Genomic DNA, 115343 nt, shown 5'->3' on the forward strand with positions numbered 1-115343 from the left:
AACTTATCCATGGTTTGCCATAAACGCATCGCCACCTTACGTGCCTCTGCGTAAATTGGTGCCACATCGAATGGGAACTCACGGTTTTCGTAAACGAAGCGACCTTCAACCACTACGCTGTTGACGTTACCGGCATTGAAACCAAAGGCGATATGGCCTGCTAGGTTATCTGCCACCAGCGGTGTCGGGCTGGTGTAATCCAGTATGGTCAAGTCAGCCTTGTTACCGGCGTCTAGGCGACCGAATTTCGCGCCGAAGTTACGGGCAAGAATTTCGTTACCGTTCCACAGGTGGCGCAGGAAGCTGTCTGGCCACAATGGACCGCCCGCATCCCGATGCTTGAAGAACGCGAACTTGAGCTCTTCGAACATGTCTGCGCCAATACCATCCGTACCCAAAGCCACGTTCTGGAAGCGGGTCAGCTTGTCGTTGTAGCCAACGTTGTTGTTCATATTCGAACGGGCATTGTGGACCAAGAAACCATTTTTGGCATTCAGGATGGCGATATCCTTTTCCGATAGGAACAAGCCGTGTGCCAACAGGGTTTTCTCGTTGATCAAGCCGAAGCTGTCCAAGCGCTCAACAATGTCCTGGCTGTAGTGATGGTGACTATGAGTGACATCGTAGCGATCTTCGGCTACATGAACATGGATCCCGCGTCCGGTTGCCTGTACTGCTTCAGCCATCATCGACAGCCCGTCATTGGTCACCGTAAACGGTGCGTGGGCACCGATATGGGCTTCTACCAAGTAAGGCTCTTCGCCGTTTTCCTTGGCACGGTCGATCAACTGGGCAAACGCAATGTTCTCTTCGACGCCTGCTACCATCTCTTTCATACCGTGGTTACGGTCCGTGGTCTCGAAACAGGTCATGCCGCGCAGGCCTGCTTTGAGGAACCCTTTGCGCAATGTATTGAGCGAACCGGCGATATAATTCGGCGAAGCATGGTGGTCAATCACCGACGAGCAACCGCACTTGATAGCTTCGAGCGAGCAGATCAAACCGCTGTAGTACAAGGCTTCTTCGTCCAGCGCCCTGTCCATCCGCCACCACAGGTTCTTCAGTATCGAGATGAAGTCAGGACTTGGCTTGATATCAGCCATGATCCCGCGCGCCAGCCCGGAGTAGAAGTGGTTGTGAGAGCAGACAATACCCGGCATCACCATTTTGCCCTTCATGTCTTTGACTTGGGCATCTGGGTAGTTGGCGACCAAATTGGCACCAACTTCCTTGATTTTGTCGCCATCGATAACAATATCGACGCCTTCTTTGATCAGTGCAGGCTCAAACTGCACGGCTGTTGCGTTTCTGAGTACTAACATTCCCTGGCTCCTCACTAAACTTCTACTTTGCCAAGCAGGTAGCTGTGGTTAGCCATGACATAGTTGATAATCGTCGCTTCATCAGCGAGCGACTCTGGCATGTCCACATTGCCCTGCTCATTAATACGGAAGGAATAAATCTCACTTTGACTGCGTACCAGCACTTCATCACCTTCAACGAAGAAACCGGCATTGGTGCTGTTGGTAAAGTCTTCACGCAGATTGAACAGCGTGAACTTATCTTTGTACGGCTTGCTATCCCATGGGCAGAACTGCGCACAGTTGCCACACTCGTTACAGTACGCATCGAGGTGTAGCGTCTGGAACTGGTCGCGGAAGCCCGGAATTGGCAACGAAATATTGGCACGGTTCGGACACACATCCACACACTTGCTACAGATGTAAGAACACTCCAGACAGCGTTTTGCTTCTTGCTCGATGAACTCCTCGCGGTCTGCTTCTTCCAGCTTGTTGGCTTCAATCAGCTTGACCTGAATATCACCCTTACGGGCATATACCGCTTCGACTTTCACATCGGATTTGGCTTCAAGCTGCTCATCAGCCTGAGCTTCACGGGCCAAGATAGTGGTTGCCGCCTTACGGCCTCCTGAAATGGCCGATACGATTGATGATGGACCCGTGTGGGCATCACCCATCAAGAACACATTCTCAACCGCCGTCTCGCAGCTTTCACGGTCAACAACCGGCCAGCCATCTTCACCCATTGGGATCCCCATACGGGACAAGACATCGCAGTTGGACTGCTCACCGACAGCCGTGATCAAGGCATCAACCTGGAGATCAACAGTCATATCTGTTGCAACTGGACGGCGACGGCCTTTCTCATCCGGTTCACCCAACTCCATCACACGAGCGGTCAGCTTGCCATCAGCATCGAACTGCTCTGGGTTGGTCAGGAACATGAACTGCACGCCATCTTCCACCGCTTCTTCGTACTCTTCCTTGTAGGCTGGCATTTCTGCGATAGTACGGCGGTACAGGATGGTGACCTTCTCAACGCCATCGACTTTCAATGCGGCACGGGCGCTGTCCATTGCGGTGTTACCGGCACCGACAACCACAACATGCTTGCCGAGCTTGAGCTCTTCGCCATCATTGAAGCTGCGTAGGAATTCTAGTGACTTGTAGATATTGGTGTTATCACCCGCAAGAGAAATCGGATTGCCCTTGTCAGCACCTATACCCAAACAGACATACTTGAAGCCGCTCTGCTTAAGCACATCGACGGTGAGGTCTGGGTTACAGCCGTATTCGATATTCACGCCATGATCGGTGACAAACTGGATGTCGTGCTCAATCGCTTCGGCAGGAATACGGAACTGAGGAATAATGTTCTTCACTACCCCACCAGCGTTTTTCTCTTTCTCAAACACGGTCACAGGGTGACCGGCACGTGCCATGAAGTAAGCAGCAGATAAACCGGCAGGACCTGCACCAATTACCGCCACAGGGTGCTTGGCAGTGTCTAGGCTTGGCTCATGCCACTTGGCTTTGTACTCATCCCAACCTTTGGCGAGGGCGATTTTCTTCATTTCACGGATATTCAACGCACCTTCGTAGTCACGACGAGTACAGTTGTACTGGCACTGGTGATCACAAATATGGCCGGTGATTGAAGGCAAGGCATTACGTGCATAAATCACTTCCAGCGCTTCGGTGTACTTGTGCTCGCCCATCAGGCGAATGTACTCAGGAATATCCTGGCTGATAGGACAAGCCGTGACACAAGGGGCAACGTAACAGTCTGTCAGCGGTACTGCTTTTTTCACGCTGATTTCTTCTGGGCCACGCCACTCTTTCTGGACGTAGTCGGCATCAAGTGACTTCGCAGCTAGCGCTTCTAGCTTAACCAAATCCACTTTGCCCATACCCCACTCATCGCTGCCTTCTAGCTCTTTGGCGCAATCTGACAGGCGAAGGTAACCACCAGGCTTGAGCAAATCCGTTGCCATGGTGATAGGACGGATACCCGCCTCGAAGATCTCTTTGATATTGAATTTGCTCGCACCGCCCGAGTAAGAGATAGGCAAGGTGCCGTTGAATTCGCGAGAGAGCTCCAGCGCGACATTAATTGATAGCGGGAACAGAGCACGGCCAGACATGTACATTTCTTTGTCTGGCAAACGGCCTTTCTTGTTGATAGTCCCCAAGGTGTTGGTCAGCTTGACACCGAAGCCAATGCCCTTTTCTTTACCCAAATCAACCAAGCGGTGCAACATAGCTTTGGCATCATTGATTTGCAGGTCGTGGCTGAAGGACTCTTCGCTCAATGCCACATAGTCAAAACCTGCATTGTCGAGGATGCCGCGTACCCGCTCGAAGCCCAATAGGGTTGGGTTCAATTTAACGAAGGTATTGATACCCTTGTCTTCAATCATGTAACGACAGATAGCTTCAATTTCATGAGGAGGACAACCGTGCATGGTTGAAAGGGTGACACCTCGGGTAAGCTGGGCTGGGATCTCGTCGACCAACGCATTCAGGCGATCGATTCTATCCTCTAGCTTGTATTCACGAATGAATTCAGGATCCTGGATAAAGGCTTTCAGCTCGCTGATGTAGGCGTGGAAACTTGGGTGCTCGCTGGAATCGAGCATATCGTGAATGTATTTCTGCATCGGCGGGGTTTGGATCCCGGACAGATCGTAACCGACACTCATGTTAAAGATGAAAGACTTGGCTTCGCCATCGGTTCTTGGCGCGAACACTTCTTCTAGTAGGTGAAGGGCAATCCACGCCTTGAGGTATTCGTCGTAGGCTTTAAGCAGGGTGAATTCTGTCGACCATTCGGTGTTGAAACACTCATCTTCAGCATCGATACACGGTTTGGCGATCTCCAACTGATCAAGCTTCTGGACTGTTTTTAGCTCCATGAAGCGGCCACCAGCGAGCCAAGAGGTAATGATGTTCTGAGCTAACTGGGTATGTGGACCAGCCGCAGGACCAACAGGGGTTTCACAATACTCTCCCCAAACCGCCAGTGATTCTTTGCTCGCTTTGCGGTAGAACTGCTTCTCTGGAATACCGAAGATAGATTTGCTCTGCTTGTATTCACTAAACATTCGGTTAAGTAGCTCACCGAACGGAACGGGGCGCATGATATCTCCCATGATAGATCTCCTTGATGCTTTTCTTGTTCTTCTAGGCACATTTATATGCGCAATGTGTAGGGCTAAATAAGCTAAACACATAAGAGCAACTACTGAGCCAAACTTTTTCAGCGCCATCAAAACCGGGCGATTTATTAATGAATTTCGTGAGCAAAGTCGAAAGTTCACTGCATTTTGTGACCGCTGACAAATAGCCGCGTTTATTTAAAACAAGAAAATAGCTGTTAACAAAAAGAATTCATCAAACAATAAAACACCTCAAATGAGGATGATTATTGATTAGGGTGGAATTGCTATCATATTAATAAAGAGCTATCAGTTTGATATCAACTATTATGATAGGTATTACCTGCCATGAGAAAATAAACACCTGATAAAAATAAAATGAAAAATGTGAGATAAATGCAATCTCGATATCAGATTGATAATAATCCTATTATCAACTATCAAGTTGATAGCACTATTGTGACACTGCACACAACTCTTCATAAGCTTGTGGTGTGTCGACATCTAAATAAATTTCTTCGCAATCCAACCCCAAATATTTCACCGGATAGCGAAAAATAATCTTCTTCATCGACGAATGAAGATTGGCATTGAGCACCATATTCTTCAGTCGGCAGGGGATCAACACCGGATGCCCGGGCCTTACAGCAGTGCCGGGGAAGACGGTGCAACCGCCCCTTTCAAACCATACCTCACGGAAAATATGCGGCGGAACACAAGGCATGTCTCCATGGATAATGAAGAAAAAATCGCTTTCTACATGCCGGACACCCTGCTGGATAGAGCTGAACATTCCCGCATGATAATCTTCGTTGACCACTATCTTCACTCTTGGATCATTTTTATATTTTTCAATAAGTTCTGCACCACGATAACCAACCACCAAAATTACCCGGCGGCAAAATGAGAGCGCATTTTCGATACTTGCATCAAGGATTGTGTACTGCTGGTAAGGTAGCATGAGTTTCCAGTCCCCCATCCTTGAAGACAAGCCTGCGGCAGGGATTACGCAGTCTAAGCGTTCGGGACGTAACGATTTATCCATCACTGAACATACTCCTTTATTGATAATTATGGTGGTCGTATGGTTAATAACCCACAGACACGATTAATAGAGCAAACTCCAGACCAGTTTATCCTGTCTGAGTTATACCAATACCATTTAACTGCTGAAACTAACCCGTTGTTTATTACTCTAGTCGGTGGTGGAGGAAAAACGTCAGCCGCTTTTTGGTTAGCGAGAAAATTCAAGCAATGGGGCCATGCGGTCTGTCTCACTACCACTACAAAAATGTATTTACCCGATGCAGATCAGGCTGACTATATTCTTCCCCTAGATGCCATGTACTGCAATAAAAAAGAAAATAAAAAAAGAATAAAAGTACGTAATGATGCTTTAACACAAGATGCTTTTTGTTTTTATGATCCCACAATCACTTTTTGCTACAAATCGTTATTAACTGACCATTTGAAAACCACCCGATTGAAAGTATCTGGCTTATCTGAAAAAGAGATAAAAAAACTCGAAAGTGACTTCCCCTTCACAGTTTTTATTATTGAAGGCGACGGCTCGCGTTCATTACCAATAAAAGCCCCTCACGGGCATGAGCCTTGCATTCCGAGTTACTCGGATATGGTGATTGGTGTCACCGGCGCAGAGGCTATCAACCACAAGGCGATTCCCGAACGCATCCACCGCTGGCCGGCTTTTTCAGCCCTTACGCAGTGCCAACCCGGTGATGTGCTTGACGCCGACGTATTAAAACCGCTGATTTCTCACCCGCTGGGGTTATTCAAATCAACCCCAAGGACAGCAAAACAGGTTTGGCTGATAAACAAAATGGATAAAGCCAATGATACCCACGCAGTGAGTCAGATAGCGGAAGAGGTGCTGGTTAACAGCCCACAGCTAGATGCGGTTTGGTTGGCAGAAATGCAGTCGGAAACACCAATCAAAAAAGTCATTTTGAAGGAACAAGTAGCTAATGCCACTGAGTCATGCCACTGAATCATAGCAGCTACCTGGCTTCGTCAGTACAGAGGTCATAGAACATGAATATCTTTGCCAAGGCAGCCCAACTAGAACAAGAGAACGTCCCTTTTGCCCTTGCCAATATAATCGAAACCCGCGGCTCGGCCCCGCGCCATTCAGGCCAGATGATCGTCAAGGCAGATGGCAGCATCATCGGTACCGTGGGTGGCGGCATGATCGAACGGTATGTTATCGAACAAGCCTTGGAAGCCCTGCAAGAAAGAAAACCCCGTGTCGTCAAAGGCCGGATGACCCGCAACGGCCCGGATGCCATGGGCATGGACTGCGGCGGCGCAATGACGGTGTTTGTCGATGTTTATGGCCTACGCCCCAGCCTGATCCTCATCGGTGCTGGACACGTCAACCGCGCCGTTGCCCAGGCAGCCCATGTACTGGGTTTCGATATTTCGGTAGCCGATGCGTATGCCGATAGCCTAGCCGAAGAATACTTCCCATTGGGTACCAAACGCCTGCTCGGCGATACCATGGAAGCAGCCATTGACCAGCTTGATATCAACAAAGACAGCTATGTAGTGATTGCCACCAATCACCAAGATCAGGATGCTATTTCCAAGGTCGTCGATTGCGAAACCCGTTATACCGGCCTGATGGCCAGTCGCCGCAAAGTACAAACTCTGTTTACCCACCTGCGTCAAAGCGGGGTGGATGAGGTAAGGATCCAGAATATCCATTCTCCAATCGGCTTTAATATTGGCGCCGAGACCCCTGAAGAAATCGCTATCAGTATCATGGCGGAGATCCTCAAGGTAAAACATGAATCGGCTGGCGGCCAGATGAAAGACGATACCCGCCTTAACCAGAACAAACTGGTACTGGTTCGTGGTGCTGGGGATATGGCCACCGGTGTTGCTGTCCGCCTGTTCAATGCCGGCTACAAAGTCGTTATGACGGATATTGCCAAGCCCACCATGATCCGCTGCAGCGTATCGTTCGGCCAGTGCCTGTATGGCGAACCCGTTGAAGTGGAAGGGATCACCGCCTGCAAAGCCAACAACAAAGACGAGGTGTTCGACATTATCGACCGCAATCAGATCCCGGTTGTGGTCGATGAAGATTGTAGTTATGCCAGCACGCTGAAGCCAACCTTCCTCGTCGATGCCATTTTGGCCAAGCACAATGTCGGCACCCAGAAAGACATGGCACCGGTCACTATTGCCCTCGGTCCTGGTTTTACCGCAGGCAAAGACTGCGATGCGGTGATCGAAACCAACCGTGGTCACCGTCTGGGCCGAGTCATCTACCAAGGGGCGACGCAACCAAACACCGGGGTACCGGGCAATATTGCCGGCTATACCCACCAGCGGGTACTGCGTGCCCCATGCGCCGGCGTCATGCACAGCCACGTCAAACTGGGCGACATTGTCGCTGAAGGGGATGTAATTGCCCACATCGGTGATAGCCCTGTGGTTGCACCTCTTGGCGGTATGGTACGCGGATTACTGAACAACGGCCTCACCGTTCGAGAAGGCTTCAAGATTGGCGATATCGACCCACGCGGTGAGGAAGCGGACTACACCACGGTGTCTGACAAGGCCCGGGCGATAGGCGGTAGTGTGCTGGAAGCCATGTTACACCTGGAGCAACACAGAGTGAGCTAACCCCAGGCTTCCTTCAACCGCTTCTAATAGGGTAATTCGAAAGCGGTGGCGGGACAGTTACAGTCTGGCTTGAGGGATTCAAGCCAGACAAATTTACCAGCCCAGATTTCCCTCACCGGCATTCGCTGCTGATGAGGCTAATCAACAGGCTGGGTATTACGACAGGAAGAGATCAAATTATGAAAACTAGAGGCTATTTCCATCATTTTGTTACCTCCTTTGTACTGATGTGCGCCGCAGCACTTACTGTCAAAGGGTTCTTCTTACCTGAACACACCGGTTTACTGCTTACCGATACCGGCATCGTCCCAGCCATGTATGTCGAGCCGATTGCGTTCGCCATCCCATTGGCGCTAGGTATCAGTGCCCTCACGGCTTACTTAGGCATTACCACCCTACTTCCTGTTGTTGCAGGCTTCGGTATCCATATTGCCCTGTCGGGACTGGCCCTTTATCAAGGCTTGCACTTTGATTGCGGCTGCTACCTGCCAGGCTCGGTACAATCAGACGTCTACAGCACGTTAGAGCCTCAGTTTCTCATCATGCTGCTGGTGCTTCTCGTTTCAGCCGCGCTTTATTACTTCAACAACTTGGCTAACCACCGCCCAGTCACACCGGCCGTGTGATAGGCGTTATAGCGAATTTTTCATAAGGATACGATCATGATACTAAACAAAGCCGGACGTAGTTTTTGGCTTAACCTATTTATTCTTGCCAGTGCTTTGTTAATCCTGCCGTTCAGTGCCAATGCCGCCCTGTTCGGCGGCAAGTTCAAAGCCGAGGTCGAAACCGAGCAAGTCGCGATCAAGCTCCATAACGATACCCTAGCCGGCGGTTACCAGCTTATCGACACCAACGGGCTCAAGACAATGATCGAGCAAGATAGCGATGTGATGATTGTCGACGCGATGCCGTTCAAAGACAGCTACAAAAAAGAACATATTCCTAGTGCCAAACAGTTCGAGTTCCCTATCCCGGATATGCCTGAATGGGACGCTGCCTTAACCGACCAGCAATCTATCGATGACTTCACCCAACTTCTCGGCGAAGACAAAGATAAAACCCTGGTCTTCTACTGCGGGTTCGTGAAATGCGGCCGTAGCCATAACGCAGCCGCTTGGGCGGTGAAACTGGGTTACACCAACGTCTACCGCTACCCGGGCGGTATCTTTGCCTGGAAAGGTGCGGGGTTTAAAACCAGTTCACTTTAGATCTTTTCACTAGAGCAGCTAACTAAAACTCAGTAACAGCAAAACAACAAGGCTGAATCCTGATTGGGATTCAGCCTTTTCATTTCAAGCTCAATGTTATTTTCTTGCGAAGCTCTTTTTAGCGGATTAACTGCTTAGCGAGCCTTCATTGCCAAGCGTTTAGCCGCCGCACTATGGCGTGCCATCAAATCATCCAGATCGACTCCTTGTACCCGGCCATCCACTACCCGCCACTTACCAGCAACCATTACCCTATCGGCCTGCTGAGCGCCACAAAGCAACAAGGCGGCTAATGGGTCATGGCTGCCAGAGAAGCGAATATCATCGAGCTTGAACATCGCGATATCAGCCTGCATGCCCGCTTTAATCTTACCGATATCATTGCGCCCCATCGCGGCCGCCGAACCTGCGGTTGCCCAGCGCAGAGCATCAAAGTGTGTCACCTCGGCAGAGCCATAGCGCAATCGCTGCAGGTACATGGCCATGCGTACTTCGGCAATCATATTGGAACCGTCATTGGACGCTGAGCCATCGACACCGATCCCGACTTTGGCTCCGGCGGCTTCAAGCTCTTTGTTACGGCAAATCCCCGAGGCCAGCATCATATTCGATGTTGGGCAGTGGCAGATCCCCACTTGTGCCTGCCCCAGCCGACGTATTTCCTCGTCATTGAAGTGAATACCGTGGGCCAGCCAAGTCCGCTCATGAAGCCAACCGACTTCTTCGAGGTAATCTACCGGACGGTATCCAAACCGCTTAAGGCAGAACTGCTCTTCATCCTTGGTTTCGCATAAGTGGGTATGCAGCATCACCCCATGTTGTCGGGCTACCAGGGCAGTCTCTTTCATCAACTCGGTCGTCACCGAGAATGGCGAGCAAGGAGCCAGTGCAATCTGCACCATGGCACCGTCATCCGCTTGATGGTATTCACGGATCAGACGCAGGCTATCATCGATAATCGCGTCTTCATGCTGAATGGTATGTTGCGGTGGCAAGCCTCCTTGCTCTTCTCCTAGGCTCATCGAACCACGGGTGAGTATCGCTCGGATGCCTAGTTGCTGCGCTGCATCAACCTGAATATCGATGGCCTTTTCCAGCCCGTGTGGCAATAGGTAATGATGGTCTGAGGCGGTGGTACAGCCTGACATCATCATCTCAACCAAAGCCAGCTCAGTTGCCACCCGCATCATTTCCTCATCCAGCCCAGCCCAGACCGGGTAGAGGCTTTTGAGCCAGTGGAACAACTCTTTGTTGAGCGCTTCGGGGTAAGCACGAGTCAGGGTTTGATAAAAGTGATGGTGGGCATTGATAAGCCCTGGGGTGACAACATGCTGGCTGGCATCAACAATGACATCTATCGGCACGGAGGGCCGCTCACCTCGGGCGAGGGTTTCAAGAATACGGCTACCTTGAATAACGATACCGCCCTGAACGCTTTGCGCTGCACCATTATCTTTCATGGTGGCGGTAAAAATTGCGAGAGGATCTTTAATCCACGTTGTTTCCATCCATAGTTTTCCTTAGCCTTCGCAACCATTTCAGGGGAGAAGGACTTTCTTTAATTTGTTATTGAACACAAAGCCGTTTTTATTTTACCGCTAGCGCCCATGCAAAGACTGTGCAAAGACGTTACCAACTCCACGAAACGCCTCCAAACTACTGATGAAGCAATATTCTCAAGGTATCAAACTCGGCCGGGGCAACTCTCATTACCAAATTGAGACTATCAAATTGATACCTCTGGCAAATAAATGAAAATAAGTCTTGTTTATCAACACAATAAAGAAATTTGTTTTTTGATGCCCCTCTCAGCAAGCAACAAGTTGCTCACTAACACGACAAACTTTCCCCCTTGAGTTCACACTTTTGCCTGACAAATTAGACATGCGCTTTTTTGTGGCCTGATTAATGCCTTTATAGCTGGGTCGAAGTCACTATGAAATATCGCTAATTCACTATCAATTTCGCGTAATTTCCTAGTTTGTCATCCTCGATGCAGCAATTTATTTAGCACATTGTTTGTCATTGGTAGATCGTCGTCGCCAATGTAAGAGGGAGTGTTTAATGACGCGTTTCAATCACGTAGGCCACAGCCTACCCCGCGTAGACGGCCAAGCCAAAGTAACCGGTACGGCCATATATGGAGATGATATTACAATGCCCGGCATGCTGTATGGTGTGTGTCGCTATACCGATATTCCGGCGGGCAAAATCCTTGGCATAGACACATCTGAAGCTGACGCCATCGAAGGCGTAGTACGGATAGCCACATTCAAAGATATCCCCGGTGACCCTACAACAGGGGTTATCATTCGAGATTATAACCCGATATGTGATGAAATGGTTCGCTACAGCGGCGATGTTGTTGCTATCGTTGCCGCGGAAAGTTATGAAGCGGCATGTCTGGCTGCCGATAAGATCAAAATCGACTACCAGCCATTTACCCCTATCGGCAATGTGCATGACGCTCTGGCCGACGGTACACGACTGATACACCCCGAAACTGGCTCTAATATAGTCAACCGCCACCATACCGAAAAAGGTGACGCCGAAAAGGCCATTGCCAATGCCGATATCGTACTTGAACACACGTATCAGGTCGGCTTTCAGGAGCACGCCTATATTGAGCCGGAATCTGTTACTGCCTTTATCGATCCCACCTCGCGTGACTTGGTGATCACCGGCTCGATTCAGAACCCCCACCGGGTTCGCGGCTTTGTTGCCAGTTTCATGGGCATCGACCAAGCCAAGGTCAATGTGAAACGTTCGGTCATGGGCGGCTCATTCGGTGGGAAAGATGACGGTATTGACCACCTCTCTTGCCGTGCCGCACTGCTCGCTTCTATCACCGGTCGACCGGTGAAGTTTTCCTATACCCGCGAGCAGTCCATCATCGAGAGTACCAAACGCCACCCCTACCATATGAACTATAAGGTCGGGGTCAGCAAGGACGGTAAAATCCAAGGCATGAAGGTCGATATTCTGGCTGATGCCGGTGCCTATGCCGCCTGTACCCCTTTCGTCACATGGCGCTCGGTGGTTCAGGCAGCAGGTCCCTATGATATCGAGCACGTTCGGGTCGATATCAAAGGCGTTTATACCAACAACAGCATGTCCGGTGCGATGCGGGGGTTCGGCTCACCGCAAATTATCTTTGCCAATGAATCCTTGATGGATGAGATCGCCACAGCCTGCGAGCTAGACCCGGTGCAGGTCAGGGAGCGCAACGCCCTGCGTCAGGGCAGCCGGAGTATTACCAATCAGGTATTTGATAACCACAATGTCTCGGCGATTGAGGTGCTAGACAAGGCGACCCAGCGCAGTGAATTCCAGGCCAAGCGCGAGCACTATGCCGAGTTGAATGCCAAGCCCGGCCATATCAAATACGGTATCGGCTTGGCGTTGAGTTATCGTGGATGTTCGATGGGGGCTGAAGGGGTCGATACCTCGAGCGCCTTGGTAACCGTCAACAGCGACGGTAGCGTCAATGTCTCGACCGGTGTGTGTGAGAACGGCCAAGGGCTGCAAACTACCATGGCAACCATCGCCGCCGAAGTACTCGGCCTACCGGTAACCAAAGTCACCTTCGTCGAACCGCCAACGTCTTTGATTGCCGATGGTGGCCCAACTGTCGCCTCACGGGCTACTGTGACCGGTGGCAACGCAGTAAAAGACGGTGCCGAACAAATCAAGCAGCGTATTTTCGAGGTGATCAAAGAACAACTCTGCGCCACCAGCCTCGATGATACCCTGTGGGCTCATGGCGAAATTTGTAACCGCCACGCACCGGATAAATCCATCAGCTTTGCCAAAGCGGCCAATGCCACCAAATGGGCCGGGGTTAACTTGGCAGCCTACGGATGGTTCGACCAACCGGCAATCCACTGGGATGAAGAAAAAGGTACCGGCTCCCCCTATTTCACCTGGGTGTACGGCTGCCAAATCGTCGACCTGAAAGTCGATACCAGTACCGGAAAAATCGATCTTCTCGATATAACTGCCGTCCACGATGTCGGTCAGGTCATCAACCAAATTGGTTATGAAGGGCAAGTCGCTGGCGGGATCGCCCAGGGGATCGGCCTTGGCATGCTGGAAGACTACAACATCGAACATGGCGAGGTAAAATCGGAAAACCTCGACAGCTACCTGTTGCCAACGATCAAAGATATTCCATCGCTGTCTATCCACGCGGTGGAAAATGTCGACAATGGCGGGCCTTTTGGTGCCAAGAGTATCGGCGAACCCGCCGCAGAGCTTGCCGCCGCGGCAATAACCAATGCGGTTGCCTTTGCTACCGGCACACGCCATCGCCAACTGCCGCTCTCCCTAGAGCAAGTTGTGCTGGGCTATAACCTCAAAAAACCTGCCCGCCAGAGTGAGTTGCTCCATGCGTCAGCCGAGAAAAAGCAGACCCACAGGCTCAATGGCTTCTCGGTGAAAACCCCTAAGTCATTAAGTGCTGCACTTGAACTGCTTGCTGACGGCAGTGCCATGCCTTTGGCTGGCGGTACTGATGTAATAGTCCAAGGCAGGTTGCAGAACGAGCCACGCACCTTGGTAAACATTGCCAAACTGCCAGAACTTTGCCAGATAGAGCGCAGTGGACAAGAGTGGCACATCGGTTCGGGGGTGTGTTTCAACCACCTCACCGAGCACCCCGACATCAAGCAGCTCTACCCCTTGCTGGCCGAGGCGTGCCATACCATAGGCTCGCACCAAATTCGCAACCGGGCTACCGTCGGCGGCAATATCGTCAACGCCGCACCCTGTGCTGATTCCGTTCCGCCACTGGTGATCTACGACGCCAAAGTGGTCCTGCAAAATAAGGCCGGGATGAGAGAACTGCCGATCAGCGAGTTCATCATCGGGGGCTACCGAACGGAGCTACAGCCCGGCGAGTTGCTGACCAAAGTGATTTTGCCAATACCCTCCTCAAAAACTGGCTGTATCCAGCAATACCGCCAGCTCGGCAGGCGTAATGCACTGAATATCACTCGCTTGAGCCTCAGCTGCCTGATGGAGCGAGATGACAACGGAGAAATTACCCACTGTCGTTTGGTGGACGGTGCGCTATTTAGCAAACCGCAGAGGCTAAAACCGGTTGAGCAAATATTGCTCGGCCACACCCTAAACAACGAGAACATCGAGAAAGCTTGCCAAGTGCTCGAAGCGATGATCGACGAGGCCATCGGTGGCCGTTGGTCTGCCGCCTACAAGCAGCCGGTCTACCTCAATATGTTCCGTGATCTTATGAACGATATCCGATATCAGCAATCCCATCAGCCACTACAAGGAGAAGTGCAATGAGTCTGCTTGCTGAAAACCTGATCCCATTGTCACTCTGCGTTAACGGTCGCCCTTACCAGTTGTCTGTCACAGGCAACACCCGCTTGCTTGACTTGCTTCGCCAAGATCTCGGGCTAACGGGAACCAAAGAAGGCTGTGCCGTAGGCGAATGTGGCGCCTGCACCGTTGTGATGGATAGCGAGGCTGTATGTTCGTGCATGATCTTGGCCGCCCAATGCCAAGACAGCCAAATCGTGACCATCGAAGGGCTAAAGGATGATCCGTTAGCCCAAAAACTACAGCAATCCTTTATCAAGCGTGGTGGAGTACAATGTGGCTTTTGCACACCCGGCGTCCTGATGAGTACCTGGGCCCTGCTGAAGAAGTATCAACGCCCAAGCCAACAGCAGGTGTTAGATGCCCTGGAGGGCAACCTGTGCCGCTGTACGGGCTATCAACCCATCCTGAATGCCATCAATGCTGTCATTGAAGACATCACCCCGTAAGTCTTTCTCACCTGCCTAATCCGCAGGGGAGCTTTTTTATCCAAGATTACGCGTACTTGTACATAAGGATTGAACAATGCAGTTACTCTATCAAGTCAACGAAAAGCCCCCCAAGGGGGTCACCTTCTTCCTCGCCCTGCAGCATATGCTGGCCTCCATCGGGGGTATCGTCGCGGTACCCTTGATTGTCGGTGGAGCGATTGGCCTGCCCGAGCCGGATATCGTCACCCTTATCAGCGCCTCCCTGTTTGTCTCTGGCCTTGCCACCATCGTCCAGTGCCTCGGCGTTGGCCCGGTTGGGATCAGGCTGCCGGTGGTGATGGGATCCAGCTTTGCCTTTCTCGGTGCCCTGATCGCCATCGGCAAGACTGAAGGCATGTCGACCATCCTCGGGGCTGCTTTCGTCGGCTCGTTTTTTGTCATCCTCGCCAGCTTTTACATGGATCAGATCCGCAAGCTGTTCCCCAATCTGGTCAGCGGCGTCGTGGTTACCCTGATCGGCCTGACTATCCTCCCTGTCGCAATGAACTGGATAGGTGACGCCCCTCCTGGTGATCCCAGCTTTGCCTCACTGCCCAAAGTGTTCCTGGCTGCGGCCTCTCTCGCTGTCGTCATCGGCGTGTCGGTGTTCTGCCGAGGCGCGATTGCCGCCTCGGCTATCGTCATCGGCTTGGCCGCGGGGTATGTCATGGCAATTCCGCTTGGCATGGTTGACCTAACCCAGCTCTACGAAGCCAACTGGGTGGCGGCTCCCGAACCCCTAAAATACGGCCTGACCTTCTCGCTCCCGGCGATTATTAGCATTACCTTGGTGTACCTCGTGGTGGTTGCCGAGGCAACCGGGGATTTCATGGCGCTGGGCAGCAACTGCCATGTCGAAGTGTCCGGGAAAGATCTCAAGCGCGGCTTGCTGGGTGACGGCCTTGGCAGTACCTTCGGTGCCATGTTCTCTGCCATGCCGGTGGCGAGCTTTAGCCAGAATGTCGGGATCGTTGGGATCAGTGGTGTCGCCAGTCGCTATGTGGTCGCGCTGACTGGCTGCTTGCTCGTAGCGGGAGGCCTATTCCCCAAACTGGCGGCATTGGCGGTTACCGTTCCTAAACCCGTACTTGGCGGCGTCGGCTTCGTCATGTTCGGCATGATTGCCTATGCCGGGATCCGAATGTTGCTAAAAGCCGCCGATTCACGCCGTAATGCACTGGTAGTTTGTGTGGGGCTCGCATCAGGAATGGCCGTCACCCTCGAGCCAAACTTGCTCCAGCACTTTCCTGATTCGCTAAAAACAGTTTTCCACTCAGGGATCACCACAGGCACCTTGGCCACTATCGTACTGAACCAGTTGCTTCCCAAGAGTAAAAAAAGCACCGAAAATGCCCAAATAACAGCGAAAAGCATTTTAATCAAACCGGATAAACACGCTGCACGTTTAGTGGCTGCAAAAGCGCGCCGTGCCGAACAACTTGCTGCCTCAAAGTAGCTAACAGCCTGCTTTTAACGTTAATTGGTTAACAATAGGCTCTCGAACAGTGCAATATCTAGCGCATTGATAGGGAGCCTTTCTTTAAAGTCTCAAACCATCCACCTTAATATAAAACAAACTGCATTATATTGGTGTATTGAAAACATCCTGTCATAAAGCCTGCCTACAATCCCCATGCTCATTTAGCCAAGTGATTTGAATCTCTTGGAAAATCCCTACAACGAAGAATTAACTTGATAAGAAAGACATGAAAAGTTCTGCGGATGCACTCAAGGCGGCAATCACGACGATTTACCAAACATTTCCTAATTTGAGTTATCGCCCAAGGCCTGATGACGTAAAACTACTAGCGGCGTACATGAAGAGCCAGAATAGCGATTACCCTAGCCAATTGGATACCTTGCTGGAAGTGGAGAATGTGCACATCGAGTTGGCGCTAACCAAATACCACAACATCAATAAAGCGAGCTTAAACTAAAGCGAACATTAAGGTAGGCCGTGGAGTCACTCACCAGCGCTCAACGGTTGTAATGTCAGTTTCTAGAAAGTAATGCTCTTGCTTGGGCACGGTAAATGTCAGGATCTTTCCTTCCCGCTCTGTACCCGGCCGGAAATAGGTTTCAGGCATGCGCTTGATAGACGTCCAGACCACATGGTTATCGCGCTTGAGCACCTCCCCTTTGTCATTGCGTAAAATCGTGGCCACTTCAACGAGGATCACCGAATCTGTCCCTTCGTTTCGCAATAACACCGGAATCGTCAATCTGCCATCTTGATAACTTGCTGATTGAGCAACCATTACCACCCCACTGCGCTGGTATTCGCCAACCAGTCGCCCGGTATCCGGGGCGACCAAATCACCGTTTGTTGATGAAGCTTTAACACCTGAAGCAGTCGCTGGCGCTGTAGATCTCCCAGCTGTACTTACTTTATCCGCTGTAGCTGCTGTATCCGTTGCAATTTCAGTGCTTGTAACCACAGTAGTACCTGTTGCTAGGTTATTCCCGCCTGCGCTGGTGGTTGGTGTTGCTGATGGCTTTACCGGCGCACTACTTGCGGGCTCTGGTGTGACAAAGCGCCATGTGTTGTCTTCTAGCAGAAGAACTTCCCGGCCGTCAGGCAAAGTCGCTATCATTGAGCCAGCTTGAACAAACTGGATAAACCCAAACAAAAGGCTGGCTATCGCCACCTTGATTATGACTTGCTGAGCTGAGCGCATAACTCTTTCCCCTAAAACTAAATCTCTATTTCCCTGCTTGGCACTCGAAGGTGTTATCAAACCAATTGATGGTTATTTCTCCCTGGTGCTCGTTATATTCCACATTCTGTCCCATGTATTTGATCCCACTCGCCATTGGCTCAGCCAAAGCAATCACCTGGTCATTACCTTGGGTTAATACCAAGCTTGCCGGATCGGTTTGGTTATAAAAAACGGCCGTAAACGGCTTGCTACTATCACCACAATCGAGAGAAATGCTGTCAGGCACCTCTAGCTGCCCACTAATAATTTGCAATTCGACAATCCGGCTTTTGTAGGAAAACTCGGTACAATCACGAACATCACTGGCCTTCCAGCAATCATTGCGTCCTTTAATCCAACCTCGTTGCATCGCCTTTTGTAGCTTAACGTCTTCTGCTGGCAACTGTGTGATAGCCTTATCGAAAACTTGCTGCATTTGCTTGTCCAAAGCAGCCAGTTCTTCATCTTGGCAAATTAAGGTCTCCACCTCACCCTCTGCTTTCGAACAATCAAATGCGGGTTCACCGGCCACACTAATTGGTACCAGTAGACATGACGCACCCAAGATCAAAAAAATTTTTTTCCAATACGGTATGTTCACAAAGCCTCCACAGTGCAAGTAGTTCTCCACAGGCGCTCAATAAAGTATTAACTCACCAGCCTTGTTGTGTTTTTTCATCTTTGAGCCTGGCGCCTAAAATAGCTAAAGAAATATTATCAACACTAATTAATATTAATTATCAATAACGTATCTTGTCGCATTATTGCAAATCTATAGTATGAGCCGGACGCAAAAACGACAGCGGCCCAGCCAAAGGGCTGAGCCGACAATAGATTAATCACAGAAATGATATATCAGAAAGAATAATAATAACGTCACCTGGCTAGGCGGCTGGCCCCACAAGAGTGGGGCCAACTTATTCAAAATTATTACCCAACTTATTATCCCAATAAGACAGGCGATAAACCTGTGCTCTGAGAACTCGCAAGCAATAAGCCCAATAGAATCAACAGAACGCCACCGAACAGTTGCAAACTATATCCAGCCCATAACAAACCGGTATTAGACTCTGACTCACCGGATTGCCCATTCCCTTGTTGCAGGTAACGATGAACAATACATTTGCCTGATAGCGTCAACAAAGCCAGTGCAGAAGTCGTCAACGCCGTTCCCAACGACATCACCAGCGCACTGACTACCCCCATCCAGTAAAGACCTACCATATTGGCGAATAGCAACACCATAATCGCACCGGTACACGGGCGCAGGCCAATACTCATGATCACACCCACGTACTCACGCAGTGTCTTGGCATTGTCGACTTCTTCCGGTGAGGCCATGTGGCGATGCCCGCAACCACATTCGGTACCATGATCGTGATGATGATGGTGGTGGTCATGGTGGTAACTACAGGCCGTTTTTTCCTGCTTGGCAACACTTTGGCGAAAACGCTTAATTGCCCGCCAGCAGATCATCACACCCAGTACACTGACCAGCGCGCTACTCATGGTCATGAACTTCACTGCCTGTGAGCTCACTTCACGCATTGATGCATTAAAGCCCCATAACAGTACACTCACCAAAGCCACAGCGACCAATGCCTGGCAGATAGCCGACACCAGCGTCAGCATCAGGCTTGTTTTTACCTTGGTTGGTTGGGTCGCTAAGTAAGTCGTTACTATCACTTTGCCATGGCCTGGACCAAGGGCGTGAAGTGTTCCGTACAAAAAGCTGAAACCAGCTAGATAGCCCCCGGATACCAACGGGTTCTCTTTGGCATCATAGAGCAAATCGGCCAATTGGTTGTTCACTGCCCTCTGCCATTCGATGCTTTTCAACACCATGCTTGGCCATGCCAGCCAAAGTTGGTAGGCACCAAACAACAAGGCTATCGCCAGCACTGACAACATCAGCCACTTCTGGCTCAGGAAAGTGTTGGAAGCGGCCTTCACGCTAGTCGATGGCTCGCTGTGTTTATGCTGTGTCATTCCTTGGCATCCTCACTTGATTCACTTGGTTGACAGTGAAAGCGAACAGACTGGGTAAATAGCTGGCCTAGTGCATTGTCAGGGTCAGCATCAGCTGGCAGCGACATGGCGTAACTCATCTGCTCTGGCGTAGGGTTAGGCTGAATCATCTCAAGCTCGCAGTAATCAGCCAGATCGCCAGCCAAAATGACATCCCCCTTGGATAGCCATGACATATCTACATAGTAGCTTGGTTCGAAAATCAATAACTTGAGTGAGTCTTCGGTCACTGGCTTTGGCTTGGAAAGCGGCAGCTCGAAAGTAAGTACTAACCGCGCACGGTCTCGGGTGAGCTTGCCGTAGCGGGCTAGCTGGTATTTGATTGGCTCTTCACCGTCATAGAAGTAGGTAAAGTAGTGCTCTGACAACATGTTATCAAGCACCATTGCGGTCACTTTGGTGAAGGTTTGCTGCTCCATCTCCGGCGACGTGTCTTCGCCATCAAGCATGTAAGCAGAGGTCATAGGATCAAAAGACCAAACCATGCGAAAGCCGGTGATCATGCCATCATTGCCATCGACATAGGTTTTCATCTCGATCCAGGAGTGTGGATGTGCTGTGGCAAACAGCGGAGAAATCAGTAAAGAGAGACCGAGTACAGCCCGCTTCATTGCGGTTAACATTCGGTTGTTTGCCCTTTTGCGGTAAAACATCAAAAGCCTTGTGTAATGCGTTATCGTAGAGAATAAATGTTATGTTATGTTATAACACCTACCACTATATCAACCAATTTATTTCTATTCCGGATTTCGACTCATTCAATGAGTGGTAAGTTACTTGTATGATTATTGACACTCCTCTGACATGAACCAACCTAGCCCATTGATAATATGCTTACCTAACTAATTACTTTTATTATATTTTATGCGAAAAATAGTGTTACTAACCCTTAGTTTAATCGCGAGCAGCAGCTTCGCTGCAACCGATCTTCAGCAATGGACACTGAGTGTCCCTATCGATACAACAGGAGAAGGTCGTTCTGACAACATATTGGAAAATCAGTTAGCCGACGGTTTTCAGATTTCGCCGTTTTTTGAGAAAAGTGCAGAGGGTGACCTGATTTTTCTCGCTCCTATTTCAGGGCCCAAAACATCTGAAAACACCAAATATACCCGTTCAGAATTACGTGAAATGCTGCGGCGTGGCAATACAAAAATTCGCACCAAAGGCGTAACTGCGAATAACTGGGTGTTTTCTACTGCGCCAGAGGCTGACCAACAAGCAGCAGGCGGTATTGACGGAGTTCTCGAAGCCGATCTTTCGGTAAACCATGTAACCACGACTGGTGAGAAAAATCAGGTTGGGCGTGTAATTATTGGGCAGATACACGCCAATGACGATGAACCTATCCGCCTTTACTATCGCAAACTGCCACATCATAACAAAGGCTCAATATATTTTGCTCACGAGCCATTATCCGGTGATGAGCAGTGGTATGAAATGATTGGTGGCAAGTCCAGTTCAGTTGCTGAGCCTGAAGATGGTATCGAGCTAAATGAGCGCTTCTCATATCGCATTGAAGTGGTCGGTAATCAACTTAGCACGACTATTATTAGAAACGGTAAACCAGATATCAATAAAACGATTGATATGTCAAAAAGCGGATATGACCAAGGCGGCCAATACATGTACTTCAAAGCCGGTGTCTATAACCAAAATAGTACCGGCCTTGCCAAAGACTATGTAAAAGCGACGTTTTACAGAATTGACGTATCTCACGAGCGTTACCAATAAGTACTCATCGCGATTTAAGCACATGGTGTAGCAGCGAAACAGCCAATCGCGCCGTTTGATTCTGGTAGTCATACTCAGGATTCAGACCCGCAATATCCACCAGCCTCACTTTGTTGCTCGCCATTGCTTGACTGATCACCATCTCAACCACCGCTAAATTGACACCAAATACCCGCGATAAACTCACTCCCCCGGCAATTGCCGATGAAAACACCGATAAGTCGATACTCAGGTGGATATGGTCAACTTGCTCAAGATACTTGGCCACCACCGCCTGGATCCGCTTGCGGTTTTTCATCTTCATTTCACTATCGAGCAGCCATTGTGCTCCCAGCTCACTGGCGTAAGCCAAGGTAGCCTGCGAATTGATGTGATCACACATACCCAGCCCGAGATAGCGGAAAGTTCGGTTGTTGGCATGGCAAAATGCCGCGACACTATGGAATGCAGAGCCGGCCTTGACTGCCAAGGAGCGCCGCAACTGGAAGTTCGCATCGATATTGATGATGCCGATCCGGTTACCTTCCAGGAAAGGCAGGATATGGCTCTCTTCACCCGAACGATCATTACCCGCTTGATTAACGGTATCTGACAGAGCCTGATAACTCCCGATAGCGACCTCATGGCCACCACCTAGCATCACTGGCAAGTGCCCAAGCTTAAGCATGCTGCACAGCTTGGCGTACTGGGTAGATCGCATGGTATCGAACTCATCTTCCTTCACGCCGAAATAGCTTTGCGCTTCGATAACCCCCGCATCATAAATAGGCAAAGCGCCTGAATATGGGGTTCTCGTTAACATCTGCCTAATGGCATCCGGCCCTTCTTTGGCACCGGTGTAAATGTCGTAGTCACTCAAGCTCAAGTCACTGGCCAGCCCGAGGATCACCGCCCCGGCTTTGCGCTGTTCAGCATAAGGCTCAATCATGGCCCTGGGATGCGTATTGACGGGGTGACCTAGGAAGGAAAATGGAAACCAACGTTTTACATCCAGCATGATTGCTCCTTATGGGGAATTACAAGTCCGGTGGCAATACCCTCGCCGCCTGAAGGACTGAGAAAATAATCGCGTTCTTACTTTTCTGAACCCGCTCTTGCGGTGCCATCACACTCACCGCCCCGACAATTTTGTTGCCGGTAAATACCGGGGCACTCACCCCCGAGACGCCAACGTCATACTCCGAGGTACTGATGGCATACCCGTCTTTTTTTATCTGCGCCAAATCTTGTAACCAATGGCTAATATCATCCGGGTCACTGATCCCGAAATGGTGCAGCGTGGCCATGATCCTCTGCTCGGGAAGATGGGCCAGAATCACTTTGGCCGATGCACCGCGGATCAACGGCTGGCTCTGGCCTTCCTCATATGCACAGCGTAATGCATGGGGGCTGTCCACCCGGGCAGTACACAGGGCGCGAAAGCCAACCGGTACCAAGTAGGCGGCCATTTCGCCCGTTTGCTGCTGGACCCGTTTGAGAACCTGGTGTACCCCGCTTGAAAGCGGTGAAAACTGCTGGAAGTTACGTAGCAGTTGGAGTGCCGCCGGACCTATGCTGTAACAGCTTTGTCTCGGGCTTTCCTCAATCAGGTTCCAGTTTTTGAGGATTACCAAATAGCGATAAACACTACTTTGCGGCATGCCTGTCTGTTCACTCAATGCCTGTGCTGTAACAGGTTCATTAGCTGACGCAATATGCATCAGTACCTGCAACATCTTTTCATTGGCATTCAATTTATATTTATCTGATTTCAAAGCATTTCCTGTCGGTTTCATCTGGTTAGGCGACACGCTCGGTAGCTCCCATCGCGCCGACCCCTCTATTTATGCGCATCACTCATTGCGGTTCAACCAGCATTCTCACAATGTGATAATTACTATGATATAGAAACCCTTCATTCCCACAATTTGATAATTTTATGATGACAACAAAAAAGCGCCGACCTTATGGGCGGCGCTTTCAAAAGCTATATACGCTTTTCTGTTAAGTCTTCTTCCGAGTCAAATACCAGCAACTCAGCGAAGCCAGCGTTACCATCACCACACCTTGCCAGAAAGAGGCCCCTAAACTGATCCCGAAAATCAGGGCAGAGAAAAAAGCCGATAGAATTGGCGTGAAATAAGACAGTGTCGCGAGCAGCACCATATTGCCGCCGATAATGGCGATATTCCATAACCCGTAACCTCCCGCCATCGCAATGGCAGCCAGAGCCAAGTTCAACACGGCTTCACTGCTCCAAACCATCGGAGGTTGTTCGGTGAGGAAGAATTTCACCCATAGGGCTATTGCCGTAGCAATGAAAAACCAAGCAATCGCATTCTGGCCATTGGCCAAGCGCTTGGTAATATTGCAGTAGACAGCCCAAATGAAAGCGCCGCTGAATGCCAGGGTATAACTGACCGGGTTGGTTGCCACATTAGCAGCAAGCCGAGTTAGTGATAATCCTTGTTCACCGCTCACCGTCCATGCCACGCCCAAAAAAGCCATCGCCATGGCGGGATATAGCAGCCTGCTCACTTTTTGTCGGCTCACAACCACCGCCAGCATGACAGTCAATGCAGGCCAGAGGTAGTTAATCACGCTCATTTCAACCGTCTGTACCCTGTCGTTGGCCATCCCCAACGCCAAGGCCAAGCACATCTCGTAGCTGACGAACAACCCGCCACCGATAAGCAAATAGCGAGGGGAAAAACGGCTAAGCCTAGGCGCACCGACAACCACCACCAGCAACACCGAGCTCAGGGTATAAATCATTGCCGCGCCGCCTACCGGGCCCAACTGCTCGGCAACGTTTCTGATAAAAGCAACGATAGTGCTCCACAGCAGGATAGCGACACATCCCGCCAGGGTATATTTATGCTGAGAAAACAAAGAAGAACCGCCACAACTAAACATAGAAAGCGGCTAGGTTATCAAGCTTTTGCCACTGACGGTTAGCCTATTTTGTTATCGATTCTCACTTAGCATAAACACATATAGAAACTGTGGTTTTTGTGCTTAATTTGTGACCGCCTGAGCAATGCTGCAAATGCAACTAGTGTAGCATTTGGGATGTATACCCAAGTGTCTTCAATTCGTTGAAATAAATAGCTAGAGGTCACTTGTGTACATATAGCATCAGTTGGTCAAATCAAGAGCTATCACTTGTTTTATGTGATTTTTCACCAAAATGCTCTGGTTGATAAGGTGCAAAAAACGGCGCATAAGCCGGGAAGTATTTTGGTGAGGAAGTAAAAAGAATCGACCCTTAGGAAGTCGACTGAATAATAATCACATACCAAGGAGCTATGTCGTATGTCTACACTGACACAAAGGAGCACTACGTCCCAGGGCACACCAACTTACCCAGGCCAATCAACCGTAATACATGGAAATGGTGCCGTCGCGCATGTCATGGATTACGTTTGTGGCGGTGTCATTGGATACCCCATTACCCCTTCGACCGAAATCTCAGAATTATACGAAGCATTCAGGGCGCAAGGCGGTTGCAATGTATGGGGACAGCACCCCTTCTTCTTCGAACCCGAAGGCGAACACTCAGCACAAAGTGGTGCACTCGGCGCGGCTCTGACCGGCGGGAAATATATCTCAAATGCCTCCTCTAGCCAGGGGATCTTATATGGCTTGGAATCTCATTACGTCACCGTAGGTAAGAAAGCCGCAGGTTTTGTGCTTCACGTGGCGGCTCGATCTGTCTCGCGCCATTCACTGAATGTCATGGCCGGGCATGATGATGTATACGCCCTGCTTTCTGCTGGCTACACCACCCTATTTGCCAGCAACGCACAGGAAGCGGCAGACCTTGCGGCGATTTCATACCGTGTTAGTGCACAATCGCTGATCCCGGTTGCCAATACCATGGACGGCTTTGCCACCAGCCACATCCAGAGTGAAGTGAAGTTGCCAGAGCCAGAATTGCTCAAGCAATACCTTGGCGACCCAACTGACCGCATCCCTGCACCAACCGAAGCACAGCGTATGCTTTACGGTGCCAAAGGGCGGGTTTGGCAGCTCAATCAATTCATCGATAAATTCCAAGACCAGTTCTGGCCTGAAAAGCTAAATGACCTGAAAGGCTATATTACCAGCAACAGCGAAGCGATTGAGAAAGATGGCGAAGGCCAGTTCATTGAATCAACAAATGCCTTCTTGCCTGATGGCCTGCACAAGAAATGGCAGCGTGCATGGCTCAACGCTTACGAGAAAGATACCCGCCAGCGCGTACCAGCCCTCATGGATACCCATAACCCAGGCTTGACCGGCGGGGTGCAGAACCAGCCAGATTACCAGGCAGGTATTGTCGACCATCGCAGCCACTTCCAAAATGACGTGCCGATGTTTATCGAGCAAGCGATGAAGGAATATGGCGAACTGACCGGTCGGTTCTACGAGCCAGTTATGGACTTCATATGCGACGATGCAAACTATGTCATTGTTGGCCTAGGCTCAGTCACTGATGATGCTGAAGCCGTTGCCGCCCACTTGCGCAAACAGGGCCAAAAAGTCGGCGTCATTTCTATCAAGCAACTTCATCCATTCCCTGAAGCACAAATCGTCGAGAAACTTGCCGGTAAAATGGCGGTAACCGTGCTTGAGCGCTGTGATGAAACCCGCTTGACGGCCCGACTCTCCCGCGCCTTGTTCAAGGCACAAGAAAACGTTCAGAGCCCAAGGCATAAAGGGATCCCTGCCCTGCAGCATATTCCAACCATCAGCACCGGTATTTTCGGGCTTGGTGGCCATGACCTGCAGCCTAAGCACTTGATTGCCGCGTTCGACAATATGCGCGAAGAAAATACCAAGCCGTTCTTCTACCTCGGCAGCCAGTTCTTCGATGCTAAAGCCACAGGTGAGCTGAAAGAAATCCAAGACCGCCTGCGTGCCGCCTACCCAGATACCGAGCTAATGGCACTGGAAACCGGCGAAAACCCTAACCTGCTGCCAGAATCTGCACTGCGGGTTCGTTTCCACTCGGTAGGTGGTTACGGCACTATTGCCACCGGTAAACTGCTAACTGATATCTTGTCCGGCGCATTGGGGCTGCACTCGAAATCTATGCCGAAATACGGCTCGGAGAAAAGTGGTGCACCGACCAACTTCTTTATTACTCTGTCGCCAGAGCCAATCAAGATCACCAACGCCGAACTACAGCAAGTTGAAATCGTCCTGTCGCCAGACCACAAGGTGTTCATGCACACCAACCCACTGGCAGGCTTGACCCCTAACGGTACATTCATTTTGCAAACCCACCACGAGCCTGAGCAGGTATGGCAGGAAATTCCAGCCAGCGCCCGCCAGTACATCCGTGAAAACAACATCAACTTCTACATTGTCGATGCCTTCAAGGTCGCCCGTGAGCAAGCGCCATCGGCGGATCTTGAAATCAGGATGATGGGTATCGCCTTTATCGGCGCACTTTGCGGCCACGCGACCCAGGTCACCCATGGGGCTGACGAGGCCTTGATGCTTGAGCGTATCACCCAGCAAATCGCCAAGAAGTTCGGCGCCAAAGGCGAGAAAGTCGTTGCCAGTAACATGGCGGTGATCCGCGAAGGGATCCATGCGACCAAGCAGGTTTGCTACGCAGAGTTCGAAGATGCTGATATTGCTGCAGCGGCAACAACCAAAGCCGAAGCACCGAAGCAAAAACAAGCCAGCTGTGGCCTGTTCGACCCATCCTACTTCAGCAATATCGCCGGTAAGCATTACGCCGATGGCTCGATTGGCGAGGCGCCGGTTATTCCAGGTTCGGGCATGTTCATGCCACCAGCGAGCGCGATCACTAAAGATAAAGGCCTATTCAGGCTCAATGCACCTAAGTTCGACGCCGATAAATGCACCGGCTGTATGGAATGTACCATTGCCTGTCCTGACGGTGCGATCCCGAATGCGGTGCATGAGCTACACGATATCCTTTATGTCGCTATCGACAAACTCAATATCCCGCCAGCACAGCGTGATGGCCTGAAGGCGAAAATGCCGCCGATTTTGGATGCAGTTCGCCAGTACTACCGCACCGCGCCGAAGAACGAATCACTGCCGCTGCACCAAGTGGTTGCCAAAGTGGTCGATACCATGTCCTTCGACGAGCAGGGTGTGAGCCAGCAGATTGCTGGAATTTGTGTCGCACTGGAATCTTTGCCAGTCAGCCGTACCAAGCCTTTCTTCGATGCGATGGAAAAGGCGGTTCCGGGCAGCGGCGGTTTATTCTCAGTTGCTATCGACCCGAGCAAGTGTAGTGGGTGTATGGAATGTGTGGATGTTTGTGGCCCGAACGCGCTACAGAAAGTCCGCCAGACCACCGAAATGAACCAGCAGATGCACGAGCTGTTCCATACCTTGGCAGAGATGCCGAATACCCCAGCCCGCTTCCTGCAACAAGGCGTCACCGATGCCAACGAGTCCAAGCGCCTATTGCTTGATCGCAGTAACTACTATGCCATGAGTTCAGGCCACGGTGCGTGTCGTGGTTGTGGCGAGGTCACCGCGTTGCGTCTGGTTACCTCTATCAACCGTGCTTTGCAGCAACAACGCTACCAATCGCACATCGCCAGCCTTGAAGACATGATTGAGAAGCTGGAAGACAAGCACCAATCATTGGCGGCTATCGATGCAGAACAAATCCGTGCCGAGCGTATTGCCCGTACTCTCCAAGTGCTGGAAAAACGCCTGTACCACTTCGAATATGGACCAACCGGCAATGGGCCATCCGATGCTCTGATCGCCAACGCCACAGGTTGTAGTAGTGTTTACGCTTCGACCTTCCCGGCTAACCCATACAATGACCCATGGGTGAACAGCTTGTTCCAAGATACCCCAGCGGTTGCCAAAGGCTTGTTTGAAGGGGAAGCGGCCAACCAGTTAGAGCAGTTCAAGGCACTACGTACTGCCAAGCTAGAGCTAGAAGATATGTACGATGCAGAGGTCCATGACCGCCAGCTTCGCTACCTAGAATGGAGCCACTTGTCAGATCAAGAGCTCGGCCTCTTACCGACCGTATTCAGTATCGGCGGTGACGGCGCGACCTATGATATCGGCTTTGGTGCCCTGTCCCGTTTGCTATCGACCAGTACGCCTATTAAGGTCTTCGTGCTCAATACCGGTAGCTACTCCAACACCGGTGGCCAGGCATCCACTGCTAGCTTTACCGCGCAGGACTCCGACCTCAGCCGCTTCGGCAGTGCTCACAGTGGTAAGCAGGAATCGCGCAAAGAGCTGGGTATCATCGCGACCTTCCACCCGAAAGTGATGGTGGTGCAAACCTCTACCGCCCTACAGGGCCATTTCATGGCTAACTTGATGGAATACCTCAACTATCAAGACGCCCCTGCACTGTTTGATGTCTACACCCCATGCATGGGTGAGCACGGTATTGCCGATGACGCCAGCACCCGCCACTCTCGCCTAGCTGTCGAAAGCCGCATGAGCCCAGTGTTTGTCCACGACCCACGCAAAGGCAAGACCTTGTCCGAGCGCTTCTCTATCGAAGGCAACCCCGAGCTGCAGCATGACTGGGCAACCCATACCATTAGCTACATCGACAACGACGGTATGACCCAGTTGAAACAAGTGCCATTTACTCCGGCTGATTTCTCACTCTATGAAGGACGTTTCAAGAAACACTTCAACCCAGTATCTGACGAGCAGCACGCGGTTGAGATAGCTGAGTTTGTGGCAATGACTGCCGATGAACGCAATGGCAAGGTACCGTTCATTTGGGCAACCGATAAACAGCAGCACCTGATCAGGCTAAGTGTCTCCAGCTCGATTGTCGCCCTGACCGAAGAGCGGTTACGCAACTGGCATATGCTGCAGTACCTGAGCGGCCAGCACATCACCAACATCGACCAGCAATACCAGCGTCAGATCGATGAGTGGAAACAGCGTTACCACACCGCGATGGACAGCAACGAGCAAACTATCGAAACCATCGCCAACGGCTTGGCTGAATTGGCCATGGCTGCTTCGCCCAATGTGACCAATAGCATCCCGGTCACCCAGATAGATAGCAGTTCAACTGCCCCGCAGGCTTCTACTAGCAATCAAGGAAACTTGCCGCTCGTCGCTATCAACGAGGACGAAAAAGGCCAGTGTACAGACTGCAAAACCTGCTATCAGCAATTGAGCGAGCTGTTCGAGAAAACCACCATTGTTGAAAACGGTGAAGCCAAGGTCATCAGCCAGGTGATCCCTAATGCACTGGAAACTGTCGAACTTAGCGACGAGCTGATCAAGCGTGCCTCGCGCATTGCTGATGAGTGTGATGCAGAAATCATCCACTTCAACGCGCCTGCATCGGTGGAGGTGTAGTCATGAGTGATGTAATTTCCCGTCCAATCTCGCAAGCTCAACGGGAGCTGATGCTAAAGCGCATGGAGCAAAACCCACAGCGCTTCCAGCAGATGGTGATCGAGGAGAGCATGCAGCTTATCCGCGACACGCTCAAGCAAGGCAAGCTGTCTGCTGAGTTTACCGAAAAGCTTTGGCAGCTATTGCTCGCTGACAACGAGCTCAGTGTCGCCCTTCAGCGTTACTTATGGCGTATTCCGCTCAAGCAAAAGCGTGCTTTTGTGCAGGCGCTGGATACCCATATGTCTGAACGCTACCCGATGTTCAAAGGGCTGTCTGTTGGATGGCCCGGCAGCAACAACATACCGCCTTACGTGCGCCCTGCCGAGGAGCGCCGCAAGGACTTTGACTTGGTTAGCCAGGGCTACCTCGGTTACATGGGGCTGGGCTACAGCCTGCGTGAAGTCGAGATGTTCGTCTGGCTGGAAGTGATCCGAGACAAACAGTGTGAAGACCGCCCGTGTGAAATCGGCGTACCGAAATGCGATCGCGACGGCAACCCCGCTGAAGAAAACGACGGCGGCTGCCCGGTCAAGATCCACATTCCACAGGTACTCAACCTGATGGGTGAAGGCCGCTTCAGAGACGCTTTCGAGCTGATCCGCGATGCCAACCCACTGCCGAATGTTACCGGCCGGGTTTGTCCCCAAGAGTTGCAATGCCAGGGGGTGTGTACCCACAACGACAGGCCAATCGAAATCGGCCAGTTGGAGTGGTTCCTGCCCCAGCGTGAGCGCGAACTTTCCAACGGTAAGCCACCAAAACCGGCTGATATCAATCCTTGGGTTGCGGCGACCAAGCCACCAGTGGCGATTGTCGGCTCTGGACCTTCGGGGCTAATCAATGCCTATTTGCTTGCCAAAGAAGGCTATCCGGTCACAGTGTTCGAGGCATTCCATGTCTTGGGCGGGGTACTGAGATACGGTATCCCTGAGTTCCGTTTGCCTAACCAGTTGGTTGACGATGTGGTCGAAAAAATCAAAGCGCTCGGCGGCCGCTTTGTCACCAACTACATCGTCGGTAAAACGGCAACGCTTGAAGACCTTAAGCGCGCTGGCTTCACGCGCATTTTTGTCGGTACTGGTGCGGGCTTGCCGCGCTTTATGAATGTACCGGGTGAGCATTTGCTGAACATCATGTCGGCCAATGAATTCCTGACCCGTGTCAATCTGATGCACGCCAATGAGCCTGACTACGAAACGCCAATGCCGGATATGGAAGGCAAGGAAGTGATGATCATCGGCGGTGGTAACACTGCGATGGATGCTGCCAGAACGGCCTGCCGTTTGGGTGCCAACGTCACCATTGTCTACCGCCGTACCCAGCAGGAAATGCCAGCCCGTGTCGAAGAGCTTCACCATGCGCTCGAAGAAGGAATCCAGCTTAAGGAGCTCCGCTCGCCTTGCGAGTTCAACGGTGACAAAAACCATGTTCTGGCCAGTGCCAAGCTTGATGTAATGGCGCTGGGCGAGCCTGATGCTTCTGGCCGTAGACGTCCACAGTCTACCGGTGAGTTTGAGCTGATGAAGGTCGACTTTGCCATTATGGCCTTGGGTAACAGCTCTAACCCGATCGTCAAAGACGCCAACCCTGACTTGAACACCTCCAAATGGGGTACGCTTCTGCTCAATAAAGGCTCGCAAGAGACTTCACTCAGCGGCGTATACAGTGGCGGTGATGCTACCCGTGGTGGCTCTACTGCGATCAAGGCTGCGGGTGACGGTCAGGCAGCGGCAAGGGAAATCATGGGGCAGATTGATTTAAACGCGGTCAATTTCAACGCCAAGGAAGTCGAAGGGCTCGTCGCACAAGCTTGTCACTATACAGGACTAGGCCAAACCCCAGCCAAAATCGTCAAACGTCGTCAATTAACCGAAGAAATTGTCGAATTCACCATTACCTCTCCACTGATTGCCCGCTCAGCCAAGGCAGGCCAGTTTGTCAGGGTACTGGCGGATGAAAAAGGTGAGTTGATCCCGTTAACTCTGGCCGATTGGGACGCCGAAGCCGGCACTATCGAGCTGGTGATCCAGGGTCTGGGTACCAGCTCCAAGCTGATCAACCAAATGCAAGAAGGTGACTGCTTCGAGGCTATTGCCGGCCCATTGGGACAGGCAAGCCATGTAGTGAAACACCCTGACAACCAGAGTGTCATCTTCACTGCTGGCGGTGTGGGCCTGCCTGCTGTGCACCCTATCATGCGTGCCCATCTGGAAATCGGTAATAAGGTCACCTTGATCTCCGGCTTCAGAAGCAAAACCCATAGCTTCTGGACGGAAGAAGGCGACAAAGTCGAGAACCTTCGGGCTGCCTACCCTGAACTGCTGGAAGTGGTTTACGCCAGTAATGACGGTACATTCGGCATCGAAGGCTTCGTGACTAACCCGCTGGAAGATCGCTTGGTACAGCATAGGGAAGCCAATAGTCCTGATTCTGATCAGACAATTGCAGAAGTCATCACCATAGGTCCGCCTATGATGATGCGCGCAGTGAGCGATCAGACTCTGGGTTATCAAGTCCCTTGTGTGGCCAGCCTCAACTCCATCATGGTGGATGCCACCGGCATGTGCGGTGCGTGTATGGTGCCTGTGATGGAAGACGGCAAACTGGTGCGTAAACACGCCTGTATCGATGGCCCGGAAATCAACAGCCATGTCATCGATTGGGATAAGTTCCTGCCAAGGTTTAACCAGTTTAAACCGCAAGAGCGCCAGAGCCAGATAGCGCATAAGCTGATAGAAGAGTAAATTAATAGCAGAGTAAGTTCCAGTAGCTCGCTAATACCCAAAGGCCCCACTTTTGAGTAGGGCCTTTTCTTTGCCGACTCGCCACGCCACTCCAAAATAAGCTCTTCAAAAGTAGAACAAGAGTAAGCAATAAAACCAACTACACTTAATCCACATTGATACCAATCTGGATAAGTATCAGGAGACTATTATGAGTGGCTCAAATCATCATACATACAAGAAAATGGAGCTGGTTGGATCATCACCCGATGGGATTGAAGATGCCATCAACAACGCCATTGCCCGTGCTAATGAAACTATTAAAAATATGCGCTGGTTTGAGGTCGTTGAAACCCGTGGCCATATTGAAGATGGGAAAGTGGCCCATTGGCAAGTGACATTAAAAATAGGTTTCACCCTAGAAGAGTAAGTAGGAAACCATTAGCCAACAACGAAATTAAGGCCATGAATATCATGACTTTTATGGGATTTGTAAAAATATAAAATCCCATAAAAGATATATCAAATCCTCACCGCGGCTCTTGCCTACCCACCCTTTTCGTAACATTATCCGTGTCGAAAGTTGATTGTTAAATCCAAATCAATGATTGCTAATTGTGTTTATCACCTACTTTAGATAAGCGACTGTCTGGGGAGGTTAACTCCCCTTTTTTTAATACCTAGCAGGTATTACTAGGCAATTATCAAGGCAAACTCTAGCCTCATTGAGACATCAGTTTCTGTTACTACATTGAACAGTTGGGGCATTAATATGTTTGCGCCCCTTTTTTTAAAAACGCAGCAGTTCTTTGTTGAAGTGATTCTTTGCTAAAACAACTCTTGGCCAAAACCCTTCTATTGTCTAAGACCCCTAAGTCAAAAAAGTAACCAATGCCTCAAGGTACGGAGCGCCCGCTCTGAGAAGTCCATCCCCTCAATGCTTTCCTTGGTTTCCAACGCCAGCTGTGGCTCATCGGTAATGATGCCATCGACACCGAGCAAGAATAGGCGCTGCATGGATTCTGCATTGTTAATGGTCCATGCTAAGACTTCTTGCTCGCGCTGCTGAATTTCGATGATCCGCCACGCATCAAGCCATTGGTCACTCACCATCAGCATATCGACGTCGCGTTCTAGATCCGATTGGCCAACACTGGCCGCATAGATAAGTGCATAACGCAGGTGCTCAGGCCGCGTAGCTTCCATCTTGTCCATCAGCCTTGCCAGTAATTCTGTATCCAGGCTCGATACAATCATGGCTTGCCGGTAATTCGGCAACAGCTCCGCCATTGCCAGTGCAAGATCAAAACTACGGTTGTAACGCTTCAATTCAATATTAAATTCAATATCGTCAGCATAATCATCCAATAAGCTGGTTAACAGCGGTGGCGGGATACGATTCTGTTGCTCGTAGGCCGCGACAATCTCAGCATAGCTGGCGTTTTCCACCACCAAGTGCGAGCCCAACATACGGCCCAAATCACGGTCATGGAACACCACCACTTGCCCATCTTTGGTTATCTGCACATCAATTTCCGAGCTTTCGATCCCCAATGAAATAGCATACTGAATACCTGCTTCGCTATTTTCTGGGTGTGCAAAACCACCACCGCGGTGAGCGGTTACATAGCCCGAGGTATTGGTTTGTAGGTGGCCAACGAAATGGCGCACATCCGAATAGCCGTTAACCGACGCAAACACTATCAGCAGCACCATCAGACTTCGCAGCAAAATACGGCGCTGTGTGCTTTGCATCAGCCCGGCGAAACGCTCTTCTTCATTGACGAGCTTAAGGCGCTTGGTCTGAAGCCGTAATACGTAGTATTGGCAGCTTGCGTAGATAAACCTGTCGATAAAGCTCAGCAGGAATCCTACTCCAATCAAAATAACCGTTGCGACCATAATCCACGGATAGCGCTCAGGATCATAAGTCGCCCAGTGAAGAATCGGCTCAAGTACAAACAAAATACCCTTGGCGATAATCGCAATGATCACTACCCGGCCAAGCAACCATGCGATATGGCCCAGTAAGATATGCAGGTAAATCCCCTGGCTTAGGCGCTGGGCTTGCTTGAACAGCTTCCACTGGGAGCAGTTTTGAAACAGGCTGAGCGGTAATGCGAGCCACCAGCTTGCCCAATAGCGAAGCACCAGCAATACAATAGGCAAGGTGAGCAAAACCAATAAGCCAACCGCAAGCCACAGTGAGCTCATCTGGTGGCTGAGATAATAGTTGATATCCCAGTCATTGAGCATAAGACCGTAGATCCAGCGTCCGCACCACACCAAGGTAGAAAGCAGTAAGCTGATCCCTAATGACTGGGCGAGCAAAACCTTCGCCACCCGGAAACTGCGCTGTAGGATCAACCCGAACGTGTCCAATATTGAGCGCTTGCCCAAGTCATGCTGAGCCAACAAGATGCTAATGGTTGAGTGTTCGACAAAAAAGGCAAAGCTTAGCTGCGTTATAAACCATAAACTAAGTAAGAAGCCGGCGGGAGAGAGAAAGAAAGCCAACAGCTCCTGGTTGGCAATCGCACTCACGCCGTGAAACGCCATCAGCTTGGAGCTGACCCAAATGTCGAGAGGCACAAACAAGGTCAGCAGTGCACATCGCACAAAAAGGAAACTAGTCAGCATCTGCAAGCCGCTGGTTGTTAAACGGTGCCAAATGAAATAAAGAATGTGCCGACTGCGATGGAAAATTGCGCTAATCAAGGGTTATTTCGCCAAATTTGTTATTTAGTTCTGAAGGTATGATAACACCAGAGCTGCTTGGAAGCTCATCGAAGCTAAGTGCTGGAAAGCCAGGGTACAGTTGGTTAATTCCTACTTCAAAGAAATAGCGAATTGCATTGCTGCATAATTTTGCTTTGAAATGTGTAACGGTTCAAAGCAGCAGGAAAGCGTTTAAGGTAACGTTAGCCTACAGAAACTAATCGCATCGAGATATTTTATGCTGACAAATGAAGAAGTTCACTACTGTTCCAAATGTGCAATGGAAACTAAGCATATTGTTGTTTTGGTTCGTGATGAGCCTGAGAAGAACCAATTTAAGGATTTTTTGAAAGGCTTTATTAAAAGTGTTGCTGTTGGCGCGTTTGAAGCCACTATGGATGACTTTTCACGCCATAGTATTTGCGAACAATGCGGTAAAAAGACGATTAACGACAACCTCACCTAGCAATAGCGACACCAGTCCATTTCCTTCGAGTTTTTAAACTGACATGCTGCGGGTTCAATTGTGGCTAGCACAGCGCTGTCCGATGCTCGGCATTCAATCAAACAGAGCTACAAACTCGAAGCTGCCCCGAAATGTTTTAGCACTCATAGATTTGGTAATAGAACACTGCTAATTTGCATGCACATTACTGTATGCACCCCATCTCCGATGACATCGTCATTTGAGCACTATTATCCCTGTTTTAACGAAAGTGTATTGATAATTTGCCCATTTATCGAGTTAAGCATACTTCTTAAACTAATCACTAAGCATATATAACCGATAAATCAATATGAAAGTTTTAATGAAAAGATCAACTTTAGCATTAATAACAACACTCATTGCCCCTTCAATCTTTGCTGCTGAAGGCTCTTCAAAAGTTGTCGTGACAAACGATATTGAGTGGGGGGACTTGAACTCACTTCATGGTGTATTAAGTCCAGGCGTAGCCGATATTTGGGGGGATCGAACAACAGATACGATCGAGACCACTGATAGTATACATAGAGGTCAATTATGAAAAAAACAGCTTTCGTCATCATCAGCGCTTTGTTTCTGTCTTCACCAGTCTTGGCTAACAGCGTGCTTGATTACCACCTATCCACTGTAGGTGAGCGTGATTCGCTAGCAACGATTCAACTAGAAAAATCAAACTTAGGTTCAATGAGCGTAATGGATGTGCAATTGCATAACTCAGGAGAAGCGAATATGCCGGCTGGCCATAAAATCAATGGTACTGTAAACGACAGCAGCCAGTCTGTATTTGAGTATCACTTGAGCACCATCGATTAAGAAAGGGTCAGAAAGGGCTGGTGAGAAAGCACCGGCCCTTTTGCGTTATGATCTTATTCCCCATTCCTTAACGCTTTGATAGGCTAGTCATCAATTGGCCATTCTTGCTCAGTAAGCAGCTTTTCATCAATGAGCCTTTGTCTGAGTGTGCTAATCACAACTTTGAGCTCGTCACGAATCAGACGTACCGCAGGTGAAATCAATTGCCTGCTAGGGAGCATCAACCACATTTCAGTGTTTGGAATGTGGTAACCCGTCAGGATTCGCTGTAATCGCCCGTTGAGTAGGTCATCCCCCACATCAATTGCTGATTTTTTTGCGATCCCAACACCATCTATACACCAACGTCGTACAATATCTCCGTCATTGGCAGCTCGGTTACTGGTGAGCTTGATTTTGTATTGGCGTTCAGATTCATACACTTCCCAAGTGTCATGTACGACTTCGTAGAGTTTATAAAGTAGGGCGTTATGCTGTGGTAATTCAGCAGGCGTTCTTGGCTCACCATGTTGCTCCAAATAGTATGATGATGCACAAATGACATGGGGAATATTGCAAATTTTAAAGCCGTATAGATTAGATTCTTGCACAGCCCCTTTTGTCATTGCTCGTAGGGCAACGTCAACGCCATCACGATAGAAGTCAGTGCGACTGTCGCTAGCGTGAAGGCGCAGCGTTAATAATGGATGCGTTTCCATTACTTTATTTAACAAGTCTTTCATCAGGTTCCGGCCCATTTCAGAAGATACGGCGATCCTTAATTCCCCCCCAATGGTTTGTTGCTCTTCATGAATAAGATTTTGACCTTGCTGGAGAAGATCGAGTGCTTGCTGGCAAAGGGGAAGGTAGCGTTCTGCTTCAGGAGTAAGGCGCAACTGTCGTGTTGTACGGACAAATATTTGTGCGCCAAGCGCCTGCTCAATACGCTTAACCGCAACACTTGCCGCTGAAGAGCTAATATCGAGTTGGTTAGCCGCTGCTGTAATCGATTGGAGCTCGGCCACTTTGAGTAGGACTTGTAAATCTTCTATTTTCATAATTTTGTTAAATATCTGCCGATTATCCACGTTTTAACGAAATTGTTTTAAACATTTGCCCGTTTATCGAATTAATAGTAGGTCATAAAATCCCTATCAAGCTGAACTGATGGAGAAATATCATGACAAACGTATTTAAAAAAACAGCTTTCACACTAGCGGCAACACTACTTTCAACTTCAATTTATGCAGCTGACGACGTATCAAAAGTGGTCGCTGCCGACGACATTGAATGGGGCTACTTAAACCCACTGCGTGGTGTTTTGAGCCCTGGTGCTGCTGACCTGTGGGGTGATCGCACAACTGACACCGCTACCGGCATGTTGGTTCGTTTTAACAAGGGGTTTGAGTCTCCCCCGCACATTCATAATATCACCTATCGTGGCATTGTGATTGACGGTTTGATGCACAACGATGATCCAACAGCAGAGAAAATGTGGATGCCAACCGGCTCATTTTGGACACAGCCTGCAGGGGAAGATCATACAACAGCAGCAAATGGTGAAAATAACCTTATTTATCTTGAAATTGATGCAGGTCCTTACCTTGTTCGTCCGTCTGAAGAGCGTTTTGACAATGGTGAACGTCCATTAAACTTGCACAATGACAATATCGTCTGGCTCGATAACAGTGACTTAGTTGATATTAATGCTGATGGAGTACAGTCCACTTATGTTTGGGGCAGCACATCGGACATGGGTGGCTCGATGGTGAAACTACCTGTGGGTTACAAGGGGGAATTTAAAACAGATGCCAGTGAATTTCGTGCTGTAGTGATTAGCGGTGAGGTGGGTTATCAGTCAGCCGAACAAGAGAATATTTCTCTCAATGCAGGCAGTTATTTTGAATCTCAAGGCAATTTCACGCATGAAATTGAAAACAAGAGCGAGAGCGATGTCACTATTTATATTCGTACTAATGCGAAATACCAAGTGAATTAAATCGCTAAGCCCATTACCTTTAGATAAACAAAGCGGTAATTGACGATGAAACCCCTAAACATATTAGTCGCACTGGTGTTGGTTGCGGTAGTACCTTTTGCAATGTCAAAAAGTACTGAGTTTGATAGAACCGCTGTTGAACTTCAGTGGCATGACCTAGTTCCTGAATCGGAACGAGAGAGAGCAGTGCAGGCTCATGCACAGATGCTAGATCATAATAGTGGCCAAGCTGACCAACTGTTAATTGGTAATACCCGTCCTGAGCTCAATGGTAACAACGTCAAAATTCCGGGATTTGTTATCCCGTTGGAAGGAGACGCAGATACGATAACCGAGTTTTTGTTGGTGCCATTCTATGGTGCGTGTATTCACGTCCCACCACCACCGCCAAACCAAATTATTCATGTAAAGTTTGAGCAAGGGGCCCCCACGAAAGAACTGTGGGATATCGTTTATATTACAGGAACGCTCAAGACGGAGTCGTTAGTTACTGAATCTATCGGTGTAGAATCAGGCTATACAATTTCAGGTGCAGTGCTAGAAAGCTACGACAAAGCGTAAGGGGGAGTACCGTCTTCCCCCAACTGACACAGATCAGAATCTTTCTGTGTAAAAGGTTGAATTATGAAGTTAGTAGCCCACTATCAACAAAGTTGATAAGGAAAACAGCAACCCAATGACTGGGTTGCTGTTTTTATTAATCGGATTAATCAATTCGCATTAACGTAGCTCATAGCTAGGCGCTAACGCATGTCCCGGCTTTTTCAGCCAATACATCCAGCCCTTCTTCCAAGGCGCCGATGTAGGCCCTGCCACCAAACTGGGCAAAGTCAGCGGCGGCTTCCACTTTCGGCCCCATTGAGCCAGCTGGGAACTGGTATTCACTCAATTGCGCTGGGGTTGCGGCACGAAGAGCACGCTGGTTTTCAGTGCCCCAATCTAGGTAGACCGCATCGGCATCGGTCAAGATCAGCAGCTTGTCAGCGTTAAGCTGCTTGGCGAGCAAGGTCGCAGCCAGGTCTTTGTCGATCACCCCTTCTACCCCGGTATAACCGTAGTCGGTTTTGCGCACAGGGATCCCGCCGCCGCCACAGCAGATCACGATTTCACCGGCGCCCAGCAGGGTCTCGATAGATTTCTTGTCAATTATGTTCAGCGGTTTTGGCGATGGCACAACGCGGCGGACAAACTCGCCATCGCGCTTCATGGTCCAGTTGTTGGCTTCTGCCAAGATGCCAGCTTCTTCTTCGTTGTAAACCGGGCCAACGAACTTGGTTGGGTCAAGCATACTCGGATCGTTCGGATCAACTTCGATACGGGTCAGCAAACTAGAGACTTCTGTATCCGGCATCAGGTTTTGCAGCTCCTGGGCCAGCATATAGCCAATCATACCTTCACTTTCAGCGCCCAACACATCGAGCGGGTATGGCTGAACCTTGTCATAAGCTAAGTTCTGAAGGGCTAGCAAACCGACCTGCGGCCCATTGCCATGGACAATCGCCACTTGGTATTCCTTGGCAATCTCAGCGATCGCTTTGGCAGCAATCTTGATATTGGCAAGCTGGTTGGTGAAACTTGGCGCATCGCCACGACGCAACAGTGCATTTCCCCCTAAGGCGACGACAGCAGTACTCTTCTTGGTTGGGGTGTTCATAACTACTCCTTGAATTATCCTTGTTGTTTTGGGGCTATCACCCCTACCCGTCCGATACGGCTTACAGCACACTGGCATCGAACGGTTTGCGGCGAATAAAGCGGCCATTCCCAGCTTTCCCCGTAAATTCGCCATTACACGCTACAACGTCCCCTCGGCTGATGGTCAACACTGGCCAGCCCTGGGTTTGGATATCTTCAAACGGGGTGTAATCTGCGTTGTCGTGTAGTAATTCGTGTTTAATTGAAACTTCTTGCTCTGGGTCAAACAGCACCAGGTCCGCGTCAGATCCGGCCTGCAAAGCACCTTTTTGCGGATATAAGCCAAATAGCTTGGCTGGCAGGTAACTAGTCAGCTCGACAAAACGACTTGGGCTGAGCCGCCCTTTCATCACACCTTCAGAGAACAGCAACGGCATTCGGGTTTCAACACCGGGCATCCCGTTGGGGCAAGCGCTAAAGTTGTCTTTACCGCGCTGCTTTTGCTCGTGGTAGGTGAACGAACAATGGTCGGTAGCCACTGTATCAATACTGCCATCCACCAGCCCGAGCCAGAGCTTCTCGCGCTCTACCGCTGGGCGCAGTGGTGGGCTTAGAATGAACTTGAGCGCGTCTTCCCGCTCATAGCAGCTATCATCCAACATCAAATATTGCGGGCAGGTTTCCACCCACACAGGTTGGTGGTTATCGCGGGCAAGGCGGGTGTAATCCAGACCAAGCCCATTAGAGAGGTGGACAATATACAGCGGCGCATCACCGGCCAATTTGGCTAGGTTGATCATCCGGGCAATAGCCTCGGCTTCGCACTCCAGCGGGCGGCTTACCGCGTGGTATTTAGGTGCGGTCTTGCCTTGCTCAAGCAACTGGGTTCGGCGCAAGGCAATGGCAGCATCGTTCTCGGGGTGCACGGTAGCCAGCGCACCGACTTGTTTAAGCTGAATCAGTGCCTTGAGCACGTCTTCGTCATCGAGTTTGTAACCGTAGGTTAGGTACAACTTGAAGCTGGATATCCCCTCTTCTTCGACCATCAAGGCCATTTCAGCGAGGATGTCGTCATTTACGTGCTGGATCACCCCATGGAAGCTATAGTCGATAACGGCTGTTTCCTTGGCGTATTGCTGGTAGACATTCAACTGGTGGTGAAGGCTGCACCCTTTCGGACCAAAGCCCATATGGTCTACAACCGTGGTGGTACCGCCACAAGCTGCTGCGCGGGTTCCAGAGAAAAAATCATCGCAACTGCGCGCGATACCAACATCGATATTGAAATGGGTATGGACATCAATACCGCCCGGCATCACATACAGTCCCGCCGCCTCGATGATTTCACACTGCCTGGGAATGATGTGGATTTCTGGGGCAATGTCGGCGATCTTGCCGTCAACGATAAGAATATCGGCTTTTTGAGCCTGCAGGTGATCAACCACTATCCCCTGGCGGATCAACATTGTCCCCGGACGGGGCTGGGTCAGGATCGCCGCTTGGTTTTCTGATGTTTTTTTCGACGCCGCGGAAAACATACTTTATTCCTTCTCTGCCTAAGAATTCATATACCCAAATCACGTCAAGGTATAAAAAAGGATGCTGTTTCGTTTGCCCGCTGGGATTAGGAACTTAAACTTAGAGGCTTCAGGTTTAACAGACAAAAGAAACAGAACACACCTGCCTAAAAAAGAAATCCATCCTGGGGGGGATATGTGGCCAACGTTAGGCAGAGCGGTCGGCGCCCCCAGGACGGAAAAGGATGGACAGGCAGAGCACAGAGAGCATAGTGCCCTACCCGTCACGTTTTATTACTTCTTCAACTCTTTCAGGTACATCTGAGGAATAACAGCGTACATTGCGGCACAAGTGACTAGGTGATCTTTCCAAGTCTTCTCGTTTGGCGCGTGTGCTTCTGGCTCTTTACCAGGACCGAAGCCGATCACTGGGATACCGTAGCGGCCCATGATAGATACGCCATTGGTTGAGAAGGTCCACTTATCAACGGTTGGTTTCTTGTCAAACAGTAGCTCGTAAGAGGCTTCCAGAGTCTTAGTCGCAACGTGCTCTTCATCGATCTTCCATGCAGGGAAGTAGCACTCTGTTGGGTAAACCAAGCCGGTGTAGGCAGGACGGTCATAGTTGTACATAGACACTTTACCGCCAAATTTCTTAACCGCTTCAAGCTCTTCGATTTCCTTGATAGCGCCTTCCCAGGTTTCACCCCAAGTCAGACGACGGTCGATAGACACCGCACAGCTATCGGCAACGGCACAGCGACTTGGTGAAGTGAAGAAAACTTCAGAAACAGTCAGTGTACCTTTGCCTAGGAATGGGTCGTCGCCAAGGTTAGAAGCCAGTTTCTCGATATCGCCTAGGATATGGCCCATTTTGAAGATGGCGTTGTCACCACGCTCAGGCGCTGAGCCGTGGCAGCTAACACCGGATACATCAACACGGATTTCCATGCGGCCGCGTTGGCCACGGTAGATCTGGCAATCAGTCGGTTCGGTCGATACGACAAACTCAGGGCGGATGTTGCTTTCCTGGATGATGTACTGCCAGCACAGACCGTCGCAGTCTTCTTCCTGAACGGTACCGGTTACTAGCAGGGTGTATTCGTCTTCAAGGCCAAGATCTTTGATGATCTTACCGGCGTAAACCATAGACGCCATGCCGCCTTCCTGATCCGATGCACCACGGCCACCGATCACTTCGTCATCTTCCATACCTTCATATGGGTCGAAGTCCCAGTTATCCATGTTACCCACACCAACGGTATCGATGTGTGCATCCATCGCAATCAGATGAGGACCGTGACCAATCCAGCCCAGTACGTTGCCCATTGGGTCGATTTCTACTTTGTCAAAACCGACTTTTTCCATTTCTTCTTTGATGCGCAGTACCACTTTTTCTTCGTCACAGCTTTCACTTGGAATCGCAATCATGTCACGAAGGAAACGGGTCATGTCCGCTTTGTAGTCTTGGGCTTTTTCCAGCACTTGGGCAAATGGGATGTTCATTATAATTCTCCTTGAACCGGGCGGTGGTCATCACACCCGGTATGATCGATTTTCACGGCACCCTGCCTATTGATGACACCAACAAGGCACTAAATTTAAAATTCTTTATTCATATCTATTTCTGAGCATTTAGTGGTGCTAGTTAGCGCAGACTCTGTGCTAACTAGCCCAAATAATGGGTCAAAAATATGGTCAAACAGTTTGGTGTTTACCGCCCCACACCACTTCGCGGTAATGGACAGGGTCGGTATCCCCTTCGGTATTGATCAGCAGTACCACTGAGTCTTGGTTGAGACCCATTTTTTCCATCAGTTTTTCTTTTTCTGGATGGAAATGAACGGCGGCAAGCAAACCAGCACCTACTGCACCAGACTCACCAGACACAACTCTTGGGTCATCACCCATTGGGTTACCGAGGACACGCATACCTAGTGCGGCAACACTGTCCTGGCAGGAAACAAACTGGGTGGAGCAATCGCGCAATACTGGCCAGCCGATTGGGTTAGGTTCGCCACAGGCTAGGCCAACCATGATGGTGGCAAGGTCGCCATCGACATTGATCATTTCGCCTTTTTCGCTGATACCAGAGCGGTAGATACAGTCAGCTTGGTCAGGCTCGACAACCACGGAGTGCAGTTTGTCAGGGCCGTATTGGTCACACAAGTAACCCAGCACACCGCCAGCCATCGCGCCAACACCGGCCTGTAGGAACACGTGAGTCGGGCGTTCAACTGCCATTTCTTTCATTTGATCGACAGCTTCTGCTGCCATGGTGGTATAACCCTGCATGATCCAGGTTGGGATCTCGGTGTAGCCTTCCCAAGCGGTGTCCTGCACCACTTTCCAACCGTTTTCATCAGCGGTTTTGATCGCAAGGCGCACGGTATCGTCGTAGTTCATGTCGGTGACAATACATTCGGCCCCCAAAGCACGGATGTTGTTGACGCGCTCGTCAGCCGCGCCTTTTGGCATGTACACCACAGCGTTCTGGCCGAGTTTGTTAGCAGCCCATGCTACACCACGGCCGTGGTTACCATCGGTGGCGGTCGCAAAGGTCATTTTTTCTGTGATGTCGTTTTTCAGCTTGTCGAAATCAAAAGCATTGATATCGAGCTTGAACTCATCACACAGCAGGCGGGCAATCGCATAAGCGCCCCCCAGCATTTTGAATGCATTCAAATCGAAGCGGTAAGCTTCATCTTTGACTAGGAGTTTGCCAACACCGATTGCTTTGGCCAGGCAGTCAAGAGAATGTAATGGTGTCGGCTGGTAGCCTTCCACAGCTTGGTGGAAAGAGCGGGCTTTTTCCGCTTCAGCGGCGGTAAATAGTGGAGATAGCTGACCGTTATAGTGGCGGTTATCGGCGATCTCCATTTTAAGAGTGAACGTAGACACGACCAGACCTCATAAAATAAGAGAAAGAAAAAGGCGGGGGTCTGAAATAACCCAAGGGTATAACTCCCCCGCTAATGGGCTAGCATGCCCAAGCATAAAGATACAGATAGATCGACTAGGGACTCGATGCCGTAAGCGGTTATTTAACGCGCTTCTTCGCATCGTCCAGTAGCTCTTGCAGAATATGCCCAGTCTCCTGGTATTTACGGTTTAGTATCATTGCCGCAATAATGTATGGCTTCCAGCTCGCTTCCTTGTAAGTCGCGATACGGTATTTCTCAAATACCGACTCTTCCACTTCACCTTCTTCACACGATACGCCAGTGATGTCCGCTGGTAGGCAGTGCATGTAAAGTGCTTCGCCACCTTTGGTCAGCTTCATCATCTCTTCGGTACAGTGCCAGTCCTTGTGGTTGGCATTCTGTGCAAGGCATTCTTTTTCCAATGCTTTCAGGCCATCGTGGTCGTTAGCACGTAGCAGTTCGGTACGGCGGCCCATCACTTGGTAAGGAGCCCAAGACTTCGGATAAACGATGTCTGCATCTTTGAATGCTTCTTCCATGCTGGCAACCTGAGTGAAGCTACCGCCAGAGGCTTCTGCGTTCTTACGCGCTTCTTCGACAACCTCAGGGATCAGGTCATAGCCTTCTGGGTGAGCCAGGGTGACGTCCATGCCGAAGCGGGTCATCAAGCCGATGATGCCTTGAGGCACTGACAATGGCTTGCCGTAGCTTGGCGAGTAAGCCCATGTCATCGCAATTTTCTTGCCTTTCAGCTTGTCCAGGCCACCGAAGTGCTCTTCCAACCATGCCAAGTCAGCCATAGACTGGGTCGGGTGGTCGATATCACACTGCAGGTTAACCAGTGCAGGACGGTGAGGAAGCACGCCTTCTTTCACGCCGTCATCCAACGCTTCACCGACTTCACGCATGTAAGCATTACCTGCGCCCAGGTACATGTCATCACGGATCCCGATAGCATCGGCACAGAATGAAATCATGTTGGCAGTTTCACGCACCGTTTCACCGTGGGCAATTTGTGATTTGCCTTCATCCAAGTCCTGCTGGGCAAGGCCAAGCATGTTGATCGCCGAAGCGTAAGAGAAGCGGGTACGGGTTGAGTTGTCACGGAACAGGGAGATCCCGAGGCCATTGTTGAATACGTTAGTCGCAATGTTTTCCTGGCGCATTGATTTAAGGGCTTGGGCTGTTTTCAATACACGCTCAAGTTCTTCCGGGGTTTGCTCCCAGGTCAACAGAAAGTCTTTGTCGTGCAGTTCAGATTTAAGCTCATTAATTTCCTTGATCAGTTCGTTGATGCTCTTCATGTTTTTCTTCCCGGTTTCAATTGTTATACGTTCCTGGCAGCGCTTTTCTTCACGGGCCAGTCGCTTAATGGGTAATGACAGCCTTCAGCATTGCTCAATCAGCGATCATTCATTTGGTTTTTGATTTAAGGCACTGAGATTGCTTATAAGAACGGTCCGTTCAAACAGTGTTCTTGTAATGCTTCAGGCTTAAACTAAGGGTTAACAAAAGTAATTGTTTCGGAACTTAATTCAGTACAATCAACAACTGTGCCAAGATTGAATATTGAAAATTATATTTATTGCTACCCGCTGAAAAGCCGCATGAATACTGGGTCGGAAGATTTAGAGCTCTCGTTTATTCATAGAGAAAGGAGAGGCGATAGAAATATCGGCTATCACCGAGGTATCAACTCGCTAGACCAAAATGATAGTGATAAAAAAGAGGGATTATCATATTGATATTCCCATGTGACATTGCTAGCAAAATATTTCTTTTTAAAACAATCAATCAAAAAACCCTGACACATATCAAACAGCATAACTGGGTTTTTCTTTATGTTAATTCGGTCATTAAAGGAATAAGCCAGTCAATATGCTGAATACACCAAGACCCTCAGAATTAATGCAACTGCAACCGACTATCCTCCGCTTTACTCAGATGTTGTCGGCGGTGTTGAAGATCGATGCCGAAGTTGTCGATGCCGATTTAGTGCGAATTGCAGGCACGGGTCCCTACAGTAAGTTTTTTGGGAAGAAGCTTAATACCAGTTCAAGGATATTCAGGTATATCCTTGAAACACATGAAGAAAAAGTTGTCGTAAAATCTCGTACCGATCCTTTATGCGAAGGGTGTACTAACAAAAACGGTTGCCGTGAAATGGCCTTTCTGGGCGTGCCTATCATGATTGAAGAAAGGTGCCTAGGAGTCATCAGTCTTGTCGCGTTTACCGAAGAGTCGCGTGAAAGAATCAAGGAAAATGTCCAGCTTTTCTCAGACTACATTAAACACATCGCCCAAATTGTGGTGTCTAAAGTTGTCGAGAAAAACAGTAACAGTGAAGGTCTCGATGAGGTGTTTACTAATCTTATTGAAAACATGGACCAAGGCGTATTAGTTCTCGATGAAAACAATCGGGTAAAATACGGTAACCAGCCCGCACTCAATAACCTAAATATAACGCAGGAAGGGCTGCATACCCTTGAAATTAATATTCAACCTCTGTCGCTTCACAACAATGAAATGAAGGGCCACCAGCAGCATATTATTTCGCTGGGTGGGCGGCAGGAATTATTAGTCGGGCAGTTTTATAATGCCCACGGCCACCAATTATTTCTGATGGCTTACCATCAACCCAACAGCGCCTTGATGATCCCGGATCATGAACCTCAATTCGCTACAGTTATCGGCGAATGTACCAAGATGCGCCAGCTGAAAAAGCTCATCACCCGCATTGCCAGCAGTCCGTCCAGCGTGCTGATCAACGGTGAAAGCGGCACCGGTAAGGAAGTTATCGCCAATGCAGTCCATAACCTGAGTGATCGCAGCACTTACCCGTTTATCGCCATTAACTGTGCCGCTATTCCTGATCAATTGCTGGAAAGTGAGCTGTTTGGTTATGTCAAAGGCGCCTTTACCGGTGCTTCCACCAAGGGCAAGACCGGTCTGATCCAGGCTGCCAACAAAGGTACCCTATTCCTCGATGAAATCGGTGATATGTCGATGACCCTGCAAGCCAAGTTATTACGTGTATTGGAAGAGCGGGAAGTGATGCCTATTGGCTCGAATAAATCCGTTCCGGTTGATATTCGTATTATTTCGGCGACCAACCGTAATTTCCAGGAGATGATCGCCACCAACAAATTCCGTGAGGATTTGTACTACCGCCTTAACGTTATCCCTATCCACCTGCCACCGCTAAAAGAGCGAGAGGGGGATATCGCGCTGCTGATCAATTACTTCCTCGAGCACCACACCCAAAAAATCGGGGTGACTTACCCGGGGATCAGTGCTGAAGCGATGCGCCGCCTTAATGCCTACCACTGGCCGGGGAACGTTCGAGAGCTGAGCAATTTAGTGGAATATCTCGTCAATGTCGTGCCAGAAGGCGACCAGATAGACGTCGACTTGCTACCTCCATACTTTGAGCAAACACCTGAAACAGCCAGTCCGCAGGAAGTCTTAAGCGACGATTGCTCGATGAGCTTAGAAGAGATGGAGAAGATCCGCATTGAAGAGGCCATTTCGCGGCTTGGCAACCGCAAAATGGTCGCCGAAGAACTAGGGATTGGGATTGCCACCCTGTACCGTAAAATCAAGAAATACGGGCTAAGCAATCACCGGGCCTGATGCTTGATTACCCGAGATACAACAAGGCCGCGACATTCGCGGCCTGTGTTTTGTTAGAAGCTAATTGGCTTACGGCCTGTTGCTTTATCTGCTGGGCCTTTGGCTGCTGGCTTGCCTGAGCCGCCTTTCTTAGCTTTATTGGCTTTATTACTTTGGGAGCGGCCTCCTTGAGAGCCGGCTTTGGCACCCTGCCCTTTACCCTTCTCCGCTTTTGATGCTGACTTAGCGCGAGGAGCTGGCTTTGGCTCAGCCGCTTTCTTTGGCTTTTCCACCACCTCAGTCACTGGCTGATCGCAAAGTACTAGGTAGAACTCATTGTTGAACTCAATGACATCGCCATCGTACACCTTACGGCGTTTACGTTGTTCCAGCTCGCCATTTACCGCGACATAACCTTCGGCAATCGCAAACTTGGCTTCACCGCCACCACTTACGGCGTTGGCAATTTTCAACACCTTATAAAGCTCAATAGGCTGGGCACTCACCTCAACGCCAAGGGCTTCAACTTCATATTCTTCGTGTTCTTCAGACATTTTTCTAACCAGTGGTGACTTCGATAATTTAACTAACAACGAAGATTTTAACCCAATCCGGCTTGGCATTCACGTAGCGGGTAAGTTATTCTCGCCGCTTGTTTCTTCTGCCGATGCCTAGGTTTCCATATGTACTGCCCTTCTTGCGGTCAAGCCTCACTCGCTCACACCGATATCAAAGCGTTTCATTGTGAGCACTGCCAGTTCACCTATTTCCACAATACCGCATCGGCGGTTTTAGCGGTTATCTGCTGTGGCGATGAAGTCTTGGTGGCAGAACGCGGGCGTGATCCCGGCAAAGACATGCTCGATTTTCCCGGTGGATTTGTCGATTATGATGAATCGTTAGAGCAAGCCCTCTGCCGTGAACTGCAAGAGGAACTAGGCTTTCAGCCTACCGACATGCGCTATATCGGCTCGGCACCCAACACCTACAACTACCGCGATATCAAATACAAAACCTGTGATGCCTTCTTTCTCATCACACTTGATAGCAAGCCAAAAATGCAAGCAAATGATGATGTTGCCGCTATCCGCTGGGTAAAGCGCAATGACATTTCCCCGAGTGAGTTTGCTTTCGACTCAGCCAGAAACGCATTGAAATTACTGGGTATAGATTAACGACAATTTGATCGTTCTACGCCTACAAGAGCGGGGAAACTGTGAACTACGCCTCCTTGCTCCTCCTTAAAATAATTAATCAGGGATGATGGTTTGTTAACCAAACCAAGACAGGATGTATGTCGTAAACAACATGATGACTTGAGGGTAAACGTCATGCTGACTTTTAATAAAGATTATGTTTTTTCAAACAACGCAGAAACCAGCTTCGAGGAAGCCAACACTGTATGTTGCCAGCAAGAAGCCGATAAAGAGCTGAAGCGTAAGGCAATGTTGGCAACCGTGCAAAAAGAAGGTGGTTTGGAAGACTGATATCTGAAACTGATATCTGAAGACCAGTCCTAATTCGACGTCTCTCCAGCGCTGGTGGTAACCAAGTTTTTGGCCGCCAACCAATATCTTCCTGTGCCTCGTTGTTAGTAAGCAATCAACTTTCTCAGGCCATCAGCGCTTTTCTTACTCTTGCTGTCGATTTCCAATCTAACCGCCGTTCCTTTAGACTATTCCTTGAAGTATTTTTTACTCAAGGAAGTCCCTATGTTATTTCGCCCCCTTATCTTTTTTGTTGCCCTGGTCTTTTCGGCCCTCGCCAGTGCCGAGACACCGCCAGCAGAAGATAAAATACTGGAACGCCCCTTGATGGAAAGATACATCCTGGATGAGCTAAAAGCATTGCGTATCGACCAACAAGACCTTGAGCGCAGGATGGTGATTGAAATTACCGACCGAGAATTGGCCGTTGCCGATAAATCGATGAACTACGCCAATGTCACTGTCACCTACTTCTTTTACTTGATTGCTGGTGCTGCTTCTTTGTTTGCTTTCGTCGGTTGGCAGTCCCTTCGAGAATTGCGGGATAACACCAAGAAAGCGGCCGACCAACAGCTGCAGTCAATTGCCAATCAATACGAGAAGAAATTTCAACGCCTCGAGCAAGATCTCAAACGCAAAACCCGCATCATTGCCCAGAACAACAAAGAGATTGAGACCATCAACGAAATCCACAACCTGTGGCTGCGTTCGCAAGGCTTACAGACCCCTGAACAGAAAATCGAAGTCTACGATGATATCTTAAAAATCCGCCCCGGCGATTTGGAAGCCCTGACCTACAAAGCCGATGCCGTTATGGAAATCAGGGAGTTTCACTGGGCACTCAGTCTCTGTAACCGCGTACTCGAGCTTGACTCAAGCAATGCTCATGCACTTTACCAGCGAGCTTGTGCCTATGCCTGTTTAGGCTCAGAAGAGCTAGCTATCAACGACTTGGAAAAAGCGGTCAGTGGAAGCGCCTCACTGCGCGAGTTAGCCGCAGAAGATCCTGACTTTGAATCTCTCCACGGTAACGAGCGGTTTGAATTACTGATAGATCCCAGCGATACCTGAAAGCCCACCGACGCTATACAGAATATCCTGAAAGATTAGGACATTTACCGATCCTGCTGTAAGCTACCCCGCTTGCTGCCTGTGTGAGGCAGATCATACTTTTATCCAACTGAGAATTTTCTATGAGTTTTGCCTCTTTGGGCCTTTGCACCCCAATTCTTGAAGCTGTTGCCAACCAAGGCTACGAAACCCCGTCTCCTATTCAGGCGCAGGCGATCCCTGCTGTTTTGGAAGGGCGGGATGTCATGGCGGCGGCACAGACAGGAACAGGCAAAACCGCAGGCTTTACCCTGCCAATTCTTGAGCGTCTATCTAAAGGCCCAATCGTTCGTGCTAACCAAGTACGAGCATTGGTACTGACGCCAACCCGCGAGCTGGCAGCCCAGGTCGGTGAAAACGTTGCAACCTATTCCAAGAAACTGCCACTCAGCTCGGCGGTCGTTTTCGGCGGGGTGAAGATCAACCCGCAGATGATGCGCATGCGCAAGGGTGCCGACGTACTGGTCGCCACTCCTGGCCGCTTGCTGGATCTTATCGGCCAGAACGCTGTTAAGTTCAACCAGCTCGAAGTACTGGTACTAGACGAAGCCGACCGTATGCTGGATATGGGCTTTATCCGTGACATCAAAAAGATCCTAGCGCTGCTTCCTGCCAAGCGTCAGAACCTGCTGTTCTCTGCGACCTTCTCGGAAGAGATCCGCGAATTGGCTCGCGAGCTGACCAATAACCCAGTAGAGATTTCGGTAACACCGCGCAACAGCACAGCCAAAACCGTACAGCAGTGGATTTACCCAACGGACAAGAAGAAAAAGCCAGCACTGCTGACCAAGCTTATCCAAGAGAAGAAGTGGCAGCAGGCGCTTGTTTTTACCCGTACTAAGCACGGGGCTAACCGCCTGGCAAAATACCTTGAAGAGCGCGACATTACCGCGGCAGCTATCCACGGTAACAAAAGCCAAGGTGCCCGTACCAAGGCACTGGCAAACTTCAAAACCGGTGATATCCGCATTCTAGTCGCAACCGATATTGCCGCCCGTGGTATCGATATCGACCAGCTTCCACAGGTAGTCAACTTCGATCTGCCAAATGTGGCCGAAGATTATGTTCATCGTATTGGTCGTACAGGCCGTGCTGGTGCTGAAGGCCACGCAGTTTCACTGGTGTGCGCAGATGAAATCAAAGAGCTTAACGCCATTGAGCAATTGATTCAGCAACACCTAGAGCGTAAAGATGTGGTGGGTTTTGTGCCAACCAATGCACTACCGAACTCTTTGGCGATCAAACCGCTTAAAGCGAAAAAGCCAAAGAAACCGAAAAAGCCAAAAGAAGCGGCAGAAAGCAATACTGAAAAGCGCACTGAAAAGCGTACTGATGGCCGTACTGAAAGCCGCAATAAACCAAAACGCAATTCAGGTCCTCGCAAAGGTAACGCACCGAAACAAGGTGACAATAAACCTCGTAATGCTGACGGCCAACAGCGTAAGCGCCAAGCTAACGGCAACGGCAACGGCAACGGCAACGGCAACGGCAACGGCAACGGCAACGGCAACGGCAAAAGCTATCGTAACAGCGATGTGAAGCCAAGAGGTCAGAAGCCAAGTCAACGAGGCCGCAAGCCTAATAGCAAAAATGTGAACCGCTCGAAAAATACCGCAGCGCAAGCAAGCTAAACCGAAAGAACATTACTCATATCAATAAAATAGCGAGCCAGCATAATATAATGCTGGCTCTTCTTTTTATGCTAGGTAACTCCGATGAAACTAACCAAATGGGCGCTGCTCTCTTCAGCAGCAGTGATGAGTCCCCAACTTGTGGCGGCAACTTTTGATCAGTTAGCCGCCGAAAATAATCAAGACGTTCAAGTCATCGACTGCCGGTCGAGCAATCACTACAACGGCTGGCCCGAAGCCAACCAAACACGCGGCGGTCACTTCCCTGGTGCTATTAATTTCGATGCCGACTGGCTATCGACGCTTCGCCCCCAGGTTGTCCAAGCCGAACTCGAAAATAGAGGCATCGACCTCCACAAGCCGACATACCTTTACTGTCAGCCTGAAAAAGCAGAGATTTTACAAGATCAGCTCAAGAGCCTTGGCAATAACAATATCCAGCTTATCAGCCAAGCTGTTACCGATTATTCCGGTCAGCTGACCGCACTTGAAAACTACCAGCAGCTTGTGCCTGCTGAGTGGCTCAATCAGCTGATCAACGGCAAAGATGTCCTTCACCCACCAGCCAAAGGCTTCAAAGTGGTCGAAGTCGCGTGGGGACCACCAACCAAATACCTTGCCGCCCATATTCCTTCGGCGCTATATCTCAATACCAACAGCATTGAGTCCGAGCCTTGGTGGAACCGGGTCGACGATCAGATGCTGGCAGCGACAATCAAAGAATTGGGTATCTCCCACGATACCACCGTCATCCTATACGGCCGCGACAACACCGCAGCTGCGCGAGCGGCCAGCTTGATGATGTATGCCGGGGTTGATGATGTACGCCTGCTCAACGGCGGCTGGCAGTCCTGGGTCAATGCAGGTTTTTCAACCCAACCTCTGCGCAACCACGCCAAGCCTGTTGAGTTTGGCCGCAAGATCCCGGCTAATCCGCAGTACATCATTGATGTTCCAAAGGCCCGTGAAATCCTGGAAGATCCTGAACACCAATCACTGGTCAGTATCCGCAGCTGGGCTGAGTATGTTGGTGAGACAAGCGGTTACCGCTATATCGAACCCAAAGGCCGCATCAAGGGTTCAAAATGGGGACATGCGGGCTCTGATGCTTACCATCTGGAAGATTTCCGCAACCCGGATGACACCATGATCAGTCCAAGTATCATGACTGACTTCTGGAAAGATTGGGGCATTAACGCATCCCAGACAGTATCGTTCTACTGCGGTACCGGCTGGCGTGCCTCCGAAGTCTTCTTCTACGCCCATGTGATGGGTTGGAAAGACATCAGCGTTTATGACGGCGGCTGGTTTGAATGGAGCGGGGATCCTAGCAACCCGACCGAAACCGGCGACATCCCTAATGCGCCGAAGTCTGCGTTCTACAACGAGAAGTAGAGAAACGTAATTTAACGAGTACTACTTGTTCGTTAGCCAGATAAATTAATAAGGATCTGAACGTTCAGATCCTTATTAGTAAGATGGTTATAAGACTAAATTCAATGGGAAGAAGAGTCACTTAAACCAACGCACAGTAAAAATGCCATGCGTTGCGAATCACCCTTAAATGCAAGGCCTTATCCGTTCTCGCCCATAAATTGGGACGCTGTATTTACTTCATGACGAGGAACAAAACTGTGTTTGATGAAACCGGGTAAGTCGCACAATAGGCTAAATTGAAACTCTCTGGACACCAGAAGCCATTTAACAATTTCGTTGAATAGAGCCTGGAATACTATCTATTGGCCCTGCGTAAACGTAGCAGGCAGCGTTGAGACCGCATTAAGAGACCCTCAATATGTGTCGACACTCTTTTAGAACACCATCGCATGGTCTACTAAATAGCGCCCATCTTCGTAAACTAAAACCATTTCTGCCACATGTTCACCAGCAGCTTTCGTGTAATATTGCTTCCAAACTATTGCCGCTGAATCTGGTCGCTTAAATACTGCAACGAACTCTCTTTCTGCAAAGAAACCCTTTTCAGCTTGATATTTCACACAGATTTCATTGAGGTGGTCTCGGGTGACAATTTTTAGCATTCGCTTGCTGAAATCACGAACGTGTAGCTCGTAGTCAATATTTGTAGATGCTTCCATCAGATTGTCCATGATTGGATTCGCAATATCTAAAATTTCCTTCTCTGACATTTCTTGAAAATTCATAATAATCCTTTTGTTACCTTTCTGACGGGAGTGCTGACGCCTGATTAAGTGGCTTTCAACGTAACACCATGTTACCGCACACCACCTAAATCACTAAATTTACTGCGCCCCACAAATACCACACGCTGCGAATCCGCCTTGAATTTTTTATATTTTTTAACGCACTATCGCTGATTTGACAATACTCACCCCGATAAGCCCCAATATAGCACCGGTTACTTTATCTATGTAATAAGCTGCCTTTGTAAACCTTTTTCTTACGCTATGGGTAGAAAGCAAAAAAATGATGGCTGCATCCCAGAGAAAGACTACTAGTGTCATCCATATACCCAAACCTAGCTTGAATCCAAAACTCACTTCATTTGTTAACACCACGGTGAAAAGGCTCAAGTAAAATAATAAGTTTTTGGGGTTAAGTACCCCTGACATAAAGCCAGTAACCAATTCATACACAAAAGAGCCAGAGTGCTTAGGTACTGACTTTAGCTCGGAATCAAGATTTACATATGACGCTTTTCTTGCCTTCAAGGCATGGTAAGCCAAATAGATAAGAAATAGACCACCAACAACTTTAAGCACAATCATTATGTGTACTGATGCAGCTAAAATTGAACCAACACCAATTAGGCAAAGACCGATATAAACTGCATTGGCTAAGGCAATACCAAATGCTACACCAATGGCATTCTTTCCTTTATTACGTATTGCACTTTTGACGACCAAAACAAAATCAGGTCCTGGACTTAATAATGCTAGAAAATGAGCAACTGCAACAGTAATAAAAACTCCAACTAACCCTACATCCATACTAGGCACTCCATTGCATAAAATTAAGCATTGAATTATGCACCAGGAATGAATAAAAATACACCCCTTATGAAAGGTGTGCCTCTCTGGACCAGCAAAGCCAGCATCAAGGTATACTTATCAGAGCATTCTACTCCAAGTCACTGACAGTACAATTGAACACATAAATGAATGCTGCAATTAGGGGTGTAGATAACAAAAGGGGGTAATCAGCCTCAATCAACCGCGAAAGTGCGGTTAAGTGCCGTTAACGACGCCTGATATACCGCTTCTAGTGCATTAGCCGCTTCTTCTTCGACGGTTCCTTCTTTTGCCGACTTCTCGATTTCCAAACACACTTGATGCAACTGGCGTAGGCCCATGGTGCCGGCCGCCCCTTTAAGGTTATGGGACAGGCTCGCGACCAGTGCCAGATCACCGCTCTGCATAGCAGGTAGTAATTTATCCATAGTTTGTTGCGATGAGTCGGCAAACAGAGCAATCATCTTCTCGACCATGGCTTGGCCCAATACCTGAAGGTCACTTCCAAGTACTGATTCATCTAAAACAGGTATGTTTTCGGCCATATTTCCTGCCATTGTTGTATCTACCTCGCTTTCGCTCATATTATCACTGTGCTTGTCGTTATGATTGTCGCTAGGACTTTGCTCAACAGGGTTTTCCTCAACAACGCCAACCCGCTCGGCTCCGCCCAGAATAGAATTAAGAACATCAACCAACTGATGTTCAACCAAAGGTTTGGGCAGGAATCCCGCAAACCCAGCAGATAGATATTGCTCGACTTCTTCATTGAATACATGGGCAGAAAAAGCAACAAACGGCGTTTCATCCACTGCCTGCACCTCACTATCCGCAGCTTTGAGCTGTTTCAGCTCACCGAGCAGGGCCACCCCATCGGTATCCGGCAGGTTGATATCAAGCAGGACGATATCAAAATCATGCCCGGCGTAGACCTCCCTCGCCTGCTGGCCATCTTCCGCGACTACCGTTTGGTGACCTAGGCGACGCAAAAAGCCCTCTGCCACCAAACTGTTAACTGGGTTATCCTCTACCAGCAGTATCTTGGCTGCCGGTAAGCCGCCAGCGGCCGTATCAACACTCGCCGTCTCAGTATGCTCCCCTGGCTCTAGCGTAAGGGTAAACCAGAAGCTGCTCCCCTCGCCCGGCGCAGAAACAAGGCCAATTTCCCCGCCCATGGCTTCGATGATTCGCTTGCTGATGGCAAGGCCCAGCCCAGTCCCACCCGCAGCCTGACGGCCTTCATTGGACTGGTGGAAAGCCGTGAACATCATTTCCTGCTCATGCAACGGGATACCAACACCGGTATCTTCCACTTCAATATGCAAACGGGACGGATCATGGGCCGACGCCGATACCAGCACTGTAACTTGTCCATCTTCGGTAAACTTGATGGCATTACCGACTAAATTGGCAAGAACTTGGCGGATACGTGTCGCATCTCCTACCCAGTGCTCACCGACATTGTCATCAATGTCGGTGACCAAGCTAACGTGCTTTGACTGCGCCCTGCCAGCAAACAAGCTGTAAACGTCTTTAACCAAAGTATGCAGTGAGAAATTCGCAGGGCGGATATCCAAGTGACCGGCTTCGATTTTCGAGTAGTCGAGTACATCATTAAGGATATCAAGCAGGGTTTCGCCACTGCGGTTAATCACCTTGAGGTATTCCGCCTGCTTGTCGTTCAAACCGGTATCGGCCAGCAAGGATGCGGTACCCAGCACCCCATTCATCGGTGTGCGAATTTCGTGGCTCATGGTCGCGAGGAAGGCGGATTTTGCGCGGTTGGCCTGCTCTGCTTCGGAGCGGGCTTTAGCGTGATTGCGGACCTCTTTGTTGAGCTTTTCGTTGGCTTTTTCTAATTGGCTAGTTCGCTCGTGGACTAACTGCTCAAGGCTGTTTTTGTGTTGCTGTAATTCGGAGCGAATTTTCGACTCGACCTGTGCCAACCTGTGGCGCTCATAGGCGGTATCACGGGCGACCATGATTGCCTTGCCCATCTGTGCCAGCTCGTCATCCCCCTGGGTAGTCAGGCGGATCTCCAAATCGCCGCGGGCCAATGCCATCAGGGCTCTGCTGTAATCGTTGATTCGGCGGATCACCCGCGCATACACGTAGCGCCACATGATCAGCACCAGTGCCACCATACCCAACGCAGAAATCGCAATTAGACTGTTTCTTGCGACGGTGAGGGTTTCATCTACTTGCTTAACAGCCTGTTGAGTACCGACATTGGCCGCCTGAATAATGCCATCTACGGTTTGGTTCAATTGCTGAAACAACACTAAATTTTGCTGCTCCATTCGCTCAACATCTTGATGGGCATAGATCAACGCTTCCATGTCCGAGAAAAACTCGCCATCGTTATCTAGCGCTTTCACCTGCTCAAGAAGTTGCTCCGAACGACTGGGATCCTCGACCGATTTAACCCGCTGCTGGATCACGCCAACGGCGTATTCAAACCTATCCCGAAGTTTGTTGAGTTCACTGATGGTGCTGATCTGCTCACTGTCATCGAGCATGTTGATCACTTGCAAGGACAAAAAGCGTAGCTCGAATAATCGCTCGCTCAAGTCCATGTCAACTTCAACCAAGCTATCCAGCGCGTTGAACACTGCTTCTTGGTTGCCCTTTTCCACCAAATCGTAAATACGCGAGACATTGGCGACAGCGATGGTATTGGCGTTGGAGACCTGTGACTGCGACAGCTCGTCAATTTGTTTGGTCGCTACCGTCATGGTGTTATTTAGCACCTTAACTTGTTCGCTAAGCTCGATCTTTCTGCCTACCAGCATACCCAACATGGCCAGATTGTTGACGATGTTCTCGACGTCAGTGACCAGTTGTTGCATCAACTCGGGTTCGAAAGCGTATTGATCAAGAGCCTCCAGACTATTATTCAAAGCCCGGATATGCAGCGTTAGCGATTTCCCTTGCTGATCCCGCTCTTTTTCATCTTTTGATTTCGCCAATACCTGAGCATTGAAAATGATACGGGTACTTAAATCCGACAACTGCCGCGCTTCAACCAGAGCAGGCACGGCCGTATTGATCACTGTGCGTTCGGTTTTGGCGACCAGAGAGAAACCAGCAACACCAATCACAACAGCGATGATCATCAAGCCAGCCATCATGGAAAAAGCAATCAGCAGTTTCTGGCCAATGCTACTCGGAGTTAAATTCATAAAACAAACCGTGGCAGATAAGTAGGCAGGTCAATCAAGCGACAACACATCATAAAGTGAGAGACACTCGCCAAAAGACAGCTATAAAAAAAGACACCTATAAAAATGCTATTATACCAATCTAGATAAGTAATTGGTTATTAACCACAACAACGTCCTGCACTGATTGACTGAAATAGTTAAACAAAAGAACAGGCGATTTCCTGACGGTTGCAACATGATAAGAAAAATAGCGATAACACTTCTGGCACTCGCCGGATTGAACCAAGCTGCCAATGCGGTAGACATTATCGCCTATACCCCGCCTTTTGAGGCCAATAAACAAGCGACAAACATTCAGTACCAACCGTTAGAGAAGGCCAGTCAACCTTGGAAGCTTTGTGCGGTTTATCCACACCTCAAAGACTCCTACTGGCTATCCGTCAACTATGGCATGGTTGAACATGCCAAAAAGCTCGGCATTGAACTCAAAGTGCTGGAAGCCGGCGGTTACCCGAACCTCGATAAGCAACAGAGCCAGCTTGCCGACTGCAGAACCTGGAATGCCGATGCGATTATTCTCGGCACGGTAGATAGCCTGGCCTACGACAACATGCTGACCAAATTGACCGATGACATTCCGGTTTTTGCCACCATCAATTACCTTGATACCAGCAACAAAGACAGCCATGACAATGTTATAGCCAGAGTCGGTGTTGACTGGTACCAAATGGGGTACCAAACCGGCAAGTTCCTCGCCAAACGCCATCCCAAAGGCAGCGGTATGATCAACGTCGCCATGTTGCCCGGCCCGCAAAAGCGTGGTGGTACCAAACCGGTTGTTCAGGGCTTTTACGATGCAACAGAGAATAGCGATATTAATATCGTCACCACCATGTGGGCAGATCACAGCAAGGAACTGCAACGAAACTTAATCCAACAACTCCTCGCGACGGATCAACAGTTCGACTATGTCGTCGGTGGTGCTGTTGCAGCAGAGGTCGCGATCAGTGAGCTTAGGGCAAACCACCTGAACAATGAGACCCAAATCTTATCAACCTATCTCAGTCACGGTGTTTACCGCGGCCTGCTTCGCGGCAAAATCCTCTTCGCGCCAACGGATAAAATGGCCCAGCAGGCGATGCTATCTGTTGATCAAGCAGTTAGGTACCTCGAAGGTAAGCCGTTGAAGAAAGATCTGGCACCTATTCTTGCCTTGCTGACACCCGATAACCTCGACAGCGATGCCATTGCCGAGTCACTTTCCCCAGCGGAGTTTCGTCCTGTATTCCATGTAGAAGCCCCCTGACATCTTTACCCAAGTTGTTGCATTTGTAATCGCAAACCAATCAAGGCCAGCCCCACAGCGTGGAATTTTGTTATCTACCCAATGATTTGAAGAGATTTCTTTGTACTTCCACAGCTAGCTCTGGTACTTATACTTGATGCCTCGAATTGAGTTGCACATGCTATGCCCTTGCCAAGTGCAATCCATTACATATGGCGATGTAGATATACAGATAACACCACACAGTTGTCACAATTGGGCCATAAACTCTGTGCGACAGCTGTTGTCAATTTTGTCTCTGTGGAGTAATAGATGCACGTAACAACCCGAACAATGGAAGAAACCAAACACATCGCGCTTGTCGCCCACGATAACTGTAAAACCCACCTAATGCGCTGGGTTAACGAGCACAAAGACAAATTAAAAGATCATGTCTTGTATGCCACAGGCACTACAGGCCATATGATTGCGCGCGAGTCGGGTCTTGAAGTGAACTGTCTGCTAAGCGGCCCTATGGGCGGTGACCAACAGCTAGGTGCTCTGATTTCCGAAGGCAAAATCGACATGATGATTTTCTTCTGGGATCCACTCAATGCGGTACCACATGACCCAGATGTAAAAGCGCTGCTTCGTATCTCGGCAGTATGGAATATCCCGGTTGCTACCAACCGTGCTAGTGCAAACTTCATGATTTCATCGCCTAGACTAGCTGAAAAAGTAGAGATCGAAATTCCTGATTACGATGCTTACCTGACTGAACGCCTGGGCTAATCAGCCAGCAACAACTCAGAATTCTAAATGACGCCTCTTGCTTAAGAGGCGTTTTTATTTGCACCTCACCATCGCGCTGCTGCTTTCAATCAGTCCAAAATAGTAAATTTGGTTTAAGGTTAATGAGTAGAAAACATAAATAAAATAATCAGAATCGCAGTGGTGGCCAATGAAAGCATGGAAATTGAACCAGCCGGAAGGTATCGACCAATTGGTACTGACAACGGCAACCCAACCGACCCCTTCAGACGAAGATGTCTGCATAAAAGTAGAAGCCGTCGGCCTGAACCCTATCGACTACAAGCTTGCCCACTGGGGCTACGCCACTTGGAATTACCCGCAGATTATCGGGCTTGATGTAGTCGGCACCATTACCAAAGTCGGCAAAAATGTTCACCACTTCCGACCGGGAGATCGGGTGATGGCATTCCTCGATCCCCGAGACGGTGGAGGTTTTGCCCAGCACACCAAGGCAAAAGCCTATGCCGTAAGCCGATTACCCGACAACGTCAGCTTCACCCAAGCTGCGGCGCTGCCCTGTGCCGGTTACTCGGCTTGGATTGCCATTCACGATAAACTTCGACTCGAAACGGGTCAAAGCATTGCGATCACCGGTGCCGGAGGTGGCGTCGGCGGCTTTGCTACCCAACTGGCAAAGCTCGCCGGTGCCACTGTTTATGCCATTGCCGATGGGCAGCATCACCAGCGGCTGCTTTCCTATGGTGCGGATGAAGTCATTGACCCGCACACTGAAAACATTGCCATGCGGCTTATCGAATATACCGAAGACAAATTGGTACACGGCGTTATCGACTGTGTATCAGCCAAGTCTGGCAGTACCATGAGTGCCTTGGTTCGTTACAACGGCCATATCGTGATGATTGCCGATCAGTTCAATCAAGTGCCGCTACTGGCAACGACCAAAGCCCTCAGCCTGCATGAAGTTGCCCTGCACGGCACCTATTCCCATGGCCATACCGAGCACATCCATCACCTGGCCGATATCGGCAACCAGCTAGCAAACTTGGTGAGCGAAGGAAAACTCGATGCCATGGTGGACCATGTCTATGCCTTCGACCAGCTTCCCGAAGCGCTTAAACACCTGAATGAGCAGCAACACAGCGGCAAGTTAGTCATGCAAGTGAGCTAAACACCAAGAATAACAATAAGATCTTTATGGGTAGGATCCTTATAGATTCTATTCATTGTGTTTATGAACTATTAAATGTATATTTATGAGCCATTACATCAAATGAGCTAATTTTTGCTTTATGGCGAAATACATCTATTCACGGTTCTCTCCCAGAAATACTGAACATCAGCAGCAGATTGAAGCTTTGCTGGCCGCTGAGCCAAATGCCGAACAAGTACAGGATCGTGTGCGCGGTGATGTCGAGCCAATGGCAAGGGAAGGCTTTCGCCACCTTTTCGACAAACTCGCTGAAGGCGATGTGGTATGGGTTTGGTGGCTAACCGCATTCAGCCATGACTTCAATAAGGTTCAAGCAACGCTCTCAGCCCTTCTCGATAAAGGGGTCACGTTAAAAACGCTCTCTGAGCCACTGACGTTTGTTCCGGGCTCTGAATCAAGCCACATTTTGCTTTCGCTTCTGAGCGGTTACGGCAATGTGCAAACCCGCAAAAGGTTGCTGGCCGCCGAGCACAGCCGCCAGGCGATGAAAGATAACCCCGAGTTATGGCAGCAAAAATTCCGCGGCCGTCCTGCAGATCGTGGAAAACATCGGGAAATTGCCACCCTATTGCTTGAAGGCCACAAGCTTCAACACGTGGCAGATAGCTGTAATGTCAGTATTTCCACCGTAAAGCGGGTGAAAAGTAAACTAAGCCAGTTCGATGATGAAGGCGCATTGCGTACCCGGCATACCTGTAAACGCCACAAGGATAACAAGCCCTCATGACCGACCGTAACTTCTGGAAAGCCCTCGGGCTGGTGTGCCTGATCATCAGTGTCGGCCAGTTGAGTATGGGGTTGGTGTTTCCGTCCCTGCCTTGGATTGCCAAAGATTTTGAAATCTCCCTTGACCAAGCACAGCTTCTGGTCAGTATCTACCTGCTTGGCTTTGGCCCATCGCAGTTTCTCTATGGCCCGATCTCTGATGCCCTGGGACGTAAAAAAGTCCTGATGACAGGGCTGCTGATTGCACTGTCCGGCCTTGTGATGATCATTACCCTGAGCGATTCCTTTACCGGCATGGTGATGGGACGTTTTCTTCAAGGGCTAGGTACTGGTTGCTGCGCTGTTCTTGCTCGTGCTTCGACCCGCGACCGGTTCAGTGGTGCTGAGCTGCCGCTAGCCATGTCCTATATCGCCATGGCTGCCTCTCTGACGCCTCTGATGGCACCGGTACTGGGTGGTTTTATTAACTTTCACTTCGGTTGGACCATGGTGTTCACCTCCCTACTGGGCTATGTCACCCTTGTCTGGCTGGTAATCGCTTTGCGCTTCAAGGAAACCGTGGCGAAAACCTCTAAAGTGCCTTCTCCGAAGAAAATGGCCCAGCAGTATTGGCAACTGCTCACCTCAAGCTACTTCATGAGTTTTGCCAGCATCGGTTGGCTTAACTTCAGCCTGATGATCACAACGGTTTCCGTTATGCCTTTCATCATGCAGAACCAAATCGGCATGACATCCGACGAATATGCGATGTGGGCACTGATCCCAGCACTGGGTATGCTGGCAGGAACCACCCTGACCAACCGAGTCCGTCCGAAAATCGGCACGCAAAGAATGCTGTTTTTCACCCCGGTATTGCATGGCAGTGCAGCACTGTGGCTATTCTTTTGCCCGGTTGAGCCACTGTACCTGATGCTTGGGCAGTTTTTGATGATCCTGGGGAACGGGATTGCCCTACCTTGCTCACAGGCTATGGTGATGCAGCCTTACAAGAAACAGGCTGGCGCCGCTGCCGCTATGTCGGGCGGCGGGCAGATGATCGCCTCATCGATTGTCAGTATGGGATTGGTGAAGCTCGGCCTTAGCCAACCATGGCATTTATCTCTTGTGATTGTGGTGTTTGCCTTGATCACCCTGAGCAATATTGTCCGCGGTTTCAAGGTAGAACCACAGGTCCAGACAGCCTAGCGCTACCTATCAAAACTAGCGCTATTTATCATAAAAAGGGGGAGAGCATTCCTGCTCCCCCCCTTTTTTACATGGTCAAGGTTCACCGTTGTAGGTACAGGGTTTCAGCCCTAACCCAGGAAACCGCCAGTCTGATGGCGCCACAATTGGGCGTATATACCATTTTTATCAATCAGCTCTTGGTGACTTCCCTGCTCGACCACTTTTCCTTGGTCCATCACAATCAAGCGGTCCATGGCTGCAATTGTCGACAAGCGGTGGGCAATGGCAATCACGGTCTTGTCGTCCATCAATGCCTCCAGGTTTTCCTGAATTGCCGACTCCACCTCTGAGTCCAGTGCCGATGTCGCTTCATCCATGATCAGAATTGGTGCATCTTTTAGTAATACCCGCGCAATCGCTATGCGCTGACGCTGGCCACCAGATAGTTTCACACCACGCTCACCGACTTCAACATCGTAACCGATATTGCCACTCTCATCTTTTAGCTCAGTTATAAATTGGTGGGCATGGGCTTTCTCGGCAGCATGAACCATGGCATCGAAATCAGCATCCGGATCACCGTAAAGGATGTTCTCTTTGATTGAGCGGTGAAGCAGTGACGTATCCTGGGTCACCATACCAATCTTGTGGCGCAGAGACTCTTGTTCGACCTGGCTGATATCTTGGCCGTCAATACGAATAGTGCCCTGATTGACATCGTAAAAGCGCAGCAGCAGGTTCACCAAGGTCGATTTACCGGCTCCCGACCGACCGACAATACCCACTTTTTCACCCGCCTTGATGGTCAAATCCAAGCCTTCGAATACCGACTTATCACCACCGTAGTTGAAGTCGACGTTGTCGAAAGTGATTTCACCTTTATCAACCGTCAACTGCTTAGCGTTAGGCGCATCTTTAACTTCAACATCGTTGGAAATCGTGTTGATACCATCCACCACAGTGCCAATATTTTCGAACAGCGCACTGACTTCCCACATGATCCACTTAGACATGCCCTGGACACGGAGGGCGATACTGATTGCGACCGCAATACCGCCAACCGTCACAGCCGCATCGAGCCACAGGGACACCGACAGCATGGCAATGGACAGCAACAGCAGGTAATTGAGCGCATCGACACTTAACAGCAAGCAGGTAACCATCCGCATCTGGCGGTAGACCGTTTTCAAGAACTGCTTCATGCTGCTCTCGGCATAGTCCAGCTCACGCTTGGAGTGAGCAAACAACTTTACCGTCGAGATATTGGTGTACGAGTCAACAATTCGCCCGGTCATGATGGAGCGTGCATCGGCTTGATCGGTAGCGACCTTTTTCATCTTGGGTACGAAGTAAAACTGTATCAGCACATAGATACACAACCACACCACAATCGGCAGCATCAGGGTGGTATCAGATTCCCCCATCATCCAGATCATCGACAGGAAGTAAACGGAGATATAGACCAGCACATCGACCAGTTTCATCACCGTCTCGCGCACGGCCAAGGCACTCTGCATGACCTTGGTGGCTACCCGACCGGCAAAATCACGCTGGAAAAATCCCACCGCCTGCTTGAGCAAATAGCGGTGGATCAACCAACGAATAGACATCGGATAATTGCCCAGCAGGGTCTGGTGCATGATCATCGAATGCAGAAAACCCAGCATCGGCATCACCACCACCACGAGCAGCAGCATCGAAAACATGCGGTCGCCCTGGTCCTGCCAGAAGGTTGCCCTGTCCTGGTTGCTCAATATATCGACAAGCTCCCCCATATAACTGAGCAAAACCACTTCGGTCAGCGCTATCAGCGCACTGAACACCGCCATCAAGGCAAGCGGAATTTCAAAGCCTCTGGTATAGAAGCGACAAAAGCCAAATAGTTGTTTTGGCGGCCTTTCTGTCTCCATTTGCGGAAAGGGTTGGGTAAGTTTTTCAAACCAAGTGAACATAATCAAGCTAGCAACTGAACAGTGAGTGGAGGCACTTTTTACTATCTTTTGATGAAAAAGTCAGTAAAATCACGAAAAACAATCTTAATAAGAATAATTATCAATCACTTTATCGCTTGTAGATACAGGGACAATCCAGTTATGAATAAACCCAAAGCTGCAGCCACTGCAGTTCGTTACGCGCTACTTTTCGGCGCGCTTCCCGTTGCCACGCTTGCGCCTTTAGTTGCCCATGCCGATGAGCCCGCCACCCAGATGGAAACTATCACGGTCACAGCCCAGGCACTGAAAGTTGATGTGCCAGCAGAGGAAACTCCCCGCGCGGTTTCTATTGTTTCTGAAGAAGAGCTTCGCCAACGCTCGCCGCAGAAACTCGACGAAGCACTTCGCTATACTTCTGGCGTAACGGCACAACCTTTCGGCAACGACAACGACACCGATTGGTTCCGTGTGCGTGGCTTCGAAGCTGCTACCTACCTAGACGGCAACCGCCTGTTCCGTGACGGTTATTACACATGGCTTTTGGAGCCTTACGGCCTAGAGCGTGTCGAAGTGGTTAAAGGCCCTGCCGCGATTCTTTATGGTGAAGCTCCTCCCGGCGGTGTAGTCAATGCCGTGCAGAAAAAACCCACCTTCACGCCACAAGGCGAAGTTAAAGTTGAAGTGGGCAACAACAATCACCAAGCCGTTGCCTTCGATGTGTCAGATGAAGCCAATGAAGACGGGACAATGCGTTACCGCCTAGTCGGTACGATGAAGAGCACCGATGGTGAACTTGACGGTACGAACAATGAACGTTTCTACATTGCACCAAGCCTAGAAATTGACATCAACGACCGTACTATGCTGACGCTACTAGGTACGTACCTTAAAGATGACGGTGTACCTACCAATGCCTTCTTCCCGGCAGCTGGTACCTTGATTGACTCTGATTTTGGCAAGATTGATCCGTCGACCAACCTTGGTCAACCAGATTACGACAACTATGAACGTGAGCAGTTCTCAATCGGTTACCGCCTAGAGCATGATTACAACGATGTTTGGCAGCTAACGCAGAACTTCAGCTATGGCTACAACAAACTTAACCTTATTAGTTCTTATGCTTTCTTCAATAACGATCCGTCCGTTGAAGAACTGACGCAAGGCTTGGTATATCGCGATGGTAAAAACCAGAGTGTGACGTTTGATAACAATGCGGTAGGTAACTGGTACAGCGATGAATCTGAACATACTTTACTGGTTGGCGTAGACTTCCAGTACCACAATACTGATGGTGTTGAACAAGATAACTTTGCATTTGGTACCATCAACCCTTGGAAGCCGGAGTATGGTAATTTCACGCCTATCGACCCGTCATTGAATATCCAACGTGATATTTCCAAGACTCAGGCGAGTTTGTATTCTCAGTACCAACTTAAATTCCAAGAGCAATGGATCGGTATTGTCGGCGCACGCTACGATTGGGTGAAGTCGGAAAACAAGGGCAAAGGAAATACAGCTTTCGGCCCTGTCGACCAAAAAGAATCGCGCAATGACAATCAATTATCACTCAATGCCGGTGTGATGTACCTTGCCGATAATGGCCTATCTCCTTATGCCAGTTATGCCCAGTCGTTCGAAGTGCTGAGCACTATCGATCCGTCAACGGGTAAGCTTTACAAACCGCTTGAAGGCGAGCAGTTCGAAGTCGGTGTGAAATACACACCAGAATTCATCGATGGCTACGTGAACGTTGCGTTGTTCGACATCACCCAGAAAAATGCACTAGTCACCAACCCTGATACCTTCATTGCGACCCAAACCGGTGAAGTCTCTTCACAAGGTGTTGAAGTCGAAGCAGTCAGTCAGTTGACGGATGACCTTAAACTATCGGCAAACTACACCTACACCGATGCTCAAACTGATGAATCTGGTGGCCGCGGTACTCAACAAGCCGGCCTGATCCCTCAGCATGCGGCAACGGCCTGGATTGATTACAACACGGGTTCATTGGGTCTTGAAGGGCTCAATATCGGTACCGGTATTCGCTACATTGGTGAATCAAAAGACAACCCGGCAAGTAGCGACCTAACAATTCCAAGCGTAACGCTTTGGGATGCTGCTGTGACGTATGACATCAGCAAAAAATGGCAAGCACAGCTTAACGTCAACAATATTCTCGACGAAGAATACGTATCTGGTTGTGACTACTGGTGTTACTACGGCCAGTCTCGCTCAATCATGCTGAATGCTAACTACCGCTGGTAATAAATAAGCAATTACAGGTAACGAACGAAATCACTCTCTGCCCTCGGTAGAGGGTGATTTTCTGTCAATAAAGTAGAGTCAATGTACCAACTTTTCGATATCAAAATTATCCGAGGCGGGCGTCAAATCCTCGGGATCGACCAGCTTAGTATTCCCACCACAGAATTAACTGTCGTGCTGGGCCACAACGGTTCGGGTAAATCTACTCTGGTTAACCTGCTTTCGGGGCAGATGGCTCCCGATCATGGCCAAGTCAAGCTCAATGGCAACATATTGACTGACTACAAAACCAAAGATCTTGCCAAACAAGTCGCCTACCTGCCGCAAAAGTTACCCGCGTCTGCCGGGCTGACTGTTAAAGAGCTGGTCAGGCTCGGCCGTTTTCCATGGCGTGGCGCTCTAGGGCGCTTCAATACTGAAGACAGTGTCATCATCGAGCAAGCGATGGGCAAGACTGGGGTGACGAAGTTCGCCGATACGCTAGCAGACCAGTTGTCTGGCGGTGAGCGCCAACGAGCTTGGGTTTCAATGTTGCTGGCTCAGCAATCCCCTATCCTTATCCTTGATGAGCCGACTTCAGCCTTGGACGTCCACCACCAGTTCCAATTAATGGGGCTGCTTGCCGAACTCAACCGCAACGAAAACGTCGGCATTATCGTGATATTGCACGATCTCAATTTGGCGCTGCGCTACGCCACCCATATTGTGGCCTTGAAACAGGGTAAGATCGCTTTTGAAGGCAGCTCAGATATTCTGCTTGATGAGCAGCGCCTCTCGGAGCTTTATCATTCACCCATCAAGCTCATCGACCACCCGTCCCCGGGAGCGACTGAAACCAGCCAAAAGGTAGCAGTGGTATGCGCTTGAGTTTGTTGAAAATACGCACATTTACTTTACTGGTATTGCTTTGCTTTGCCCCAATACAACAGGTCTTTGCCGCTGTTGAGATTGAAGATGGACAAGGCACCGTAAAGTTCGACAGGGCCCCAGAACGGGTCGTTGTCCTTAACTGGGATATCTTGGAGCAGGTCTTGGCACTGGATGTCGTGCCAGTAGGGGCCCCTAATCTTGCCGACTACCGCCAGTGGGTCGTCAAACCAGCAGCCCCAGAATCTATCCAAGATATAGGCTCGCGCTCAGAGCCAAATCTAGAAAAGATCGCCAGTCTACACCCAGATGTGATTATTGCCGCTTCACCGCAAAAAGACCTGCTGCCTATTCTCAAGCAGATCGCTCCCGTTGTATTTCTGCCAAATTTCTCAGAACACGATAATGCCGCCAAAGAAGCACTGGCTCACCTTGCCTTGCTAGGTAAACTATTCAACAAAGAAGCACTTGCAAAACAACGGCTAGCAGAAATAGAGTACGGCTTCGAAACGCTGAGAAACCGCCTTGCAGCGCATTTTGAGCTGCCTCTGGATGTGGTCGTTATGCGCTTTTCCACTCCAAATTCAGTCTTCATATACACCGAGCATTCCACCACTCAGTATGTGGTAGAAAAGCTTGGCCTGAACAACCCAATTGTGGTTGAACCAAAACCTTGGGGTGTAAAGCAAGAACGCATCAACCGGCTGCAGTTTATCGAAGAGGGTTACGTACTCTACGTTCAACCGTTCCCACAAGCAGATAAATTGAATGAGTCAATGCTATGGCAAGCGATGCCCTTCGTGAAAAAAGGCCATTTTAATGATGTCCGCTCAGTGTGGAATTATGGCGGAGCCTTATCACTGCTCTATATGGCCGAGGCCATCACGGATAGCTTAATGAAACTGGCGCCAACCCCATGAAGAAACAACATTATCTAGGTTTTACGGCCCTTATTTTGGTACTCGCAGGGCTTAGCCTGCAAATTGATACCCATTTGCCGTTATCGAGCCAGTGGCAACTGATCCGTTTCCCTCAATCTGCCAGCCAGTTTGCTGAGGTCTTCTTCCTACACTCACAGTTACCTCGCTTGAGTATCACTATTTTAGTCGGTGCCATGCTCGGCTTAGTCGGTAGCCTGATGCAGCAGTTGACCCAGAACCACCTAACATCACCGCTCACACTGGGAACCTCATCGGGCGCTTGGCTTGCCTTGGTTATTGTCAATATCTGGTTTGTCGATTGGGTTGCAGATTATTCCGCCCTGGCCGCTATGGGAGGGGCACTGCTTGCTTTTGGCCTGATTGTTTCCATTGCCGGTATTCGCAACATGACTGGATTGCCTCTGGTCGTCTCCGGTATGGTGATCAATATCTTACTCGGCTCGATAGCTACTGCTTTGGTTATCCTTAACTCACAGTTTGCCCAAAACGTTTTCATGTGGGGTGCCGGTGATCTCACCCAGTACAGCTGGGATTGGTTCCTGTGGCTGCTGCCAAGAACGAGCATCGCCATTGTTATTTTGATCCTGGCTCCTCGCATCCTGACAGTTTTGCGTTTAGGGCAAGAAGGCGCTGCCGCAAGGGGATTGTCGGTCCTTCCTGCTTTTGCCGGTTTAATGGTTATGGGAATTTGGTTGGTATCGGCCTCGATTACTGCTGTGGGGATCATCAGCTTTATTGGTTTACTAACCCCAAATATTGCAAGGGCACTAGGTGCACGGACTCCAAAAGAAGAGCTGCTCAGCAGCTTGTTACTAGGTGCTATCTTGCTAGTTATTACCGACGCGCTATCAATGGGATTAAGCCTATGGCTGGAACAGACCATTCCAAGTGGCGTTGCCGCCGCTGCTATCGGTGCCCCGGCCTTAATTTGGTTTAGCCGCAAGAAGCTAACCGCACAAGACCAACTCAACCTATCCATGTCGCGGGGCAAGAAACAGCTGGCCATGCCTGTTGTTATAGCTATCGCGCTAAGTTGTTTGCTAGGCGTGCTGGCCTACGTATTTATCAGTCATGGCAGTCAGGGACTAGGGTTTGCTCTACCAGGTGAATACCAGTGGCAATTGCGCTGGCCGCGAATGCTAACGGCTCTTAGCGTGGGTGTCGCCTTGTCGATTGCCGGTATCATCCTGCAGCGCATCGTCTATAACCCGCTTGCCAGCCCAGATATGCTTGGTGTTTCTTCTGGGGCCACATTTACCATTATTGTCACGGGTATTTTTGCAAGTTCTTCGCTAGCCTCTTTCAGCTGGGGCATTGCCTTCGCTGGGAGTATGTCGGTATTGGTTATCTTGTTGCTGCTTGGCAGAAGAAACCATTTCAACCCTTCCAACTTCATCCTATCGGGTATTGCGTTGACAGCACTACTTGAAGCCTTGGTGCAGTTCTCTTTGGCCAAAGGTTCGGGTGATAGCTATGAAATTCTGTTGTGGCTAACAGGCTCTACCTACCGGGTTACATCAATTAATTCTGTTGCCTTGTCGGCCGCTGTGGTCTTGCTGCTGCTAACGGTCTTCGCTATTTCTCGTTGGCTGACCCTGATCTCCATTGGCCGCGACTTTGCTAATGCCCGAGGTTTGTCTGCTAACAAGGTCAACGCCCTTTCGCTGACTATCGTTGCCTTGCTATGTGCAATTTCCACAGCAACCATGGGCCCAGTCGCTTTCGTTGGCCTTGTTGCCCCACATATGGCGATGCTGATCGGAGCTAAGCGGGTTAAAGAGCAGTTAGTCGCCGGTAGTCTGATTGGTGCTACCTTGATGGTATGGTCTGACTGGTTGGGACAAGTCGTGATCTATCCGAATAATATTGCCGCCGGGACATTAGTCGCCATTATCGGTAGTACTTACTTCCTATTCCTGATGCTAAAAAGCAAGTTCAATTAATTATTCACCACTTAACCAACAACCATTTACATATCCGGCCTTGCACTTTATGCACAGGCTGGATATATTCCCCCCGCCTCGAAAGGCACACCCTAAAATGCACACCTGCCATCCTGCTTCCACTGGTGCATTTATATAGGTGTTTTTCTATACCCCATGCAAAATCAAACCGTAAATCGCGCTCAATCGAGCACGTCACTTTTTTCACGCTTTACCCGTGAGTCCGGCTCGTTATTACACCTGTCAATTCCAATTATTATGACTCAGCTTGCCACTCAAGCGATGGGTTTTGTCGATACCACCATGGCAGGCCAAGTCAGTGCCGCCGATCTCGCTGCAATTGCGTTGGGTACCAGTTTGTGGCTGCCAGTGTCCCTGCTGCTTCGCGGTATTATTATGGCATTGACCCCAGTGGTAGCGTTCCACCGGGGTGCCAACGAGCTCGACAAGGTGCGTATCGAGTTCATCCAGATGATCTGGGTCGCTGCACTGGTCAGTAGCCTGCTGATTATCTACCTGTCACAAGGTGGCAATATTCTCGACGCCATCGGAGTCGCACCAGAGATCATCCCGATTGCGAGTGACTATGTAATTGCTCTCGCTTTCGGTGTACCGGGTATCGCACTGTTCTACAGCTTGAACGGTTTCTGTGAAGGGATGAACAATACCCGTGCCCCTATGCTGGTTTCGGTTATTGGCCTATTGATGAACATCCCAATCAACTATGTGCTGATTTACGGTAAGTTCGGCTTCCCTGCCCTTGGTGCTGTGGGCTGTGGCTGGGCAACCAGTATCGTCTACTGGGTGATGTCCGGGCTGCTGTACTCTTACATCAAGGGGCATCACCACTATAAGAAAATCATCCACTTTGCGGATATTAAACCTCGAGTTAATGACTGCCTGCACCTGTTGAAACTGGGTGTGCCTATCGGTATGAACATCGCGGTATGCGGCAGCATCTTTGCGGTTATCGCCTTGTTGATTGGCCGTATCGGTGCCGAAAATGTTGCTGCGGCGCAGATTGCCCTCAATATTTCCAGCATGACCTATATGATTCCGATGAGCCTGTCTTTCGGTATCACTATCCGTGTTGGCCACGCGCTTGGAGCTAAAAACCAACAAGGAGCCAAAGAGCGCAGCCTGTTCGGTATTACTGTTGCCGGTTTGCTGTCTCTGCTCTCGATAAGCTTCTTCCTGCTGTTCCCAGATTGGATAATCCGCTTGTACACCACGGATCCAGTCGTTAGTGCCACCGCTGCGACGCTGCTGATCTATACCGCGGTATACCAATTTAGCGATGCACTGCAAACCTCTGCCAATGGTGCACTGCGAGGCTACAAAGATACCAAGATCCCGATGATCCTGGCGATCACCGCCTACTGGGGCTTGGCACTGCCTTTGGGCATGGTGATGGGCCTGACAGATATGGTCGTTCCGGCCATGGGCGAAACCGGCTTCTGGGTGGGTATTGTTACCGGCCTGACCGTTGCGGCGATGTTTATGCTGCTGCGCCTGCGCTATGTGATCCGGAGCCAAACGGCTGATAATTGCCATCAACTACAGACTGCATAATTGGTCGTAAGCTGATGATTAAATGCCTTCCTCTCATAACATCTCACAGATGATTTAGGGGAAGGCTGCATCCCCTGGCTGAACACGATTTACACACCTTTACTTATATTGGCACCCCGTTACATTCAGCGCGGTAATATATAAGCTCAGCGGAGTTGAAACAACTCGACAGCCCTGAGTCGATCCTTTTCCATTCAATAGTCATCATGAAAATCCCAGAGCCAACTTTTATTAACTGAACAGTTAATAAACTGAAAGCCAATCTATTCCACCATTTCTCGACAAGCATTAAATTAGTGTAATAGCCTGTAATTTAATTCCTTCGTTTAACACTCTAATCTTTAGCATGTCACAGAGAGCAACATATAAAATACTTTACCAAGTACAATCATTAGATTAAGGACAAGTCATGATTAAGTTACCGAGTGAAACACTAGAGGTTCTTCAGGGCGTAGCAAGCCTAAAAGCAATTTACAATGACAAGGCTCAGCCTGGTACCGAGGTGGTTATGTACGATGGAACGCCTGAACAGTGGACCAATACATATTCTGAAATACAGGTTATTTACGCTGACAGGCTAGTATCAGTTACTGAAAAGAGCAATAAACCCGGCCGGGGGCTTTTTACTATTGGCAGACATAGAAACTGGTATTACAGCCATTCTTTATTTGCTACCCCTGAAGAGCTAGAAAATAAAATTTATGAACTACTTCGTTTTAGCCTCACCGGAAAAACAAACCTAACAAAAAAAATAAAGCAGGAAGATACAGCCTCCGCTTAAATAAAAAAGCGAGCTCGCTATTAAATAGCGAGCTCTCTGATATTTGGGGAGCTGTATACGAAACTACTTCTGCTTTGCTTTCACCCTTTTGATCTTGTTCATCACTGGATAACCGTCATCAATCAGTTCATTAACGAACGTTGAGGGCTTTTGAGGCTCGGCACACACCCAGACATGCTTCTTGGCACGGGTAAGGGCGACATAGAATAAGCGGCGCTCTTCGGCATCGGTAAAGCTTTCACCTCGAGCCTGAAGACAAGCAGCCAGGCCAGTATCCCGGTCTGGCGCTGGGAATACACCTCGGTTCACGTCGAGAACGAACACAAAGTCAGCTTCTCGCCCCTTGCTGGCATGGCAGGTCATAAAGTTAATGCCAAGGTGCGGCCATTTTTCCTGCCATTGCTTGAGCTTTTCAGGGCGCTGGTTGTTATTGCGACCCAGCAGCAAGGTGGTCACCTCGCCTTTTTGCTGTGAGGCAAGTTGCGCAAGCTCCTGATCAATCAAGTCCTGACACAGCAAGGTCACCGCTTTTCGCTTCTGTTTCTTGAAACTGGTGAGACCTTTTTTCAGCTGGTTCGGGTTCTGCTGGATAAAAGCGTTGGCAACTTCACCGATCATGCTGTTAAAACGATAGGTGGTATCAAGCTCGGTAATATGGCTGGCACCGAAGCGCTGCTCGAAACCGGTCGTCAGGTTCACATCTGCGCCCGCAAAACGGTAAATTGCCTGCCAGTCATCCCCCACAGCAAACAAGGTTGGCCTGTTGTCTTTCCCTCCGGCATGACAAAGCGCTTCAATCAGCGCCAAACGGTGCGGGGAAATATCCTGGTACTCATCAACCATGACAAACTGCCACGGCGGCATGAACTTGCCCTCTTTGACGTATTCCGTCGCCCTTTGGATCATGGTATTGAAGTCAATCTGCTTGTTGGCTTTTAGATGTTGCTCATAAGCACGGTAACAAGGCCACAATAGGGCCAACTCACTCTTCATCCGAGCACGGGCAGATTCATTGTCATGTTTTTCAATACTTTCAACCAACTGTGACTTATTCGCGCCACGCTGGCCGATTAATTCAATATGACGCCATACCCAAGCCGCCAGTTGTTCGCTTTTGGCCTGCTTTTCCATGGAGTTTTCAGCTTTGAAGCCAGGAATACGCCATTGGGTCAGGTGTTTCTGCCAGCGTTTGGCAGACGCAGCAGTTTCCCACTGCTCGGTCAACACCTGCGCAATCCACTTGGCTCGTTCTTTCTCATCCAGTGTGACAGGCGATACACTCGGCATCTCGCTCTCTACCGCCTTGATGATTTGGGTGCCCAAGCTATGGAAAGTCGCCACCTTGATCCGGTCGCTGACTTTAGCCCCCAAGCGCTCACTCATCTCTTCAGCCGCTTTGCGACCAAAGGCCAGCATCAAGATTTCTTCTGGCTGGCATTGCTGGTTAGCAATCAAGTAAGCGGCACGGGCGACCAATACGCTGGTTTTACCGGTACCGGCACCAGCCAGTACCAAGTTATGATCTTGGTTGATCAATACAGCTTCGCGTTGGGAAGGGTTTAACGGCGACGATTCAAACTTATCGAACCACGATGACCACTTTTCGGTTTCTTTTTCCAGCCATTGGCTGTTGGCTTCTTCTACCCACTCTTCGTTGCCTTCAAGCCAAGGCTCAACTTTTTCGAACGCCAATGGACGGAAAGATCCTGCCAGTTCACGGGTAAGACCGGTTGAAGCCAATGCGTTGTCAAGATAACGGTGCAGTTGGCGGTGGGAAGATTCACGCAGGTAACCCTCTGCTTCGGCATAGCTATCAATCCGCTTGAGCATTTCCGGCAACAGGTTATCGAGCTTCTCTACCCGGCCTTGTGCCCAGTTTCGGTAAGCTTCGAGCAACATATTGGCAAACGCCTTGCATTGCTGCCATGGCAGGCCATGTACCGTCCAGCAATATTCCTGATCAGCAGAGGTTAATTCAAAGCTGCCCCATAGCACGCCGCGATGGACATCTATCGCGCCATCCCAATCATCAAAGGGAATTTCTTCTGTTTCTGTCTGGCTATCAAGCACCAAACAATTTTCACCGAGAGCAATACTGCAATAATCACCTTGGGCGAGCCATTGGGCCAACCACCCTGCTGTCAAACGCATTCTGTCACCAACACTCAACTTACTTCTGCTACTACGCTAGCTTTTGCGCGCGTTATTAGACATTGTGTAGCCTATTAACGAAAAAACGACTTGGACTTAAGAGTACCAAGTTCTATAGATATACCCTAGCGTCCAAAAAATCTTTTGCGTAAAATTTCTGCCAAAAATTAAGGTGTTCAGGCCTTTAGAGGCGAAATTTCCGGTTATTTGACGGGCATTTATACAAGCAGAGGTTTAGGTTCATCGCAGTTAGTTAATTCTGGATACGGATCCTATCTCGAACAAAATTTAAGCAAGGAAGACCATTACGCACTTCATAACAGTATTTTTTATAGGGATTAATACCGCTTGCGAACTGAAGTTTGCTATCTTTAGCGCTTCACCAGGAAGACCATAAAAACAATGACAAATAGCCGCTTACAATTGACCTTGCGTCGTTACTGGGCAAATGACCGGATTAACTACAGCATTCGTGTTCTTATCGCCCTCGTTGGGGTTGCCCTACCCTGTTGGTACTTGCAAGCTACTTCCGAAGTTACCCCATTAGTACTGGGGATCATTGCCTCGGCACTGGCAGAAACCGATGATAATTTAACTGGACGTATCAAAGCCTTAATCACTACTTTGCTGTGCTTCGTGCTTGCCTCTTTCTCGATTGAAATACTCTTTCCCTACCCACCGCTGTTTGCCATCGGGCTGTTTTCCTCCACCTTTGGTTTTATCATGCTGGGTTCAATGGGAGCGCGATACGCCAGCATCGCTTTTGCGTCATTGTTGCTGGCGGTGTATACCATGCTCGGTGCTGCGCAAAGCCCTAACCTGTGGTACCAGCCGATGTTGCTCCTCGGTGGCGCAACTTGGTATGGCCTGCTATCACTGAGCTGGCAGGTTTTATGGCCTAACCAGCCGGTCCAGCAAAGCCTGTCAAAAGTCTTTACCGAGCTGGCTTGCTACCTCGACAGCAAGAGCCAGTTGTTCGAGCCAGTGGCCGATCTTGTGCCGCAGCCATTGCGCCTGCAAGCTGCGACCAAAAATGCCAAAGTGGTCAGTGCGTTAAATGACGCCAAGGCGACCTTGCTCCACCGTGCCCGCCGCGGCCACCCAAATGAAACCGGCGACAAATTCCTCAACATCTATTTCTTGGTGCAGGATATCCACGAACGGGCCAGCTCTTCCCACTACCGCTACCAAGACTTGGCCGCTGAGTTCCAGCGCAGTGATGTGCTGTTCCGTTTCCAGCGCCTGCTGACCCAGCAAGCCAAGGCCTGCCGGGAAATTGCCCACGCCTTGGCGATGGGTAAACCTTATAGCCATGGTATCGAAAGCGTAAAAGCCTTGGATGAACTGCAAGAATCTCTGTTTTATCTCAAGAGCCAAAACGATCCCAAACGCCGGGTGTTTATCAACCAGCTGGAATACCTGTTCAACAACCTTGCCACGGTAGAGCGCCAGCTATCTAACGTCAGCAACCCGGATGTCTCGACCACAGACAACGCCCGTGATAACGAGCTATCGGATACTGAAGCGCGCAGCATGAAAGAGCGCTGGCAGCGCATCCGTGTCCAGCTAGACCCAAGCTCGATGCTGTTCCGCCATGCATTACGCATGGCGATCGCCCTGACTGTGGGCTACGGCATTATTCTCGGCCTCGATTTAGAGCGGGGGTATTGGATATTGCTGACCACACTGTTTGTCTGCCAGCCTAACTACAGCGCAACCCGCCAGAGGCTCAAGCAAAGGGTCATTGGTACCTTGGCCGGTTTGCTGATTGGGATGCCTTTGCTGTACCTGTTCCCGGGGCAAGAAGGCCAGCTGGTACTGATGGTGTTTACCGGTGTGATGTTCTTTGCCTTCCGTACCGCCAATTATGGTGTGGCCACCATGTTCATCACCTTGCTGGTACTGTTCTGTTTCAACCAGCTTGGCGAAGGCTTTGCGGTTATATTGCCGCGCCTTGGCGACACCCTGCTCGGCTGTTTACTTGCTGTATTGGCGGTGAGCTTCATCCTGCCGGACTGGCAAGCCCGTCGCCTGCACAAGGTGATGGCAACGGCAGTCGAGACCAACCGAGACTACCTAGCGCAAATTATTGGCCAGTACCGAATTGGCAAGAAGGACAGCCTGAATTACCGTATTGCGCGCCGTGATGCCCATAATACCGATGCCCAGCTCAGCACGGCGATCAGTAACATGCTGCTGGAACCCGGCCGCTACCGCATGGCAACAGATGAGAGCTTCCGCTTCCTGACGCTCAACCATGCCATGCTGAGCTATATCTCTGCGCTCGGTGCTCACCGCACCCAATTGGAGGATGAAAGTACCCACCACTTGGTCTCGCAGGCCCACAGGCAAATCCACCAGCATTTGGATTGCCTGGCGGCCCAGCTGGCAGGCAACCATTGTGGTCAGGCACCGGAGTCGGATAGCGAGCTGGAGCAGCGCCTATCGCTATGGCGCGATGAAGATTCGACCTCTGCCCGGATGGTGCTGCAGCAGTTGCACCTGATCCAGCGCATGCTGCCAGAGCTTCACTCACTAGCCAACAAATTGGCAGCGAGGACGAACGAATCGGCTCAGACTGAGAATGAAAAAGCCGTGTAATTAGTAATAAATAACTAGTGCCATCACAAACTCTGACCTGTTTCAGTGTTTGTGATGGCATGTTTTCCTCAAAGCTATTCCTTATCAAAACTATTCTTTATCGAAGCTATCGACAACGATAGCCCCCATCGACGCCGGCATGGCGATAACAATAATGCGCTTGAAGGATGTCACCGGGTCTGACAGTAAGGGGAGCTTATCCAACGCGACTAAGATAAGAGAAACAACAATAGCGGTGATCAGATAGGCAATAACAATACGAAAGACAAAACCTGCCACTCGGTGCCTTACGTTACCCTGAAAGACACTTTCGTAAGTGAAGACTCCAAGGAAAAACACCGCTAGGCAAAACAACATGACCAAATTTGGCGTGGGTAAGGTTTCACCTAACCGCCATGCTTCTTCTGAAAAGGAAATTGGGACAGCAAGGGCAAATGCACCGACACACACCTGGCTTGCGTCCTCCATATTAAAATTCAACATGATGTCATCCAGCAAAAATACCGTACAACACCATCATGGCCCATTGCATAACAAAAAGATAAATTTGTTTCAGTACCAAGCAGTATTCAATGCCTCAATTCAAAGCTACGGCGTCAACGGTACTGCGCCTCAACCAGAGGCTTGCCTTCACTATTGATTAGCCTTAGCTCCCCTTTCCCCACCTCCCTTTCGCAAATCTCCAGCTCTGCCGCTGAAGGCAAAAACGCAGGACGGCGGAAGGTAAACTCAGCGTGGCTAATTGGGGGCTCAATGGCAGCAAACATCCGAGCAACTGAGTACATACCGTGGATTATCGGCGCCTTGAAGCCAAATGGCTTCGCGGTTAGCCCATGAAGGTGGATCGGATTGTAATCCCCGGAGACGGCTGCATAGCCCCTTGCCATCTTGGGTGTCAGCGACAACGTTTCTAATCTCATCCAAGCTGCCGATTGTTCTTCAACATTATCTGTAAATTCGGTTGGTTTTTTCCGATTATTAGAGGCTGGCGGCTTACCTCGTAGCAGACAACGGCTGCGATAGCTCGCCTGATAAACACCATCAAGGGAAAAACGTCCTTCAAGCTCAAATTCCAAGCCTTTTTCTGTTTGAATACACTCGATAACACCCAGCGTGAAATCGTAAGCCTTACCGATTTGCAATGGTATTTGCTGATGGAAGCTGACATGGGTATGGATCAGTCCCAACAGTTTCAAAGAAACGGTGGGATGGGTAAGTAGCAGCAACTGGGCAGGTTGAGTGGCCACAAACAGATAAGGGAGAGACAACTTGCCTTGTGGCAAACCACAGCATTCGTTGTAGCGGTTGACGTTATCTCTATCAAACGTAAAACCATCGATAGCCACATTTATCGATGGCAAAGGCTCGCATCCCTTTGTCAGCATCGCCTTGGCCAATAACGACACTGAAGACGGTAGCTGGTTTTGCTTGATACGAATCGTTGTCACGCGCTGTTCCTTTCGTTATGACGTAAAGCAAAAAACCGAGCGTAGCCCGGTTTTAACATCAAATAGTATTATCCAAGTCATTTTACTTAAATAAAGGCTTCTCGGCTGGCGATAACTCCAGTTCTTCAACCAAAGAAGTGAGATATAAGTGTGTGACTTGGGCAAGGTTTGGGTAGAACGGCGATATCCCTTCCACCTGCTGTAGAACCTCAAGGTAGCGGAATGCCCAAGGCAATAGGTGCTGCTCTAGCAGTTCGGTGCTGGCATCAAACTTTTCGGATTCCAACAACTGGGCAAAGGCCAGCAGCATCAAACCAAACTGATCATCAGGCTCTCGCATTTGGGTATCGAGCGCAATGCCACTGCTCGCCAGAAAGCGGCGATATTCAACGGTAGACTCTCCCATCACAATACTTTCGCTATCGAGATAGACAGAGCCCCATGGTGGCGCTGGCATTTCGCCAAGCCCTTCAAATAGCAAGCTAAACTCTCGGGCTAACGCTTCATGTCTAGCTTCAGGTTTAGCTTCATCTTGAACCTCTGCGATCATCGCTTGGACAAGGGTCTGCACCTTGTCCTGATATTGCTGTTCAAAATGCGCAGGGAGATCGGCGAGTGCCGGAAGAATTGCTTCAGCTGAAGGATGGGAAGGCGAGTAATAAAACAGAAAGCCTAGGATCCTAGGTACAAGGGTGATCATCAATTTTTACCTGGCTGTTGTCATCAGTAACACTAATCTCTATTTGCCACTGCCCACTTCCCCATTAAAGAAGTGGGCAGTAAAGCATCAGCTTACATCGGGATTGCCCAAAGGTTATAGAAGGCAACGCGGCCAATCAGCTCACCAACAAGCATGACACCTGCACCGGCAATCAGCAATGGCTTAGCTGCGCCTTTCTGGCTGAAGATACCACAGCCAATCAGCACAGCAACCAGCAGTGCGACAGCTTGTGCACCCCATAGGCTATATTGGTTTACAGCCAGATCAGGTGCAGCCTGAGTAACAAAGCCAATGTAATCAGGCTTCGCCGCCAGGGAAACCAAAGCACCGACAGCCAAGGTCGCAAAACCCAGCTTGTGAGCACCCAGCATCAAGGCGAACGCACCACCAGCAACCAGCACTGTCAGCCACATCTGCAGTGAAGTATGGGCAGTGTCCCAGCTTGCTACTGTGGCCAATTGGTATACCTGCGGGATAGACCAAGCGAATAGCAAACCCGTTAATACTGTCGCTTTGTTCGCCAGTTTATACAGAGACGCTTTCTCCGGCATGAAACTCAGCACGACGGTTGCAACCGCGCAAGCCATAAACACACCACTCAAGATGATCTCGTTGCTCATTGGCGAGCGGCCCAAGCCGAACAGCAAGTTGAACGCACGTAGCGGCTGGCCCATGTGCAGGCCACCGATTGCCGAACCCACCAACAGCAGAACAGCCGCAACAATATTTGCCGTCTTCAACTGTACATCGCTGATTTGCTTGGTGGTGAAGGCCAACAGTGACAATAGGAAGATACCCACGGCAGCCTGGCCGAATACCGTGAAAAAGACTAATGGTAATTCATGCATGGCTTATACCTCCGATGGATTCTGTACCGCGCCAGTCGAGTCCCCTGTCGGGCGCGAGTCAGCATGGGGTTTGACAACTAAGTTAGGCTTGGTCATCGCTGGGTTTGGCAGCGGTGCAATCGCATTCTGCTGGCCGTAGCGCTCACGCAGTACCTGAATTTCATCGAAATCCAACGCACGCTGTGGGCACGAATCGACACAGACAGGCTTCTTGCCTTCGGCAACACGCTCGAAACAGCCATCGCACTTGGACATGACTTTTTTCTCGGCATCGAACTGCGGCGCGCCATAAGGACAGCGCATCTCACAGTAGCGGCAACCCACACAGGCATCTTGGTTAACCACCACCAGGCCGTCTTCCTTGCGTTTGTGCATCGCACCGGTTGGGCAACCGGCCACACAGGTTGGCTCATCACAGTGGTTACAAGAAATAGACAGGTAGTAGTTGAAGACATCTTGCGTCCAGGCCTCACCGTCACGCTTCCAGATACCGCCGCCGTACTCATACACACGGCGGAACTTTGGACCTAAATCCAGATCCTTTTCATCCTTACAACTCACCTGGCAGGTCTTACAACCCGTACACTTCGCTGAGTCTACAAAAAAACCATATTGCTTCATTTACTGTCTCCTCAGACTCGCTTGATTTCTACCAGGTTGGTATGTTGCGGGTTACCCTTGGCTAGCGCTGTTGCACGCTGCGTCGTCAGTCGGTTTATGCACCCACCGACATCAACACCATCACGGTTGGTCTTTGCCCAAGCGCCTTCAGGCATTGCAACAGTACCTGGCATAATACGGGCAGTAACCTTGGCTTGCATGCGAGCACGGCCACGATCATTGAAGATCTCAACAATGTCATCGTTTTTGATCCCGCGCTGCATTGCATCCAGCTCATTCATCCAAATCAAGTCTGGAGCGGCTTCTTGAAGTTGGGCGACTGACGTGTAGGTCGAATGCACATGGCCCTTGGTGTGGAAACCTGTCATCTGTAATGGATACTTGTTGCCGCGGCTTTGTTCGAAACCTTCGACAGCTGGCACATACTCGGGGATCGCACAGATCTTGTCCCCTTCCAGCACCGGGCGCTCCTCGGCAAGCTGGGCAAGCGCTTCAGAGTAGATTTCAATCTTGCCCGACGGCGTTTTCAGCGGATTAGCCTCTGGGTTGTCACGGAAATCTTTCAACGCAATGTGCTGGCTACTGTCGGCAACACGGCGATCGATGATGCCCATGCCGTCCGTTTGCTCGAACGGCGGAAGCGCACTGTTGTTCTTGCGCGTTTCATTGTAGGCATGCTCGATCCACTGCTGGTATGAACGGCCTTCGGTGAACTTGTCTTTGAAGCCCAACTTATCGGCAATATCGGCCAATACATCATAGGTAGGACGGTTTTCCCACATCGGCTCGATCGCCTGCTGAAGACGAACGATATAGTGATAAGCACCAGACTGATAAGAGTTGTTAATCAAGTCGTCCGACTCCAGCGTCGACACATCCGGCAACAGCAAATCTGCATATCGGGCAGACGCCGTCATGTGGTTGTCCCACACTAAATTAAACTCAACCAAAGATTCGTCAGTCAGGATCTCATGCAAGCGGTTGAGATCAGAGTGCTGGTTACCCGACACATTACTTGCGTAGTTCCACAGGAACTTGATATTTGTCGATAGTTTGTCTGCACCACGGACATAATCGGCTTTCGCTGTCATCTCCGTACCGCGCACAATGGCATCAGTCCAAAGGAAGCACGGAATAGACGCTTTTACCGGATTACCAATCGACAATCCTGATACTGGGTAAGGGACACTGCCGCCCCATGAGCCAACGTTAGTACCCGGACGACCAAACTGGCCGGTCATGATAGGTAGCATCAGGATTGAACGCGATGCTTGCTCACCTTGCTGTGTGCGCTGCAAGCCCCAGCCCTGGGATATCCAGGCCGCTTTGGCACCGGCAATCTCACGAGCCAGTTGCTTGATACGCGTTGCAGGGATCCCCGTCAGCTGGCTAGCCCACTCAGGTGTTTTTTCTGTTTGATCTTCGCCAAGACCAAGGATGTAAGATTTGTAAGAGCTATTTTCCGGTGCGCTTTCCGGCAAGGTGTTTTCATCCCAACCTACGGCATAACGGTTAAGCATCTCTTCATCGACAAGATCTTCCTTGATAAGCGTGTGGCCTATCGCAGCGACCAGCGCCGCATCTGTTCCCGGGCGGATCGGTAGCCACTCACCGGCAAACGCTGTCACACTGTCGGTACGACGCGGGTCGATCAGGATCACCTTGGCATTGCTTTGCTCAAGGGCGTGGTAAATTTCGGCAATCTGACCACCGCCGGACATACGGGTCTCAGCCAGATTCTGACCAAACATTACCACCAAATCAGAATTCTTGATTTCAGAGAACAGAGACTGCTGCTCAGTCCCATAGATATTACCCGCCTGACCAAATACATATGGCTGAATGGTATTTAGCTGGCCTTCCGAATACGTGTTATGGGCATTCAAGTATCCCCCCGCCAAGTTCAATAGGCGACGACAGGTATTACGCCCCTGCAGGTTGGCACCTGTTGTACCCGAACCATACTGATAATAAATCGCCTCATTACCGTAGCTATCAATGATACGACGCAACTCCGACGCAACCATGGTGGTGGCTTCATCCCAGCTGATACGCTTGAATTTACCTTCACCACGTTTGCCGACACGCTTCATTGGATATTTCAAGCGATCAGGGTTGTAGGTGCGAAAACGTGCCGAACGACCACGCAGACAAGGACGGATTTGATGCTGACCGAAAATCGCCTCATCGACGCCGTCTTCAGGAGAAATTTTAACCGCTACGCCATCACGGACATGGACTTTAAATGGACAGCGGCTGCCACAGTTTACCAAGCAAGCACTGTACTTGATGGTCTCTTCACCGGCAGGTGCCGTGTCGGTCGCCGATGCTTTAAAAGGAAGGGTCATTGAGCTTGCTGCCGCAGCTGCGCCAGTGACCGCCGCCGACTGCTGCATAAACTTCCGTCTACTTAACAAGTAAGACTGAATTTTGTTGGTGATAGTCATTAATAATGCCTCTTTGTAATTTGTAGGCACTATTAACTAATTAGGGGTAGCTAAATATGATCTGAATCAACTCTAATTTGGCGCTTTATGAAAGTTTGTAACACATTATTAATGCCCGACTACAAGCATACTTTACCCTTTATAAATCAGAGCATTACGCTAGACAGGAATAGTAATTATTATCATATCCTGAGTACAGGGAAATGACGACTGATAGCTGAACCGTTGCATTCTTAAACTTAAGACAATTGTGTCAATACTGATAACTACCATTAAAAGGTATTTTGTTTTGAGCTTTCCGAGCAACCCCATTTGATTGCCTTTGGGACAAGCTCTATGGAGTTAACTATGTCTAAGCTATACAGCATGCCCTTTTTCATCGCATTCTTAGCAGCTTGCTCTAGTTCTGATGATTACAGTGAACAAAAATTATCCCTCACAGTGATGAAAATAAACAAAATCAGCGAAAGTGACACAGGGGTGGTCGCAAAACCTAACTTTGAGTTCCGCTCGCAGAAACACAATCATTACTGGCAGTGTTCTAGCGCTAGTGATTGCTCCACTGAATACACCGGGACATTTTTCTTGCATGATCTAGACACTGGCGTGGTACCGCGCTGGGCATCCATCGAGACCGACCTTAGAACCGGTACCTGTAAGGACAGTTTCGAAGTGAGAAGTACTTCGGAAGATTACAGCTACCAGATGAACAGCCAATATCCTGAGTATGGGTGGAACGGTAAGAGAAACAACAGGATAGAACGGGTCGTAGGCAAGGCTATCCTGCGCAGTCCCACTTACGGAATATGGGAGGTGTCTTGGAAAAGTGAAGCCTGCAATTAGGCATCCCCCTCATGCCTAGCTGCTTTTGTGACATACACTAGGCATGACCACTCCCACTACAATTTATTCAAGCCGCTCTTGTGACCCCATCAACAAACATATTGATGTGACTTGGATATATTGCGATAAGTGAAAATTTGTATGCTAAAACTTAAGTTAAGCATATTGAATTGTTCCCTTTAATGGAGTGGTTATGGCACCTGTTTTTTTTCTCTGTCAACAACATGCCTTGCCTACAAGAAAAACCCTCAGGAAAGTAATAAAACTTACTCACCGGGTTGGGAGGGAACTGGTGATCTTGGTCGAGGATTACCGTAGAAATGAAGACAATATTTTTGCCGATTTCTTTCACTTGAGCGCCGATCACAATAAAAACCGACAGAAAGAACATGCTAATTACTCTCTGGGGATCCAAGAAAAACTCTTGGAGTTATGTGATGAGGAAGAAATCTCTAACCCTCTGACAGAAATCACTTATCTTCTAGGGCAGAACTGGATAGCCGAGCTGGCTTTGATAATAGGCAAAAACCATGACTTGCTGTTAATCGACGCGGAGAAGAATACGCCGGATAGAATACTGCTATCAGAACTCTCAAGGCTGGAATGTAATGTCATGCTACTGACCGAAAAGCCTTGGCCAAACCGCCCCCATTTTTTGTGTGCCATCGATCCGCTCCATCGCAACGCCCTATCAAACCAAATAGACATCACCATTATTACCGTTGGTAAAAACCTATCATCGTTTCTGTCAGGCACAACGACACTTGTTTACTGCCGCAACACGGCCCCGTATCCTCCGCGTTACAAGGTGCAGATCCTGGCCAACCAGAAGTCAGGCATTACCAGCTTCCTGGCAAATAATAATGTTTCGCACCTTCCTCTCATGCTCGCAGAAGGTAACCCTGAGGAGGCGCTGCCATCGGCCGCAGCAAAACTCAACACTGCGGTAATGGTATTGGGGGCCTGCAAGCGAAGCGCTCCTTCACGTTTCTGGACCGGGAGCACTCTCGATGTACTTCTCGAGCAGCCGCCCTGTGATCTGATGCTGATCAATGCCGTCCCATCAGGCCACGAGGCTTAAGTTGCTACAATGGTAGTCATTCTTAAATGGCCCTCATTTGTTTTTTCCGATCCCCGTATTTATCTCGCTTTCATTCTCTTCCATGACGTTGTCTAAATAAAGCTCCACTTTCTCTTCGACAAGGTGATCTGGCTCATCAAAATAGGCAATGTGGTAGATAGCATCACCTTCATTGACCAAGGGCAATGTTTGCTGACCAATGATGATCCCGCCCTGAACGGCCTTTATCGCCACTTCATCACTGCCTAGCGGGTCGCTGATGATCGCCAATATTTGATTTTTGTCGACCCTTTGGCCCAAAGTAACATGGGAGCGCAGGATCCCGTCAAAATCAGCTCTTATCCATCTCGTTGCCCGAGCGACAACAGGGGGTTTGCCCTTCAGTATTTTTCCCTGGGGCAACATACCCAAATAGCGCATGACCCGTTGTATTCCACGTAACCCCGCATTGATGGCGAAAGGCTCAAACCGCAGCGCCTCACCCGCCTCATAGGTAATGATCGGTATATTGGTCTTTTCAGCTTCTGCCCGCAAGGATCCGTCACGCAAAGCGGCATCGATAATGACCGGAGTACCGAAAGCCTCAGCCATTTCGGAGGAGGCCTGATGGCTGAGGTTGGCCCGGATCTGCGGCAAGTTGGTACGGTGAATAGCCGCGGTATGGAGATCGATAACATGCGTGCATTTCATGACCACGCTGTTAAAAAACTGGTAGGCAATTCTACCGGCAATTGAGCCCCGGGCGGATCCCGGAAAAGACCGATTGAGATCGCGTCTGTCCGGTAAGTAGCGCGATTTGTGGATGAAACCAAACACATTAACCACCGGTACGGCAACCAAGGTTCCCCTTAATCTTTGGGGGTCAATTTTGGTTAGCAACTGGCGAACAATCTCCACACCATTCAATTCATCACCGTGAATGGCGGCATCCACCAGCAAAACGGGTCCAGACAGGCGTCCATTCACTATCTCCAGCGTCACAGACAAGTTCGAGTGGGTATATAAACGCGCCACCTCCAGATCGACACTCATTCTCTCACCCGGCATGACGGTAGCATCACCACATTGAAATGGTGTGTTTTTTTTAGCCTTTGCCACGTGTCCTGGTCCTCTGAGGTTTGGCATTTTTTTCAATATACTCAATGATCATGCTGGCCACATCCTTGCCGGTGGCTGACTCTATCCCCTCTAGCCCCGGCGATGAGTTAACTTCCATGACCAATGGTCCTCGCTCGGAACGCAGCAGGTCGACACCCGCGACATTCAACCCCATCACTCTGGCGGCATCTACAGCTGTTTTGCGTTCGGTCGGGGTGATTCTGACTAAAGAGGCCTCTCCACCACGGTGCAAATTAGAGCGAAACTCGCCGGGTTGCGCCTGGCGCTTCATTGCCGCAATAACCTTGTCGCCGATGACGAAACAACGGATATCGGCCCCACCGGCTTCTTTGATATATTCCTGGACCATGATGTTGGCTCTCAGCCCCATAAACGCCTCGAGAACACTTTCCGCGGCTTTTTGCGTTTCTGCCAATACAACCCCAATGCCCTGTGTCCCCTCTAACAGCTTGATGACCAATGGCGCGCCCCCTACCATTTTCAACAAGTCTTTGATGTCACCGGGCTTGCTGGCAAAGCCTGTAATGGGCATACCAATATTTTTTCGTGATAGGAGCTGCAAAGAGCGCAATTTGTCTCGTGAACGGGTGATCGCGACCGATTCATTGACAGGAAACACCCCCATCATTTCAAACTGCCGCAGCACTGCACAGCCGTAAAAGGTTATCGACGAACCTATACGGGGGATAATGGCATCGTAACCTGCAAGCTCCTCCCCCCGCAGGTGAATGGACGGCATTGTTGAATTGATATTCATGTAACATCGCAGGGCATCAATAACTTTATGCTCATGCCCACGCTGCTCACAAGCCTCGATCAATCTTCGGGTCGAGTACAACTCTTTGTTACGAGATAAAATACCTATTTTCACAACAAGTTACTCCTCGTCTGATAAATACGGCTTCTAAGGGTCGACCACCACCCGAAATCATAATGTCGCGAAGCCAAGCAATGATGAACTTCTGTTTTAAAAATCTTTTTCCGTCTTTGTGCTTTGCATCCTAAGAAACTCTAAGGATGAAAACAGTATAGATGATATTTAAAATCATATATTTCAATAGCTTTGTCGAGGGTGCCGAGAGGATTGGAACACGCTGAAGAATCAGCCTCCAACAAAATATAGAAAAGCAAACAAACCAACCAAAAATAAGCTAATTTGCATTTAAATAGACCACAAAAAAGACTAGAATCCAGCACCTTGTAAATCAAACACCGAACTACCATGATTGATCTAACTGTTTTACCCGTATATTTAACTGCTGTCATCGCCCTACTACTGATCCCAGGCCCAGACATGCTGCTTATTGCCAGCTCTAGCCTAAGCTATGGAAAAAAAGTGGGAGTTTTTGCCAGCTTGGGTAATGCAACCTCTGGATTGATCCTTACCCTACTGGCAGCCATGGGGGTTTCAGCCCTCATTGCGATGAACCCTATCGCCTTGCAGGTACTTCGTGTGCTTGGCGGTGCCTACCTATTGAAAATGGGCTGGGATTGTATGCGTACCCAGCCTTCTGATGCGCCGGAAGTCGAGCAAAGCAACAGTGTCGCCAAGACGCTTTACCGCCGCGCAGTGATCAGCAACTTGCTCAACCCCAAAGCACTGATTTTCTTTGTCTTGTTCCTGCCGCAATTTGTATCCACCCAGGTTACGGCAACGTCTGGCGAACAAATGCTAGTGCTTGGCCTGCTTCTTAACGTCCTTGGTCTGCTGTTCAACCTGTTTTTGGTCACCATGATTGGCAGCCTAGGCCAGCCACTTCTGAAGAACGAGAAGTTTCGTACCAACCAGCATAAATTCATGGGCCTGATCTTTTTCGTCTTGGCCATTTGGTTGCTGGCCTCGCAGGTACCTGCCGTTTAAGTCGCTTGCAAACCTAGATTCAAGAAAAAGGGCATCTCTCGAGATGCCCTTTTTGCTGATTACTTTTATGCCCTGCTACTTGGCAATCAAAATAATGCGAGTTTCATACGGTTTCAGCGTGAAACTGTTTTCCCGTGCTACTTTCATCGATTCGGCATAGTTTGACAGCAAGCACTCACCACTTGCGACATCCAGCCCTTCCGGCAAATTACACTCGACATCTTCGCCGTAGTAGTTGTTCACACACAACAAGATCTGGCTGTCTGATTCGCGCTTGTAACAGAAGATACGATCGTGCTCTGGCATCAAATCGGTGTAATCACCTTCGGTGATCACAGCCACTTCTTTACGCAATTGAATCAGCTGACGGTAGAAGTGGAATACGGAGTTCTCATCTGCAACCGCGGCTTTGGCATTGATCTGCGGGTAGTTCTCTGCCACTTCCAACCAAGGCGCAGCCTTAGAGAAACCGGCATACTCACTGTCATCCCACTGCATCGGGGCACGGGAGTTATCACGGGATTTCTGCGCCAGGATCGCGATCATCTCATCATGAGCCACACCCTGCTGGTTCACCATGATGTCGTACATGTTGGTGCTTTCAACATCGCGGTATTGCTCAATCGAGGTATAGCCCGGGTTGGTCATGCCGATCTCTTCACCTTGGAAGATATACGGGGTACCCTGCATCATATGGACCGATGCACCCAGCATCTTGGCAGATTCCACACGGTAGTTCACATCATCACCCAAACGGCTGACTACACGCGGCTGGTCATGGTTACACCAGAACAGTGCGCCCCACCCTTTGCCATTCAGGCCAAGCTGCCAATGATTGAAGATGGATTTCAGCTGATGGAAATCAAACGGCGCTTTGGTCCACTTCTCGCCATTAGGGTAATCAACTTTCAAGTGGTGGAAGTTGAACACCATCGACAGCTCTTTGCCATCGAGCGATGAATATTGCTGGCAGTGCTCAAGTGTGGTCGAAGACATCTCGCCGACTGTTACAGAACCATACTTCTGGAACACCGCTTCACTGATTTCCTGCAGGTATTCATGGACACGAGGGCCATCAGTATAAAAACGACGACCATCGCCAATGTCGTCATTCGGGAAGTCTTGCTGCTTGGAAATCAAGTTGATCACATCCAGACGGAAGCCATCAACGCCTTTCTCGGCCCAGAAGCTGATCACCTCTTTGACCTCTTCACGAACCTTCGGGTTTTCCCAGTTCAGATCAGCCTGTTCTTTGGCAAACAGGTGTAAATAGTATTGGCCTGTGGCTTCGTCCAGTGCCCAGGCATTGCCACCGAATTTCGACTGCCAATTGGTCGGCTCAGCGCCGTCTACCGGATCTTTCCAAATATAGTAATCACGGTATGGGCTGTTCTTGTCACCCAGCGCTGACTGGAACCAAGCATGCTCGGTTGAAGTGTGGTTAACGACAATATCCATGACTATTTTGATACCGCGCTGGTGCGCTTGTTCCAGCAATTGATCAAAATCGGCCATGGTGCCGAATTCTGGGTTGATATTGTAGTAGTCGGAAATATCGTAGCCGTTATCAATCATTGGCGAGCTATACACCGGCGTTAGCCAAATCGCATCGACACCCAAAGTCTTGAGGTAGTCTAGCTTGGCAATGATCCCTTGAATATCACCGGTTCCCTTGCTGCCACTGTCACAGAAGCTTTTTGGATAAATCTGGTAAATCGTAGCGGTACGCCACCATTCAAGTTGCTCTTTCAACATAATAACCTGCACACTTAAAAAATCAGAAAAAGGTAGCTGGCCTTAAAAATCAATCGACCAGCTACAAATCACACAGGGCTTTCGCCATTGCCTAACAATTACCTAGGCAGTTGCTTCACTCAGTTCACCTTTCGCTTCGGCACGCTTGTACATGAACAAGGTCAGTGCCATCGGTACCACAACGGCTACAACCATTGCGATGAAATACACCAACCAGTACTGCGGCTGAATAGATAGGATGCCCGGTAGGCCACCAACACCGATACCGTTCGCCATCACACCTGCGCTACCACAAATTGCTGCGGCAATCGCCGAACCAATCATTGCACTCAGCATCGGGAACTTGTACTTAAGGTTGATACCGTACATCGCAGGCTCGGTTACGCCCAGGTAAGCCGAAATAGCAGCCGGTACCGAAATTTCACGCTCGTTTGCTTTCTTGCTGATAATGATGATGCCAACAACCGCAGAAGCCTGAGCAATATTTGATAGGGCAATCAAAGGCCAAATCGGTGTACCGCCCATTGACTGCATCAACTGTAGGTCAACGGCGTTTGTGGTGTGGTGGATACCTGTAATTACCAGTGGGGCATAGAGGAAACCGAAGATCATCGCACCGAAGATAGCGAAATCACCCGTCATCGCAGCCTGTGCCGCGTAACCTACACCGTCGCCAAGCATACGGCCAAATGGACCGATGAATGCGTGGGCAAGGATGACGGCAGTAATGATTGAAACAAATGGCACAATCACTAGGTATAGGTAAGCAGGAATCACTTTTTTCAGATTGGTTTCAATCAGTGCCAAGGCAATACCAGCCAACATGGCAGGAATGACCTGAGCCTGATAGCCGACCTTTTCAATGGTGAATAGGCCAAAGTCCCACACTTCGGGCAATTGTTGGCCTATCAAATAGGCATTCATCAACTGCGGTGACACCAGTGTCACACCCAGTACGATACCCAGAATTGGCGTACCGCCCAGTTTCTTAACGGTAGACCAACACACACCGACTGGCAGGAAGAAGAAGATCGCTTCGCCGATCAACCATAGGAAAGAGTGGACGGTTGCCCAGAACTGGCTGATTTCAGTCAGGGTTTGGCCATCGAACATCTTGATGTCGCCGATAACATTACGGAAACCGAGGATCAAACCACCGGTAATAATAGCTGGCAACAATGGGACAAAGATTTCAGCAAGATGGGAGATCCCACGCTCCAGCAAACTCATATTCTGGCGGGCAGCGACTTTCGCTTCTTCCTTGCTGGCGCCCGATTGACCGGTATATTCATTCAGCGCTTTATACACCTGATCAACTTCGGTACCGATCACCACCTGAAACTGGCCTGCATTGGTAAAACAGCCTTTTACCATGCTCAGTTTTTCAATTTCCTTAATTTGCGCCTTGTCTGTGTCTGCCAGTACAAAACGTAAACGGGTTAGGCAGTGGCTGACGCTTGCAATGTTGTCCTTACCGCCGATTAACTCGACCAAACGCTCTATCTGCTGTTGGTTAATCTTACTCATGCCGATTGTCCATCGTTATAAAAATAGGAATGTGTTGGGTTGTCTGTCTTTGTTCACTTTCAAATGAATGGGAATGTTCCCACTCGGTGTAACAAATAGTGTCAGATCCGCTGACCGATGAAAATGGGAACATTCCCATTTCGTGAATCAGTTCACAACCTACATCTTGAATAGCTTAGGTATAGCTTAACAGCAAATTAGTGACCCAGATCTTGCTCTTTTAGCTAGAGGATTTGGTGGAGGTATTGAACGTGCCCATTAATATGAAGCTTGCTGGATGAGATGAGTCACTTCATGTTGCCCAGACAATTGCTTGATCAGCAACTGCGCAGAGACTCTACCTGCTTCAAAATAACCCGGGTCGATACTGAAGGTATTGGGGAACAAGAAAGAAAGCAGATCCGTTGCCCCTACCCCTGAGACCTGAATATCAGTACGGCCAAGCTCTTGCAGGCGTTTGGCAACACCCATCGCCAAGGTATCACTGGCGCAGACAATCGCTTCTGTCCCCTCGCCGAGTACCTGATCGGTAATATGATAGGCACTGTCATAGCTCAATTGCCCGGTCTGGTAACTCGGCACAATTCCTAGCTTGCCGCAGCTGTCGAGGTAAGCATTGAGGCGAAGCAAACCTGTGGTACGGTCTGACTCATCAACACCGATATAGCTGATAGCCTTTTTGCCATTGGAAACCAGCTTGTCCATGGCAAGGGCAATCAACCCTTGGTGATCGTAATCGACCGAAGAAATGGCGTCGGTATCTGTCGCGATAACCACCGCTTTGTGACCCAACTTTTCGATACTGGTGAGATCGCAGCCCGAGAAACCAAACACAATCACGCCATCGACATTGCGCTTTTGCAGTACCGCCAAGTGCTCGTTGGTCTTTTCGGCGCTGAATTGGCTTTCCATGATCACCGCATCATAACCAGCTTTGTAAATGACATCGAGAATACCGCTGACCGCTTTGTTTTCCGACGGTGAATCCAGACGTGACAGAATGACTCCGACAACCTTTGCACTGCCGCCGCGCATTGCCTGGGCTGACTTGGATGGCACGTAACCGGACTCACGGATCACCTGCTCGACTTTCTCTCTGGTCGCAGGCTTAACTTTCGGGTCATTGGTCAGTACACGGGAAACGGTTGATTTGCCAACACCGGCCAGCTTGGCAATGTCTAGGATGGTAAGTTTCTGGGTCATAATCATTCTGGTTATTAGTTTCACTACCTATTGTCACTGAGAACGGGATAATTTCAATCACTTTCCTTACGCAAAACAGCAGGCTGCTACACGATACATAATTTTCTTCCAGAAAATGCCCTGCAGATGGAACAAAACTTCATTTTTCCTGACAAACCCTTACACAGCTCAGACATTTCTTTGAAAATTTTCAATTAAGTTATTACCAAAGTGCCTATGAACCAACGCACTTAATACAAATAATATAGACATAAGCAACAGTGTGACTTGATTTTATTGAACACTGTCCGCATATATAAAGAATGACAAATAAAAAGCGCCACTGACTGACTAATACGCACGGGCCACCCTTTGTACCCCATTATCGATGAGCCGGCACAGTCGCAGCTAACGCTTAAGGAATTATATGATTACACATGTTGGCATAATCGATCAGGATCCCGTAAGACTGATCACCCCCCTTCTCGACCATGGCGTCCCTGCCAATAAAATGATTTTTATCGGTACAGAAGCGCAACAAGAACAATACGACCGACTGGCGTCAATCTTGATACCTCGCAATATCGAGGCCGAGTTTTTCATTATCCCTGATTCCATCAACATCACCCGCATTCGCGCTCGCATTATCGAGCTGGCAGAAAAACTCAAAGCCGCCCAAACCGATGTCTGGTTCAATGCCAGTTGTGGCCTCCGCCACCGCCTACTCTCCGCCTATGAAGTATTCCGCACCTATCATTGGCCTATCTATGTAATTGAGCCGTTCAGCGATGAAATGTGCTGGCTATACCCGGCAGACCGCGAACAACAACAAGTCGAAGATCGCATTCAACTTACCGACTACCTGACTATTTTCGGCGCCCGTTGTGAACTCCCTGAAAGCCTAGTGCCCGAAGAACTCAACGAGCAGCTCTGGGAGTTGGGACAGCGTTGGGCCAGTTCAGCCCTTGAGCTGGGTCCAGGCCTTGCCACCCTTAACTACTTGGCGACCACTTGCCGCAAAGAACAAAAACTGGATGTGGCGCTGAGTGAGAAACAGCAAGGCTACAAAGAGCTAGGCATGTTGCTCAACGACCTTGAAGAAACTGGCCTTGCGACCTATCACAATGGCATTTTGACTTTCAAACATGAAGAAGCCCGCCGATTTGCCAATGGCGAATGGCTAGAGAACCTAGTACACAGCACAGTTCGTGCTATTCAAAGTGATCTACCGACCATTCAAGACCACTCTTTGGGTGTACAGGTCTACCGCCAGATTGGCGATCGTGAAGTGCGTAATGAGCTTGATGTGGCTACCGTGGTGAACAACAAGCTCCATATTATCGAATGTAAAACCAAGGGCATGCGTGACGACGGTGACGATACCCTGTACAAACTGGAATCGCTACGGGATCTGCTCGGCGGCCTTCAGGCCCGTGCCATGCTGGTGAGTTTCCGCCCACTGCGGCATCACGATGTAGTCCGAGCCCAAGATCTTGGCCTTGCGATTATCGGCCCGGATCAACTTGGCGATCTACAGACCCACCTACACAACTGGTTCAAAGATGCCGGTGGCCAGAGCCACAATATCGCCTAATTGATATTGGCGCCTATCTCAACGAATTAAAGGGGGGAACATATGTTTCCCCTTTTCTTTTGGTTTACATTCACCACAAGGGGCTTTTCATGATGAATTGCCCGCGATGCCAAACGTAGATGCGCACAGGAAATAAAGGGCACCACTTTGGTGCAACGCCGCCCCGCTTTTGGGCAAATACTACATGACTCAGACTGACTATATCTCTAATCGCCAATTTATAACCCATTGATTATTGGCATTTAGTTTGCTTACTCCTATTCAATAGCTTTAATCCAAGGAGTGAGAATGATTAAAAAGCGCTTTTTTAAAACCAAAGATGAAGTAGAAGTCACTTTCGAATGGCCTCAAGCAGCGAGTACAACGGAAACCGTTGCGGTATCGGGTGATTTTACCCACTGGCAGGCCACCCCGATGAAGCTGAATAAAAAGAAAGTTTTCAGCCTGAAACTTCGCTTACCCAAAGACGAGCAATATCAATTCCGCTATCTAATCAATGGCTCTGAGTGGCAAAATGACCCAAGCGCCGATGCCTACATCCAGAACGGGTTCGGCAGTGACAACTGCCTAGTTTCGACCCACAGCAGTCATTAACACTTAGAAACAAAACCAATAAATACAAAGGGCTACATTGAATGCGGCCCTTTCATTCCTTTCAAATCTATTGATTAAAATCAAAATTACCAATAAAGGGCATTTTTCTACCTAAAACAGGGGAATTTATACCTTTTGACCATTTCCTGATTCCACAATACTTGGGCTGATCTTTCATCAAGGACACCCGAATGATTAGCAGTAAGTGGATTGAGCTATACCAATATATCAGGGAACAAATCACTCAGTTTCCAGACCCAGCCGACATACTCGCACCGCTCAATGAGCGCCTGTTATTTTTACAAGTACAGTTTCCCAAGCAGAACCAACGCCAACCAATGAGCTGGGGAAACGACGACTCCCGAGCAAACAGCCATAACGACTGGTTGGAGCATGAGGCCTTCACATTTGTCATCAGCGATATTCTCGCCAAACATAGTCTCACCCATGCCCAACTGAAATACCTATTCGAGACCCTGATGGCGGCACAGATGTGTCAGCTAGCCATGGTTGCTATCAACAAACATAAACACCAGCTCAGTACAGAAGAATTCAAAACCTACTGCGGTTTGATCTACCAGCAGCTGGGCGATTACGAGATGGCTAAATCGATGTTTGAAGAGGCAATAGCACTCAATGCCCACAATCCCCTGCTGCATTGCCATCTAGGGTTTACTTATTTGTATCTTGGCCAGAGTGAAATGGCCGAAGCAAGCTTCAAACAGAGTATCGATACTAACCCAGACTTTATCGGAGGCTACCAAAACCTTGCCGGCCTCTACTACCAGGAAGGCAACTTCGAGCTCGCTGCACAACTTGCCGAACAAGCCTACAACAAAGACCAGTCACTGGTTTCAACCTACATTACCGCCACCAGCAGCTACCTGGCTCTGGGCAATAGTGAACAGGCTGACAACTGGATTGCTCGAGCCTTCGAAAATCAAATCTCATCCATTGAGCTGGTAAGGCTGGCTGGTATTTGTGCTCATCGGCTTGGTCGACTTGAAGAGGGGCTTGAGGCGCTAAACCAATACCTCAACGTGAATCCAAATAACTACGATGTACTGAACATCCGTGCCCATATCAAGGCAGACCTCAGGCTATTCGATCAGCTCGAGCCGGATCTCAAACAACTGTTGACCTTCGAGCCGCATGACGAATGGGGACTCGAGCAACTATTCCTATGTTATTTCCACACAGGGCAATGGGTTGAAGCACAACACATTATGGTCGAGCTAAACAAATTATCAGGCCACTACAAAATTACTCACCGAGCGCTCATCGATACCATCAATAAGAAACTGAGCCTCGATATCGTCGAATTAAACTAATACACAGGGAGCAAACGTGAGAGAGAAAACAGAACAAGGCGTTGCCAATACATCGCGGCGCGACTTCCTCAAACTCGGTGGTGTCGCGGCCGCCACTGCCACGGTAGGTGCCGCCGCTGGTGCGGGCTTTGTACTAGGCCGAGATCCGGATGCCAATGTCGGCTGGGGGCGCACCGAAGCAGGCAAGGACATGTATTTCAACCGCGAGCCTTTTCGGGTAGATGTTGCCCCAACGATGGAAGTGGTCAGTGAGCCAGTCCGTCCTGAATGGAGCGACTTCCTGTTCCACCGCACCCGCGCATTGGGTAAAGAAATGGGCAATGGCTGGGTACCGACCAGAGATTGGCGTGATATTCCCAATGAGCAAGTACGCGAGTATTACTCCCGCCACCCTGAGCGCTGGGATGACATGTACCAGTCATTCGAGGAGAAAGCCAAGCACGATCAGAATATCGAACAGCACCGAGACCGATTTGCCTTGGCGTGGGCCTATTCTGCAGCTTACCTGAAAGGTAACAGCAGCAACTTCCCGCCAAAACCCAAAGGGCATCCTGAGGAGGTCGATTTCCAATGGGTAAAACGTGAGCCTCAGCCCTTTAAATCGCCTAAGCACGCGTCTGAGCTTATCAAGAAGATGGCGTTCAAATTCGGCATGAGTATTGTCGGCATCACCAAGCTTGATCCGAGCTTCGTGTTCAAAAACACCATGCGCGGCATGCCAGGCTGGGACGAAAGCATTCCGAAGCATTGGAAGAATGTAATCATCTTCGGTACTCCCATGAACTGGGATCCGATGTACGCATCTATCGGTTACTCTACCTCCTATGATGGTTACTTCCGTGCTAAGAATGCCTCAGGATTAATGGCTGCCTTCCTTGGAGAACTAGGTTATGCAGCCCGCCCACAATGGCCGGGCTCAGACTACGAAATAGTCGTGCCTCCGTTGGCTATCCAAGCTGGAATGGGCGAAGCCGCCCGAAACGGGATCTTACTGACCCCAGAACTAGGACCCAATATCCGCCTAGCCGCTGTGATCACCGATCTGGATCTAGAGCCAGACAAACCTATCGATACCAAAGTGAAGCACTTCTGTGAAGAGTGCAAAATCTGTGCTGATTCCTGCCCGAGTGGTTCAATCAGCAAAGCCGACAAACCGGATGCCGTGGTTCGGGGCTACCGCAAGTTCGATTTCAATCAAGACAGCTGTTGGACCATGTGGCGTCAAGGTCCGACCGAAACCGCTATGGGGTGCCGGGTTTGTATCGCGGTCTGTCCATATACCCGAAAGAACAACTGGATCCATGCACTGGTCAAGGAAACCGATCCACGCGATCCAACCGGGCTAACGCGTAAGACGCTATTAGCAATGCAGCATAATTTCTTCTACTACCCAGAGGCAGAAGCTTATCACGGCGACTGGAACGGCGGTCGATTTGCCGGCTACCATCAGCCCCCGGAATGGCTACGTAGTGAGGAATACCTCAAGGTCGAGAAGACATGGGACTACGACGGTAACTGGGAGGGCTTCTAATGTTTCCGCAATCAACAATTTTGGACCCATTGTTCTGGATGGCTTTCGGTGCCTTGCAAGTACTGGTCTTTTCCGGGGCTAATCAGTGGGCCAAGCAATTCGAGTTAGGGATGAACTGGTGGAAATGGACACTGGTCGGCAGTTGGTGGGCTTCAATGATTCTCACCATTGCTGGGGCTTTCACCTTGCTGGGTGAAAACGAAGGCCTCGCAGGTTGGTACTTCCTCGGATTTGTCGGCACCGGGCTGATAATCGCTGGGGCTGTACTGCTCAGAATCCTTATCGCCTTGAAACCCAAGCAAGCCATCGAAAACTAATCCAGATATTTAATCGATCACATAGGAAAAGGGCCATGAGACATCTAACCGGTGCCTCATGGCTTTGGAGATATATGGAAAGAAAAACCAAACCCCGGCGCAATAACAACTTTGACAAGTTTGTCAGTGTATTTTCAATCTTGGCCTTGGCGTTTGCGTGGTATCTAGGCGGGCAACGCAGCAACCACTCCCAAACCCAGTTCTTCGACAGCATCCTCACCAGTGACGAACAGCTTATCGAAGCTGCTCCCCAGCTCTATCGGATCGCAACGGCTATTGAGAGCGCCCCAGAGTCAGAAACAACACAAGCCTCCAGCAAGTGGGTCAGCTTCGGCAAAGGTGTTGGCTACGGTGGTGAACTTACCGTTGGTGCGGTATTTACCCCACACGGCGATATTGAGACCATCGCTTTACTGAGTTCGAAAGAGACAACTTCTTATTTTGACAAAGTGGTCGAACAGAAGCTTCCCGAATCATTGCTCGAGAAGAATATCAAAACAGCGCTAACGGCCGATGCAGTAACCGGTGCAACCCTGACTTCGGAAGCCTACATCCAGGCAATAAACCAAGCATCCGATCCTGTTCGCATGGCGCTTTTTGGGTACCAGTTCAGCGAAGCAAAGCCTGCCTGGCAATATATAAAATGGCTCGATGCCGCAGCGTTGGTGTTCTTCATTGCCGCTGTCTGGGTTAACCGTACCCGCTCTGAGCATAAAGCCAAAATAAATGCGACCTTGCTGGCTGGCTCTACCCTGATATTTGGTTTCTACTCGGCATCACTCTACTCGGCTTCCACCATGGGGAGCTTGGTGTTAGGGACATGGGTCAGCGGTGTCGCCAGTTACACCCCGTTTATTCTTCTGGTGCTCAGTATCGGCTATATCCTTTACTACAACCGTAACGTGTACTGCCAAAGCCTGTGCCCATTTGGCGCCGTGCAGCAGTGCCTAGCCAAGGTGGGTAAGGCAAAGGCATCACCTCTGCGCCAATCTTTTTTTATCTGGTTCCCGCGGTTCTTGCTACTCGCCACGCTTTGCCTTGGTGCCTACTACCGAAACCCTGCCGCTTTCGTCTACGAGCCGTTCGGTATCGCCTTTGGCATGATTGGCGGCATGTATCTGTTTATCCTCACTGTGATGATCCTCCTAACATCGTTGATCGTTCGTCGTCCGTGGTGCCAAAGCTTGTGTCCGATCAATACCTTGACCGACTTTGTCGTATTCAATAAACACTGGTTCAAACAACTGGCTAAGCCAAAGCGTGCCAAACAGAAGTACCGTCCAGAGACATCAGGCAAAAGAATTCCTACCAAAAATGTACCGGTAAGAGAACACGAAGAGGAAGCCTTATGAGACAGCGCATTTCGCTTATTTTTTACTGCTTGGCCTCTGTAGTTATCGTGCTACATATCGGCTCGAACCTGATGACATTGGGCAGTGCGGATCACCAGCACACTGTATTGCACTCAGTAACTCGCCAAACCGAAGCGCAGACTAAGATCGTTGAACAAAGCACAGCACCAACAGTCGATTTCCAGCAGATGGCAAAAGATCTAACCCAAGAAAAGTACTAGAAGAAAATAATGACAACCAAGTGTATCCCCCTCGAGCGGCTGAAAAGAGAAGTGAACCTGATCAATCCGTTCATTAACAAGATTTCAGATCTCTATTCAGTGAGGGGGCTAGACGTCGTTTCCCGGCCACATCGACTAAACTTCAGTGCCTTAATCTACATAACAGAAGGGCAAGGTCTGCACTACGTCGAACACCAACAGCACCGGCTGCGGACCGGCTCCATGCTAGTATTGGGCAAAAACCAGATCCACGCTTTTGCCAAAGAGCGCTCAGTCGATGGCTACGTGCTGTCGTTTGATTGCAGCTTCCTATCGAACGGCAGTAACGACCCTTACTTTGATCTATTGCTTTCCGCTATGGTCCACATCAACTGCGTACATCATGCCGACGAAGATATCGGGCCGCTTTTCAGTGCGATGGTCAATGAATTCGAATCAACGTCCGAGTTCAAAGACGAAATTATTCGTAACCTGATCCGCTCAATCATACTCAAGGCGGTTGTTCCCAGCTATCAGCACCAGAAGCAATCATCCCAACGCATCGGCAACAACGACTACTACCGACTGAAGAAATATATCGATGAGCATTTTCAGGACAGACCAACCGCTGGCGACATCGCTCTGGCTTTGGGCAAAAGCACCAAACAGTTGGATAAGCTAGCCAAAGATCATGCTGGTCTTAGCGTCAAAGAATTGGTTGATGAAAGGGTACTGGTCGAAGCCAAACGCCTACTGGCTTTCAGTCAGTATTCGATTTCAGATATCGCAAACCGGCTTGGCTTCAATGAAGCGACTAACATGACGAAGTTTTTCAAGCGCCATACCGATGTCAACCCGAAGGATTTCAGGCAACTGTGTAAAATAGGGCTACACCAAAAATAGCCCCGTACTAAAAACGTTAAGGCTCAAACTTGCCCATTGAACTGGTTGATAATCAGCTCCCTGAGCCATTTATGGCTCGGATCGCTGTCGAACTGTTTGTTCCACAGCAAGAACTGGCCACCAGGCTCGAGGTCGAGCGGTAAGCGCTTTACCACGATATCGGCGCTATCGACAAACTCCCGAACACACTCATAAGGGTATGTAGTGAGTAAGTCACTCTTTTCACACATCCTTACTGCACTGGCAATGTCCGACATGTTCACCGCATTGTCGAGCTTGAGGCGCTTAGCCTCCAGCACTTCATGAAGCAGCCAAGTATTCACTCCGCCAGTAACCACTTGGATATGGCGGTATTTTAAAAACGTTTCTAGGCTCCACTCCTCCTGCAAAGCTGGATGACCTTTGCGCATCACACAAGAAGAAGCATCCCGCAATAACTCGACATAACTGAGCGAGTCTGGAATCGTCTGAACATGGGTTTTCGCCCGGCCATCCCACTCGAAAATGCCGATGCCAAAGTCCACTTCCCTTCTTTGCAGGCGCTGGATACTGTTTTCGTTCCAATCGCGGCTGTTGATACTGATATTCGGTGCTTCGGCTAGCGCCTCAGGCAGAAACCGCGGGTAAATGGTCGAGTAAGCCGTTTCAATCAGGTCGATATTAAATGTACGGGTGCTACTTTCCGGCTCGAACCGATCGGGATCGCTGAGCTGATCAACCTGCAGCAAAATCTGTTGCAGCTTGGTTTCCAGAGACAAGGCTTTCGGTGTCGGCAGCAAGCCTTTAGATTCCCGTTCAAATAATGGGTCATCAAACACTTGGCGCAACTTTGTCAGCTGTTTGCTCACTGCAGACTGTGACAAGTACAGCTTATCTGCTGCCCGGCTAACACTGCGCTCTTGCAATAACACATACAGGCAAATCAACAGATTCATATCATTTTTTAACAGGCGGGATAAATCGATCATGATATTCCTTTGATTCAACTGTTTGATGAGTAAATGTCACTTCTAATCATATCATGGTGCCGCTATAGTGCTTGCTAGGATCTACCAAAGGCTGTTCAACCGGCCCAATTTAAAACAGATTGGAAAGACAATGACCGAATTCGAAAAAATGCTTGCTGGTGAAGACTTTGACGGCGACGACCAAGGGATTAATGAGATTCGTAATAATGCAGCGCATCTATTGATGACCCTTAACCAAACGATTGATGATACCCAGCGCAGCGAACTACTGAGTGAGCTAATGGGTGACATGCCGGCCTCAAGTATCATTCGTTCTCCTTTCCACTGCGAATTCGGTAAAACCATCTTCATCGGCGAACAGACATTCCTCAATATGAATGTCACCATGCTGGACGGCGCAAAGATCACCATAGGTAACAATGTGCTGATCGGCCCGAATACCCAGTTCTACTGCGCAAGCCACTCGCTTGATTATCGAGAGCGCCGCAAGTGGGCGACTATCTGCAAGCCTATTACTGTTGAAGATGATGTTTGGATTGGTGGTAACGTCGTGATTAACCAAGGTGTGACCATCGGTGCCCGTTCAGTGATTGCCGCCAACTCGGTAGTCAACTCAGACGTACCGCCAGATAGCCTCTTTGGCGGAACACCTGCCAAACTGATCCGCCGTATTCACGAAAATGAACAAGACTAAACAAACACTGGGTAAGCAGACATGAGCAGTGAACACTTCAAAGGAAAGTATGAAGTCGAGTTGAAGTACCGTGTGGGAGCAAAAACTGAGTTTTTACAGGTACTCAGCTCGCTCCCCCATGAAGTCATGTTGCTCGATAATACAGAGACCGATTGGTACTTCGATACCCCAGAGCATTCACTGGGCGCCCAAAACAAGAGTGTGTCTATTCGGGAGATGGAGCCTTATGGCATCAAGTTATGGATAGTCAAAGGGCCAGAGGCTGACCGCTGCGAAGCCACCAATATTACCGATGCAAAAGCAGCTAAAAGCATGCTGGCGAACATGGGCTATGAGCCGTATTTGGTGATGAAGAAAGTGCGCAGCATTTACTTTGTCGGCCAATACCACATTACCTTAGATTTCCTCGAAGGCATCGGTCACTTTGCAGAATTCGCTATCATGACCGATGATGAAGCGCTTCTTGCAAGGTATAAAGGCGAGCTTGAACAACTGGCTAGTCAGTTTGGGCTGACGGACGGGGATCTTGAGCATCGTTCATACCGGACGCTGTATCAGATGCAATCAACACTCTAGCCAAATATATTTGCTACAACTTCGGCTTGAGCTCCACCACATTCCCTTCGGGATCTTGGATATAGAGCGAGCGGCCAAAGCCTTCGGCGCCATAGCGTTCGGCAAAGCCTTCGCAAGGAATGTTATGCTGGGATAAATAGTCAAGCAGTGCTTGCTCTGAAACAGGCACGATCTGCAGACAAAAATGATCGAGGTTACGACCATCTTGGCTGGGCGGCTTACCGCCTAACTGGCCAAGTTGGCTATCAACGGTAACTAAGTCAATCAACGCACTACCCGCTCGCAGTTGTACCAACCCCATCTCCTTGGGCAGTTCACGCTCCAGCTTTGCACCTAACACCTGGCAATAAAAATGCAGCATGTCAGACAGTTTGGTGGTTCTAAGCACTACATGGTCAATCCCTTCGAGTTTTATCATCGCCGATCCCGTTACCCTGTCATTGATACCCACAAACACACATAGTTAATGATTTTCGCTTTTTCTTAGTATGAGCATTTCACTTTTAGTCTAATCAGTGTGGCCTAAGTTAAAAATTCCAGCGAATCTGGGCAAATAGTAAGGTGCTGGCAGTTTCACCGAACAAGCTATTACCGTTGCCGTCAAAGCGCTGGATAACCCCAAGCAATTGCCAATCATCTGCCAGCGAGTAGCTATTACTGGCGCCGACAAAGTACGACCCATCATCATAATAGGAGGCAGAGAGCGTCAGGCGGCTAAGGGGGGTAACATCCAGGCTAGCATCGGCATACGCCGTCCAACGGGTAAAACTCAATGTTCTGGCTGTTAGCGGCAAGTTCAAAAAGGCAATGGCATTTTGTGGGCCTTGCGGGTTAGAGATATATAGCACAGCACCGCGAGCCATCCAGTTGCGCTGGCCACCGAAGCTGTAATCCGTTTCGAGGGTGGCAACCGCTGTGTGTTCAAGCTCTTCATCTTGCCATTGCTCTTTGGTCGGTTCAAACCAAGTGAACTCCCCCCTGACACCTGCGCCTTGGACATCTCCGGCAAAACCTGCCCCGACAATAGTATCCAGCAGCGATTTTCCGACTAGCAGTTGATAATCCCACCCCTTGTGATTAAACAAGTAGCGCCCTGCATAACTGTTCAAATCACTGTCGGAATTTGGGTTAACGACCACATCGGCCGAGCTGGCAAAGCCAAGTTTGCGACTAACCATAACGGCGTCGCTGCCTGCCCGCTCTTCATAGTCAAAATCATAGATAGAATAGGAATTGAAAATATCGTTCGGGTTCCACAAAGTAGCCATTGCCCAGTTTATGCGAAAACGGCCGCCACGAACCTGCCAGTCATCGCGCTGCCAATTGACATACAGGCGATCAAACTGGCTGTTCCCCACCACGCCTTTCTTGTCCAGCCAGTTTTTCGACAAGTCCATATACCCAGTATCTATCGCCACCAGATCGCCATAGCCGGGCAGCTCTGCCGTATCGCCAAACAGTAAGCGGTTGCGCATCCCAGCATTGAAACGCAGATGTTCATTGAAGCGATATTCGAAGTTGAAGCGCTGGTGAATAAGGTGGTCAAGTCCGTTCGAGCCACCGTCTGGCAATGTCCCGGTTGCCATATACTTGACGTAGCCGTTGAGATCCCAGTCTTTTTCAGGCTCTAACCCCGGGATCTGGGCATTAGCCACCGGAGATATCACGCCCAGCAAAGCAACTGCAGAAACTGAAACTATCCGTAATAGTCTTTTTTCGTACTCTCCCGCTACCACACCCTGTTTTATCCAGTTCACTGGCGACGATCCTCTTTGAGTTGCCCGTCTTCAAATACAATGACCCTCTTAGCCCGCTTGATCACTCTAGGATCATGGGTGGAGAAAATAAAGGTGGTGCCTTCCTTCTCATTGAGCTGCTGCATGATATCAAGCAGCTCGGAGGTGCTCTGGGCGTCAAGGTTCGCCGTTGGCTCATCGGCCATCACAAAACGGGGCCGGGGGGCGAGGGCCCTGGCTACCGCGACCCGCTGCTGCTGACCGCCCGACAGCTTGGCCGGACGCTTGTGCTGTTGATCTTCCAGCCCCACTTGGGTCAATAGCTCACCCGCCCGTTGCCGGCAGGTTGATTCATCATGCCCTTGCAGCTGCATCACGAATTCGACATTTTCCAGCGCAGTCAGTACTGGTAGCAAGCTGTAATCTTGGAAGATAAACCCAACATGATCCCGCCGGAAGGCAATGAGTTCCTTCTCATCCAGCTGGCAAATATCGCAGTTATCAATAAGAACACTGCCCGAGCTTGGGCTGTCGATGCCGCCAATCATATTGAGCAAAGTTGTCTTCCCCGAGCCAGAAGGCCCCATGATCGCGACAAACTCCCCCTGTTCGACAGTAAGATCGAGATCTTTTACCGCATGCACCGGGAAATCACTGTCAGCGTTATAGATTTTGCACAAGTTATTGGTTGAAATAGTCATTAGTTCATCTCTGTCAGTGCTTATCGGCCATGGCATCAACAGGCCGCTGCTTGAGTATTTGCCGTGCAGGATAAAGCGCCGCCAACAGGCTGGCGGCAACCACCGTGAAGAAAATCATTTGGTATTCGGCAAAGGTGACCTGTGGAAACAGCAAGGTATCGACGCCAAATGCCCCCAAGCCTTCAGCCATTGCCCCAAGCGGGATCCCGGTGTACTGCAATACGCTGATAAGCATAAGGCTCGCCAGCAGGCCAAGACTTGCCCCGGAGATCCCAAGCCATGCGGTTTCAAGCATGATCAGCAAAAACACACGGTGTTTTTGCATCCCGACCGCCATCAGCACACCGAACTCGCGGGTGCGCTCGAAAACAGACATCAGCATGATGTTGACGATGCCAAACCCCATTGCCACCACAAAAATCCCCAGCATAATGGCATTGCTAAGCCCCTGCTGATTGATCAGCGAGGCCAGCAAGGGCTGCACCTGTTGCCAGTCCCTGATCCGGTTACCAGTTTGAATGGCTTCGACGCCTCTCAATCGCTGGGCTAGCAACATGGCAGCGTCATCGCTATCAAGCAAAATGGCCACCTCGTGTGCACCTTCAATTCCGGCCAATGCGGTAAGATCGGCACGGCGAACAAAGACATTGCTGTCATCAAAACTGGTAGACGGCGTTTTGAAGATCCCCCTTACCCTGAAAGCCGCCCCGCTAACATCGCCAGCGGCATCGGTAAAGGTGAGTACCACCTTGGAGCCAATACGCAGTTTAAGACGAGACGCAGTTTTCTCGGAAACCAGTACCGGGTTCCGTCCATCATCACTTAACCACTCTCCTTGAGTAATATTGTCGGCCAGCGGGGTCACCGTCGATTCGGCTTGGGTATCAATACCATTAATACGAACGCCGCGGTTGCTGCGCGCTGATGCCACCATGCCATCGGCAACAAACCGGGCTGACCAACCTTTCAAACCAGGAAGTGCCGCAACTGCCTTCTCGACCTCAGACAGATCAACAATGGTGTGCTTGATATCAGGATCATCAAGATAAAGTGCACTCTGAACTTGAATATGGCTGGTCTGCCAGGCAATGGCATTGTGGATCATGCTGCCGTACATACCAGACAGGAACCCCATCATGGCAACGACCCCCATCAGGCCAAACACCATGGCGCCAAGCATGATCCCTGTACGCAATTTATTGCGCCAAAGGTTACGCCACGCTAGTTTGAAAAGCATATCTGTTCGCAAATAACTTCGCTTATCAGTTCGCATGGCCGCCTCCTTTTAGCGCTTTGACGACTTCCAACCGGCGTATTCGCCACATCGGGTACATCAGGCAAACCACCAGCAGCACCAAAACAATAAGAATTTGATCAAGCATCAGCACTGGGTCCAGCGCCATTGGCAGGATAGGATCCCAGCCCATTTCCAAGACCAGCTCGGCGGTTTCCCCTGTCAGTGTGATCGGGTTGAAATAAAACCACACCAACACAGGCAGGGTGATCACCATACCCATTGCTATCCCAAGGAAGCCTATCATCAAGGACTCCAGCCCAATCAAGGTGATGATTTTGCGCTTTAGCATACCGGTTGCTAGCATGACGCCAAATTCTCGCTGGCGCTCCAAAGTCATCATCAGCAAGGTGGCAAACAAACCGAAACCAACAACGCCGTACAGCAGGTACATGATGAAAATGCCGCCGGCCTTATCCATCAGAATTTGCTGGGCCATTTCCGGTGCCAAATCTTGCCAATCCCGCACATTGACCGTGTCGCCGTAAGCTTGTTTGAGCTGAGCCTCCGTCGCATTTAGTTGGCCAAGGGGCTTGATATCCAATACCCATGCCGTTACCTGCTCTTCGGTACTGTAAAGGGTTTGGGCGAGTGCGATTGGCATATACACCAGCTGGCTATCGAGCTGGGCAACGGGGAAGTCCAAGATCCCTTTGACCCGGTAAAGCCCTGCTGCGGTCTGCCCACGATAACCCTGGCCGTAGAGGATCAGCTCATCCCCAACGCCTAAACCAAAATAGCGAGCAACGCCTTCACCGATGAGCACTTGCTGATCGTCGGGTGATAGGAAATCTCCCCTCTCCAAACGATTGGAGATGTTGGAATAACTGTCTTCTGCTTGAGTGTCGACCCCGAGCACCATCACGCCTTTGGACTTGTCCCCAGAGGCCGCTAAAGCAAATGATTCAATACGCGGTAAGACTCGGATAACAGTCGGGTTGGTTGACACAGGTTCCAAGAAAGCCCTATCCATCGGCAACAGATCATCAATGCTGTTGCTTTCGGCAAACTCTGGGTGCTGTAGCTGGATAAGGCCGGTATAGAAACGAGCCGCGTTTTCGATATTGTTGGCGTACGTCCCTTCCTGCAGGCTACGCATAAACAGCGACAAGGCCAATGTCAAAGCCAGGGCAGAAGCCGTCAGGATAGTGCGCCGCTTCTGCCGCCAGATATTACGCCAAGCTAATTTCAATAACATGGTTCTTCCTTGTTGACCCGCTCCCAGCCCTTAATCACGCAGCGACTTCATCTGGCTTTGGGAGAAGAAACTTTCTTTAATCGGGAAGTTGAACTGGGCTTGATGGGTAATGATTTCCGTTTTATTGCCCGGTTTATCCGCAGGGATCATTTCCATCCGCGAGGCCACCTGGCGCCCGCCCATATATTTCACGTCGTAAGTGTTCATGGTATTGATCAGATCATCGAATTCGTCATAGAACTCAACTTTGCGTTGCAGGTAGGTCTTCTTGGAGACCCATAGCCGAACCTTGCTCCAGACTACCGGCGCATTAGGCTTAGCAATGGCATCAATCACCCAGCTGGCGTCATTATCAAACACTTCGCCACCCACCATTTTGTGGGTGTAATCCACCACAATGGATGACTGGTTGATCAAATCATCATTGGTAAAGTCTGAGCCCATCCAGGACTGACCCAGCATCGAAGGGGCGATTTTTACCACCCGCTCGATACTCGGCAACCAATTCCACATTTCCCGGTAGCGCTTGAGTGACGCGCTGCCTTTGTCTTTGGCGGGCGCGGTTACTAACACCAAGGATAAATCTTGCCCTTTAGTCCAGCTTTTCATGCTCATGGTGCGGGTCCAGTCTGGACGCACAATGCGCATGGTCGCTTCGGCATAACTGGAGTCACCCCGCATCTGCTGATCCGACTTTCTGACTATTGAGGTTGCCGACTCTGCCATCGCCCAAGCTGGAAGGCAGGCCAGGATAACCAACAAAACCTTAAGTGATTGCATTAACCCCTCCTTATTCCGTAAACCATGCGTGCAGTAGTTGATCATTGATCAAAGGCATACTGCCTGGCTTCGCCCCAACCATACGCTCAAGCACTAACTGAGTCGCTTTTACTTCTACAACAACCTCATCAAGTAAATCTGACATTTTGTCGGTGTTTAGCATTTTGCGGGTGAGCTCTTCCGAAAAGCCGTTAAGTACGCTGACCATCAACCTGGCGGTGACCGTGGTAGAAGGTGCATCAAACACCTTTTCTTGATTACCCTGGCACAAAATGACTTCGTAATAGCCTGCGAGCAAAGCACTGACTTTTTGCATGAAGTTATGCTTTAGCTGCAGATTTTCATCCATATTGATGATCTTAAAGAAGCCCAGCATGATGTCTTTCTGACCAATTTCCCATTGATTAGTCCGACGCAACAGAGTCTCCCATTTGGTTAACGCATTGAGGTTGGGATCCTCTACCAAGCCCCCGATCACCTGGCGGTACTGCTCCAGCATGTCATCACTCCACGCCTCCAGCACCGCTTGCTTGGAATCAAAATGATGGTAAAACGCCCCTTTGGACACCCCCACATGCTGGATAAGATCATTGACCGAGGTATTGGCATAGCCTTTAGAAAAAAACAGCGCATTGGCTGCAGCAATGAATTCTGCCCGCCGCTCCTGCGGCGACTTTACGACTCTTGGCATACCCCTTTCCTTTACAGACCGACCGACGGTCGGTATATGAAAAGCATATTCCTGATTGATATATTTTTCAATCAAAAGGTTCTAGCTCACTAATGAACAAAAGAGCCACCACTTTCGTAATAGGTAACGTGGGCCGTTAAGTAATAAAACGACTTGACGGCTAACCACATAGCAGCCATTGCATAACTCCAGCGTCTGGCAATGACAACCGAGAGAGTATTCAAGTGAGGTTTACATGACTTTCAAACAAGCAAGTATCGCAGCGCTTATGCTATCTGCAAGTTCATTCGCTATTGCAGATATCCGTATCATCGATACCCAAGCGGGTAGCTGGGTAAAAGTCACCGAAAATGGCAAACCGGCTGCTAATGCCAGGGTCAGTGTTAGCAATCCGGCCAACCGGGGGAAAGTATACAAAACCAATGAACATGGTGAGGTCTATATTCCTTTACATACCCGCACCTCAAGCACTCTCACCTATTCAATCCTGACTGAGGAGCGCAACGAATATACTCGGCGCAGCCTTCATACCAATAGTTTTGATTAATCAATCTTTTCACACCCAATAGCTTCAAAAAAGCCAGCTCAATTTTGAGCTGGCCTTCATTTTATATACTGTTTAGGCAAAACGATTAGTTATTGAAGAACTCACGGTAGAGCATGTACATATGGGCAGCACTCCAGGAGAAGTTCGACGCTCCCTGTACCGCACCGGTTTCAGGATTGTAGTTCTCGCGAATCGCACCGTCTTCGGTCATGCCTTCGGCATTGGCAAATAATTCATTGGCCATATGAACAGCCTCTGCACCATAGCCATATTGTTCCATGGCACGAACACCAAAATAGAACTGATCTAGCCATACCCGGCCACGCCAGTAGATATCGGCATGGTAAGCGGGGTTGGTTTGTGATGCTGTCGGGAGCGATATCCCTTCACCAATATACTTCTCTGACGTGTTGAACTCGTCCGGATCCATCATGGTTTGCACCACTTTATCGGCAAGCTGCTGCGTGGCAGCACCATTGAACAATGGGCCCCAGCCTTCTGGGCCTCGGCCACGCTCGACAATCGGCTCACCGGCACAGGCGATACCGTTTTTCATCACAGGAGTTGGCTTGCCATCTTGGTCAACATTCATGTGAATATCGTAGAAGAACTGGGTATCAGCATCGAACATACAGGTATTGATGTAATCCTTGATCGCTGCTGCACCATCCAAGAATTCCTGACCGCGCTGTTTGCCCGGTACATTGCCGGATACCTGTGTTGCCATCTCGGCCAAGTACTTGTTGTCAGAGTACATGTATGACGCTTGGTCAACAGACTCCTGCAACATAGAGAAGCCCAGCAATTCGTCATTGTTACCGCGGTTTTCAGCAAAACGCACTTCCCAGTCTTTCTTCGCGGCTTCGATATCGCCGTTATGGTTGGCATCGGCATAATCTTTCAGCTGCTCTGATGAGATAAAGCCAAAACGGGCGGCGTTATCCATGCCAGATTCCCAGCCAGCGGCTTCCTGGGCACCCACATGCAGCTCTTGGTAAACTACTTCATCAAGGATGGTATTGTAGTTATCCATTCCTTTAACTTTGTACTCATCCCCCTTGTGCTCAAGTATGTTCTCTTGGCCAAATTTAGCGACAAGATCTTCTTGGGTTGTCACCCACACATACATATGGCCGTCTTCGGTGTTATGGGCAGGATCCACCGCGGCACCATATTCCGGAACCCCGTTGCCATTGTGGTCGCGGTTGGTCAGCCACCAGTCATGGTAGGCCACCAGCTTCGGATACATCTCATCGATCCAAGCCTGGGCATCTGCAGGCCGGTCGAACTCGTTTTTCAGGGCGTTATACACTTCCATTACCGACCAAGCCGCCAAAGAAGGCTTGGTGTTGCGCTCATTCCAGTTCTCAGAACCGGCACCGCCGCGGTTTTCCGGCAAGGTATACGTGACGACATCTAGCAAGTAGCCTTTGTCCTGCGGCCTGATCGGATCGTCTTCCTGCACCTGGTATTCAAATACCGTGCGGATGTTGTCCATGGCCACATCTGGGTTGAAGTGCGCCATCGCATAGGCTTGTTTCCAGGTATCCCAAGGCCAGGTCAGGTTGCCCGAGAACCAACGTGCGGTGACCGATGGGGTGACCGTTGCCTGGTGGACATCACCCGCCGCAGAGCGCCAGTTACCATTGAGGGTCATAATGGCTTTCACACCTACCCTTGCCTGCTCTTTGGTGGCTTGGTCGTTGACCATTCCCGATGTTAGGTAGCCTGCCCAGCGCTCATCCGCAGCCAGCATGTATGACTGAGGATTATTGAAAATATCCGTTATCTTGTTCTTTTCTTTAGCGACTTCCGCTCTGTTGTGTAGATGGGAGTATGTGGTGTAGATGCTCATGTTCCCCTTAGCCGAAAGCGGTTGCTGGGCTACGGAGGCAAACGAAATCTCGTTTGGCATCACGTGGGTTTGGGTGCTGACAGATCGGGCAATACGGAACTCACTGTCATCATCGTTACGGATTGCCCAGTTACCTTTCATATCACCAAAAGTAATGCTGATGCCGTTCTCTGTGGTCTTGATCTGACGGTTGTAATCTGGGTACATCTGCTCAACCGAGAGGTTCTCGTTACCTTCTGTCGAGAGCGCTTTTTGCAATAACTCACCGTCCCATAGCAGCTGCAAGTCCATGTCTTGGTTAGTCAGGTTGGTTAACTTGGTCTCAACCAGTGATGTACGATCCGTCACGAAACGCAATACCATCTGCACTTCTAACTTGTCAGTCTTGAGGATTTGTACCAATGCGCCCGGTGTGCTGTACACCTCCGCATCGGCTGATGAAAGGTCAAAGACTTCGCCACTGATGCTATCGGTAATATGGAGTTTGTCGAAGGTTTGTCCAGACATGAAGTGAGCGTATTCCTGGGTCACTTGCATGATGCCGCCAAATGAGCCATAGCCCTGCTCGTCCGCTGGCAGCAAATGGCCATGCCAAGCACCATTGTCAACAAAAGCGTTGTATTTCAGGTTGTTGTACTGATCATAATCACGCAGGTACTCCGGTGAACCGGTTCGATCAATCACATTGATAAACTCATTGCTTGGCAAGCCTGCTTCTTTTTCGGTGGAGCTACTGCTGCTGTTGCAACCAGCCAATGCGACGACGGAACCAATCAACACGGCTAAACACGTTTTACGAAAAGTCATTCAATTATCCCCCAATGCCACCTGATGCCATGCTCTAGTGAGTCTTATTTTGCTAGCAGGCGGTGTTTATTTATTTCAATTAACAAGCTCGTTTCTTAGCGGGGAGAAGAATAATAAGTAAAACTTTAACTAAAATAGATCACCATCACAGTAAAAAATTTCAGTAAAACAAATAACAAATACAAAATGAATACTATTAATAAACCATTGAAATTAAATTCAATATGGTGGCTTTTCGTGGAATTAACATCACAGTGTAATTTTTACTAACTTTTATTTTTTTGAAAGCAGATCACTGTGTGTAAATAAGTTTCTTTGTTACCTGAATAAACGGAAATAATTGCAGGATAACGACGCTAATGGACTCGGTATCACAGTAGCTGGTTCGACCATACTCATCATAAACAGGCTTAAAAGCCCAAACGTAACGCTAGCTTCTCTTATGTAACAGTAAATCCCCATCGATATTGCCTCATGCAGTGCAAAAATCAGCCTGTATATTTATGCAAGCAGTTTATAGCGGAAAAAAGCCAGCCTTCGCTCACGAAGCTAGTCACAGAGTCCTGCTAGAGATTAACAATCACCAAGCCTATAAGGAGGCTGCTTCCTTTTTTAAGCGATCAAATAAGACTTTCTGGCTGTTGTTATCCGCAAATACGGTAGGTTTGGAAGAGGAAATATCGGGGCAAGAGGCTGCAATGAAAGGTTAAACGCACAAAAAAAGCCAGCTCATTTAAGCTGGCTTTCTATAAATTGGGTATAGAGCTAATTACTCAGCAAGCATACGACGTGCAGCGTCTACCACAACCTTGATTGAACGCGCTTCTGTTTCTTTCAGTGTCGCGTGATCAGGGATCTCTTTCTGAGTACGGTTGATTATCACACCCGCCACACAGCCAGCACGTAGACCAGAACTTGCACACATAGTTAACAGCGTTGCTGATTCCATTTCGAAGTTCAATACGCCCATTTCCTGCCACTCTTTCATCGAGCCTTGGAAACGGCGAACAACACGGCCAGAGAATGTGTCGTAGCGCTCTTGGCCTGGGTAGAAAGTATCACTTGATGCTGTCACACCAGTGTGCACTTTGGCACCATCGGCATCACAAGCTGCTTTCATAGCTGTTGCCACATCAAAGTCAGCAACTGCTGGGAACTCCATTGGTGCAAAGTGCAGGCTCGCACCATCTAGGCGTACAGAGCCAGTTGAAACGATCATGTCACCCACATTGATATGTGGCTGGATAGCACCTGTTGTACCTACGCGAAGGAACGTACGTACACCCAGCTGT

At 49.6% G+C, this 115343-nt stretch carries 93 protein-coding genes (2 of these 93 cut by a window edge); 48 read left to right on the plus strand and 45 right to left on the minus strand.

Annotated features, from left to right (window positions below; genetic code table 11):
• From ssnA to mocA, 3 genes are all read right to left on the minus strand, one after another.
• On the minus strand, positions 1-1322 hold the 5' portion of the coding sequence (gene ssnA / locus R2X38_RS09505) for a putative aminohydrolase SsnA (RefSeq protein ID WP_317521991.1). It extends 7 nt beyond the left edge of the window; 1322 of the gene's 1329 nt are visible here — the first part of the coding sequence; the start codon lies at positions 1320-1322; the stop codon falls past the left edge of the window.
• 14 nt (positions 1323-1336) lie between these two features.
• Entirely contained in the window at positions 1337-4453 is a 3117-nt protein-coding gene (gene ygfK, locus R2X38_RS09510; protein WP_317521992.1) for a putative selenate reductase subunit YgfK, read from the minus strand.
• Positions 4454-4913: 460 nt separating this feature from the next.
• A complete protein-coding gene (gene mocA, locus R2X38_RS09515) occupies positions 4914-5504 on the minus strand; it encodes a molybdenum cofactor cytidylyltransferase (RefSeq protein WP_317521993.1) in 591 nt (196 codons plus the stop codon).
• A 39-nt stretch (positions 5505-5543) separates the two neighbouring features.
• Here mocA and yqeC point away from each other — a divergent pair, with 39 nt between their 5' ends.
• The 4 genes from yqeC to R2X38_RS09535 all read left to right on the plus strand — a co-directional run bounded on the left by yqeC (position 5544) and on the right by R2X38_RS09535 (position 9321).
• Positions 5544-6467 carry a selenium cofactor biosynthesis protein YqeC gene (gene yqeC / locus R2X38_RS09520; RefSeq protein WP_317521994.1) on the plus strand — a complete coding sequence of 308 codons (924 nt, stop codon included), beginning with the start codon at positions 5544-5546 and terminating at the stop codon, positions 6465-6467.
• Positions 6468-6511: 44 nt separating this feature from the next.
• Entirely contained in the window at positions 6512-8110 is a 1599-nt protein-coding gene (gene yqeB, locus R2X38_RS09525; protein ID WP_317521995.1) for a selenium-dependent molybdenum cofactor biosynthesis protein YqeB, read from the plus strand.
• A gap of 179 nt (positions 8111-8289) precedes the next feature.
• Complete coding sequence (locus tag R2X38_RS09530; protein ID WP_317521996.1) at positions 8290-8736, plus strand: MauE/DoxX family redox-associated membrane protein; 447 nt, start codon at positions 8290-8292, stop codon at positions 8734-8736.
• 36 nt (positions 8737-8772) lie between these two features.
• Positions 8773-9321, plus strand: coding sequence for a rhodanese-like domain-containing protein (locus R2X38_RS09535; protein ID WP_317521997.1), 549 nt, complete (start codon positions 8773-8775; stop codon positions 9319-9321).
• A 134-nt stretch (positions 9322-9455) separates the two neighbouring features.
• Here the strand turns inward: R2X38_RS09535 and R2X38_RS09540 are convergent, their stop codons facing one another.
• A complete protein-coding gene (locus tag R2X38_RS09540) occupies positions 9456-10829 on the minus strand; it encodes an 8-oxoguanine deaminase (RefSeq protein WP_317521998.1) in 1374 nt (457 codons plus the stop codon).
• Positions 10830-11385: 556 nt separating this feature from the next.
• On the opposite strand from R2X38_RS09540, the gene R2X38_RS09545 reads away from it, so the two are divergent.
• The 4 genes from R2X38_RS09545 (at position 11386) to R2X38_RS09560 (ending at position 17071) form a co-directional block, all read left to right on the plus strand.
• Positions 11386-14628, plus strand: coding sequence for a molybdopterin cofactor-binding domain-containing protein (locus R2X38_RS09545; protein ID WP_317521999.1), 3243 nt, complete (start codon positions 11386-11388; stop codon positions 14626-14628).
• Positions 14625-15113, plus strand: coding sequence for a (2Fe-2S)-binding protein (locus R2X38_RS09550; RefSeq protein WP_317522000.1), 489 nt, complete (start codon positions 14625-14627; stop codon positions 15111-15113). Before R2X38_RS09545 ends, R2X38_RS09550 begins: the two co-directional genes overlap by 4 nt.
• 76 nt (positions 15114-15189) lie before the next feature.
• A complete protein-coding gene (locus R2X38_RS09555) occupies positions 15190-16590 on the plus strand; it encodes a nucleobase:cation symporter-2 family protein (protein WP_317522001.1) in 1401 nt (466 codons plus the stop codon).
• 250 nt (positions 16591-16840) lie between these two features.
• A complete protein-coding gene (locus tag R2X38_RS09560; protein WP_317522002.1) occupies positions 16841-17071 on the plus strand; it encodes a hypothetical protein in 231 nt (76 codons plus the stop codon).
• A 30-nt stretch (positions 17072-17101) separates the two neighbouring features.
• On the opposite strand, the gene R2X38_RS09565 is transcribed toward R2X38_RS09560, so the two are convergent.
• From R2X38_RS09565 to R2X38_RS09580, 4 genes are all read right to left on the minus strand, one after another.
• A complete protein-coding gene (locus R2X38_RS09565) occupies positions 17102-17812 on the minus strand; it encodes a DUF3157 family protein (RefSeq protein WP_317522003.1) in 711 nt (236 codons plus the stop codon).
• Between the two features lie 25 nt (positions 17813-17837).
• A complete protein-coding gene (locus R2X38_RS09570) occupies positions 17838-18434 on the minus strand; it encodes an MliC family protein (RefSeq protein WP_317522004.1) in 597 nt (198 codons plus the stop codon).
• 341 nt (positions 18435-18775) lie between these two features.
• A complete protein-coding gene (locus R2X38_RS09575) occupies positions 18776-19744 on the minus strand; it encodes a nickel/cobalt transporter (RefSeq protein WP_317522254.1) in 969 nt (322 codons plus the stop codon).
• A 74-nt stretch (positions 19745-19818) separates the two neighbouring features.
• Positions 19819-20484: a DUF1007 family protein gene (locus R2X38_RS09580; RefSeq protein ID WP_411184928.1), complete on the minus strand. Its 666-nt coding sequence runs from the start codon at positions 20482-20484 to the stop codon at positions 19819-19821.
• A gap of 241 nt (positions 20485-20725) precedes the next feature.
• Here R2X38_RS09580 and R2X38_RS09585 point away from each other — a divergent pair, with 241 nt between their 5' ends.
• Positions 20726-21595 (plus strand): polysaccharide lyase family 7 protein, encoded by an 870-nt coding sequence (locus tag R2X38_RS09585; protein ID WP_317522006.1) that lies wholly within the window; start codon positions 20726-20728, stop codon positions 21593-21595.
• A gap of 4 nt (positions 21596-21599) precedes the next feature.
• Here R2X38_RS09585 and R2X38_RS09590 read toward each other — a convergent pair whose 3' ends face one another.
• The 3 genes from R2X38_RS09590 to yddG form a co-directional block, all read right to left on the minus strand.
• Positions 21600-22592: an arginase family protein gene (locus tag R2X38_RS09590; protein ID WP_317522007.1), complete on the minus strand. Its 993-nt coding sequence runs from the start codon at positions 22590-22592 to the stop codon at positions 21600-21602.
• A gap of 19 nt (positions 22593-22611) precedes the next feature.
• The gene (locus R2X38_RS09595) at positions 22612-23370 is read right to left on the minus strand and encodes an IclR family transcriptional regulator (RefSeq protein ID WP_411185019.1); all 759 of its coding nucleotides are present in this window, start codon (positions 23368-23370) and stop codon (positions 22612-22614) included.
• Positions 23371-23578: 208 nt separating this feature from the next.
• Positions 23579-24466: an aromatic amino acid DMT transporter YddG gene (yddG, locus tag R2X38_RS09600; protein ID WP_317522008.1), complete on the minus strand. Its 888-nt coding sequence runs from the start codon at positions 24464-24466 to the stop codon at positions 23579-23581.
• 423 nt (positions 24467-24889) lie between these two features.
• On the opposite strand from yddG, the gene R2X38_RS09605 reads away from it, so the two are divergent.
• From R2X38_RS09605 to R2X38_RS09615, 3 genes are all read left to right on the plus strand, one after another.
• On the plus strand, positions 24890-29905 hold the full coding sequence (locus R2X38_RS09605; protein WP_317522009.1) for a 2-oxoacid:acceptor oxidoreductase family protein: 5016 nt from the start codon (positions 24890-24892) through the stop codon (positions 29903-29905).
• A 2-nt stretch (positions 29906-29907) separates the two neighbouring features.
• The gene (locus R2X38_RS09610) at positions 29908-32691 is read left to right on the plus strand and encodes a sulfide/dihydroorotate dehydrogenase-like FAD/NAD-binding protein (protein WP_317522010.1); all 2784 of its coding nucleotides are present in this window, start codon (positions 29908-29910) and stop codon (positions 32689-32691) included.
• Between the two features lie 190 nt (positions 32692-32881).
• Positions 32882-33100, plus strand: coding sequence for a dodecin (locus R2X38_RS09615; protein ID WP_317522011.1), 219 nt, complete (start codon positions 32882-32884; stop codon positions 33098-33100).
• Positions 33101-33546: 446 nt separating this feature from the next.
• Here the strand turns inward: R2X38_RS09615 and R2X38_RS09620 are convergent, their stop codons facing one another.
• Positions 33547-35310: a glycerophosphodiester phosphodiesterase family protein gene (locus R2X38_RS09620; protein ID WP_317522012.1), complete on the minus strand. Its 1764-nt coding sequence runs from the start codon at positions 35308-35310 to the stop codon at positions 33547-33549.
• Between the two features lie 316 nt (positions 35311-35626).
• Here R2X38_RS09620 and R2X38_RS09625 point away from each other — a divergent pair, with 316 nt between their 5' ends.
• Entirely contained in the window at positions 35627-35854 is a 228-nt protein-coding gene (locus R2X38_RS09625) for a hypothetical protein (protein WP_317522013.1), read from the plus strand.
• 555 nt (positions 35855-36409) lie between these two features.
• Entirely contained in the window at positions 36410-36685 is a 276-nt protein-coding gene (locus R2X38_RS09630; protein WP_317522014.1) for a hypothetical protein, read from the plus strand.
• An 83-nt stretch (positions 36686-36768) separates the two neighbouring features.
• On the opposite strand, the gene R2X38_RS09635 is transcribed toward R2X38_RS09630, so the two are convergent.
• On the minus strand, positions 36769-37752 hold the full coding sequence (locus R2X38_RS09635; protein WP_317522015.1) for a LysR family transcriptional regulator: 984 nt from the start codon (positions 37750-37752) through the stop codon (positions 36769-36771).
• A gap of 92 nt (positions 37753-37844) precedes the next feature.
• Between R2X38_RS09635 and R2X38_RS09640 the strand changes: the two genes are divergently transcribed.
• Both R2X38_RS09640 and R2X38_RS09645 read left to right on the plus strand, forming a co-directional pair.
• Positions 37845-38663, plus strand: a complete 819-nt coding sequence (locus R2X38_RS09640) for a DUF4437 domain-containing protein (RefSeq protein WP_317522016.1) — start codon at positions 37845-37847, stop codon at positions 38661-38663.
• A gap of 102 nt (positions 38664-38765) precedes the next feature.
• Complete coding sequence (locus R2X38_RS09645; RefSeq protein ID WP_317522256.1) at positions 38766-39224, plus strand: DUF3299 domain-containing protein; 459 nt, start codon at positions 38766-38768, stop codon at positions 39222-39224.
• Positions 39225-39399: 175 nt separating this feature from the next.
• On the opposite strand, the gene arcC is transcribed toward R2X38_RS09645, so the two are convergent.
• From arcC to ygeW, 5 genes are all read right to left on the minus strand, one after another.
• The gene (gene arcC, locus R2X38_RS09650; protein ID WP_187462024.1) at positions 39400-40317 is read right to left on the minus strand and encodes a carbamate kinase; all 918 of its coding nucleotides are present in this window, start codon (positions 40315-40317) and stop codon (positions 39400-39402) included.
• 61 nt (positions 40318-40378) lie between these two features.
• The gene (hydA, locus tag R2X38_RS09655; protein WP_317522017.1) at positions 40379-41836 is read right to left on the minus strand and encodes a dihydropyrimidinase; all 1458 of its coding nucleotides are present in this window, start codon (positions 41834-41836) and stop codon (positions 40379-40381) included.
• A gap of 273 nt (positions 41837-42109) precedes the next feature.
• Positions 42110-43321, minus strand: a complete 1212-nt coding sequence (locus R2X38_RS09660; protein WP_044623725.1) for a YgeY family selenium metabolism-linked hydrolase — start codon at positions 43319-43321, stop codon at positions 42110-42112.
• Between the two features lie 192 nt (positions 43322-43513).
• On the minus strand, positions 43514-44716 hold the full coding sequence (gene dpaL, locus R2X38_RS09665; RefSeq protein ID WP_317522018.1) for a diaminopropionate ammonia-lyase: 1203 nt from the start codon (positions 44714-44716) through the stop codon (positions 43514-43516).
• A gap of 139 nt (positions 44717-44855) precedes the next feature.
• Positions 44856-46043 (minus strand): knotted carbamoyltransferase YgeW, encoded by a 1188-nt coding sequence (ygeW, locus tag R2X38_RS09670; protein WP_317522019.1) that lies wholly within the window; start codon positions 46041-46043, stop codon positions 44856-44858.
• Positions 46044-46647: 604 nt separating this feature from the next.
• Here ygeW and R2X38_RS09675 point away from each other — a divergent pair.
• Positions 46648-48372, plus strand: coding sequence for a sigma 54-interacting transcriptional regulator (locus tag R2X38_RS09675; protein ID WP_317522020.1), 1725 nt, complete (start codon positions 46648-46650; stop codon positions 48370-48372).
• A 53-nt stretch (positions 48373-48425) separates the two neighbouring features.
• Here the strand turns inward: R2X38_RS09675 and R2X38_RS09680 are convergent, their stop codons facing one another.
• Complete coding sequence (locus tag R2X38_RS09680) at positions 48426-48905, minus strand: RNA-binding S4 domain-containing protein (RefSeq protein WP_317522021.1); 480 nt, start codon at positions 48903-48905, stop codon at positions 48426-48428.
• Positions 48906-49034: 129 nt separating this feature from the next.
• Here R2X38_RS09680 and R2X38_RS09685 point away from each other — a divergent pair, with 129 nt between their 5' ends.
• From R2X38_RS09685 to R2X38_RS09705, 5 genes are all read left to right on the plus strand, one after another.
• The gene (locus tag R2X38_RS09685) at positions 49035-49526 is read left to right on the plus strand and encodes an NUDIX hydrolase (protein ID WP_317522022.1); all 492 of its coding nucleotides are present in this window, start codon (positions 49035-49037) and stop codon (positions 49524-49526) included.
• A 156-nt stretch (positions 49527-49682) separates the two neighbouring features.
• Positions 49683-49838 carry a hypothetical protein gene (locus tag R2X38_RS09690; protein WP_317522023.1) on the plus strand — a complete coding sequence of 52 codons (156 nt, stop codon included), beginning with the start codon at positions 49683-49685 and terminating at the stop codon, positions 49836-49838.
• A 225-nt stretch (positions 49839-50063) separates the two neighbouring features.
• On the plus strand, positions 50064-50909 hold the full coding sequence (locus R2X38_RS09695; protein ID WP_317522024.1) for a tetratricopeptide repeat protein: 846 nt from the start codon (positions 50064-50066) through the stop codon (positions 50907-50909).
• A 122-nt stretch (positions 50910-51031) separates the two neighbouring features.
• A complete protein-coding gene (locus R2X38_RS09700) occupies positions 51032-52579 on the plus strand; it encodes a DEAD/DEAH box helicase (RefSeq protein WP_317522025.1) in 1548 nt (515 codons plus the stop codon).
• A gap of 84 nt (positions 52580-52663) precedes the next feature.
• A complete protein-coding gene (locus R2X38_RS09705) occupies positions 52664-53974 on the plus strand; it encodes a rhodanese-like domain-containing protein (RefSeq protein ID WP_317522026.1) in 1311 nt (436 codons plus the stop codon).
• Positions 53975-54390: 416 nt separating this feature from the next.
• Here R2X38_RS09705 and R2X38_RS09710 read toward each other — a convergent pair whose 3' ends face one another.
• The 3 genes from R2X38_RS09710 to torS all read right to left on the minus strand — a co-directional run bounded on the left by R2X38_RS09710 (position 54391) and on the right by torS (position 58751).
• A complete protein-coding gene (locus R2X38_RS09710) occupies positions 54391-54741 on the minus strand; it encodes a hypothetical protein (protein ID WP_039466099.1) in 351 nt (116 codons plus the stop codon).
• 156 nt (positions 54742-54897) lie between these two features.
• Complete coding sequence (locus tag R2X38_RS09715) at positions 54898-55548, minus strand: LysE family translocator (protein WP_317522027.1); 651 nt, start codon at positions 55546-55548, stop codon at positions 54898-54900.
• A 215-nt stretch (positions 55549-55763) separates the two neighbouring features.
• Complete coding sequence (gene torS, locus R2X38_RS09720) at positions 55764-58751, minus strand: TMAO reductase system sensor histidine kinase/response regulator TorS (RefSeq protein WP_317522028.1); 2988 nt, start codon at positions 58749-58751, stop codon at positions 55764-55766.
• Between the two features lie 217 nt (positions 58752-58968).
• Between torS and torT the strand changes: the two genes are divergently transcribed.
• The 5 genes from torT to R2X38_RS09745 all read left to right on the plus strand — a co-directional run bounded on the left by torT (position 58969) and on the right by R2X38_RS09745 (position 63892).
• Positions 58969-60039, plus strand: a complete 1071-nt coding sequence (gene torT, locus R2X38_RS09725) for a TMAO reductase system periplasmic protein TorT (protein WP_317522029.1) — start codon at positions 58969-58971, stop codon at positions 60037-60039.
• 291 nt (positions 60040-60330) lie between these two features.
• Positions 60331-60789, plus strand: a complete 459-nt coding sequence (locus tag R2X38_RS09730) for a methylglyoxal synthase (RefSeq protein ID WP_187463878.1) — start codon at positions 60331-60333, stop codon at positions 60787-60789.
• Between the two features lie 169 nt (positions 60790-60958).
• A complete protein-coding gene (locus R2X38_RS09735; RefSeq protein ID WP_317522030.1) occupies positions 60959-61939 on the plus strand; it encodes a zinc-binding dehydrogenase in 981 nt (326 codons plus the stop codon).
• A 121-nt stretch (positions 61940-62060) separates the two neighbouring features.
• Complete coding sequence (locus tag R2X38_RS09740) at positions 62061-62708, plus strand: recombinase family protein (RefSeq protein WP_317522031.1); 648 nt, start codon at positions 62061-62063, stop codon at positions 62706-62708.
• The gene (locus tag R2X38_RS09745) at positions 62705-63892 is read left to right on the plus strand and encodes a multidrug effflux MFS transporter (protein WP_317522032.1); all 1188 of its coding nucleotides are present in this window, start codon (positions 62705-62707) and stop codon (positions 63890-63892) included. The genes R2X38_RS09740 and R2X38_RS09745 overlap by 4 nt, the downstream gene beginning before the upstream one ends.
• A 110-nt stretch (positions 63893-64002) precedes the next feature.
• On the opposite strand, the gene R2X38_RS09750 is transcribed toward R2X38_RS09745, so the two are convergent.
• Positions 64003-65826: an ABC transporter ATP-binding protein gene (locus R2X38_RS09750; RefSeq protein ID WP_317522033.1), complete on the minus strand. Its 1824-nt coding sequence runs from the start codon at positions 65824-65826 to the stop codon at positions 64003-64005.
• A gap of 141 nt (positions 65827-65967) precedes the next feature.
• Here R2X38_RS09750 and R2X38_RS09755 point away from each other — a divergent pair, with 141 nt between their 5' ends.
• The 6 genes from R2X38_RS09755 to R2X38_RS09780 all read left to right on the plus strand — a co-directional run bounded on the left by R2X38_RS09755 (position 65968) and on the right by R2X38_RS09780 (position 74177).
• On the plus strand, positions 65968-68073 hold the full coding sequence (locus R2X38_RS09755) for a TonB-dependent siderophore receptor (RefSeq protein ID WP_317522034.1): 2106 nt from the start codon (positions 65968-65970) through the stop codon (positions 68071-68073).
• Between the two features lie 81 nt (positions 68074-68154).
• Positions 68155-68940, plus strand: a complete 786-nt coding sequence (locus tag R2X38_RS09760; protein WP_317522035.1) for an ABC transporter ATP-binding protein — start codon at positions 68155-68157, stop codon at positions 68938-68940.
• On the plus strand, positions 68931-69860 hold the full coding sequence (locus tag R2X38_RS09765; protein WP_317522036.1) for an iron-siderophore ABC transporter substrate-binding protein: 930 nt from the start codon (positions 68931-68933) through the stop codon (positions 69858-69860). Before R2X38_RS09760 ends, R2X38_RS09765 begins: the two co-directional genes overlap by 10 nt.
• Complete coding sequence (gene fhuB / locus R2X38_RS09770; protein WP_317522037.1) at positions 69857-71824, plus strand: Fe(3+)-hydroxamate ABC transporter permease FhuB; 1968 nt, start codon at positions 69857-69859, stop codon at positions 71822-71824. The genes R2X38_RS09765 and fhuB overlap by 4 nt, the downstream gene beginning before the upstream one ends.
• 156 nt (positions 71825-71980) lie before the next feature.
• Entirely contained in the window at positions 71981-73396 is a 1416-nt protein-coding gene (locus R2X38_RS09775) for an MATE family efflux transporter (protein ID WP_317522038.1), read from the plus strand.
• A 409-nt stretch (positions 73397-73805) separates the two neighbouring features.
• Positions 73806-74177, plus strand: a complete 372-nt coding sequence (locus tag R2X38_RS09780) for a hypothetical protein (protein ID WP_317522039.1) — start codon at positions 73806-73808, stop codon at positions 74175-74177.
• A gap of 63 nt (positions 74178-74240) precedes the next feature.
• Here the strand turns inward: R2X38_RS09780 and helD are convergent, their stop codons facing one another.
• Complete coding sequence (gene helD, locus R2X38_RS09785; protein WP_317522040.1) at positions 74241-76328, minus strand: DNA helicase IV; 2088 nt, start codon at positions 76326-76328, stop codon at positions 74241-74243.
• A 402-nt stretch (positions 76329-76730) separates the two neighbouring features.
• Between helD and yccS the strand changes: the two genes are divergently transcribed.
• Complete coding sequence (gene yccS, locus R2X38_RS09790) at positions 76731-78929, plus strand: YccS family putative transporter (RefSeq protein WP_317522041.1); 2199 nt, start codon at positions 76731-76733, stop codon at positions 78927-78929.
• A gap of 90 nt (positions 78930-79019) precedes the next feature.
• Here yccS and R2X38_RS09795 read toward each other — a convergent pair whose 3' ends face one another.
• The 6 genes from R2X38_RS09795 to R2X38_RS09820 all read right to left on the minus strand — a co-directional run bounded on the left by R2X38_RS09795 (position 79020) and on the right by R2X38_RS09820 (position 85014).
• Positions 79020-79415: a DUF2391 family protein gene (locus R2X38_RS09795; RefSeq protein WP_317522257.1), complete on the minus strand. Its 396-nt coding sequence runs from the start codon at positions 79413-79415 to the stop codon at positions 79020-79022.
• Between the two features lie 110 nt (positions 79416-79525).
• Entirely contained in the window at positions 79526-80377 is an 852-nt protein-coding gene (locus tag R2X38_RS09800) for a MaoC family dehydratase (RefSeq protein WP_317522042.1), read from the minus strand.
• An 82-nt stretch (positions 80378-80459) separates the two neighbouring features.
• Positions 80460-81077 carry a molecular chaperone gene (locus R2X38_RS09805; RefSeq protein ID WP_317522043.1) on the minus strand — a complete coding sequence of 206 codons (618 nt, stop codon included), beginning with the start codon at positions 81075-81077 and terminating at the stop codon, positions 80460-80462.
• 92 nt (positions 81078-81169) lie between these two features.
• Positions 81170-81946, minus strand: a complete 777-nt coding sequence (locus tag R2X38_RS09810) for a dimethyl sulfoxide reductase anchor subunit family protein (protein WP_317522044.1) — start codon at positions 81944-81946, stop codon at positions 81170-81172.
• A gap of 3 nt (positions 81947-81949) precedes the next feature.
• Complete coding sequence (locus R2X38_RS09815; protein ID WP_317522045.1) at positions 81950-82567, minus strand: DMSO/selenate family reductase complex B subunit; 618 nt, start codon at positions 82565-82567, stop codon at positions 81950-81952.
• 11 nt (positions 82568-82578) lie between these two features.
• Positions 82579-85014 carry a DMSO/selenate family reductase complex A subunit gene (locus R2X38_RS09820; protein ID WP_317522046.1) on the minus strand — a complete coding sequence of 812 codons (2436 nt, stop codon included), beginning with the start codon at positions 85012-85014 and terminating at the stop codon, positions 82579-82581.
• 348 nt (positions 85015-85362) lie between these two features.
• Here R2X38_RS09820 and R2X38_RS09825 point away from each other — a divergent pair, with 348 nt between their 5' ends.
• Both R2X38_RS09825 and R2X38_RS09830 read left to right on the plus strand, forming a co-directional pair.
• A complete protein-coding gene (locus R2X38_RS09825) occupies positions 85363-85857 on the plus strand; it encodes a hypothetical protein (protein ID WP_317522047.1) in 495 nt (164 codons plus the stop codon).
• A 292-nt stretch (positions 85858-86149) separates the two neighbouring features.
• Positions 86150-86938 (plus strand): universal stress protein, encoded by a 789-nt coding sequence (locus tag R2X38_RS09830; RefSeq protein WP_317522048.1) that lies wholly within the window; start codon positions 86150-86152, stop codon positions 86936-86938.
• 33 nt (positions 86939-86971) lie between these two features.
• On the opposite strand, the gene R2X38_RS09835 is transcribed toward R2X38_RS09830, so the two are convergent.
• Positions 86972-88036 (minus strand): succinylglutamate desuccinylase/aspartoacylase family protein, encoded by a 1065-nt coding sequence (locus R2X38_RS09835; protein WP_317522049.1) that lies wholly within the window; start codon positions 88034-88036, stop codon positions 86972-86974.
• Positions 88023-88928 (minus strand): 30S ribosomal protein S6--L-glutamate ligase, encoded by a 906-nt coding sequence (gene rimK / locus R2X38_RS09840; RefSeq protein ID WP_317522050.1) that lies wholly within the window; start codon positions 88926-88928, stop codon positions 88023-88025. The genes R2X38_RS09835 and rimK overlap by 14 nt, the downstream gene beginning before the upstream one ends.
• Before the next feature lie 351 nt (positions 88929-89279).
• On the opposite strand from rimK, the gene R2X38_RS09845 reads away from it, so the two are divergent.
• Complete coding sequence (locus R2X38_RS09845) at positions 89280-89918, plus strand: LysE family translocator (RefSeq protein ID WP_317522051.1); 639 nt, start codon at positions 89280-89282, stop codon at positions 89916-89918.
• 75 nt (positions 89919-89993) lie between these two features.
• On the opposite strand, the gene treC is transcribed toward R2X38_RS09845, so the two are convergent.
• The 3 genes from treC to treR all read right to left on the minus strand — a co-directional run bounded on the left by treC (position 89994) and on the right by treR (position 94403).
• Entirely contained in the window at positions 89994-91673 is a 1680-nt protein-coding gene (treC, locus tag R2X38_RS09850) for an alpha,alpha-phosphotrehalase (protein ID WP_317522052.1), read from the minus strand.
• A gap of 102 nt (positions 91674-91775) precedes the next feature.
• Entirely contained in the window at positions 91776-93200 is a 1425-nt protein-coding gene (gene treB, locus R2X38_RS09855; RefSeq protein ID WP_107300094.1) for a PTS trehalose transporter subunit IIBC, read from the minus strand.
• Between the two features lie 258 nt (positions 93201-93458).
• The gene (gene treR, locus R2X38_RS09860) at positions 93459-94403 is read right to left on the minus strand and encodes a trehalose operon repressor TreR (protein ID WP_317522053.1); all 945 of its coding nucleotides are present in this window, start codon (positions 94401-94403) and stop codon (positions 93459-93461) included.
• 406 nt (positions 94404-94809) lie between these two features.
• Here treR and R2X38_RS09865 point away from each other — a divergent pair, with 406 nt between their 5' ends.
• The 8 genes from R2X38_RS09865 (at position 94810) to R2X38_RS09900 (ending at position 102204) form a co-directional block, all read left to right on the plus strand.
• Positions 94810-95976, plus strand: a complete 1167-nt coding sequence (locus tag R2X38_RS09865) for a Card1-like endonuclease domain-containing protein (protein WP_317522054.1) — start codon at positions 94810-94812, stop codon at positions 95974-95976.
• 288 nt (positions 95977-96264) lie between these two features.
• A complete protein-coding gene (locus R2X38_RS09870) occupies positions 96265-96570 on the plus strand; it encodes an isoamylase early set domain-containing protein (RefSeq protein ID WP_317522055.1) in 306 nt (101 codons plus the stop codon).
• A 191-nt stretch (positions 96571-96761) separates the two neighbouring features.
• Entirely contained in the window at positions 96762-97901 is a 1140-nt protein-coding gene (locus tag R2X38_RS09875) for a hypothetical protein (protein ID WP_317522056.1), read from the plus strand.
• A gap of 16 nt (positions 97902-97917) precedes the next feature.
• Positions 97918-99432, plus strand: coding sequence for a reductive dehalogenase (locus tag R2X38_RS09880; protein ID WP_317522057.1), 1515 nt, complete (start codon positions 97918-97920; stop codon positions 99430-99432).
• Positions 99432-99749, plus strand: a complete 318-nt coding sequence (locus tag R2X38_RS09885; protein ID WP_317522058.1) for a hypothetical protein — start codon at positions 99432-99434, stop codon at positions 99747-99749. The genes R2X38_RS09880 and R2X38_RS09885 overlap by 1 nt, the downstream gene beginning before the upstream one ends.
• A 74-nt stretch (positions 99750-99823) precedes the next feature.
• A complete protein-coding gene (locus R2X38_RS09890; RefSeq protein ID WP_317522059.1) occupies positions 99824-101101 on the plus strand; it encodes a 4Fe-4S binding protein in 1278 nt (425 codons plus the stop codon).
• Positions 101098-101322, plus strand: coding sequence for a hypothetical protein (locus R2X38_RS09895; protein WP_317522060.1), 225 nt, complete (start codon positions 101098-101100; stop codon positions 101320-101322). Before R2X38_RS09890 ends, R2X38_RS09895 begins: the two co-directional genes overlap by 4 nt.
• 9 nt (positions 101323-101331) lie before the next feature.
• On the plus strand, positions 101332-102204 hold the full coding sequence (locus R2X38_RS09900) for an AraC family transcriptional regulator (RefSeq protein ID WP_317522061.1): 873 nt from the start codon (positions 101332-101334) through the stop codon (positions 102202-102204).
• A gap of 23 nt (positions 102205-102227) precedes the next feature.
• On the opposite strand, the gene R2X38_RS09905 is transcribed toward R2X38_RS09900, so the two are convergent.
• A complete protein-coding gene (locus R2X38_RS09905) occupies positions 102228-103172 on the minus strand; it encodes a LysR substrate-binding domain-containing protein (protein WP_317522062.1) in 945 nt (314 codons plus the stop codon).
• A gap of 130 nt (positions 103173-103302) precedes the next feature.
• Between R2X38_RS09905 and R2X38_RS09910 the strand changes: the two genes are divergently transcribed.
• Both R2X38_RS09910 and R2X38_RS09915 read left to right on the plus strand, forming a co-directional pair.
• Positions 103303-103866, plus strand: coding sequence for a sugar O-acetyltransferase (locus tag R2X38_RS09910; RefSeq protein WP_317522063.1), 564 nt, complete (start codon positions 103303-103305; stop codon positions 103864-103866).
• Positions 103867-103887: 21 nt separating this feature from the next.
• The gene (locus tag R2X38_RS09915; RefSeq protein WP_317522064.1) at positions 103888-104442 is read left to right on the plus strand and encodes a class IV adenylate cyclase; all 555 of its coding nucleotides are present in this window, start codon (positions 103888-103890) and stop codon (positions 104440-104442) included.
• Positions 104443-104455: 13 nt separating this feature from the next.
• On the opposite strand, the gene R2X38_RS09920 is transcribed toward R2X38_RS09915, so the two are convergent.
• The 7 genes from R2X38_RS09920 to R2X38_RS09950 form a co-directional block, all read right to left on the minus strand.
• Positions 104456-104860: a VOC family protein gene (locus R2X38_RS09920; RefSeq protein WP_317522065.1), complete on the minus strand. Its 405-nt coding sequence runs from the start codon at positions 104858-104860 to the stop codon at positions 104456-104458.
• 109 nt (positions 104861-104969) lie between these two features.
• Positions 104970-106142 carry a hypothetical protein gene (locus R2X38_RS09925; protein WP_317522258.1) on the minus strand — a complete coding sequence of 391 codons (1173 nt, stop codon included), beginning with the start codon at positions 106140-106142 and terminating at the stop codon, positions 104970-104972.
• Positions 106143-106195: 53 nt separating this feature from the next.
• On the minus strand, positions 106196-106879 hold the full coding sequence (locus R2X38_RS09930; RefSeq protein ID WP_317522066.1) for an ABC transporter ATP-binding protein: 684 nt from the start codon (positions 106877-106879) through the stop codon (positions 106196-106198).
• 13 nt (positions 106880-106892) lie between these two features.
• Positions 106893-108116 carry an ABC transporter permease gene (locus tag R2X38_RS09935; RefSeq protein WP_317522259.1) on the minus strand — a complete coding sequence of 408 codons (1224 nt, stop codon included), beginning with the start codon at positions 108114-108116 and terminating at the stop codon, positions 106893-106895.
• Between the two features lie 25 nt (positions 108117-108141).
• Positions 108142-109371 carry an ABC transporter permease gene (locus tag R2X38_RS09940; protein ID WP_317522067.1) on the minus strand — a complete coding sequence of 410 codons (1230 nt, stop codon included), beginning with the start codon at positions 109369-109371 and terminating at the stop codon, positions 108142-108144.
• 30 nt (positions 109372-109401) lie between these two features.
• Positions 109402-110151 carry an outer membrane lipoprotein-sorting protein gene (locus tag R2X38_RS09945; protein ID WP_317522068.1) on the minus strand — a complete coding sequence of 250 codons (750 nt, stop codon included), beginning with the start codon at positions 110149-110151 and terminating at the stop codon, positions 109402-109404.
• Positions 110152-110161: 10 nt separating this feature from the next.
• Entirely contained in the window at positions 110162-110842 is a 681-nt protein-coding gene (locus R2X38_RS09950) for a TetR/AcrR family transcriptional regulator (RefSeq protein WP_317522069.1), read from the minus strand.
• A 235-nt stretch (positions 110843-111077) separates the two neighbouring features.
• Between R2X38_RS09950 and R2X38_RS09955 the strand changes: the two genes are divergently transcribed.
• Positions 111078-111389, plus strand: a complete 312-nt coding sequence (locus tag R2X38_RS09955; protein WP_317522070.1) for a hypothetical protein — start codon at positions 111078-111080, stop codon at positions 111387-111389.
• A gap of 85 nt (positions 111390-111474) precedes the next feature.
• Here the strand turns inward: R2X38_RS09955 and ygjK are convergent, their stop codons facing one another.
• On the minus strand, positions 111475-114051 hold the full coding sequence (gene ygjK, locus R2X38_RS09960) for an alpha-glucosidase (protein ID WP_317522071.1): 2577 nt from the start codon (positions 114049-114051) through the stop codon (positions 111475-111477).
• Positions 114052-114820: 769 nt separating this feature from the next.
• Positions 114821-115343: the 3' portion of a uridine phosphorylase gene (gene udp / locus R2X38_RS09965; protein ID WP_107300108.1), read on the minus strand. 245 nt of this gene lie beyond the right edge of the window; only the last 523 of its 768 coding nucleotides appear in the window; its start codon lies beyond the right edge, outside the window; the stop codon is at positions 114821-114823.

It is taken from the genome of Photobacterium rosenbergii (genome assembly GCF_033022775.1).
In the GTDB taxonomy this organism is placed as follows: Bacteria; Pseudomonadota; Gammaproteobacteria; order Enterobacterales; family Vibrionaceae; genus Photobacterium; species Photobacterium rosenbergii_A.

What these genes read in the sequence shown, in the direction of transcription:
- hydA (WP_317522017.1), bottom strand. Translation starts at nt 41,836, where the DNA reads ATGTTTTCCGCGGCGTCGAAAAAAACATCAGAAAACCAAGCGGCGATC.
- R2X38_RS09810 (WP_317522044.1), bottom strand. Translation starts at nt 81,946, where the DNA reads ATGCATGAATTACCATTAGTCTTTTTCACGGTATTCGGCCAGGCTGCC.
- R2X38_RS09620 (WP_317522012.1), bottom strand. Translation starts at nt 35,310, where the DNA reads ATGCTGACTAGTTTCCTTTTTGTGCGATGTGCACTGCTGACCTTGTTT.
- ygeW (WP_317522019.1), bottom strand. Translation starts at nt 46,043, where the DNA reads ATGAAGAGCATCAACGAACTGATCAAGGAAATTAATGAGCTTAAATCT.
- R2X38_RS09955 (WP_317522070.1), top strand. Translation starts at nt 111,078, where the DNA reads ATGACTTTCAAACAAGCAAGTATCGCAGCGCTTATGCTATCTGCAAGT.
- ygjK (WP_317522071.1), bottom strand. Translation starts at nt 114,051, where the DNA reads ATGACTTTTCGTAAAACGTGTTTAGCCGTGTTGATTGGTTCCGTCGTC.
- R2X38_RS09605 (WP_317522009.1), top strand. Translation starts at nt 24,890, where the DNA reads ATGTCTACACTGACACAAAGGAGCACTACGTCCCAGGGCACACCAACT.
- fhuB (WP_317522037.1), top strand. Translation starts at nt 69,857, where the DNA reads ATGAAGAAACAACATTATCTAGGTTTTACGGCCCTTATTTTGGTACTC.
- R2X38_RS09740 (WP_317522031.1), top strand. Translation starts at nt 62,061, where the DNA reads ATGGCGAAATACATCTATTCACGGTTCTCTCCCAGAAATACTGAACAT.
- torS (WP_317522028.1), bottom strand. Translation starts at nt 58,751, where the DNA reads ATGAATTTAACTCCGAGTAGCATTGGCCAGAAACTGCTGATTGCTTTT.
- R2X38_RS09540 (WP_317521998.1), bottom strand. Translation starts at nt 10,829, where the DNA reads ATGGAAACAACGTGGATTAAAGATCCTCTCGCAATTTTTACCGCCACC.
- R2X38_RS09730 (WP_187463878.1), top strand. Translation starts at nt 60,331, where the DNA reads ATGCACGTAACAACCCGAACAATGGAAGAAACCAAACACATCGCGCTT.
- R2X38_RS09710 (WP_039466099.1), bottom strand. Translation starts at nt 54,741, where the DNA reads ATGAATTTTCAAGAAATGTCAGAGAAGGAAATTTTAGATATTGCGAAT.
- R2X38_RS09920 (WP_317522065.1), bottom strand. Translation starts at nt 104,860, where the DNA reads ATGATAAAACTCGAAGGGATTGACCATGTAGTGCTTAGAACCACCAAA.
- R2X38_RS09805 (WP_317522043.1), bottom strand. Translation starts at nt 81,077, where the DNA reads ATGATCACCCTTGTACCTAGGATCCTAGGCTTTCTGTTTTATTACTCG.
- R2X38_RS09750 (WP_317522033.1), bottom strand. Translation starts at nt 65,826, where the DNA reads ATGTTCACTTGGTTTGAAAAACTTACCCAACCCTTTCCGCAAATGGAG.
- arcC (WP_187462024.1), bottom strand. Translation starts at nt 40,317, where the DNA reads ATGAACACCCCAACCAAGAAGAGTACTGCTGTCGTCGCCTTAGGGGGA.
- R2X38_RS09690 (WP_317522023.1), top strand. Translation starts at nt 49,683, where the DNA reads ATGCTGACTTTTAATAAAGATTATGTTTTTTCAAACAACGCAGAAACC.
- R2X38_RS09875 (WP_317522056.1), top strand. Translation starts at nt 96,762, where the DNA reads ATGATTAGCAGTAAGTGGATTGAGCTATACCAATATATCAGGGAACAA.
- R2X38_RS09555 (WP_317522001.1), top strand. Translation starts at nt 15,190, where the DNA reads ATGCAGTTACTCTATCAAGTCAACGAAAAGCCCCCCAAGGGGGTCACC.
- R2X38_RS09820 (WP_317522046.1), bottom strand. Translation starts at nt 85,014, where the DNA reads ATGACTATCACCAACAAAATTCAGTCTTACTTGTTAAGTAGACGGAAG.
- R2X38_RS09560 (WP_317522002.1), top strand. Translation starts at nt 16,841, where the DNA reads ATGAAAAGTTCTGCGGATGCACTCAAGGCGGCAATCACGACGATTTAC.
- R2X38_RS09580 (WP_411184928.1), bottom strand. Translation starts at nt 20,484, where the DNA reads ATGTTAACCGCAATGAAGCGGGCTGTACTCGGTCTCTCTTTACTGATT.
- R2X38_RS09565 (WP_317522003.1), bottom strand. Translation starts at nt 17,812, where the DNA reads ATGCGCTCAGCTCAGCAAGTCATAATCAAGGTGGCGATAGCCAGCCTT.
- ygfK (WP_317521992.1), bottom strand. Translation starts at nt 4,453, where the DNA reads ATGGGAGATATCATGCGCCCCGTTCCGTTCGGTGAGCTACTTAACCGA.
- R2X38_RS09895 (WP_317522060.1), top strand. Translation starts at nt 101,098, where the DNA reads ATGAGACAGCGCATTTCGCTTATTTTTTACTGCTTGGCCTCTGTAGTT.
- treC (WP_317522052.1), bottom strand. Translation starts at nt 91,673, where the DNA reads ATGTTGAAAGAGCAACTTGAATGGTGGCGTACCGCTACGATTTACCAG.
- R2X38_RS09645 (WP_317522256.1), top strand. Translation starts at nt 38,766, where the DNA reads ATGTCAAAAAGTACTGAGTTTGATAGAACCGCTGTTGAACTTCAGTGG.
- R2X38_RS09660 (WP_044623725.1), bottom strand. Translation starts at nt 43,321, where the DNA reads ATGAACATCCCATTTGCCCAAGTGCTGGAAAAAGCCCAAGACTACAAA.
- R2X38_RS09685 (WP_317522022.1), top strand. Translation starts at nt 49,035, where the DNA reads ATGTACTGCCCTTCTTGCGGTCAAGCCTCACTCGCTCACACCGATATC.
- yccS (WP_317522041.1), top strand. Translation starts at nt 76,731, where the DNA reads ATGACAAATAGCCGCTTACAATTGACCTTGCGTCGTTACTGGGCAAAT.
- R2X38_RS09765 (WP_317522036.1), top strand. Translation starts at nt 68,931, where the DNA reads ATGCGCTTGAGTTTGTTGAAAATACGCACATTTACTTTACTGGTATTG.
- R2X38_RS09945 (WP_317522068.1), bottom strand. Translation starts at nt 110,151, where the DNA reads ATGCAATCACTTAAGGTTTTGTTGGTTATCCTGGCCTGCCTTCCAGCT.
- R2X38_RS09610 (WP_317522010.1), top strand. Translation starts at nt 29,908, where the DNA reads ATGAGTGATGTAATTTCCCGTCCAATCTCGCAAGCTCAACGGGAGCTG.
- R2X38_RS09575 (WP_317522254.1), bottom strand. Translation starts at nt 19,744, where the DNA reads ATGTTGTCAGTGCTGGCGATAGCCTTGTTGTTTGGTGCCTACCAACTT.
- R2X38_RS09695 (WP_317522024.1), top strand. Translation starts at nt 50,064, where the DNA reads ATGTTATTTCGCCCCCTTATCTTTTTTGTTGCCCTGGTCTTTTCGGCC.
- R2X38_RS09545 (WP_317521999.1), top strand. Translation starts at nt 11,386, where the DNA reads ATGACGCGTTTCAATCACGTAGGCCACAGCCTACCCCGCGTAGACGGC.
- R2X38_RS09905 (WP_317522062.1), bottom strand. Translation starts at nt 103,172, where the DNA reads ATGATCGATTTATCCCGCCTGTTAAAAAATGATATGAATCTGTTGATT.
- R2X38_RS09590 (WP_317522007.1), bottom strand. Translation starts at nt 22,592, where the DNA reads ATGCTGGATGTAAAACGTTGGTTTCCATTTTCCTTCCTAGGTCACCCC.
- R2X38_RS09595 (WP_411185019.1), bottom strand. Translation starts at nt 23,370, where the DNA reads ATGAAACCGACAGGAAATGCTTTGAAATCAGATAAATATAAATTGAAT.
- R2X38_RS09760 (WP_317522035.1), top strand. Translation starts at nt 68,155, where the DNA reads ATGTACCAACTTTTCGATATCAAAATTATCCGAGGCGGGCGTCAAATC.
- mocA (WP_317521993.1), bottom strand. Translation starts at nt 5,504, where the DNA reads ATGGATAAATCGTTACGTCCCGAACGCTTAGACTGCGTAATCCCTGCC.
- R2X38_RS09940 (WP_317522067.1), bottom strand. Translation starts at nt 109,371, where the DNA reads ATGTTATTGAAATTAGCTTGGCGTAATATCTGGCGGCAGAAGCGGCGC.
- R2X38_RS09885 (WP_317522058.1), top strand. Translation starts at nt 99,432, where the DNA reads ATGTTTCCGCAATCAACAATTTTGGACCCATTGTTCTGGATGGCTTTC.
- R2X38_RS09530 (WP_317521996.1), top strand. Translation starts at nt 8,290, where the DNA reads ATGAAAACTAGAGGCTATTTCCATCATTTTGTTACCTCCTTTGTACTG.
- yqeB (WP_317521995.1), top strand. Translation starts at nt 6,512, where the DNA reads ATGAATATCTTTGCCAAGGCAGCCCAACTAGAACAAGAGAACGTCCCT.
- R2X38_RS09630 (WP_317522014.1), top strand. Translation starts at nt 36,410, where the DNA reads ATGAAAAAAACAGCTTTCGTCATCATCAGCGCTTTGTTTCTGTCTTCA.
- R2X38_RS09745 (WP_317522032.1), top strand. Translation starts at nt 62,705, where the DNA reads ATGACCGACCGTAACTTCTGGAAAGCCCTCGGGCTGGTGTGCCTGATC.
- treB (WP_107300094.1), bottom strand. Translation starts at nt 93,200, where the DNA reads ATGAGTAAGATTAACCAACAGCAGATAGAGCGTTTGGTCGAGTTAATC.
- R2X38_RS09615 (WP_317522011.1), top strand. Translation starts at nt 32,882, where the DNA reads ATGAGTGGCTCAAATCATCATACATACAAGAAAATGGAGCTGGTTGGA.
- R2X38_RS09865 (WP_317522054.1), top strand. Translation starts at nt 94,810, where the DNA reads ATGATTACACATGTTGGCATAATCGATCAGGATCCCGTAAGACTGATC.
- R2X38_RS09585 (WP_317522006.1), top strand. Translation starts at nt 20,726, where the DNA reads ATGCGAAAAATAGTGTTACTAACCCTTAGTTTAATCGCGAGCAGCAGC.
- R2X38_RS09915 (WP_317522064.1), top strand. Translation starts at nt 103,888, where the DNA reads ATGAGCAGTGAACACTTCAAAGGAAAGTATGAAGTCGAGTTGAAGTAC.
- R2X38_RS09550 (WP_317522000.1), top strand. Translation starts at nt 14,625, where the DNA reads ATGAGTCTGCTTGCTGAAAACCTGATCCCATTGTCACTCTGCGTTAAC.
- R2X38_RS09815 (WP_317522045.1), bottom strand. Translation starts at nt 82,567, where the DNA reads ATGAAGCAATATGGTTTTTTTGTAGACTCAGCGAAGTGTACGGGTTGT.
- torT (WP_317522029.1), top strand. Translation starts at nt 58,969, where the DNA reads ATGATAAGAAAAATAGCGATAACACTTCTGGCACTCGCCGGATTGAAC.
- R2X38_RS09705 (WP_317522026.1), top strand. Translation starts at nt 52,664, where the DNA reads ATGAAACTAACCAAATGGGCGCTGCTCTCTTCAGCAGCAGTGATGAGT.
- R2X38_RS09900 (WP_317522061.1), top strand. Translation starts at nt 101,332, where the DNA reads ATGACAACCAAGTGTATCCCCCTCGAGCGGCTGAAAAGAGAAGTGAAC.
- R2X38_RS09890 (WP_317522059.1), top strand. Translation starts at nt 99,824, where the DNA reads ATGGAAAGAAAAACCAAACCCCGGCGCAATAACAACTTTGACAAGTTT.
- R2X38_RS09715 (WP_317522027.1), bottom strand. Translation starts at nt 55,548, where the DNA reads ATGGATGTAGGGTTAGTTGGAGTTTTTATTACTGTTGCAGTTGCTCAT.
- R2X38_RS09625 (WP_317522013.1), top strand. Translation starts at nt 35,627, where the DNA reads ATGCTGACAAATGAAGAAGTTCACTACTGTTCCAAATGTGCAATGGAA.
- R2X38_RS09680 (WP_317522021.1), bottom strand. Translation starts at nt 48,905, where the DNA reads ATGTCTGAAGAACACGAAGAATATGAAGTTGAAGCCCTTGGCGTTGAG.
- R2X38_RS09825 (WP_317522047.1), top strand. Translation starts at nt 85,363, where the DNA reads ATGTCTAAGCTATACAGCATGCCCTTTTTCATCGCATTCTTAGCAGCT.
- R2X38_RS09675 (WP_317522020.1), top strand. Translation starts at nt 46,648, where the DNA reads ATGCAACTGCAACCGACTATCCTCCGCTTTACTCAGATGTTGTCGGCG.
- treR (WP_317522053.1), bottom strand. Translation starts at nt 94,403, where the DNA reads ATGACCCAGAAACTTACCATCCTAGACATTGCCAAGCTGGCCGGTGTT.
- R2X38_RS09930 (WP_317522066.1), bottom strand. Translation starts at nt 106,879, where the DNA reads ATGACTATTTCAACCAATAACTTGTGCAAAATCTATAACGCTGACAGT.
- R2X38_RS09910 (WP_317522063.1), top strand. Translation starts at nt 103,303, where the DNA reads ATGACCGAATTCGAAAAAATGCTTGCTGGTGAAGACTTTGACGGCGAC.
- R2X38_RS09780 (WP_317522039.1), top strand. Translation starts at nt 73,806, where the DNA reads ATGATTAAGTTACCGAGTGAAACACTAGAGGTTCTTCAGGGCGTAGCA.
- R2X38_RS09735 (WP_317522030.1), top strand. Translation starts at nt 60,959, where the DNA reads ATGAAAGCATGGAAATTGAACCAGCCGGAAGGTATCGACCAATTGGTA.
- R2X38_RS09755 (WP_317522034.1), top strand. Translation starts at nt 65,968, where the DNA reads ATGAATAAACCCAAAGCTGCAGCCACTGCAGTTCGTTACGCGCTACTT.
- R2X38_RS09845 (WP_317522051.1), top strand. Translation starts at nt 89,280, where the DNA reads ATGATTGATCTAACTGTTTTACCCGTATATTTAACTGCTGTCATCGCC.
- R2X38_RS09870 (WP_317522055.1), top strand. Translation starts at nt 96,265, where the DNA reads ATGATTAAAAAGCGCTTTTTTAAAACCAAAGATGAAGTAGAAGTCACT.
- helD (WP_317522040.1), bottom strand. Translation starts at nt 76,328, where the DNA reads ATGCGTTTGACAGCAGGGTGGTTGGCCCAATGGCTCGCCCAAGGTGAT.
- R2X38_RS09640 (WP_317522016.1), top strand. Translation starts at nt 37,845, where the DNA reads ATGACAAACGTATTTAAAAAAACAGCTTTCACACTAGCGGCAACACTA.
- R2X38_RS09950 (WP_317522069.1), bottom strand. Translation starts at nt 110,842, where the DNA reads ATGCCAAGAGTCGTAAAGTCGCCGCAGGAGCGGCGGGCAGAATTCATT.
- yqeC (WP_317521994.1), top strand. Translation starts at nt 5,544, where the DNA reads ATGGTTAATAACCCACAGACACGATTAATAGAGCAAACTCCAGACCAG.
- R2X38_RS09775 (WP_317522038.1), top strand. Translation starts at nt 71,981, where the DNA reads ATGCAAAATCAAACCGTAAATCGCGCTCAATCGAGCACGTCACTTTTT.
- R2X38_RS09700 (WP_317522025.1), top strand. Translation starts at nt 51,032, where the DNA reads ATGAGTTTTGCCTCTTTGGGCCTTTGCACCCCAATTCTTGAAGCTGTT.
- R2X38_RS09535 (WP_317521997.1), top strand. Translation starts at nt 8,773, where the DNA reads ATGATACTAAACAAAGCCGGACGTAGTTTTTGGCTTAACCTATTTATT.
- R2X38_RS09935 (WP_317522259.1), bottom strand. Translation starts at nt 108,116, where the DNA reads ATGCTTTTCAAACTAGCGTGGCGTAACCTTTGGCGCAATAAATTGCGT.